The organism is Mesorhizobium sp. M8A.F.Ca.ET.181.01.1.1, from assembly GCF_004792025.1.
GTDB lineage: Bacteria > Pseudomonadota > Alphaproteobacteria > Rhizobiales > Rhizobiaceae > Mesorhizobium.
Genome location: NZ_SRTV01000002.1, coordinates 57,672 through 170,487, shown reverse-complemented (window position 1 = coordinate 170,487; position 112,816 = coordinate 57,672). Strand labels below are relative to the sequence as shown.

109 protein-coding genes, 1 tRNA gene and 1 pseudogene (2 of these 111 only partly in view) are annotated in these 112,816 nt (G+C 63.0%); 45 read left to right on the top strand and 66 right to left on the bottom strand.

The window, feature by feature from the left end; all coding sequences use genetic code 11:
• Positions 1–283 carry the 3' portion of an EAL domain-containing protein gene (locus tag EN824_RS09110; protein WP_135932168.1) on the top strand. Its footprint begins 1,859 nt before the window's first position, so 283 of the gene's 2,142 nt are visible here — the last part of the coding sequence; its start codon lies off the left edge, out of view; the stop codon is at positions 281–283.
• Between the two features lie 15 nt (positions 284–298).
• Here EN824_RS09110 and EN824_RS09105 read toward each other — a convergent pair whose 3' ends face one another.
• Positions 299–1,189 (bottom strand): fatty acid desaturase family protein, encoded by an 891-nt coding sequence (locus EN824_RS09105; protein ID WP_135915320.1) that lies wholly within the window; start codon positions 1,187–1,189, stop codon positions 299–301.
• 112 nt (positions 1,190–1,301) lie between these two features.
• On the opposite strand from EN824_RS09105, the gene EN824_RS09100 reads away from it, so the two are divergent.
• A complete protein-coding gene (locus tag EN824_RS09100) occupies positions 1,302–2,219 on the top strand; it encodes a LysR substrate-binding domain-containing protein (RefSeq protein ID WP_135863744.1) in 918 nt (305 codons plus the stop codon).
• Positions 2,220–2,235: 16 nt separating this feature from the next.
• Here EN824_RS09100 and EN824_RS09095 read toward each other — a convergent pair whose 3' ends face one another.
• The 19 genes from EN824_RS09095 to rpoZ all read right to left on the bottom strand — a co-directional run bounded on the left by EN824_RS09095 (position 2,236) and on the right by rpoZ (position 21,210).
• Entirely contained in the window at positions 2,236–2,508 is a 273-nt protein-coding gene (locus EN824_RS09095; protein ID WP_127871388.1) for a DUF3303 family protein, read from the bottom strand.
• A gap of 16 nt (positions 2,509–2,524) precedes the next feature.
• Entirely contained in the window at positions 2,525–3,988 is a 1,464-nt protein-coding gene (locus EN824_RS09090) for a RimK family protein (RefSeq protein WP_127280355.1), read from the bottom strand.
• Positions 3,988–5,085 carry a peptidase C39 family protein gene (locus EN824_RS09085; protein WP_127871387.1) on the bottom strand — a complete coding sequence of 366 codons (1,098 nt, stop codon included), beginning with the start codon at positions 5,083–5,085 and terminating at the stop codon, positions 3,988–3,990. Before EN824_RS09085 ends, EN824_RS09090 begins: the two co-directional genes overlap by 1 nt.
• Before the next feature lie 193 nt (positions 5,086–5,278).
• Positions 5,279–6,070 (bottom strand): anti-sigma factor, encoded by a 792-nt coding sequence (locus tag EN824_RS09080; protein ID WP_135919609.1) that lies wholly within the window; start codon positions 6,068–6,070, stop codon positions 5,279–5,281.
• Positions 6,067–6,585: an RNA polymerase sigma factor gene (locus EN824_RS09075; RefSeq protein WP_127276227.1), complete on the bottom strand. Its 519-nt coding sequence runs from the start codon at positions 6,583–6,585 to the stop codon at positions 6,067–6,069. Before EN824_RS09075 ends, EN824_RS09080 begins: the two co-directional genes overlap by 4 nt.
• Positions 6,586–6,758: 173 nt before the next feature.
• Entirely contained in the window at positions 6,759–9,497 is a 2,739-nt protein-coding gene (locus tag EN824_RS09070) for a DUF2339 domain-containing protein (protein WP_135932167.1), read from the bottom strand.
• A gap of 82 nt (positions 9,498–9,579) precedes the next feature.
• Entirely contained in the window at positions 9,580–10,098 is a 519-nt protein-coding gene (locus EN824_RS09065; protein WP_135883359.1) for a PaaI family thioesterase, read from the bottom strand.
• Positions 10,095–10,871, bottom strand: a complete 777-nt coding sequence (gene recO, locus EN824_RS09060; RefSeq protein WP_127871383.1) for a DNA repair protein RecO — start codon at positions 10,869–10,871, stop codon at positions 10,095–10,097. Before recO ends, EN824_RS09065 begins: the two co-directional genes overlap by 4 nt.
• Positions 10,872–11,006: 135 nt before the next feature.
• Entirely contained in the window at positions 11,007–12,170 is a 1,164-nt protein-coding gene (locus tag EN824_RS09055) for a porin (protein WP_127276222.1), read from the bottom strand.
• 519 nt (positions 12,171–12,689) lie between these two features.
• Positions 12,690–13,580 (bottom strand): aminoglycoside phosphotransferase family protein, encoded by an 891-nt coding sequence (locus tag EN824_RS09050; protein WP_189522147.1) that lies wholly within the window; start codon positions 13,578–13,580, stop codon positions 12,690–12,692.
• A 41-nt stretch (positions 13,581–13,621) separates the two neighbouring features.
• The gene (era, locus tag EN824_RS09045; RefSeq protein WP_127276219.1) at positions 13,622–14,542 is read right to left on the bottom strand and encodes a GTPase Era; all 921 of its coding nucleotides are present in this window, start codon (positions 14,540–14,542) and stop codon (positions 13,622–13,624) included.
• The gene (rnc, locus tag EN824_RS09040; protein WP_127871381.1) at positions 14,539–15,264 is read right to left on the bottom strand and encodes a ribonuclease III; all 726 of its coding nucleotides are present in this window, start codon (positions 15,262–15,264) and stop codon (positions 14,539–14,541) included. The genes era and rnc overlap by 4 nt, the downstream gene beginning before the upstream one ends.
• Before the next feature lie 4 nt (positions 15,265–15,268).
• Complete coding sequence (gene lepB, locus EN824_RS09035) at positions 15,269–16,018, bottom strand: signal peptidase I (protein WP_027144187.1); 750 nt, start codon at positions 16,016–16,018, stop codon at positions 15,269–15,271.
• Between the two features lie 78 nt (positions 16,019–16,096).
• Positions 16,097–16,510 carry a holo-ACP synthase gene (gene acpS / locus EN824_RS09030; protein ID WP_135883361.1) on the bottom strand — a complete coding sequence of 138 codons (414 nt, stop codon included), beginning with the start codon at positions 16,508–16,510 and terminating at the stop codon, positions 16,097–16,099.
• Complete coding sequence (locus EN824_RS09025; protein WP_127276212.1) at positions 16,507–17,106, bottom strand: DUF2062 domain-containing protein; 600 nt, start codon at positions 17,104–17,106, stop codon at positions 16,507–16,509. The genes acpS and EN824_RS09025 overlap by 4 nt, the downstream gene beginning before the upstream one ends.
• Positions 17,107–17,369: 263 nt before the next feature.
• On the bottom strand, positions 17,370–17,750 hold the full coding sequence (locus tag EN824_RS09020) for a VOC family protein (protein WP_167531192.1): 381 nt from the start codon (positions 17,748–17,750) through the stop codon (positions 17,370–17,372).
• 13 nt (positions 17,751–17,763) lie between these two features.
• Positions 17,764–18,342 carry an orotate phosphoribosyltransferase gene (pyrE, locus tag EN824_RS09015; RefSeq protein WP_127276208.1) on the bottom strand — a complete coding sequence of 193 codons (579 nt, stop codon included), beginning with the start codon at positions 18,340–18,342 and terminating at the stop codon, positions 17,764–17,766.
• 25 nt (positions 18,343–18,367) lie between these two features.
• On the bottom strand, positions 18,368–20,596 hold the full coding sequence (locus EN824_RS09010) for a bifunctional (p)ppGpp synthetase/guanosine-3',5'-bis(diphosphate) 3'-pyrophosphohydrolase (protein WP_127276205.1): 2,229 nt from the start codon (positions 20,594–20,596) through the stop codon (positions 18,368–18,370).
• A 212-nt stretch (positions 20,597–20,808) separates the two neighbouring features.
• The gene (rpoZ, locus tag EN824_RS09005) at positions 20,809–21,210 is read right to left on the bottom strand and encodes a DNA-directed RNA polymerase subunit omega (RefSeq protein WP_127276203.1); all 402 of its coding nucleotides are present in this window, start codon (positions 21,208–21,210) and stop codon (positions 20,809–20,811) included.
• A 319-nt stretch (positions 21,211–21,529) separates the two neighbouring features.
• Between rpoZ and EN824_RS09000 the strand changes: the two genes are divergently transcribed.
• Together EN824_RS09000 and EN824_RS08995 are read left to right on the top strand one after the other, a co-directional pair.
• A complete protein-coding gene (locus EN824_RS09000; protein ID WP_127276201.1) occupies positions 21,530–22,111 on the top strand; it encodes an NYN domain-containing protein in 582 nt (193 codons plus the stop codon).
• Positions 22,112–22,122: 11 nt separating this feature from the next.
• A complete protein-coding gene (locus EN824_RS08995; protein WP_135863728.1) occupies positions 22,123–22,779 on the top strand; it encodes a uracil-DNA glycosylase in 657 nt (218 codons plus the stop codon).
• A 33-nt stretch (positions 22,780–22,812) separates the two neighbouring features.
• On the opposite strand, the gene EN824_RS08990 is transcribed toward EN824_RS08995, so the two are convergent.
• Positions 22,813–23,286, bottom strand: a complete 474-nt coding sequence (locus EN824_RS08990; RefSeq protein ID WP_127871508.1) for an Lrp/AsnC ligand binding domain-containing protein — start codon at positions 23,284–23,286, stop codon at positions 22,813–22,815.
• Positions 23,287–23,428: 142 nt separating this feature from the next.
• Here EN824_RS08990 and EN824_RS08985 point away from each other — a divergent pair, with 142 nt between their 5' ends.
• Positions 23,429–24,352: a DMT family transporter gene (locus tag EN824_RS08985; protein ID WP_135863726.1), complete on the top strand. Its 924-nt coding sequence runs from the start codon at positions 23,429–23,431 to the stop codon at positions 24,350–24,352.
• A gap of 15 nt (positions 24,353–24,367) precedes the next feature.
• Here the strand turns inward: EN824_RS08985 and EN824_RS08980 are convergent, their stop codons facing one another.
• From EN824_RS08980 to dapA, 3 genes are all read right to left on the bottom strand, one after another.
• Positions 24,368–25,078 (bottom strand): GH25 family lysozyme, encoded by a 711-nt coding sequence (locus EN824_RS08980; RefSeq protein ID WP_135932165.1) that lies wholly within the window; start codon positions 25,076–25,078, stop codon positions 24,368–24,370.
• Between the two features lie 76 nt (positions 25,079–25,154).
• Positions 25,155–25,634, bottom strand: coding sequence for an SsrA-binding protein SmpB (smpB, locus tag EN824_RS08975; RefSeq protein ID WP_027144197.1), 480 nt, complete (start codon positions 25,632–25,634; stop codon positions 25,155–25,157).
• 25 nt (positions 25,635–25,659) lie between these two features.
• The gene (dapA, locus tag EN824_RS08970; RefSeq protein WP_127278541.1) at positions 25,660–26,541 is read right to left on the bottom strand and encodes a 4-hydroxy-tetrahydrodipicolinate synthase; all 882 of its coding nucleotides are present in this window, start codon (positions 26,539–26,541) and stop codon (positions 25,660–25,662) included.
• Positions 26,542–26,834: 293 nt separating this feature from the next.
• Between dapA and EN824_RS08965 the strand changes: the two genes are divergently transcribed.
• Both EN824_RS08965 and EN824_RS08960 read left to right on the top strand, forming a co-directional pair.
• A complete protein-coding gene (locus EN824_RS08965) occupies positions 26,835–28,865 on the top strand; it encodes a lytic transglycosylase domain-containing protein (protein WP_135932164.1) in 2,031 nt (676 codons plus the stop codon).
• Between the two features lie 108 nt (positions 28,866–28,973).
• Positions 28,974–29,873, top strand: coding sequence for an alpha/beta hydrolase (locus EN824_RS08960; RefSeq protein WP_135932163.1), 900 nt, complete (start codon positions 28,974–28,976; stop codon positions 29,871–29,873).
• 30 nt (positions 29,874–29,903) lie between these two features.
• Here the strand turns inward: EN824_RS08960 and EN824_RS08955 are convergent.
• A tRNA-Ser gene (locus EN824_RS08955) sits at positions 29,904–29,994 on the bottom strand.
• A gap of 331 nt (positions 29,995–30,325) precedes the next feature.
• On the opposite strand from EN824_RS08955, the gene EN824_RS08950 reads away from it, so the two are divergent.
• A complete protein-coding gene (locus tag EN824_RS08950) occupies positions 30,326–31,438 on the top strand; it encodes a pyridoxal phosphate-dependent aminotransferase (RefSeq protein ID WP_135932162.1) in 1,113 nt (370 codons plus the stop codon).
• On the opposite strand, the gene EN824_RS08945 is transcribed toward EN824_RS08950, so the two are convergent.
• On the bottom strand, positions 31,435–31,944 hold the full coding sequence (locus tag EN824_RS08945) for a MarR family winged helix-turn-helix transcriptional regulator (RefSeq protein ID WP_245520964.1): 510 nt from the start codon (positions 31,942–31,944) through the stop codon (positions 31,435–31,437). The two genes, EN824_RS08950 and EN824_RS08945, sit on opposite strands and share 4 nt — an antisense overlap.
• 199 nt (positions 31,945–32,143) lie before the next feature.
• On the opposite strand from EN824_RS08945, the gene EN824_RS08940 reads away from it, so the two are divergent.
• The 7 genes from EN824_RS08940 to EN824_RS08910 all read left to right on the top strand — a co-directional run bounded on the left by EN824_RS08940 (position 32,144) and on the right by EN824_RS08910 (position 39,158).
• Positions 32,144–32,428, top strand: coding sequence for an acylphosphatase (locus tag EN824_RS08940; protein WP_127278538.1), 285 nt, complete (start codon positions 32,144–32,146; stop codon positions 32,426–32,428).
• 63 nt (positions 32,429–32,491) lie between these two features.
• Positions 32,492–33,145, top strand: a complete 654-nt coding sequence (locus EN824_RS08935; protein WP_135932160.1) for a TetR/AcrR family transcriptional regulator — start codon at positions 32,492–32,494, stop codon at positions 33,143–33,145.
• Complete coding sequence (locus EN824_RS08930) at positions 33,114–34,277, top strand: isovaleryl-CoA dehydrogenase (protein WP_135932159.1); 1,164 nt, start codon at positions 33,114–33,116, stop codon at positions 34,275–34,277. Before EN824_RS08935 ends, EN824_RS08930 begins: the two co-directional genes overlap by 32 nt.
• 1 nt (position 34,278) lies before the next feature.
• Positions 34,279–35,886: a carboxyl transferase domain-containing protein gene (locus tag EN824_RS08925; RefSeq protein WP_127871369.1), complete on the top strand. Its 1,608-nt coding sequence runs from the start codon at positions 34,279–34,281 to the stop codon at positions 35,884–35,886.
• 2 nt (positions 35,887–35,888) lie between these two features.
• Positions 35,889–36,419 carry an O-acetyl-ADP-ribose deacetylase gene (locus EN824_RS08920; protein WP_135915308.1) on the top strand — a complete coding sequence of 177 codons (531 nt, stop codon included), beginning with the start codon at positions 35,889–35,891 and terminating at the stop codon, positions 36,417–36,419.
• 120 nt (positions 36,420–36,539) lie between these two features.
• Positions 36,540–37,004, top strand: coding sequence for a hypothetical protein (locus tag EN824_RS08915; protein ID WP_127871367.1), 465 nt, complete (start codon positions 36,540–36,542; stop codon positions 37,002–37,004).
• A 168-nt stretch (positions 37,005–37,172) separates the two neighbouring features.
• Entirely contained in the window at positions 37,173–39,158 is a 1,986-nt protein-coding gene (locus EN824_RS08910) for an acetyl/propionyl/methylcrotonyl-CoA carboxylase subunit alpha (protein WP_135932158.1), read from the top strand.
• 183 nt (positions 39,159–39,341) lie between these two features.
• Here the strand turns inward: EN824_RS08910 and EN824_RS08905 are convergent, their stop codons facing one another.
• Positions 39,342–40,463: a branched-chain amino acid ABC transporter substrate-binding protein gene (locus tag EN824_RS08905; protein ID WP_127281159.1), complete on the bottom strand. Its 1,122-nt coding sequence runs from the start codon at positions 40,461–40,463 to the stop codon at positions 39,342–39,344.
• Between the two features lie 432 nt (positions 40,464–40,895).
• A complete protein-coding gene (locus EN824_RS08900; protein ID WP_010915070.1) occupies positions 40,896–41,162 on the bottom strand; it encodes a sel1 repeat family protein in 267 nt (88 codons plus the stop codon).
• Between the two features lie 438 nt (positions 41,163–41,600).
• On the opposite strand from EN824_RS08900, the gene EN824_RS08895 reads away from it, so the two are divergent.
• The 5 genes from EN824_RS08895 (at position 41,601) to EN824_RS08880 (ending at position 45,267) form a co-directional block, all read left to right on the top strand.
• Positions 41,601–41,942, top strand: coding sequence for a DUF2147 domain-containing protein (locus tag EN824_RS08895; RefSeq protein WP_127871364.1), 342 nt, complete (start codon positions 41,601–41,603; stop codon positions 41,940–41,942).
• A 212-nt stretch (positions 41,943–42,154) separates the two neighbouring features.
• A complete protein-coding gene (locus EN824_RS35145; RefSeq protein WP_189522146.1) occupies positions 42,155–42,310 on the top strand; it encodes a hypothetical protein in 156 nt (51 codons plus the stop codon).
• Positions 42,311–42,349: 39 nt separating this feature from the next.
• Positions 42,350–42,544, top strand: a complete 195-nt coding sequence (locus tag EN824_RS08890) for a hypothetical protein (protein ID WP_127871363.1) — start codon at positions 42,350–42,352, stop codon at positions 42,542–42,544.
• A gap of 116 nt (positions 42,545–42,660) precedes the next feature.
• Positions 42,661–44,121: an AMP nucleosidase gene (locus tag EN824_RS08885; protein ID WP_245520716.1), complete on the top strand. Its 1,461-nt coding sequence runs from the start codon at positions 42,661–42,663 to the stop codon at positions 44,119–44,121.
• A gap of 135 nt (positions 44,122–44,256) precedes the next feature.
• The gene (locus EN824_RS08880) at positions 44,257–45,267 is read left to right on the top strand and encodes an endonuclease/exonuclease/phosphatase family protein (protein ID WP_245520975.1); all 1,011 of its coding nucleotides are present in this window, start codon (positions 44,257–44,259) and stop codon (positions 45,265–45,267) included.
• Between the two features lie 53 nt (positions 45,268–45,320).
• On the opposite strand, the gene EN824_RS08875 is transcribed toward EN824_RS08880, so the two are convergent.
• Positions 45,321–45,917 (bottom strand): DUF922 domain-containing protein, encoded by a 597-nt coding sequence (locus EN824_RS08875; RefSeq protein WP_135932156.1) that lies wholly within the window; start codon positions 45,915–45,917, stop codon positions 45,321–45,323.
• A 141-nt stretch (positions 45,918–46,058) separates the two neighbouring features.
• Positions 46,059–47,738 (bottom strand): electron transfer flavoprotein-ubiquinone oxidoreductase, encoded by a 1,680-nt coding sequence (locus EN824_RS08870; protein ID WP_135932155.1) that lies wholly within the window; start codon positions 47,736–47,738, stop codon positions 46,059–46,061.
• Between the two features lie 220 nt (positions 47,739–47,958).
• Between EN824_RS08870 and EN824_RS08865 the strand changes: the two genes are divergently transcribed.
• The 3 genes from EN824_RS08865 to EN824_RS08855 all read left to right on the top strand — a co-directional run bounded on the left by EN824_RS08865 (position 47,959) and on the right by EN824_RS08855 (position 50,401).
• Positions 47,959–48,603 carry a hypothetical protein gene (locus EN824_RS08865; RefSeq protein ID WP_135932154.1) on the top strand — a complete coding sequence of 215 codons (645 nt, stop codon included), beginning with the start codon at positions 47,959–47,961 and terminating at the stop codon, positions 48,601–48,603.
• Between the two features lie 61 nt (positions 48,604–48,664).
• Complete coding sequence (locus EN824_RS08860; RefSeq protein WP_127278147.1) at positions 48,665–49,534, top strand: uracil-DNA glycosylase; 870 nt, start codon at positions 48,665–48,667, stop codon at positions 49,532–49,534.
• A gap of 54 nt (positions 49,535–49,588) precedes the next feature.
• Complete coding sequence (locus tag EN824_RS08855) at positions 49,589–50,401, top strand: helix-turn-helix transcriptional regulator (RefSeq protein ID WP_135863713.1); 813 nt, start codon at positions 49,589–49,591, stop codon at positions 50,399–50,401.
• Here the strand turns inward: EN824_RS08855 and EN824_RS08850 are convergent, their stop codons facing one another.
• Together EN824_RS08850 and EN824_RS36540 are read right to left on the bottom strand one after the other, a co-directional pair.
• Positions 50,402–51,367, bottom strand: a complete 966-nt coding sequence (locus EN824_RS08850; protein ID WP_135863711.1) for a DMT family transporter — start codon at positions 51,365–51,367, stop codon at positions 50,402–50,404.
• On the bottom strand, positions 51,364–51,489 hold the full coding sequence (locus tag EN824_RS36540) for a hypothetical protein (RefSeq protein WP_272483014.1): 126 nt from the start codon (positions 51,487–51,489) through the stop codon (positions 51,364–51,366). The genes EN824_RS08850 and EN824_RS36540 overlap by 4 nt, the downstream gene beginning before the upstream one ends.
• Before the next feature lie 149 nt (positions 51,490–51,638).
• Here EN824_RS36540 and pepN point away from each other — a divergent pair, with 149 nt between their 5' ends.
• Positions 51,639–54,284, top strand: a complete 2,646-nt coding sequence (gene pepN / locus EN824_RS08845; RefSeq protein WP_135863709.1) for an aminopeptidase N — start codon at positions 51,639–51,641, stop codon at positions 54,282–54,284.
• Between the two features lie 48 nt (positions 54,285–54,332).
• On the opposite strand, the gene EN824_RS08840 is transcribed toward pepN, so the two are convergent.
• The gene (locus EN824_RS08840; RefSeq protein WP_135863707.1) at positions 54,333–54,632 is read right to left on the bottom strand and encodes an addiction module antidote protein; all 300 of its coding nucleotides are present in this window, start codon (positions 54,630–54,632) and stop codon (positions 54,333–54,335) included.
• A gap of 1 nt (position 54,633) precedes the next feature.
• Positions 54,634–54,931, bottom strand: a pseudogene (locus tag EN824_RS08835) (type II toxin-antitoxin system RelE/ParE family toxin).
• A gap of 282 nt (positions 54,932–55,213) precedes the next feature.
• Between EN824_RS08835 and EN824_RS08830 the strand changes: the two are divergent.
• Complete coding sequence (locus EN824_RS08830; RefSeq protein ID WP_135883382.1) at positions 55,214–57,535, top strand: PAS domain-containing sensor histidine kinase; 2,322 nt, start codon at positions 55,214–55,216, stop codon at positions 57,533–57,535.
• A gap of 45 nt (positions 57,536–57,580) precedes the next feature.
• Here EN824_RS08830 and EN824_RS08825 read toward each other — a convergent pair whose 3' ends face one another.
• The 14 genes from EN824_RS08825 to EN824_RS08760 form a co-directional block, all read right to left on the bottom strand.
• Positions 57,581–58,060 carry a hypothetical protein gene (locus EN824_RS08825; protein ID WP_127871352.1) on the bottom strand — a complete coding sequence of 160 codons (480 nt, stop codon included), beginning with the start codon at positions 58,058–58,060 and terminating at the stop codon, positions 57,581–57,583.
• 50 nt (positions 58,061–58,110) lie between these two features.
• Complete coding sequence (locus EN824_RS08820; RefSeq protein ID WP_135915300.1) at positions 58,111–61,071, bottom strand: bifunctional [glutamine synthetase] adenylyltransferase/[glutamine synthetase]-adenylyl-L-tyrosine phosphorylase; 2,961 nt, start codon at positions 61,069–61,071, stop codon at positions 58,111–58,113.
• Complete coding sequence (locus EN824_RS08815) at positions 61,071–62,549, bottom strand: HAMP domain-containing sensor histidine kinase (RefSeq protein ID WP_135915299.1); 1,479 nt, start codon at positions 62,547–62,549, stop codon at positions 61,071–61,073. Before EN824_RS08815 ends, EN824_RS08820 begins: the two co-directional genes overlap by 1 nt.
• Positions 62,550–62,557: 8 nt before the next feature.
• The gene (locus EN824_RS08810) at positions 62,558–63,232 is read right to left on the bottom strand and encodes a response regulator transcription factor (RefSeq protein ID WP_023771592.1); all 675 of its coding nucleotides are present in this window, start codon (positions 63,230–63,232) and stop codon (positions 62,558–62,560) included.
• Positions 63,233–63,591: 359 nt separating this feature from the next.
• Complete coding sequence (locus tag EN824_RS08805) at positions 63,592–65,142, bottom strand: Do family serine endopeptidase (RefSeq protein WP_135932153.1); 1,551 nt, start codon at positions 65,140–65,142, stop codon at positions 63,592–63,594.
• A gap of 122 nt (positions 65,143–65,264) precedes the next feature.
• Positions 65,265–65,732 (bottom strand): cytochrome c-type biogenesis protein, encoded by a 468-nt coding sequence (locus tag EN824_RS08800; RefSeq protein WP_127871348.1) that lies wholly within the window; start codon positions 65,730–65,732, stop codon positions 65,265–65,267.
• On the bottom strand, positions 65,729–67,714 hold the full coding sequence (locus EN824_RS08795) for a heme lyase CcmF/NrfE family subunit (protein ID WP_135915297.1): 1,986 nt from the start codon (positions 67,712–67,714) through the stop codon (positions 65,729–65,731). Before EN824_RS08795 ends, EN824_RS08800 begins: the two co-directional genes overlap by 4 nt.
• A 23-nt stretch (positions 67,715–67,737) precedes the next feature.
• Positions 67,738–68,181 carry a cytochrome c maturation protein CcmE gene (gene ccmE / locus EN824_RS08790; protein WP_135932152.1) on the bottom strand — a complete coding sequence of 148 codons (444 nt, stop codon included), beginning with the start codon at positions 68,179–68,181 and terminating at the stop codon, positions 67,738–67,740.
• A gap of 8 nt (positions 68,182–68,189) precedes the next feature.
• Positions 68,190–69,326 carry a c-type cytochrome biogenesis protein CcmI gene (ccmI, locus tag EN824_RS08785; protein WP_135883387.1) on the bottom strand — a complete coding sequence of 379 codons (1,137 nt, stop codon included), beginning with the start codon at positions 69,324–69,326 and terminating at the stop codon, positions 68,190–68,192.
• Between the two features lie 124 nt (positions 69,327–69,450).
• On the bottom strand, positions 69,451–69,891 hold the full coding sequence (locus EN824_RS08780; protein WP_135883388.1) for a hypothetical protein: 441 nt from the start codon (positions 69,889–69,891) through the stop codon (positions 69,451–69,453).
• 182 nt (positions 69,892–70,073) lie between these two features.
• Positions 70,074–71,462 (bottom strand): ATP-binding protein, encoded by a 1,389-nt coding sequence (locus EN824_RS08775; protein ID WP_245511631.1) that lies wholly within the window; start codon positions 71,460–71,462, stop codon positions 70,074–70,076.
• 28 nt (positions 71,463–71,490) lie between these two features.
• Positions 71,491–72,156: a response regulator transcription factor gene (locus EN824_RS08770; protein ID WP_015318627.1), complete on the bottom strand. Its 666-nt coding sequence runs from the start codon at positions 72,154–72,156 to the stop codon at positions 71,491–71,493.
• A 90-nt stretch (positions 72,157–72,246) separates the two neighbouring features.
• Entirely contained in the window at positions 72,247–72,546 is a 300-nt protein-coding gene (locus EN824_RS08765; RefSeq protein ID WP_127871342.1) for a hypothetical protein, read from the bottom strand.
• Positions 72,547–72,716: 170 nt separating this feature from the next.
• Entirely contained in the window at positions 72,717–73,124 is a 408-nt protein-coding gene (locus EN824_RS08760) for a DUF3168 domain-containing protein (RefSeq protein ID WP_127278457.1), read from the bottom strand.
• Between the two features lie 259 nt (positions 73,125–73,383).
• Here EN824_RS08760 and EN824_RS08755 point away from each other — a divergent pair, with 259 nt between their 5' ends.
• The gene (locus tag EN824_RS08755) at positions 73,384–74,172 is read left to right on the top strand and encodes a fumarylacetoacetate hydrolase family protein (RefSeq protein ID WP_135883389.1); all 789 of its coding nucleotides are present in this window, start codon (positions 73,384–73,386) and stop codon (positions 74,170–74,172) included.
• On the opposite strand, the gene EN824_RS08750 is transcribed toward EN824_RS08755, so the two are convergent.
• The 5 genes from EN824_RS08750 to EN824_RS08730 all read right to left on the bottom strand — a co-directional run bounded on the left by EN824_RS08750 (position 74,169) and on the right by EN824_RS08730 (position 79,175).
• Entirely contained in the window at positions 74,169–74,984 is an 816-nt protein-coding gene (locus EN824_RS08750; RefSeq protein WP_135932151.1) for an ABC transporter permease, read from the bottom strand. The two genes, EN824_RS08755 and EN824_RS08750, sit on opposite strands and share 4 nt — an antisense overlap.
• A 4-nt stretch (positions 74,985–74,988) precedes the next feature.
• Positions 74,989–75,822, bottom strand: coding sequence for an ABC transporter permease (locus tag EN824_RS08745; protein WP_135883390.1), 834 nt, complete (start codon positions 75,820–75,822; stop codon positions 74,989–74,991).
• Positions 75,823–75,844: 22 nt separating this feature from the next.
• Positions 75,845–76,957, bottom strand: a complete 1,113-nt coding sequence (locus EN824_RS08740) for an ABC transporter substrate-binding protein (protein ID WP_127280994.1) — start codon at positions 76,955–76,957, stop codon at positions 75,845–75,847.
• Between the two features lie 69 nt (positions 76,958–77,026).
• On the bottom strand, positions 77,027–78,121 hold the full coding sequence (locus tag EN824_RS08735; RefSeq protein WP_127280993.1) for an ABC transporter ATP-binding protein: 1,095 nt from the start codon (positions 78,119–78,121) through the stop codon (positions 77,027–77,029).
• A 166-nt stretch (positions 78,122–78,287) separates the two neighbouring features.
• Positions 78,288–79,175, bottom strand: a complete 888-nt coding sequence (locus EN824_RS08730) for a LysR substrate-binding domain-containing protein (RefSeq protein WP_127280983.1) — start codon at positions 79,173–79,175, stop codon at positions 78,288–78,290.
• Positions 79,176–79,251: 76 nt separating this feature from the next.
• Here EN824_RS08730 and EN824_RS08725 point away from each other — a divergent pair, with 76 nt between their 5' ends.
• The 6 genes from EN824_RS08725 (at position 79,252) to EN824_RS08695 (ending at position 86,923) form a co-directional block, all read left to right on the top strand.
• On the top strand, positions 79,252–80,853 hold the full coding sequence (locus EN824_RS08725; protein WP_189522145.1) for an amidohydrolase: 1,602 nt from the start codon (positions 79,252–79,254) through the stop codon (positions 80,851–80,853).
• Positions 80,854–80,876: 23 nt separating this feature from the next.
• A complete protein-coding gene (locus EN824_RS08720; RefSeq protein WP_135932149.1) occupies positions 80,877–81,809 on the top strand; it encodes a dimethylarginine dimethylaminohydrolase family protein in 933 nt (310 codons plus the stop codon).
• Positions 81,810–82,033: 224 nt separating this feature from the next.
• Positions 82,034–84,187, top strand: a complete 2,154-nt coding sequence (locus tag EN824_RS08715) for a penicillin-binding protein 1A (RefSeq protein ID WP_135932148.1) — start codon at positions 82,034–82,036, stop codon at positions 84,185–84,187.
• Between the two features lie 109 nt (positions 84,188–84,296).
• Positions 84,297–84,881, top strand: a complete 585-nt coding sequence (locus tag EN824_RS08710; RefSeq protein WP_127871333.1) for a DUF1214 domain-containing protein — start codon at positions 84,297–84,299, stop codon at positions 84,879–84,881.
• Positions 84,874–85,443 carry a DUF1254 domain-containing protein gene (locus EN824_RS08705; RefSeq protein WP_127277827.1) on the top strand — a complete coding sequence of 190 codons (570 nt, stop codon included), beginning with the start codon at positions 84,874–84,876 and terminating at the stop codon, positions 85,441–85,443. The genes EN824_RS08710 and EN824_RS08705 overlap by 8 nt, the downstream gene beginning before the upstream one ends.
• 454 nt (positions 85,444–85,897) lie before the next feature.
• Positions 85,898–86,923, top strand: coding sequence for a hypothetical protein (locus EN824_RS08695; protein WP_189522144.1), 1,026 nt, complete (start codon positions 85,898–85,900; stop codon positions 86,921–86,923).
• On the opposite strand, the gene EN824_RS08690 is transcribed toward EN824_RS08695, so the two are convergent.
• The 3 genes from EN824_RS08690 to EN824_RS08680 all read right to left on the bottom strand — a co-directional run bounded on the left by EN824_RS08690 (position 86,901) and on the right by EN824_RS08680 (position 89,863).
• On the bottom strand, positions 86,901–87,248 hold the full coding sequence (locus EN824_RS08690) for a DUF1491 family protein (RefSeq protein ID WP_127871331.1): 348 nt from the start codon (positions 87,246–87,248) through the stop codon (positions 86,901–86,903). The two genes, EN824_RS08695 and EN824_RS08690, sit on opposite strands and share 23 nt — an antisense overlap.
• A gap of 70 nt (positions 87,249–87,318) precedes the next feature.
• On the bottom strand, positions 87,319–88,137 hold the full coding sequence (locus EN824_RS08685) for a peptidoglycan-binding protein (RefSeq protein ID WP_135932146.1): 819 nt from the start codon (positions 88,135–88,137) through the stop codon (positions 87,319–87,321).
• Complete coding sequence (locus EN824_RS08680) at positions 88,112–89,863, bottom strand: HAMP domain-containing sensor histidine kinase (RefSeq protein WP_127277822.1); 1,752 nt, start codon at positions 89,861–89,863, stop codon at positions 88,112–88,114. Before EN824_RS08680 ends, EN824_RS08685 begins: the two co-directional genes overlap by 26 nt.
• A 534-nt stretch (positions 89,864–90,397) precedes the next feature.
• Between EN824_RS08680 and EN824_RS08675 the strand changes: the two genes are divergently transcribed.
• Both EN824_RS08675 and EN824_RS08670 read left to right on the top strand, forming a co-directional pair.
• The gene (locus EN824_RS08675; RefSeq protein ID WP_127277820.1) at positions 90,398–90,748 is read left to right on the top strand and encodes a DUF5330 domain-containing protein; all 351 of its coding nucleotides are present in this window, start codon (positions 90,398–90,400) and stop codon (positions 90,746–90,748) included.
• A gap of 100 nt (positions 90,749–90,848) precedes the next feature.
• Positions 90,849–91,277, top strand: a complete 429-nt coding sequence (locus EN824_RS08670; RefSeq protein WP_127277819.1) for a SufE family protein — start codon at positions 90,849–90,851, stop codon at positions 91,275–91,277.
• A 98-nt stretch (positions 91,278–91,375) separates the two neighbouring features.
• On the opposite strand, the gene EN824_RS08665 is transcribed toward EN824_RS08670, so the two are convergent.
• Entirely contained in the window at positions 91,376–91,801 is a 426-nt protein-coding gene (locus tag EN824_RS08665) for a MucR family transcriptional regulator (protein WP_027143963.1), read from the bottom strand.
• A gap of 410 nt (positions 91,802–92,211) precedes the next feature.
• Entirely contained in the window at positions 92,212–92,580 is a 369-nt protein-coding gene (locus EN824_RS08660; RefSeq protein WP_127277818.1) for an SH3 domain-containing protein, read from the bottom strand.
• Positions 92,581–92,694: 114 nt separating this feature from the next.
• Between EN824_RS08660 and EN824_RS08655 the strand changes: the two genes are divergently transcribed.
• The 3 genes from EN824_RS08655 (at position 92,695) to EN824_RS08645 (ending at position 95,994) form a co-directional block, all read left to right on the top strand.
• Positions 92,695–94,794: a S9 family peptidase gene (locus tag EN824_RS08655; protein WP_127277817.1), complete on the top strand. Its 2,100-nt coding sequence runs from the start codon at positions 92,695–92,697 to the stop codon at positions 94,792–94,794.
• 19 nt (positions 94,795–94,813) lie between these two features.
• Positions 94,814–95,440 carry a LysE family translocator gene (locus EN824_RS08650; RefSeq protein ID WP_127277816.1) on the top strand — a complete coding sequence of 209 codons (627 nt, stop codon included), beginning with the start codon at positions 94,814–94,816 and terminating at the stop codon, positions 95,438–95,440.
• Between the two features lie 152 nt (positions 95,441–95,592).
• Positions 95,593–95,994 (top strand): SET domain-containing protein-lysine N-methyltransferase, encoded by a 402-nt coding sequence (locus EN824_RS08645; RefSeq protein WP_127277815.1) that lies wholly within the window; start codon positions 95,593–95,595, stop codon positions 95,992–95,994.
• Here EN824_RS08645 and EN824_RS08640 read toward each other — a convergent pair.
• The 4 genes from EN824_RS08640 to EN824_RS08625 form a co-directional block, all read right to left on the bottom strand.
• Entirely contained in the window at positions 95,991–96,941 is a 951-nt protein-coding gene (locus EN824_RS08640) for a cytochrome c (protein WP_127277814.1), read from the bottom strand. The two genes, EN824_RS08645 and EN824_RS08640, sit on opposite strands and share 4 nt — an antisense overlap.
• Positions 96,942–96,950: 9 nt before the next feature.
• Complete coding sequence (locus EN824_RS08635) at positions 96,951–97,388, bottom strand: cytochrome c (RefSeq protein ID WP_127277813.1); 438 nt, start codon at positions 97,386–97,388, stop codon at positions 96,951–96,953.
• Between the two features lie 161 nt (positions 97,389–97,549).
• On the bottom strand, positions 97,550–98,146 hold the full coding sequence (locus EN824_RS08630) for a superoxide dismutase (RefSeq protein ID WP_056563640.1): 597 nt from the start codon (positions 98,144–98,146) through the stop codon (positions 97,550–97,552).
• Between the two features lie 177 nt (positions 98,147–98,323).
• Positions 98,324–99,202 carry a branched-chain amino acid aminotransferase gene (locus tag EN824_RS08625; protein ID WP_127278920.1) on the bottom strand — a complete coding sequence of 293 codons (879 nt, stop codon included), beginning with the start codon at positions 99,200–99,202 and terminating at the stop codon, positions 98,324–98,326.
• A 156-nt stretch (positions 99,203–99,358) separates the two neighbouring features.
• On the opposite strand from EN824_RS08625, the gene EN824_RS08620 reads away from it, so the two are divergent.
• Positions 99,359–100,021, top strand: coding sequence for a haloacid dehalogenase type II (locus EN824_RS08620; protein WP_127278921.1), 663 nt, complete (start codon positions 99,359–99,361; stop codon positions 100,019–100,021).
• Between the two features lie 171 nt (positions 100,022–100,192).
• Positions 100,193–101,017, top strand: a complete 825-nt coding sequence (locus tag EN824_RS08615; RefSeq protein WP_127871327.1) for a L,D-transpeptidase — start codon at positions 100,193–100,195, stop codon at positions 101,015–101,017.
• 34 nt (positions 101,018–101,051) lie between these two features.
• Here the strand turns inward: EN824_RS08615 and EN824_RS08610 are convergent, their stop codons facing one another.
• A complete protein-coding gene (locus tag EN824_RS08610) occupies positions 101,052–102,593 on the bottom strand; it encodes a helicase HerA-like C-terminal domain-containing protein (protein ID WP_127278923.1) in 1,542 nt (513 codons plus the stop codon).
• A gap of 342 nt (positions 102,594–102,935) precedes the next feature.
• Here EN824_RS08610 and EN824_RS08605 point away from each other — a divergent pair, with 342 nt between their 5' ends.
• From EN824_RS08605 to EN824_RS08595, 3 genes are all read left to right on the top strand, one after another.
• Positions 102,936–104,378, top strand: a complete 1,443-nt coding sequence (locus EN824_RS08605) for a methylmalonyl-CoA mutase subunit beta (protein ID WP_127278924.1) — start codon at positions 102,936–102,938, stop codon at positions 104,376–104,378.
• Complete coding sequence (gene scpA / locus EN824_RS08600; RefSeq protein WP_127871325.1) at positions 104,375–106,495, top strand: methylmalonyl-CoA mutase; 2,121 nt, start codon at positions 104,375–104,377, stop codon at positions 106,493–106,495. Before EN824_RS08605 ends, scpA begins: the two co-directional genes overlap by 4 nt.
• 64 nt (positions 106,496–106,559) lie before the next feature.
• A complete protein-coding gene (locus EN824_RS08595) occupies positions 106,560–106,787 on the top strand; it encodes an AbrB/MazE/SpoVT family DNA-binding domain-containing protein (RefSeq protein WP_127871324.1) in 228 nt (75 codons plus the stop codon).
• Between the two features lie 12 nt (positions 106,788–106,799).
• On the opposite strand, the gene greA is transcribed toward EN824_RS08595, so the two are convergent.
• A complete protein-coding gene (gene greA, locus EN824_RS08590; RefSeq protein WP_127280456.1) occupies positions 106,800–107,273 on the bottom strand; it encodes a transcription elongation factor GreA in 474 nt (157 codons plus the stop codon).
• Between the two features lie 135 nt (positions 107,274–107,408).
• Between greA and EN824_RS08585 the strand changes: the two genes are divergently transcribed.
• The gene (locus EN824_RS08585; RefSeq protein ID WP_127280457.1) at positions 107,409–108,785 is read left to right on the top strand and encodes a TIGR03808 family TAT-translocated repetitive protein; all 1,377 of its coding nucleotides are present in this window, start codon (positions 107,409–107,411) and stop codon (positions 108,783–108,785) included.
• An 8-nt stretch (positions 108,786–108,793) separates the two neighbouring features.
• Here EN824_RS08585 and EN824_RS08580 read toward each other — a convergent pair whose 3' ends face one another.
• Complete coding sequence (locus EN824_RS08580) at positions 108,794–109,798, bottom strand: asparaginase (protein ID WP_127280458.1); 1,005 nt, start codon at positions 109,796–109,798, stop codon at positions 108,794–108,796.
• Between the two features lie 27 nt (positions 109,799–109,825).
• On the bottom strand, positions 109,826–110,992 hold the full coding sequence (locus EN824_RS08575) for an acetyl-CoA acetyltransferase (RefSeq protein WP_135915282.1): 1,167 nt from the start codon (positions 110,990–110,992) through the stop codon (positions 109,826–109,828).
• Positions 110,993–111,190: 198 nt separating this feature from the next.
• Here EN824_RS08575 and betI point away from each other — a divergent pair, with 198 nt between their 5' ends.
• Both betI and betC read left to right on the top strand, forming a co-directional pair.
• Entirely contained in the window at positions 111,191–111,781 is a 591-nt protein-coding gene (gene betI, locus EN824_RS08570; protein ID WP_135915281.1) for a transcriptional regulator BetI, read from the top strand.
• Positions 111,778–112,816, top strand: partial view of a choline-sulfatase gene (gene betC / locus EN824_RS08565; RefSeq protein WP_127277706.1) — the 5' portion only. It continues 491 nt past the right edge of the window; the window shows 1,039 of its 1,530 coding nt (coding positions 1–1,039); the start codon lies at positions 111,778–111,780; its stop codon lies off the right edge, out of view. The genes betI and betC overlap by 4 nt, the downstream gene beginning before the upstream one ends.

Below are 112,816 nucleotides of genomic sequence, written 5' to 3'. Positions count from 1 at the left end.
CTACCTCAGGCGTTTTCCGGTCGACAAGATCAAGATCGACCGATCATTCATTCGCGACATGGGCAATCGCGACACGGCGGCGATCGTTCGCTCCATCATCGGTCTCGGCACCGAACTTGGCATCGTCGTCACCGCCGAGGGCGTCGAAACCGAGAGGCAACTCGACATGCTGCGCGACAACGGTTGTGTCGAGGCGCAAGGCTATCTGATCGGCGTGCCGTCGAAGGCGGCTGACATCCAGCATCTGTTGAAAGCGCGTGCGCCGCGCAGCCAGACCGGCTAACGCATCGGCGCAAGGTCAGCGCAGCGTCTCCAGGTATTTCTCGTGGAAGCTGACATAGCCGGGCTCGACCACCTTCAGGTGCCGCTCGATCAGCGCGTGAAACCGCGGCAATTGGTGAAACGGCACGCCGGGATAGGCATGATGCTCGGCATGGAACGGCATGTTCCAGGCCAGCTTGCGCACCGCCCAATTGGTCAGCGTCGTCCTGGTGTTTTCCAGCATGTTCGCGACGAACGGGCAGCGGCCGTGCTCGGCCAGCAGATAAAGCCGCAGGAATGGCTGTCCGAGCAGAGCCGGCAAGATCCAGACATAGAACAGCACCGTTGCCTCGAACCAGATGGCAAGCGCCAGGACCACGACATAGAACCCGATCATCGCACGTGCCTCGGCGCGCACTTTGGGCAGGCCCTTTGGCGGCACATAGCTATCGTGGCAGTCCCCACGCGCATTGGTGTACAGCGTCTTGAAATGCCCCCACCACACCGGCAGGCCCGAGACGTGGACAATGTATTGCCGCAAGGTCTCAGGCTTCGGGAAGGCAAGCTCGGGATCGTTTTCCGGATCCTGCGTGTACCGGTGGTGAGCGAAGTGGAAGTAGCGGAACCAGTCGGCGGGCAGCCCGATGGCCAGGCTGCACAGCCGCGCCACGCCGTCGTTCAGCCGCTGCGTATTGAAAGCCGTGCGGTGAACCGACTCATGCAGCAGCGTGAACAGGAACACGATCAGGATGCCTTGCGGCAGCATCAGCAATGGCCAGAACGGCACCTTGGCCGCGATCAGCGATCCAATGATGACAATCGCACCCAAGTGAGCGCCGAACTGGAACAGGCCCGCGACATCGGATTTGGCCGTCAGGCGATTGCGCTCTTCTGTCGTCAGCGACGCGATGATGTCGCGATGGTCCATCGGCCTCGATCCAGGCTGGAGATTGATGAAGACCACTCTAGTCGGCGAAAAAGCTTTCCAAAAACGACGATTCCTGCGATTTGGATAAGCTAAGCTTATCTATCTGGCGATCATGGTCACATCCCCATCCCTGAAAGGGCTCCAGGCTTTCGAAGCCGCCGCACGTACGGGCAGCTTTGCCGCGGCGGCGGAAGAACTTTCGGTCTCGGCTGCCGCCGTCAGCCAGCTTATCCGCACCTTGGAGGAGCAGATGGGCCGCAAGCTGTTTCAGCGGATCAACCGGCGCGTTGTCCTCACCGAGGCGGGCGTGGAGATGTTGCCGCGGCTGACCGTGGCTTTCCAGGAGATCGGCAGCGTCTCGCGCGAACTGGGCGGCGATGCATTCCGCCCGCGTCTGGTCGTATCGGTGCCGCCATCCATGGCCATGGGCTGGCTTTCGCAGCGTCTGGCCGGCTTCGTCGCAAGCCATGGCGCCGCCGACATATCGGTGCGGGGCGATGACGACCCGGTGCCGTTCGACCGCGAACTGATCGACATCAGGCTCTCCTACGGTCCGCACTATCGCGAACATCCGACCGAGGACATTGCCAGGGACGCGGTCTATCCGGTCTGCGCGCCAAAGCTTGCCGGCATGATCAAGGCAGGCGGCGAGCCGCTCGCCGGGCTGCCGCTGATCCACACGGATTGGGGACCGACCGGCGCTTCGTTTCCGTCCTGGCGCAACTGGTTCGAGGCGACGAATGCCCAATCTGGCCGGGCATTGCGGCGCGGCCTGTCGGCCAATTCGTCGCGCGCGGCCCTCGACCTCGCGATTTCGGGGTTGGGCGTGGCGCTGGCGCAAGGGATTTACTGTGCCGAGGCGGTGGAGGACGGCAGGCTGGTGCGGCCCGCCGCGAGCGCAATCGCCCTGCGACAGCCCTACTGCCTGACTGTCCCGGAGCGAAGCGCAAGGCGCGATGTCGTGGCCGCGTTCCGCGCTTGGCTGATCGATGAATGCCGGCGCGCCGTGGACTCCCCGGCGCTGCGCTGACCCAGGAGGGCGATGGCTAGAGGTGCCCGCTCAAGGCCACCACCATGTCCTTGTTGGTCGCCACGGGCACGATCTCGAACTCGACCAGATCAGCCCATTCGATGACCCATCGCTGCAGGAGCGTGACATCATCGGCCTCCACCAGCAGGAAACAGCGGCTCATATCGGCCGCGATCCAGCTATGATGCACGACAAGCTCCTCCGGCTTCAGGCGGCCCCGGTCGCGGAACCGGCGATAGATTTCCTTGCGGTCGCAGCCGGTGAAATCCTCGATGACGATGAACAGCATCTCTTCCCTCGGTTGATTACCGCCCCGGCCTGTCCAGCCGCTCCAGGAACCACTGCGTCAACCGCACCCAGACTTCGTCCTTCTCGCCGGAATCCTCCCAGCCATGGTCGAGGTTGGGGTTGTCGTTGACCTCGATGACGAAGACGCCGTCCTTGGTCTCCTTGAGGTCGACACCGTAGAGGCCGTCGCCGATGCAGCGCGCCGCCTTCACCGCCGTCTCGACGACATGAGACGGCGTCTCCTTCAGCGTGAAGGTCTTGATGCCGCCCTGGTCGGGCTTGCCATTGGCCTTGTGGTTGACGATCTGCCAATGCTTCTTGGCCATCAGATAGTGCACGGCAAACAGCGGCTGGCCGCCGAGCACGCCGACGCGCCAGTCATATTCGGTCGGGATGAATTTCTGCGCGATCAAAAGATCGGAATCCTCGAGCCATTCTGTGGCAAGCGTCTTCAGTTCCTCGAAATTGGCGCATTTCTTGACACCGCGCGAGAACGACGAATCCGGGATCTTCAACACCAGGGGAAAACCCAGCGTCTGCGCCGCGAGTTCGAGATCAGAGGCGCCGGCGATCATCACCGTGGGCGGCACCGGCACTTTGTTGTAGGCCATCAGTTCGTTGAGATAGACCTTGTTGGTGCAGCGGATCATCGACAGCGGGTCGTCGATGACAGGCATGCCTTCCTGCTGGGCGCGGCGGGCGAAACGATAGGTGTGATTGGAAATCGAGGTGGTCTCGCGGATGAACAGCGCGTCGTAATTCGCGAGCTTGGCGAGATCCTTCCTGGTGATGGGCTCGATTTCGACCCCCATCTTTTCGGCGATCTTGGCCCAGTAGCGCAGCGAGGAGATTTCCGACGGCGGCAATTCCTCATGCGGATCGACCAGCGTGGCGAAGGTGTAGCGCGCCGGCGTCCGGCCCTTGGTGTCGCGCCACTCTCGGTTGGTGTAGGTCTCCAGGCACTGGATGAAGCTTTTTTCCTCGTCCTCGGTCATCCGCGCCAGCGGGTGGAAGCCGATCTTGCGGATCGAGGCCCATTCGGCGCTGTCCTTGATGTGGACTTCGAGCGCCGGCGCCCGGAACCAGTCGAACAACAGTTTGGCAAAACGGTCCCAGACCTTGGACGGGCCGATGCCGAAGAAGATGCAGACCTTCGCCGGAAATACGCCGCCAAGGTCCTTGCGGCATTTGTTGAGCGCCAGTTCCAGTTCCGGCAAGGCGTGCTCGTAGAGCTTGCGCTCCGACAGGTCGATCATCGTCTCGACGGTCGGGATGACCTTGTGGCCGCGCGAACTCGCCAGCAGCGACGCGTAATAGCCGCGGCTCTGGTAGCCGTAATTGTTCGACAGGTTGATGACCTTCGGCCGCTGGCCGCGGAACAGCGAGGGATGCGCGAGATAGTCGCGATTGGTGATGATCTTGTGCGGTGTCGCCACCTGGTCGAGATCGCTTTGCCTGCCGGTAAGAATGACCCAGGTCATTATCTCTTTCCCAAAGTGATGGCGGCACGCAGTCCGTCGCGGCCGAACTGCGCCATGTTCATGAAGATGCCGTAAGGCACGGGAATGTTGGCGGCATCAAGGATGGTTTCCTGCCTTTCATCCTCGACCCACGGATCGTGGATCAGAATATGGTCGCCATCATCGCCGATGGCCAGCACCCAGTGCGGCACCTTCTTGCCGAACATCAGGAAGCCGCTGATCAGCACCAGCACCAGTTTGCCCCCGGCGAGAGCCGCCCTGATATCATCGATGGTGAACGGACGGTAATTCACCGGGATACCGTAAAGTTCCGCTCGACGGCGAAAGTCGACCTGGGCCAATTCCATGATCCGGCGCTTGTCCTCGCTGCGCACCGATTGCAGGAACAACGCGCCGTAGAAGGAAACAAAGATTTCCGCCGCGAGCCCGCTTTCATACCCCGAGACAGCCAGACCGAATGGTTCGCAGCCGCCCGGCCCGGACATCATGAAGACGGTCGTCGCCTCGCGCCAGAGTCGGATTTCCATCACCGGGTCGGGTACGAAGCCACGATCGAAATTGGCCATGGCCATCATCAGGCAGCATGGGCCGCAGGTGAACTCGCAGGTCTGCTGATAGAATGGCACCCTGGTGGCGACCGGAAGGTCGCCGCGCAGGGTCTTTTCATAGCGCAGCGCCGTCGCGCCGTCCTCGTAGTAACCCGGCTCCCGGCCAATCTTGCGGTATCCGCCCTGCTCGTAGATGCGGATGGCACGGCCATTGTCTTCGCGCACTTCGAGACGCAGCATCATGCGGCCGTGTTCGAAGGCTGCCTCTTCGGCCGCGGACAGCAATTGGCGGCCTATGCCGAGCCCGCCGAAAAACGGTCCGACGGCTATGGAATAGAGCCGTGCCACGCCGCTGCCCTTGCGAAAAAGCACGATCGCGTAACCGCCGACGCGGCCATCGATTTCGGCGACCAGCGTCTCGGCGGTCTCACGCTCGATGAACTGGCGGAAGGAGCGGCGGGAAATGCGGTCGCTCGAGAACACAGCTTTCTCGATGGCGGCGAGGTCATCGACGTCAGACGCGCGGGCCGTGCGGATCTCGGCAGGCATGCGGCTTGAGAAAACCTCGATTGCGTTGCGGAAACGGCCCCAGTCAAAGCGTCGCAAACACCGGCCGAAGCGCCGGTATTCATCAAGCGCTATCGCTCCTTGATTAGGGCCGAATTGTGACAGTTTCCGCGGCGGCAGGGAAGCTGACAAGCTTTGAACGGAATCGCTGTTTCAAGCCGAGATCGCCGCCGGCTCAACTGGCGAGACCGGCCAGAAGCTGCCCATACGCACTCTTGGCCACGGCCGCCAATTGCTCGCGCGGCAGCGAACCGACGACGGCACAGCCATAGCCCTTGTCCAGCCAATAGACGGCCTGCGGACCCTCCTGAGCCGAAGCGTAGGTACCCTTGGCATTCTCCGTCGATTCCGCCGTCACGAAGAGGGATATGCGCTCGCCCTTGTCGTCTTCGTAGAGCAGCATTGCCGCCTTGCTTTCACCGGCCGGCAGCAACCGGCCACCAACCAATTGGAACCCGTTCGCGCTCAGATCCGGCGCCACCAGCTTCAGGCCGACCCGGTTGGACAGCCAGGTCTGCAAATGATCCTTGTCGCTGGCCGGCACTTCCACCGCATGCAGCTTCTCGGCGGCATAGATGACATGGGCGGCGATCGCCTGTTCGGCGAGCCGATCCTCCGCCGGATCCTCCTGCCCGAGTCCGCCGATGCCGGCAAAGTAGCCGCCAAATCCGCCCGTGGTCAGAAACACCGCCGCGGCGGCGGCAAGCCACCAGCGCGAGCGTGGCACCGCTGCCTTAACAGGCGCTTCGCCGAGCACCACCTTGCGCAAGCGCGCGGGAACAGGCTCATCCAGCACGCCGGCAAAGGCGGCACGCAATGCCTCGCGGTCGGCGGTGAAGCGGACGCTCCTCGCCTTCATCTCCGGATTGGCATCGAGCCAGGCATCATAGGCGGCACGCTCATCGGCCGGCAGTTCGCCGTCGAGCGCCATGTGAATGTCCCGTTCGGAAAAATCGCGGCGGATCATTTCTCGACGATCCTTATGGCGCGGCGGCGCGCTGTGTCGTCCAGCAACCCGCGCAGTTCCTCACGCCCACGCGCGATGCGCGACATCAGCGTGCCCGCGGGCACACCCAGAATGTTGGCGGCTTCGGCATAGGAAAATCCCTCGATGGCGACCATGACCAGGGCCGCGCGGCGATCGGGGCTGATCGCCTGCAATGCGTTGATGATCTCGCGCGAAGCAATGCCCTCCAACTGTTCGGGCGGCTGGGCAACCGCCTCGCCCGCTTCGAGCGGCAGCATCGCCGCTTCGCCGCGGCGGTTCACCTTGCGCATCTGGTCGATGAACAAATGATGCATGATCGTAAACAGCCACCTCCTGGGGCTTTCTCCTGTCTGCCAGTTGTCGAGCCGCAACAGTGCGCGCTCGAGGCAGTCCTGAACGAGGTCGTCGGCAGAATCACGGTCGCGCAGAAGCGAGCGTGCGTAGCGGCGCAGGCGCGGTATTTCGCCAAGGATTGCTGCCTTCTTTTCGTCCATGACCGCTGGTTCTGAGGTCGCCCTTGTTGATTCCGATTGAACGCGCCTTCCCGGCACGGCGCAAGCGGCCAGCGCGAAGCGGTCCGCCGCTCCGGTCACCCAAGCAACGAGATAACGCTGGCTGCTGCCGGTTTATTCCCGACCGGCAAGAAAACCCAATGATTCGGGGGCGATTAGCCTTTTTCCTTCGCCGCCCGCGTCAAAAGCCGCTGATAGAACAGGCCGATGCCGATCAGCACCGCGCCAAGGCCGATGAAGGATAGCGCCCTGAGCACACCTTCCAGTTCGGACATGTCGAACAGAAAGACCTTCAGCACGGCAACCGCGATCAGCCCGGCCGAAGCAATGCGCAGCACCTGCGATTTCAGCCAGACGCCAGCCGTGAGCAGCGCCACGCCGATCACCAGCCAGAGTGCCGAATAGGTATAGGTCTCCAACTGGCCAAGGCCGCTCCACAAACCAATGAACTCGCCCTTGAACAGGTGCCTCACCGAGAGCGTGGCATAGGCGAAGGCAAGCAGCGCCGCCACCAGCGCCAGCATGGCCGAATACCATTTCGGCCGCTTGCCCCTGCTATAGAGCGCCAGGCCGCCAGCGGCGACGGCCGGCAGGAGATAGGCCAGGAACAAAAGATTGAAAACCGGGATCCGACCGGTCGATTCGTCGGTGAACAACGGATTGAGCACCAGGAAATGCTGGATGACGACGAAGGCGACTGAGACCACGCCCACCGCCATCGAACCATAGCGCAGCACCGAGCTTGGCGAGCGCCGGTCGATGGCGATCAGGATGGCACCAGCGCCGATGGCGATCAGCGTGTAGATCGCCTGTTCGGCAAGCGTCGGCGCATCGCTGTTGATGACGCCGCCATGCATGGCGTGGCGCACCAGCATGGCGAGCGTTAGCAGCGCAAACAGTGCCGCCGCGGCCTCCATGGCGAGGCGCGGTCGGCCATTGGTGGTGTGGGCGAGTTGCCAGGCCGCGAAGCCGAAGGCGAGCGCCGGCACGCCATAGCCCGGAAGCAACCAGTTGAAGACCGGTGTCGTTGACAAGAACCCGGCGCCGACAATCGTCGGGTCGAAGGCGACGCGGCCAAGCACCGCGATGACGGCGGCGACTGAAATCCAGCCGAGCACAGGATAAGAGCGCCGGCGCGTGGCGAGCGCCGGCATGATCGCCGCGGCGCCGAGCAGGATGGTGGTCCAGCCGGAACCAAAAGCCATATGCAGCATCAGGAGGCCGGCGACTGCTGCGCCACCCAAGGCAAACGACACTGCGGCACCGCCCTTGAACGGTGGTTCCTCGGCCCGCGCGATCCATTCGCCGCCGGCGGCGAGGATCACGACCAGCAGGGCCGCGACCGCGGCGTATGCAAAATCACGGTCGAGATTGCCGAAGGTGAGCCAGAGCGCCAGCAGGATGACCAGAGGCGCGATGACGCCCCATGCTGCCCACGAGGCTGCCCGGATCCACACCGAGGCGGCAAAGCGGCGGGCGGTCCACAAGCCGGCGGCAAGGAAGACAAGGCCGAGGCCAATACCGATACGCAGCGTCAAGGCATTTCCGGCCGCCACCGGCAAGCCGTCAAAGCCCAGATTGCCCTGGGAGAAATCGGAGCCAATGGTGGTGGGCGGAATGATGCCGAGATGGATCATCACCGTGACCAGCCCGGCTGCGTGCAGCAGCGGCACCGCGCGCGGCCGGAAGAATGCGGTGGCGACAAGGGCGACGAGAACCAAGGCGCCTGGCAAGGCATAGCCTGCCGCGACAAATGTCGCGTCGACCGACAGGCCGAGCGCCGAAAACGCGATGAAAGCCCCCGGCACGATCGATGGCCAGTCGAAGCCGCTTTCCGCTTCGCTGCCCCGACCGCTCAGCCAGACAAGAGCCAGCACGGCCAGCGTGACGGCGTCGATGAACAGGATGGCGGAGAGGTCCGCGCCCGGCGCGTCGGTCATGTAGAGGATGGTCCAGATGCCGGTGCCGAAAAAGGCGGCCGCCATCAGCGCTTGCCAGTCGCGCATGCGGGCGATGACGCCGGTGGCCGCGAGCACGATGGCGAGATAGCCGAACAATGCCCAGGGATTGGGCGCCTGCGAAGCGATCAGCACCGGGGTCACCATAGCGCCGACAAGACCGATGCCAGCCAGCGCCTGGCCATGGACGAGCGCGGCGGCGATGGTCGCAATACCGATCGCACCGAGCAGCGTGAAGGCAAGAGCCGGGCCGATGAAGCCGTAAACGCCATGGGCGGCATAGACGGTGCCGAACAGGATGAAGGCACCGGCCGCCGTCAGAATCGCCGGAATATAGGCGCCGGCAACACCTTGCACCGGCACCTTGAAGCCGGTGCGGCGAATGAACTCGCCGCCGGCGACCAGCACCAACCCGAGCACGGCCGCCATGGTGAGCCGCACGCCGGGTCCGAAAATGCCGGCCTCGATGGTGTAGCGGATCAGGAACAAGCCGCCGAGAGCAAGCGCGATGCCGCCGACCCAGACCGCCCAACGCGTGCCGAGCGCGGTTTCGACATCGGACTGCCGGGCGGCCTGGGCGACCGCGGCCGGCACGACCTCCGGCGTTTCCGGTGCTGCCTCGGGCGCGCTCCAGGGACCGGGCACACTCTCGCCGGCCGGGATTTCCACCTCCATGGCCTGTACCATCGCGGGTGCCGGATCGCTGATTGCTGCCGGGGCGATGTCGGCCGCGGGCGCGGCCACCGATGACGTGTGCGCCTTGCCCTCGGCCGCCTCCTGGTCCGACAGCCTGACCACGGGCGGCACGACGCCCGAAAGCACGAGACTGCGCAGCGCGCCAAGCTCGCGCTCGATCAGACCGATCCGGCTCTGCTGGCGCGAAATGATGACGAACAAGGCGATGATGGCGACAAGGCCGATCAGGCTTTCAAACATGGCGGTTCCCCCAAACCAGGCCAGTTTTCACTGACATTTCGTCTCACTGACATTCAAATGCGGCGGCCAAACGGCTGAAAACTCAACGTGCCGCCAGATTGGCTGCCGGAAATATCGAACATGTCTCGGTACCGAAAGCCAGCAGCTTGCCGCCGGCGTCCTTCAGCGTCGCCTCGGAAACGGCAAGCGTGCGGCCCTTGTGAACCACCTTGCCTTCACAAACCACCTCGCCGGTCCTGGGCGTGATCGGCCGCGTCAGGTTCACCTTGAACTCGGCCGTCGTGTAGGCCTCACCCTTTTCGAGCAGCGTCTGAACGGCGCAGCCCAACGCCGAATCGAGCAGCGTCGCCGCCCAACCGCCATGCACGCTGCCCAGCGGGTTGAGATGGCGTTCGTTCGGCACGCCGCGAAATACGGCGCGGCCTTCCGACACTTCGGTCAAGGCGAAGCTGAGCTGGAAGGAGATCGGCGGTGCCGGATATTTGCCGTCGATGATTCGCTGAAGCAATTCCAGGCCGGTGTATTTCAGGATGTCGGCATGAGGAATGGTGCCGAGGCCGAGTGGCGAGACCCGGCCCGGATAGAGTTCGACTTCGCTCATCTGATGATTTCCCCGGCCGCGTTCTCTCCGGCGATGGGCTTGTGCGTCGCGTGGTGCTTGCGCAGCGCTGCAAGAAAGCCGGCGCGCGCGTCAGGCTGATCGATGCCGCGCGGCTCGTAAACATGGCGGGTGAAGAAGAAACCGGTCAAGCGGAAGGCGTCCGCGATCGCCGCATGGTTCGCGCGCATGCCGGAGCCGCGCTGCAGAAATGCAGGCAGCACCAGCATCTTGTCGTGCCACGGCGCGCCGGCTTCACGCGACACCGCGCGTCCCGACTTCGGCGAGACATAGGCAAGATCCTGCCTTGTACCGGTGGCAGCGCATTGGCTGAGATCGAGGCCGAAGCCGAGTTCATCAAGGATCAGAAGTTCGAAACGCGCCACCAGCTCGCCGGCGGCATCGGCATCGTCCAGGTGGACGATCATCACCGAAAGCGCCTCGTAGAGGCCGCCATGGGCGTCACGCTCGGGCAGCAGGCGCAGATGCGCCGCCATGGTCTGAAGGCCGTAGACGGCGATGGCACTGTCCATCAGCCGGGCGGCATTCATTTCGATCGCTTCGGCCTGGAAGGTGCCCAGATGCTCGTCGAGGCGCGCGCGCCACAAGAGATCGACGCGATTGCCGGGCTGGAGAACGGGCTGCTGCTTGCGTGAGCGGCCGCCGCGCACGAGGCCGAGATGGCGGCCATGCGCACGCGTCATCACCTCGAGAATGGCGCTGGTTTCGCCATGCTTGCGGGTGCCGAGAATGATTCCCTCGTCGCGCCATTCCATGCCCGAGCTTTTCACCCGTTGGATGGCGAAATCAAGATGAGGCGCTGGTGCTCAGACGGGCTGGCTCCGGGACAGCGCGCAAAAAACCGCCCACAGCGATACGCTGCGGGCGGTCTGGTAAGGTCAGTCGATCCGTTAGAACGAGCGCTGGAAGCGGAGAATGCCGCCGACGCTGCTCTTCTTGTTGGCCTTGGTCCAGTTGTTGAAGTCGACGTCGTCGAATTTTCCTGCATTGAGGTAATCGACTTCAGCCGTGACCGTAAAGCCGGGCACAACGGTATAGGCAACGTTCGCGGCGATGCCGAGATTCTTCCAGTCGTCATAGGAGATCTGGGCGTTGAACGAGGTCTTGTCGTTGAACTTGTAGGTGCCGCCACCCCAGATTGCCCAGTTGCCGCCCCACTGTTTGTAGAAGCCGCGACCGTGTGCATCGATGGCGTTGTTCGCATCGTCGGTGAGATTGTCGTCGGTGCCGTAGCCAGCCATGATGAACAGCGACAATTCGTTGGTTGCCTTGACGTCAAGGCGAACCTTGCCAGCGACTTCTTCGTAGTTGCTGTCATAGGCCACGACGCCGGTGATCGCACCCCAGTCGCCCTTGTACTTCAAGCCGCCGACGACATGCGGAACATAGCTGTCGATGGTGCCCACGACGCCGGCGCCTTCTTCGAGGGAGACCATGCCCGAGAAACCGTTGCCTGCGTCGAAGTAGTATTGGACGACGTTGCTCTCCTGCCCGCCGTAGGGCACCAGCGTATCCTGGATGACGTTGCCGGCATAGCCGATGAACGTGTCGAAAGCCGTATCGTCCTTACCGACGCGCAGACCACCGAGTTGGATCCAGGCGAAACGCAGCGAGAGCGACTTGTTACGGCCCGTCCAATCGGTGCTGGCCGAATCTTCATAGTCGCCCGAGGAGTTGCCGTAGTTGAAGCGGGTCTCGGTGTAGGTCTTCAGGGTACCGAGCTCGGTTTCCTGACCGGTCCAGGTCTTCAGCGTGAAGCGGGTGTTCTTGTAGTAGGTCGAGTGATCGTCGTTGGCGTTCTGATGGTCCTGGACATGGTTGACGCCATCGAACGAGCCGGAATCGCCGACGCCGATATCATAGCGGACATAGCCGCCGATGCGCAGGCAGGTCTCGGTGCCCGGGATATAGAAGTAACCGGCGCCGTAGACGTCACAGATCTTGACGTATTCGGCCGGTTCCGGTTCGGCGACGACGACCGCGTCCGCGGCGCGCGCGCCGGAAACCGCGATCAGTGCCGCGGCTGAGCCGAGAAGGAGGCTCTTGATGTTCATTTTCTGACCTCTCCAGTCAAGTTAATAAGATGGCTTCTGAATTGTGGCTGGCGGATATGTTGTCCCGCTTCACCCGACAATGAAAAAGGGCTCGCACCGCGTCCCCTTTTCGCGGCGAACATACCCACCAATCTTCCGCCTTCAATGACAATTCCACAAATATGCCGGATTCAGACCACAGATTAAATCTGTGTTGCACAAATAACACTAACCCACTAGGACCAATTTTCAAATCGGCACAAATGGTACATTGTCATTTTTATGTAATAATTGGGTATTTTTTTGATTTATTCATCTGATGCTGTAATTTATTCTATTATTTTCATGTAATTAAATACGATTTCTAACAAAAACATTGGATAACTTATTTTTCGACGTCAGATCCCTGAATCGAATCTGACCAATCCCTCGGACTCCGCCGACGCCAGAAGGGCCGTGTGAAGTTGCCCGCCGCAGTGACTTTTTTTGATCCATCGGAAACTCAACGCCGTCCGATGTCGGCGCGTCACGCGCTTCCCCTCACGCCTGACACTCGCGATTGATCAGCACCGCGTCGATCACCTGCCAAGATTCTTCGATCTCGGCCCGGGCGACGTCTATGTGGCCGGCGGCGATGATCAGCGCCTTCCACAGCGCCCAGCCACGCCCGCGCGCCCAGGTCGCCTCATCTGCCGCGAGGCAGGCGCGAAAAGTGTCCCGGCTCTCGCCTTCGAAAAGCGTCCAGGCAATTGCCAGATCGCAGGAGGGATCACCGACACCGCAGGTGCCAAAATCGATCACCGCGCCTAGCCTGCCCTTTTCGACCAGGAGGTTGCCCCGGCTGACGTCGCCATGGAACCACACGGAAGGACCTTCCCAGGCCGCGGCAAGGGCTATCTCCCAGACAGCGGTGGCGGCGCCGGTATCGATGCGGTTGCCGAGCGCCGAGATCGCTTGCCTTGTCTCGCCGTCATAGACGGTCAGCGGTCCGCCGCGAAAGAAATTGTGCTGCCCAGGCGCTGGCCCATCGGTCGCGTCCACGTATCTCAACGCAACCAGGAACCGAGCCAGGTCCGCCGCGAATTCCGACAGATCCGCGATACGTTCCCGTTTCGCGGTCTCGCCCTCGATCCAGCCATAGACGGACCAGTGCCAGGGATAGCCCTCGGCCGGAGCGCCCATCGCCAGCGGTACGGGGATGGACAGTGGTAACAGCGGCGCCAACCTCGGCAGCCAGCGATGTTCCTTTTCCACTTGCAGGGAATAAGCGGCGGCGCTCGGCAACCGCACGGTCATCTCGTCGCCGAGATGAAAGGTCCTGTTGTCCCAGCCGCCAAAATCAACCGGCCTGACCGCAAGATTCTTCCAATGCGGGAATTGCGCGGCAATCAGCCGGCGCACCAAGGCGACATCGATCGTGACCTCAAGCATGATCTTTCCCGAAAACAGACCCTTTTGTTCGGGATCATGCCCTAATGAGGAAACTCCAACCCCATCTCGCGATAGCGCTCGGGATCATCGCCCCAGTTCTCGCGCACCTTTACGAACAGGAACAGGTGCACCTTCTGCTCCAATATGCCTGATATTTCCATCCGCGCGGCCTGCCCGATGGCGCGGATGGTCTCGCCCTTGTGGCCGAGCACGATCTTCTTCTGGCTGTCGCGCTCGACAAAGATGGTCTGGTCGATACGCACCGAGCCGTCTTTCTTCTCTTCCCATTTCTCGGTCTCGATGTGCGAGGAATAGGGCAGTTCCTGATGCAGCCTGAGATAGAGCTTTTCGCGGGTGATCTCGGCCGCGAGTTGGCGCATCGGCAGGTCGGAAATCTGGTCTTCCGGATAGTACCACGGGCCGGCCGGCAGCGCCTGGGCCAGATAGTCGAGCAGGTCCTTGCAGCCGGAGCCGGTCAACGCCGAGACCATGAAGGTGCGCTGGAACGGCACTTTCTCGTTCGCTGCCGCTGAGAGGGCCAGAAGCGCCTCCGGCTTGACGCGGTCGACCTTGTTGAGGATCAGCGCCATCGGCTGGCGCACGTCCTTCAGCCGTTCGAGGATGGCATCGGCGTCGCCCCTGATGCCGCGTTCCGCATCGATCAGCAGCAACACGATATCGGCGTCCTTGGCGCCGCCCCAGGCGGTGGTCACCATTGCCGTATCCAGCCGCCGCTTGGGCTTGAAGATGCCCGGTGTGTCGACAAAGACGATCTGCGCGTTGTCGTGCGTGGCGATACCGCGCACGATGGCGCGTGTCGTCTGCACCTTATGGGTGACGATCGAGACCTTGGCGCCGACAAGTTGGTTGACCAGCGTCGACTTGCCGGCATTGGGCGCGCCGATCAGCGCGACGAAGCCGGAATGCGTAACAGGAGCGGCTGCAGTGTCTTCGGCGGTCATGCCGCACTCCCTTCATGAACCCAGACGCCTTCGCGAACCAGAAGGGCGGTGGCGGCGGCCTGTTCGGCCTCGCGCTTGGAGCGGCCGCTGCCGGTTGCCGGCTGAAACGCGCCGACCTTGACGCTGACGGTAAACAGCGGATCATGATCGGGGCCTTCCCGGCCGTCGACCTGATAGGCGGGAACAGCACCCGCCGCCTGATGCGCCCATTCCTGCAATTCGGTCTTGGCGTCGCGGCGTGCCGCGCCCGAGGCTTGCGAACGCGGCTGCCAGTATTTGTGAATGAACACGCGGGCCGCTTCCAGACCACCGTCGAGATAGAGCACGGCGATCAGTGATTCCAACGCGTCGGCGCGCAGGTTGACGCGCTTGCGTCCCTCGAGCCCGCGCACGTCCGACCCGGCACGGATCAGGTCCGGCAGCCCGATATGCTCTGCGATATCAGACAGCGCCTCGGCATTGACCAACGCATTGAGGCGCAGCGACAACTCCCCTTCCGCGGCATCGGGAAAGGCAGCCAACAGCATATCGGCGACTACAAGGCCAAGAACCCGGTCGCCGAGAAATTCGAACCGTTCATAATCGGCGCCCGCATTGGCACCGCGCGCACTGGCATGGGTAAGCGCACGCTGCAGGCGCTGGCGGTCGGCGAAGGCATGGCCCGTGCGTTCCGCAAGCGCTTCGGCGAGCGCATCGGCGGTCAACCGTTTTGGCGCCGCCATGGCCCTAGTTGACGAAATGGAACAGGCGCGAAGCGCGCATCAGCGACGGCCATTTCCAGATTTCGAGCGGGCTTGCCTTGCCGGCGATCGAGAAGAAGACAAGGTTGGCGCGGCCGACCAGGTTCTCGGCCGGAACATAACCGACGGTGAAGCGGCTGTCGGCGGAATTGTCCCTGTTGTCGCCCATCATGAAATAGTGCCCCGGCGGCACGTCGAATTCGCGGGTGTTGTCGCCGATCGAGTTCGGCGACAGGTCCAGCGTGTCGTAGCTGACGCCATCGGGCAGCGTCTCGCGATAGACGTCGATGGGATAATCCTTTTCCGTGATGTCGGGATTGTCGATCTGGCCGGTCTTGACGCGCGGCACGCCGACGCCGTTGATGAACACTTGGCCATCCTTCATCTGGATCTTGTCGCCGGGCAGGCCAATGACGCGCTTGATGTAGTCGACGGACGGATCCGGCGGGAACTTGAATACCACCACGTCGCCACGCTTGGGCTCTGAGCCCCAGATGCGGCCCGAGAAGATATCAGGGCCGAAAGGCAGCGAATAGCGGGAGTAGCCGTAGGACCACTTGGTGACGAACAGATAGTCGCCTTCCAGAAGCGTCGGCCGCATCGAGCCCGACGGGATCGAGAACGGCTGGAACAGCAGCGTGCGAATGACCAGGGCGAGCAAAAGCGCCTGGACGATGACGCTGACGGTTTCGCCAAGCCCGCCGGATTTCTTCTGGGATTTTTCAGCCACGCTCATGTCGTCCTCGATTGTGCGTTGGATGGTATAGAGTCTCGGCGCGCGCTGGGCAACGTCAATGCCGGTCGTCAGATGCAATCAATGTGGCGCTTCTTCGACGGGCACCGCCTCGATGATCACAAAGGCTTGAGCGAGCGGAAAATCATCCGTGATGGTGAGGTGGATGGCAGCCTGATGGCCTTGGGGCAGGATCTTTTCCAGCCGCGCCAGCGCCCCGCCGGTGAGCGCGATGGTCGGCGCACCGCTGGGCAGGTTGACGACCCCCATGTCACGCCAGAAGACCCCTTGTGCCAGACCGGTGCCCAGTGCCTTGGCGCAAGCCTCCTTGGCGGCAAAGCGCTTGGCGTAGGACGCCGCGCGGGCGCGCCGGTTCTCCGAACGCGCCTGCTCCACCTCGGTGTAGATCCTCTGGATGAAGCGCTGGCCGTGACGCTCAAGCGACTTCTCGATGCGTCTGATGTCGATCAGGTCGCTGCCGATGCCGATGATCATTGGGCAGCGGAACCGACGCTTCCGCCGGGATGATGCGAATGCTCACGGCGTCTTGCGCGCTCGGCCAGCCGCTTGCGCCTCTGTTCGCGGAAGACATTCATGCCCCAGCGCGTGATGCCGTAGAACACCAGGCCGAACACCAGCCCGAGCGGCACCGCCCCGATCAGCATCGGCTCCAGGACGGGATGCCATAGTTTGGCGAACGAAAGCGTGTGCATCATCTCGCCCAGATGCGCCGGCGGGCCATGCGCCGGCAGGCGATCGTGCAGGATGAGCTTGCCGGTTTCCCAGGATGCGCCCCACAAGAGCGGAAAGGTCAGCGGATTGCCGAAGAAAACAGCTCCGAGAGCAGCTGCCACCAGATTGCCGGCGATCACCCAACACAGAACGGCGGCAATGATGAAGTGGAAACCGACGGGGAAGAACGAAGCAAAGACACCTGCGGCGACGCCCGCCGCCACCGCGTGCGGGGTGGCCTTCAGCCGCAGAATGCGCTTGGAGAAATATTGAAGCGAGCGCGAAAACGAACGGCGCGGCCACAAATAGGTGCGCACCCGCTCGAAAAGGCCATCAGGCTTGCGGCGACGAAAAAGCACTGTCTTCCTATTCCCGACAATTCACAGCCTACACGCCGGCTGTTCCAGCCGGGCTTCGACCACCATATCTTGCGCTTTACGGTCGCCAGAAGGCAATCGCGACTTTGATATAGCCATCCGCAACCCCGACAACAACCGGAGGCCGTCCGCGCGGTGGCCGCACCGCCAGATTTTGGTAAGGTCCGTCTCCTCCAACATCGGACAATCGCGGCGAATTTGAGAAGCGGTTTTCGGCTAATTGTCGCAGCCAAATGATCGATACGCTACCGCAGATACTGGCTGACTTCGACCAGGTTGCCATCCGGGTCGCGGAAATAGACCGACATCATCGGGCCCCGCGCGCCGAGGCGTTCCACCGGCCCGAGCTCCACCGTCACGAGATTGGCTTCGAGACCGGCAAGGAATTCATCGAGCGGCCGCTCGGTGATCAGGCAGAAGTCCCCGGATCCTGGCGTCGGCGACTGGGCTTTCGGCTCGAAGGTGCGGCTGACCTCGTGGACATTGATCTTCTGGTTGCCGAAGGCAAGTGCTGTCGGCCGGCCCGGCGTATCGACGCGTTCGAAGCCCAGCACGCGTTGATAAAAGGCGCAGGTTGCGTCGAGCGACGCCACCGTCAGCACGAAATGATCGATGCCAACGATCAATGCGACCTCCTCCTCAGATGTTGCGGCTGCCGGGCTTGATGGCCGGGATGGCGGCAAGCTCCGGCGGCAACCTGTCCGGCGGATAGGCTGGAACCTCGTATTCGGCAAGCGCAATCAGCGGCACGCCGACATGGGTCTTGCCGGCCGAACGATCGATGATGCAGGCAGCCGCGACCACCTCTGCGCCGAGTTGGCGCAAGCAATCGATGGTTTCGCGGATCGACAATCCGGTGGTGACGATGTCCTCGACGATGACGACGCGGGCGCCTTGGTCAATCTCGAAGCGCCGCAGGCGAAACTCGCCCCCTTCCCGCTCCACCCAGATCGCCGGCACGCCAAGGTGGCGCGAGGTTTCGTAAGCCGGGATCAGCCCGCCGATCGCCGGCCCGACGACATAGTCGATCTTGCCCGGCACCGCGGCGCGGATCTTCTCGGCCAGCGCCTTGCACAGCCGCTCGGTCTTGTCGGCATGCATGAACACCCGTGCCTTCTGCAGGAAGACCGGACTGCGCAGACCCGACGTCAGGATGAAATGACCCTCCAGAACAGCGCCAGCCTCGCGGAATATGCCCAGCACTTCGTCGGTATTCATCTCGTCCCCCATGGATCGGCTATCGCTAGCCATTGACGCGCCGCGCATCGCTGACGCTCGAATTGTCCTTGAGCTGCGAGAGCAGCCGGTTGAGATGCTTGAGGTCCCAGACTTCGAGATCGATCAGCATTTCGGTGAAATCGGGCGCGGTGCGCACCATCGACAGCGTATGGATGTTGGCGTCGTTTGAGGCAACGACCTGGGCGATGTCGGCGAGCGAGCCCGGCGCGTTGATGGCGGTGACCGAGACGCGCGCGGGAAACCGTTCCTTGGTGCGTTCGTCGATGTCCCAACGCACGTCGATCCAGCGCTCCGGCTGGTCGTCGAAAGCCTGCAGCGCCGGCGACTGGATCGGGTAGATGGTGATGCCGGTGCCCGGCTGGACGATGCCGACGATACGGTCGCCAGGGACCGCGCCTTCCGGCGCGAAGCGCACCGGCAGGTCGCCGCGCACGCCGCGGATCGGCACGGCGCCGGCGCCTGGCTGGTCCTTGTCCTTGCGCGCGGCCCGGCCAGGTATCTGGAACAGCATGCCGGCGGCGTTGCGGATCTTCGACCAGCCCTCCTCGCGCTGCTTGGGAGCCGCAGGGGTGACGCGCTCGTCCTTGTAGTCAGGGAAGACCGCCTTCATGACATCGGTGGAAGCCAGTTCTCCGCGACCGACGGACGCCAGCACATCCTCGATGTCCTTGCGAGCCAACCGGTGCAGGACGGGCTTCAGGCTTTCCTTGGTGAAGGTCTTGCCGGCTCGTTCGAAGGCACGCTCAAGGATACGCGCGCCGAGACCCGAATACTGCTTGCGGATGGCATTCTTGGTGGCGCGGCGGATGGCGGCGCGCGCCTTGCCGGTGACGACGACCGATTCCCACGCGGCTGGCGGCACCTGCGCCTTGGAGCGGATGATCTCGACCTCGTCGCCATTCTTCAGTTCCGTCATCAGCGGCATGATGCGGCCATTGACCTTGGCGCCGACGCAGGTGTCGCCGACATCGGTGTGGACGGCATAGGCGAAATCGATCGGCGTGGCGCCGCGCGGCAAGGCAATCAGCATGCCCTTCGGCGTGAAGCAGAACACCTGGTCCTGGAACAGCTCCAGCTTGGTGTTTTCGAGAAAATCTTCCGGATTGTCGCCTTCGGCCAGTTGCTCGATGGTGCGCCGCAGCCAGGCATAGGCATTGGTCTCCTTCGAGATCGCATGGCCGGCGCCGTTCGTCTTGCCACCGGTGTCCTTATAGATGGAATGAGCGGCGACGCCGTATTCGGCGATCTTGTTCATCTCGCGGGTGCGGATTTGCAGTTCGACGCGCTGGCGCGAAGGGCCGACGATGGTGGTGTGGATCGAACGGTAGTCGTTCTGCTTCGGCGTCGAGATGTAGTCCTTGAAACGGCCGGGTACCATCGACCAGGTGGTGTGGATGGCGCCCAGCGCGCGATAGCAGTCCTCGACGGTGTCGACGACGACGCGGAAGCCGAAAATGTCGGACAGTTGCTCGAAGGACAGAGCCTTGGCCTCCATCTTGCGGAACACCGACCACGGCTTCTTCTGCCGGCTCTTCACGCCGGCGTTGATGGCATGCTTCTCAAACAGTGCCGACAGCGCCTTTTCAATGTCGGTCAGTACGCCCTTGTTGCGCTCGAAGATCTCGGCGAGGCGGGCGGTGACGGCACGGTAGGCTTCCGGATTGATGAAGCGGAAGGCGATCTCTTCCAACTCCTCGCGCATGCCTTGCATGCCCATGCGCCCGGCCAGCGGCGCGTAGATGTCCATCGTCTCCTCGGCAATGCGCAGGCGCTTGGCCTCGGGCATGTGATCAAGGGTGCGCATGTTGTGCAAACGGTCGGCGAGCTTGACCAGCAGCACGCGCACATCTTCCGAGATCGCCAGCAGAAGCTTGCGCAGGTTCTCCGCCTGCTCGGCCTTCTTGGAGACGAGATCGAGCTTCTTAAGCTTGGTCAGGCCCTCGACCAGCTTGCCCATTTCGGGGCCGAACAGATCGTCGATCTCGGCTCGCGTCGCCGTTGTGTCCTCGATGGTGTCGTGCAGCAGGGCGACGGCGATGGTCGCCTCGTCCATGTGCATCTCGGTGAGGATGGCCGCGACCTCGAGCGGGTGCGAGAAATAGGGATCGCCGGAAGCGCGCTTCTGGTGGCCATGCTTCTGCATGGCGTAGACATAGGCCTTGTTGAGCAACGCCTCGTTGACGTCAGGCTTGTAGCGCTGGACGCGCTCGACAAGCTCATACTGACGCATCATGGGCTAAATCTCTCGGCGATGAAATGAATCATGCGCCGCACTGTCGTACGGCGCATGTCCGGTACCAACTGTCGCAAATACCAGATTCATACATTATGCCAAGTGCGGCCAAAACTGCATCTGGTATTTGCGACAGTTGGTACTCGATAGCCACGAAAACTGCCGGGACGGAAGGGCCGGAAGATTGTTCCAGGCGCTTCCGGAGAGCTGTCTCAGTAGTCGTCGCTCTTTTCCGGCGGGACCAGACCTTCGATGCCGGCCAGCAGGTCTTCCTCGGTCATGCGATCGAAGGTGACGTTGTCCTCGGCGTCGTCGGTGTCGGCGGCGGCGACGGCACCGCCAGTCTGGTCGGCGATCACTTCGCCATCGGCTTCGGGCTCGTCGACCTCGACATGCTTCTGCAGCGAATGGATCAGATCTTCCTTGAGATCGTCGGGCGACAGCGTCTCGTCGGCAATCTCGCGCAGCGCAATGACCGGGTTTTTGTCGTTGTCGCGCGGGACGGTGATCTGCGCGCCCTGGCTGATCTGACGGGCGCGGTGGCCGGCCAGAAGCACCAGCTCGAAGCGGTTGTCGACCTTGTCGATGCAATCTTCAACGGTTACGCGGGCCATGGATTGCCCCTTTCATGCCTGGATGTGACGGAAAACAGGCGCGGTCCATAACCCGAACGGCGCCAAAATACAAGCATCATGGCGATGCAGGCCCACGGGGCACTCAATCCCTCCATCAAACTCCGGATTTGGCAAAACCGGCCGCGTCCACGGTTCGGTTCTACGATCACAATTGCTTGCAGTGCGCCAGACGCCCTTGGATTGCCACCAAACTGGCGTTATCTCGGTTGGTCCAAGGTCGGCCGGTTTTTATGAGCCTGACCAATAGTCGATACCGCATTTCGTTTAGACGGCGCTTATTTCGAAAAGGATTATTTCCATGTTCGACCCTCGTGAAAAAATCGCCCTGTTCATCGACGGCGCCAATCTCTACGCCACCTCGCGCGCACTCGGGTTCGACATCGACTATCGCAAGCTTTTGGCGAGCTTCCACAAGCGTGGTTACCTGTTGCGCGCCTATTATTATACGGCGCTGGTGGAGGACCAGGAGTATTCCTCGATCCGGCCGCTGATCGACTGGCTCGACTATAACGGCTTCAAGGTGGTGACCAAGCCGGCCAAGGAATTCACCGACTCGACCGGCCGCCGCAAGATCAAGGGCAACATGGACATCGAGCTCACTGTCGATGCGCTGGAACTCGCCGACGTCGTCGACCACTATGTCATATTCTCCGGAGATGGCGATTTCCGCACGCTGGTCGAGGCGCTGCAACGGCGTGGCCGCAAGGTGTCGATCGTCTCGACCATGGCCTCGCAGCCGCCGATGATCTCGGATGACCTGCGCCGCCAGGCCGACCATTTCATCGACCTGGCGACGCTGAAGAACGAAGTCGGCCGCGATCCCTCCGAGCGGCCCGTAAGGCGGCCCGAACCGGCCGAAGTCGAGGAGGACGACTACTGAGGCCGGTCGACTTGACCGTCCTCTCCGCTTCCGAACCCAGCCGCGACTGCCCACTTTGCCCGCGGTTGCATGACTTCATCGCCGAATGGCGGCAGCGCGAGCCGTCCTGGTTCAATGCGCCAGTGCCGACCTTCCTGCCACCGGGCGGCGAAGACACCGTCCGGCTTCTGATCGTCGGTCTGGCGCCTGGCTTGCGCGGCGCCAACCGCACCGGGCGCCCGTTCACCGGTGACTATGCCGGTGACCTGCTCTATTCGACACTGATTGCCCACGGTTTTGCACGCGGCGAGTTCAAGGCGCGGCTCGATGACGGGCTGGAACTCGTCGGCACGGCCATCACCAACGCGGTGCGCTGCGTGCCGCCGGAGAACAAGCCGGTGGGCGCCGAGATCACCACCTGCCGGACATTTTTGGTGCCGACGATCGCTCGCTTTCCAAACTTGCGCGCCGTGCTGGCCCTGGGATCGATCGCGCACCAGTCGACCGTGCGGGCACTGGGCGGGCGCGTCGCCGCCTATCCGTTCAAACATGGCGGGCAATTGCCCGCCGGCGGCATTACGCTGTTTTCGAGCTATCATTGCTCGCGCTACAACACCAATACCGGGGTGTTGACCGAAGACATGTTCGTCAGGGTGTTTGGCGACATCGCGGCATTCCTGGAGACCTGAAGTATCGGACGTCGTACGGTCTTCGGTGCCTGCCTACACCGGCAACAGGGCATCCGGTTTCACGTCGCCGATCGAGGCATAGGTATGTGTTTCCTTCACGCCCGGCAGCGGCAGGATGACGCGTTTGAGAAAGTCCTGATAGTCGGCCATCTCGGCAATGCGCGCCTTCACAAGATAGTCGAAGCCACCGACGACCATATGGCATTCCAGAACCTCGGGCGCCTTTGCGACCGCCTCGGCGAAACGATCAAAAATATGCGGGGCCGTGTGATCGAGCCGCACCTCGATGAAGACAAGCATGCCTCGGCCAATCTTTACCGGATTGAGCACCGCCCTGACGGCGGTGATGAACCCGTCGCGAAACAGGCGCTTCACGCGCTGGCTGGTGCCGGTCGGCGACAGGCCGACGCGCGCTGCCAGATCAAGCGTGGTGCGGCGTCCATCTTCCTGCAGCAGCCGCAAAAGACTGCGATCGACGGCGTCGAGGTCGCCCGATTCAGGATTCACGTTCAAGCCACCTCATTTGCGTGAACTACACGTCAATTTTCGAAAAACAGCGTATTTAGTCGCGGCCATTTCGACAATAGGCTGCGCTTCATCGCAAGGTCGGGGCTGTCTCCTCCTGGCGGCATGAATATGGTGGCAGAACATGGCGGACGTCCGAGACACGGGAAACACAAGGCTTGCGGTGATCGCCGGCCTCGCCATGATCGCCATCTATGCCGCGCAGTTCGTGGCCGCCCGCTTCAGCCTCAGGGAGCATCTGACGGCCACCGACATGGCCGGCTTGCGCTTTGCCGGTGCCGGCGCGGTGTTCCTGCCGATCGTCTGGAGGCGCGGCCTGGCGACCATGACGGCGCTGGGCTGGCGGCGTGGATTGACGTTGGCGGCGCTGGCCGGATTGCCCTATCCGCTGATCATCAACTGGGGCCTCACTCATGCGCCCGCCGCCCATGCCGCGGCGCTCTGCCCCGCCTCGATCGTCTTCTTCTCGTTCCTATTGTCGCTGTTCAGGGAAAGCGCGTCGCGCCGGCGGATCGTTGGCGTCGCCACGATTATCGCCGGCTTGTTGCTGTTCATAGCGCCGGCGCGCACCGGCGCCGGTGATGTCTTGTTCGGGGATCTGCTGTTTGTCGGATCGGGCGCGATGTTTTCCACATATGCCGTTCTTGTGCAGCGGTGGCGTGTCGAGCCGGTGACGGCGACCGCGAGCGTCGTGCTTTTGTCCTGCCTGCCGCTGCCACTTCTCTATGTCTTTGCGCCAAGCGGCCTCCATGCCGCCGCAGGCGCCGAAATCGCCAGCCAGATCGTCATTCAAGGTCTTCTCGCCGGCGCTGTCGCAATGTTCCTTTACACTTACATTGTCGACCAATTGGGCTCGCAGGCTGCATCGCTGTTCCTGCCGGGTGTGCCGATCGCCACCGTGATGGTCGGCATGGTCGTGCTTGGCGAGACCCCGCTGGCGATCCAATGCGTGGCCATCGCCATCATGGCCGCCGGGATGGGTTATTCGGCGATGGGTCGACGCAGCACCAGGGAAAATCTGGCTGTTCCGGCACCAGCTGGATCGTAAATGGTTTCAGTGGCATCAAGGTATGGGGGCAAGCAGCGCCGCCAACTTCTGCGGCCCGCCCTGCAAAACGTTCAGGTCGACGTCCCCCTCAATGCCGTCCACGCGTCCCCGGTTGTGGTACTGCCAGTAGATCCAGTCACGGCGGTCCGGCTCCATGAGCAGAGAGCGCAGCCAGAGTGGGCGAGCGCTGATTTGCCCGGCATAGGCAGCTTCGGCTTCATCCGTCAGATAGACGATCGCTGGCTTGCCGAAGGCCGCCTCGACGGGTCCAAGGAAAGCCTGCAGTTCGGCGTTCAGTTGCTCGGGCGACGGGCGCTGCGGACAGTTGCCGCCGAACTCGATGTCGACGACCGGCGGCAGCAACGGCTGATCGCGCGGCACCACCGAGATAAAATTCCTGGCCTGGTCGGCGCCCGGACGGCAGAAGGTGAAGAAATGATAGGCGCCGACGGCGAGCCCGGCGGCGCGGGCCTCGCGCAGGTTGCCGGCGAAGGCTTCGTCGACATGGTCGCCGCCCTCAGTCGCCTTGATGACGGCGAAAGCCACATCATCGGCGGCAACGCGCCGCCAGTCGATCTTGCCCTGATGATGGGAGACGTCGATGCCCCTGACCGGATATCTGCCGCGGTCGGGAGAATAGGTGTGGAAATAGACCAAGGCCCCCGCCGCAACGATAGATGCCAGGGCAAGACTGGCGAGGCCCCAGAGAACAGTCCGCTTCTTCAAGACCATCCCCTGTTGGGCTTGCCGATTGTTAGACCTTGAAGCCCCGGCTGTTGGCTTTTTTCAGGCTGTCACCTGATCACCCGCGTTCCTTGAGCAGCCGGCCCTTTTCGCGCGACCAGTCGCGTTGCTTCTCGGTCTCGCGCTTGTCATGCAGCTTCTTGCCGCGGCCAACGGCAAGCAGCAGCTTGGCGCGCCCCTGATCGTTGAAATAGATTTTTAGCGGCACCAGCGTCATCCCTTCACGGTCGACGCTCTGCGACAGTTTTGCCATCTCGCGCTTGTTGAGCAGCAGCTTGCGGCGCCGGCGCGGTTCGTGGTTGAAGCGGTTGGCCTGCAGGTATTCAGGCAGATAGGAATTGATCAGCCAGATCTCGCCGCCTTCTACCGAGGCATAACTGTCCTGGATGTTGGCCTGGCCCTGGCGCAGCGATTTGACCTCGGTGCCAGTCAGCACCAAGCCGGTCTCGATCGTGTCGAGCACCTCATAGGAAAACCGCGCCTTGCGGTTTTCCGCAACGGTCTTGTTGTTGGGATCGGCTTTTCTGACTTGATTCATGATGTGGAGAGGTGGCGCCTCATCCTCAATTAATCAAGCCGGCGTGCTTCATGGCCGCATCGATCTTTTCGGCCGTCGACTGCTCGATGGTGACCAGCGGCGAACGCAGCACGTTCTCGACCTTGCCCAGCTTCGACAGCGCGTATTTGGCGCCGGAGACGCCGGGCTCTATGAAGATCGCCTTGTGCAGGGGCAAGAGACGGTCCTGCAGCTCGAGCGCCTTGGCGCTGTCGCCGGACAACGTTGCCTCCTGGAATTCGGCGCACAGCCTCGGTGCGACATTCGAGGTCACCGAAATACAGCCGACGCCGCCATGCGCATTGAAGCCGAGTGCCGAGGCATCCTCGCCGGAAAGCTGGATGAAATCCTTGCCGCAGGTCATGCGCTGCTCGGACACCCGCTCGACCTTGCCGGTCGCGTCCTTGACGCCGACGATGTTGTTGAAGTCGTGCACCAGCCGGCCCATCGTCTCCGGCGTCATGTCGATCACCGAGCGCGGCGGGATGTTGTAGATGATGATCGGCAGCTTGGTCGCCCGGGCGACGGCGGCGAAATGCTCGTAGAGACCGCGCTGTGTCGGCTTGTTGTAGTAGGGCGTGACGACCAGGGCCGCATCGGCACCCGCCTTTTCGGCATACTGCACAAGCCCAACAGCTTCCTCGGTGTTGTTGGAACCGGCGCCGGCGACGACAGGCGCCCTGCCCCTGGCCACCTCGATGCAGACCTTGACGACGTGGCGGTGCTCGTCATGCGACAGCGTCGGCGACTCGCCGGTGGTGCCTACCGGGACGAGGCCCGTGGTGCCTTCGCCCAGCTGCCATTCGACGAACGCGCGAAAGGCTTTCTCGTCGAAACGCCCGCTCTTTTCGAACGGTGTCACGAGCGCAGTAAGCGAGCCTCTCAGCATGTCGTCCAACTCCTTGGGACTTCCAGGTTCATGCATGTCGTCGTCCCAAAAGCGGTTGCCGGTTTTGGGCGACATGCATCGGTGTTTTGTCGTGCGCGCCTTCTAACCGAAAGCGAAGCCGCGCACCATAGTCTCGACACTGTTGCGCGGCAAGCATTGCCATGGTGCCAGCAAGCGTTATTCGAACGGCCTCGATAACCCTTTGTTTACGAGCCCTTCACGACCTAAGTCTAGGCTTCGAGGCTTCTTCGCCTGCTGGTAAAATGCTGGACTAAGGAAAGACACGAAGGATCATGCCGACCGGTCGGCCCCGCCTGTTCGCGCTTCTTGGCGCCATCGCCGCGCTGATGCCCGGCGTGGCGATCTGTGGCAGCGCCGATGTGCGGGTCACTTCGGCCATTCCGATGCCTGGCGTACAGGACAAGGCGCAACAGGCCCCCACCCCCGGCGTCACGCTCTTGAAAAGCGGCCTGGATGCGCTGGCAGCTGGCGATATTCCCGGCGCGCGCGGTGTGCGCGATGCCCTCCCCGCACAATCGCTCGACCAGCACATATTGGCCTGGGCGATCGCGCTCTACGGGGGCGACAAGGTTCCGAGTGGCGATATCGCGGCGGCCGCGAAGATGCTGCCCAATTGGCCAGGCACCGTTGCGTTGCGCAAGAACAGCGAGCGCGCGCTCTATCGCGAGAACCCAGCGGCGGACATCGTCATCAAGGCTTTCGACGGCAGCCAGCCGCAGACATTCGAAGGCGTGATGGTTCTCGCGCGCGCCTATGTGTCGTCCGGCAACGCCAAAGCGGCGCGATCGGTGTTGTCGCCGTTCTGGCGCACCGCGATCCTGGACGCCAAGGACGAGGCGGCTCTGATCAAGGAGTTCGGCGCCCTTGTTCCCGCCGCCGATCACCGTTTTCGCATGGAACGCATGTTCTATGCCGACCGGGTGAATTCCGCCTTGCGTGTCGCCGGCCTCGCCGGCGCCCAGCAGCTTGCCGACGCCTGGGTGGCGGCCGACAGAGGCGACAAGAATGCGGCCAAACTGCTGAAGGCGGTGCCGGTGGCGCAGCGTTCGGCCGGCTATTTCTTCGCGCAGGCCGAATATCTGCGCAAGCAGGAGGATTTTGCGGGCGCAGCGGCGGTTGTCATGAAAGCGCCGGCAGACCGTGAATCCCTGGTCGATCCGGACGCCTGGTGGGTCGAACGCCGGGTGCTGTCGCGCGAACTGGTCGACCAGGGCGACATGAAGACCGCATACAAGATAGTCGCCATGCATGCAGCCGAAAGCGCGGCCAATGCAGCGGAAGCCGAGTTCCATGCCGGCTGGTATGCGCTGCGCGGCCTGAGCGATCCCAAGCTCGCGGCGACGCACTTCGCGCGCATCGCCGAGCTAGCTCAGGGGCCGGTGACCCTGTCGCGCGCCTATTACTGGCTCGGCCGCTCGGCGGAAGTCGGCGGCCCCGGCAATGCCAAGGATTATTTTGGACGTGCGGCGACCTACGGAACGACGTTCTACGGCCAGCTAGCCGCCGAACGCGTCGGCCGGCAGGCGCTCAACATCGTCTATCCCCAGCCAAGTGCCGCCGACCGGCAGAACTTTGCCGGCCGCGAGGCCGTCTCCGCCATCAAGCGCCTGCAGGAGGCAGGCTACGACCGTTATGCCGAAACGCTCTATCGCGACCTTGCCGGGCAGTTGACCAGCCCGGGTGAACTGGCGCTGCTCGCTGTCCTTGCGGAAAAGCAGGACAACCATTTCATGGCGCTGAAAGTTGGCAAGATCGCCGGGGCGCGCGGCATCGATGTCGGTGCGTTGTCGCATCCGCTCGGCGTCATCCCCGATTCGGCCAATATTTCCGGTTCGGGCAAGGCGCTGGCCTATGCGATCGCCCGCCAGGAAAGCGAATTCAACGTCGGTGCCGTATCCAGTGCCGGCGCGCGCGGCCTGCTGCAGCTGATGCCGGGAACCGCCAAGCAATTGGCGAAGAAGGCCGGATTGCAGTTTTCGCAGACCAGGCTGACAAGCGACGCCGGCTACAATGCAACGCTTGGTTCGGCGTTCCTTGGCGAACAGCTCGATCGCTTCAACGGCTCGTACGTATTGACCTTCGCGGGCTACAATGCGGGCCCCGCCCGGGCCAGCCAGTGGGTGGCGAAATACGGCGACCCGCGCGGCAAGGACATCGATGCGGTGGTGGACTGGGTCGAGCGGATTCCCTACACGGAAACAAGAAGTTACGTGCAGCGCGTGATGGAGAATTACGAGGTCTACAAGATGCGTATTTCCGGCAAGTACGACATTGTGGGCGATCTCGTGAATGGGCGCAGCTGAGGCTCTTGCTCTCCCCGTGCGAGGAGAAGGAGGAGCCTTTCCCGTTTGACCCTCCAGCGCTCCGTCTATAGCAGTCGTGGACGATCTCGCGGCTAAGGCGTCCGTTCCATGTCGAGCAATCCAGATTTCTCCGACTTCTTCTATGCCGCGCCAGATGGGCTGAGGCTTCACGCGCGTGTCTATGGCGAAGCGAGTTCCGCCCATTGGCCGGTCGTCTGTCTGCCTGGCCTGACGCGCAACGCGCGGGATTTTCACGAGCTTGCGCTCTATCTCTCAACGCGATCCGCCCTTGCGCGCAAGGTTGTCGCTTTCGACTACCGCGGACGCGGGCAGTCGGCCTACGATCCCGATGTCAGTCACTACAATGTCGGCATCGAAGCCGGCGACGTTCTTGCCGGGCTGGCCGCACTCGGTATCGGACAGGCGGCCTTCATCGGCACCTCGCGCGGCGGGCTGGTGATCCATGTCCTTGGCGCGATGCAGCCGGCGGTACTGAAAGCCATCGTGCTCAACGACATAGGGCCAGTGATCGAAGCCGCCGGCCTCGCTCACATCCAGTCCTATCTCGAACGCACGCCAAAGCCGAAAACCTTCACCGAGGCGGTGGATGCCCAGCGCAATGTTCATAGCCAGGACTTTCCAGCGCTTGCTGAGGGCGACTGGGAGCGAATGGTGCGCGCGCTCTATCGCGAGACGAATCAAGGGCTGCTGCCCGATTTCGATTCGAAGCTGGTCGACACGGTTGCCAATCTCGACCCGTCACAGCCATTGCCGCCTCTTTGGCAGCAATTCGATGCGTTGGCGGCCATTCCGCTGCTCGTCATACGCGGCGCCAATTCAAGGCTATTGTCCCAGGAAACGCTGGAGGAGATGCGAAAGCGTCATCCCGGCACCAGGACAATCACCGTACCGGATCAGGGCCACGCACCCTTCCTGGAGACCGGTAACCTGCCCAATGAGATCGCGCTCTTTCTGGATCAAGCAGAGGCGCAGAAAAATCCGGGGTAAGCCCCGAGAGCAACCAAGGTCTTGGGGTCATGGCGGAGAGGATGGGATTCGAACCCACGAGAAGCTTTTGACCTCTACTCCCTTAGCAGGGGAGCGCCTTCGACCACTCGGCCACCTCTCCGTTGTGCCGGTGGATAAAGAAAAGCGGCGGCACAATCAACAAGCCCGCGTCATTAATATGGAAAAATAAGAGCGTACCGGACCGCGGCTTTGCGCGATGCGGGGATTCTGCGGCAATTCCTGGCTGGTAGAACTGGCCGCGGGTTGCGCTTTGGTGCAGATCGAGCGTTGAATTGCCTGGACTAGATGGGGGGCAATCGCGTGTTCATCCTGCCTCGCTGGCAAATACCGCCGGCAGAATCCAGTAAGGCCACCGGATCGGTCGATCCTGACCTTGCACCGTCCCAAGCGGCACGTTAGCAAGAAGGCTCCCTTCCAAGCGAGCTTTCGACATGCCTCAGCGCCCTGCCCTCTCACCACTCATCGCCGCGCTTCCGTCGACCGTGCCGTTTGTCGGCCCCGAAGCGCAGGAGCGTGAACGCGGGCGCGCTTTCCGTGCCCGCATCGGCGCCAATGAGAGCAGCTTTGGCCCCTCGCCGCGCGTGATCGCCCGCATGGAGAGTGTCGCGCGCGACCAGTGGATGTATTGCGACCCGGACAATTACGACCTTAAAGTTGCGGCGGCCGCGCATCACAATGTGGCTGTCGAGAACGTCGTTGTCGGCGAAGGCATCGACGGCCTGCTCAGCCTGGTGGCGCGCATGTATGTGGCGCCTGGCGATGCGGTGGTCACCTCGCTCGGCGCCTATCCTACCTTCAACTTCCACATTGCCGGTGTCGGCGGCCGGCTGGTGAGCGTCCCATACGAGAACGATCGCGAAAGCCTGGACGGTCTGCTCGCGGCGGTCGTCAGGGAAAAGGCGCCGCTGGTCTATCTGTCCAACCCGGACAATCCGATGGGCAGTTGGTGGGAGGCCGACGAGATCATCGGCTTCATACAAGCCCTGCCGGAAACCACCATGCTGGTGCTCGACGAGGCCTATGGCGAGCTGGGACCGGCCTCGGCCCTGCCGCCGATCGATATTTCGCGGCCAAACGTCATCCGCATGCGAACCTTTTCGAAGGCCTACGGACTTGCCGGCATACGGTGCGGCTATGCGTTGGCCGAGAGGCTGGTGATCAGCGACTTCGAGAAGATCCGCAACCACTATGGCGTCAGCCGCATGGCGCAGATCGCCGGCGTCGAGGCGCTCGCCGACCAGGCCTATCTCGAGACGGTGGTGGCCCGGGTGGCCGCCGGACGGCGGCGCATCGCTGATGTCGCCGAACAGAACGGGTTGAAGCCGCTCGCCTCGGCGACCAATTTCGTCACCATCGACTGCGGCCATGACGGTGCTTTCGCCCTGAAAGTGCTGCAGGGACTGTTGTCGCGCGACGTCTTCATCCGCAAGCCGGTGGCGCCAGGACTAGACCGCTGCATCCGCGTCAGTGTCGGTCTCGACCACGAATTGGATATCTTCGCCGAGGAATTGCCGGGTGCATTGGCGGCGGCGCGGGGAAACTAGGGCACTTCCGGGCGCTCAGGAGCCATCGCTACGCCGAGCAGATGCCTGGCACGCGTCAGCACATCCGACAGTTCCGCGGCTTCCTTGTCATTCAGGCTCGCGGTCAGGCGGGCGAGATCACGATCCGTAGCCGCATGAAGTGCGGCAAGCGCGGCCTGGCCGCGCGCGGAAAGCGAAAGAACGCGCGATCGTAGCGGCGCGGGACCGGTGCACATTTCAGTCAGGCCGGCGGCAGAGAATTTGCGAAGGATTCTAGTGACATAGGCAGGATCCACCTGAAGGCCCCGAGCGATTGCGGAGGCCACCGGTGCGAGATCGAGCCGAAGCGCTCGGGCCAGAAAGCCTGTCTTGCCGCCAGGATTGGTGGGGCAATCGCGGGGGCGACAGCCGAGCTCGAACAGCACCCGCGCCTCGGTCAGCGTATAGGCGCTGTGCATCAACGTCTCGTCGAGCAACCCGATCAGCCCGGTATAGAACCGGTTGAAGCGGCGGATATCGCCGACCAAGGCATTGCGATCGCTCATGCCAGAAGCCTCCGGGAAATTTCCAGACCGCAGGGATGATGGCCAGAAAATTGACCCAGTCAACCATTTACTGGATCAAGTCACTTATTTCCGCAAAAACTCCCGGTCTTCGATTGGATAGTACCTCAAGCCAGTTGCCTTCGTTCGGTGCCGCGCCAGACTCTATGCAAGGGAGTGAGCCATGAAAGACCGGAAGAGGGCGGTTCAGGCGCGCATATACGGCAAGGTTCAAGGTGTCGGCTACAGGATCTGGGCGCGAGGCGAAGCGACAAGGTTCGGGCTGCTGGGCTGGGTGCGCAACGAGAGAGACGGCTCGGTGACGGCATGGCTTACCGGCGCCGACGCGGCGGTTGCGGACATGATCGAGCGGCTACGGCAAGGCCCGCTGGGAGCGGCGGTCTCGCGGATCGATGTGGAAGAGCTGGAGAGTTGGACCACGCCTGGAGATTTCAGGATCATTGCGTAGGAGCTCGCTCTCTTGAATTAATTGAACGTTCGTTTTATTACTACCGCCGTCAGCGAGGCGATGATGGCACGCACCACAGGATCAGACGGCGGGCGAACCGAGGCGGCAATCCGCGAAGCGGCGGTCAGCCTGATAGCGCGCCACGGCTATCAAGCGATGTCGATGCGCCAGTTGGCCGCCGAGGTCGGCGTCCAGGCAGCCGCGCTCTATCGCTATTTCCCGACCAAGGAAGAGCTGCTGTTCACACTGATGCGCGAGCATATGCAAGGACTTCGCGAAGCCTGGGAGCACTCCAGGCCGGCCGGCGCGGATCCGGCGCGGCAGCTTGCCGCCTATGTGCGCAACCACATCGCCTTTCATATCGAACGCCGCCACGCCACGCATGTGTCGAACATGGAATTGCGCAGCCTGTCGCCCGGCAGGCTGACGCAGATCCTGCGCATGCGCACGGCCTACGAAAAGGAACTGCGTTCGATCCTGCGCGATGGCGCCGAGGCGGGTATTTTCAGCGTCGAGGACACCGGCCTGACGGCCATGGCGCTGATCCAGATGATGACCGGCGTCATTGTCTGGTTCCGGCCGGGCGAGCGATTGTCGATCGCTGAAGTCACGGCAACATATCTTTCGATGACAATGCGCCTGGTCGCCGCGAAGATCGATGGGGTCATGCGGCAGGAGGAACGGCATGTACACGAACACGCTCAGCTTCGGGCATGACGAGGACATCGAGGCGCTGCGCGACCTGGTCCGGCGCTTCGCGCAGGACAGGATCGCTCCGCTCGCAGCCGACATCGACCGGGAGAACGAATTCCCCGCCCATCTGTGGCACGAACTCGGCGCGCTCGGCCTGCTCGGCATAACCGCCGATCCCGATTTCGGCGGCAGCGGCATGGGCTATCTCGCCCACGTGATCGCGGTCGAGGAGATTTCGCGCGCCTCGGCATCGGTCGGCCTCTCCTATGGCGCCCACTCCAATCTCTGCGTCAACCAGATCAACCGTTGGGCAACACAGGCACAGAAGGAAAAATACCTGCCGCCGCTGTGTTCGGGCGAGCATGTCGGTGCGCTCGCCATGTCGGAGCCCGGCGCCGGCTCCGACGTGGTGTCGCTCAAGCTGCGCGCCGATAAGCGCAATGACCGTTATGTGCTCAACGGCACCAAGATGTGGATCACCAACGGTCCGGACGCCGAAACGCTGGTCGTCTACGCCAAGACCGACCCGGAACGGCAATCGCGCGGCATCACTGCCTTCATCGTCGAAAAGGCGATGCCGGGGTTTTCGGTGGCGCAGAAGCTCGACAAGCTCGGCATGCGAGGCTCCAACACCGGCGAACTGGTCTTTTCGGATGTCGAGGTACCGTTCGACAATGTGCTGCACGAGGAAGGACGCGGCGTCGAGGTGCTGATGTCTGGGCTCGACTATGAGCGCACCGTGCTTGCCGGCGGGCCGATCGGCCTGATGGCGGCGTGCCTCGACGTGGCGATCCCCTATGTTCACGAGCGCAAGCAGTTCGGCCAGCCGATCGGGGAATTCCAGCTCGTGCAAGGCAAGCTTGCCGACATGTATACGGCGATGAACGCAGCGCGCGCCTACGTCTACGCCGTCGCCGCCGCCTGCGACCGCGGCCAGACCAGCCGTAAGGATGCCGCCGGCTGCGTGCTGTTTGCCGCCGAGAAAGCGACGCAGATGGCGCTCGACGCCATCCAGCTGCTTGGCGGCAACGGCTATATCAACGACTATCCGACCGGCCGGCTGCTGCGCGACGCCAAGCTCTACGAGATCGGGGCCGGCACCAGCGAAATCCGCCGCTGGCTGATCGGCCGCGAAATCATGGCGGAGGGAGCGTAGCATGGCCACGCTGCAAACCCAGATTTCTCCTTCCTCCGAGACCTTCCGTGCCAATGCCGAGCGCATGAGGGCTCTGGTTGCCGACATCGCCGAAAAGGCCACGGCCGTCGAGCGGGGCGGCTCGGACGAGGCACGCGAGCGCCATGTCGGCCGTGGCAAGCTGTTGCCGCGCGAACGCCTGGCGCAATTGCTGGACACCGGTTCGCCTTTCCTCGAGATCGGCCAGTTCGCGGCCTGGTCGATGTATGGCGAGGAGATTTCGTCGGCCGGCCTGATCGCCGGCATCGGCCGTGTCGAGGGCACCGAGGTGATGGTCGTCGTCAACGACGCCACCGTGAAGGGCGGCACCTATTATCCGCTGACGGTGAAGAAGCATCTGCGGGCGCAGGAGATCGCACTGCAAAACAACCTGCCTTGCGTCTATCTGGTCGACAGCGGCGGCGCCAATCTGCCCAACCAGGACGAGGTGTTTCCCGACCGCGAGCATTTCGGCCGCATCTTCTACAACCAGGCCAACATGTCGGCGGCCGGCATCCCGCAGATCGCCTGCGTCATGGGTTCCTGCACGGCTGGCGGCGCCTATGTGCCGGCGATGTCGGACGAGACGATCATGGTGCGCAACCAGGCGACCATCTTCCTCGGCGGACCGCCGCTGGTGAAGGCGGCCACCGGCGAGGATGTCAGCGCCGAGGATCTGGGCGGCGCTGATGTGCACACCCGGCTTTCCGGTGTCGCCGATCACTATGCACTGGACGACGAACACGCGCTCGCCATTTGCCGGCGCATCATCAAGAACCTGAATCGGAACAAAGCTGTAAGCCTGAAGTTACAGAAAGCGATTCCGCCGCTTCATCCGGCGGATGAGCTTTACGGCATCGTCCCGACCGATCTGCGCCAGCCCTATGACGTGCGCGAGGTGATCGCGCGCGTCGTCGACGGCTCCGAATTCGATGAGTTCAAGCAGAACTACGGCACGACGCTGATCACCGGCTTTGCCCATCTCCACGGCATGCCGGTCGGCATCATCGCCAACAATGGCGTGCTGTTTTCCGAGAGCGCGCTGAAGGGCGCGCACTTCATCGAATTGTGCTGCCAGCGCAAGATCCCGCTGGTTTTCCTGCAGAACATCACCGGCTTCATGGTCGGCAGGAAATACGAGGCGGGCGGCATCGCCAAGGACGGCGCCAAGCTGGTGATGGCGGTTGCGACCGCCAGGGTGCCCAAGGTGACCGTCATCGTCGGCGGTTCGTTCGGGGCCGGCAATTACGGCATGTGCGGCCGCGCCTACTCACCTCGCTTCCTGTGGATGTGGCCCAACGCCCGCATCTCGGTGATGGGCGGCGAGCAGGCGGCGACGGTGCTAGCCATGGTCAAGCGCGAAGGCATCGAGCGCAAGGGCGGGGAATGGACCGCCGAGGAGGAGGCGAAATTCAAGAAGCCGATCCTGATGAAGTACGAGCATGAAGGCCACCCGCTCTATTCCTCGGCAAGGCTCTGGGATGACGGTATCATCGATCCGGCCCGGACACGCGAGGTGCTGGCGCTCAGCCTGTCGGCCGCGCTCAACGCCGAGATCGAGGAGACACGCTTCGGTGTGTTCAGGATGTGATGATGAGCGCCACGGGCGACCGGATCAGCGTTCACACCGGCGACATCACCAAGCTGGCGGTCGATGCCATCGTCAACGCCGCCAACTCCTCGCTGCTCGGTGGCGGCGGGGTCGACGGAGCCATTCACCGCGCCGCCGGGCCGGAACTCGAATTCGAATGTCGCATGCTCAATGGCTGCAAGACGGGCGATGCAAAGCTGACCAAGGGTTATCGGCTGCCGGCCCGCCATATCATCCATACGGTCGGGCCGGTTTGGCAGGGTGGCGGCAAGGGTGAGGCAGAACTGCTCGCCTCCTGCTACCAGCGCTCGCTCGAAATCGCTTTTGCCAATGACTGCCGGACAATTGCCTTTCCAGCAATCTCGACTGGTGTCTACCGGTATCCGAAGGCTGAAGCGACTGCGATCGCGGTCCGAACGGTCGGCAGCTTCCTTGCACGGAACACATCGCCGGAAACCGTTACTTTCTGCTGCTTCGATGAGCCGACTTCAGAACTATACCGAAGAGCCATTGCTGCTCTGGGGGAAAGTTGAACTGTATGGACCAATCGATTCATCATCATAGCCAAATGAAAATTTCTACCGGCGAACTGGCGGCGGCACCGAATGTTCGCTATTGCTCACACTGGGTTGGGCAATTGGGCTGGGGTGAAAATGGTTCGGAAATATTGTCGCAAGTCGGCAGCGTCGATACTTGCAGGATTACTAATGTTCTCGGCGACTGGCATGAGCAGGGCCAAATCGCTTGCAGGCAGGAAAGACCACGTTCGTTTCCCGGTGCTGACCGGACTGCTTGTCGTAACGACAGTCGCCGCCGCGACGGCGGGTTCACTGGCGGGAAGCAAGGGAGACGTGCATTTTCCACCGACCATGGGCTCGGATCCGAAGAGCGAATGCAACGTGGCGTACAAAGCCTATATCGCGGCGGGCGGTCATTCGGCCTACGCCACGACCTTTTATTCGCGCGTTGTCGACCTCTACATCATCTGCGGGACGAAGCTCAACGCGCCGTCCCAGAAGGCCGCGGAAGAAATGGCGCTGCGCAACTGCCAGGCCGGCTTGACACGGTGGAAGCTCAAGACCGCGAGCGGCGGCTGCGCCATCTCGGCGTCGAAGTAGGCAGGGCCGAACGCCAGCTGGAGCACTCCCTTGGTAAGGGAGAGGTCGAGGGAACGTCTGCCAGCATAGGTCGGCAGGACAGCGTGCCTCTCGTGGGGGATATGTCCACTGAGGCGAGCGCGAAGCAAGGCCTGCGTCGCTCGAAGCAAATTCGCCGCTGGAGGCTCCATGTTTAGCAAGATCCTGATCGCCAATCGGGGCGAGATCGCTTGCCGCGTCATCCGCACCGCCCGCAAGCTCGGCGTGCACACCGTCGCCGTCTATTCGGATGCCGACGCGAGATCCCTGCATGTCGAAATGGCCGACGAGGCGGTCCATATCGGCCCCTCGCCTGTCGGCGAGAGCTATCTGCGCGGCGACAGGATCGTCGCGGCAGCACTTGCGACGGGTGCCGAAGCGATCCATCCGGGCTATGGCTTCCTCTCGGAAAACCCTGACTTCGTCGATCAGGTCACAGCCGCAGGGCTCACCTTCATTGGCCCATCGGCCGCTTCGATCCGCGCCATGGGGCTCAAGGACGCCGCCAAGCGGCTGATGGAGAAAGCCGGCGTTCCGGTCGTGCCGGGCTATCATGGCGAGGCGCAGGAGATCGTGCTGCTTGCCTCGAAAGCCCGCGAGATCGGATATCCCGTGCTGATCAAGGCGCGTGCCGGCGGCGGCGGCAAGGGCATGCGGCGCGTCGAGCATCCCGATGATTTTTCCGAGGCGCTGTCCAGCGCCCGGCGCGAAGCCAAGGCCGCCTTCGGCGACGACCGCGTGCTGGTCGAAAAATACGTCGACAAGCCACGGCATATCGAAGTGCAGGTGTTCGGCGACAATTTCGGCAATGCCGTGCATCTCTACGAACGCGACTGCTCGGCGCAACGCCGCCACCAGAAGGTGATCGAGGAGACCCCCGCCCCCGGCATGACGCCGGCCTTGCGCAAGGCGATGACGGAGGCGGCGGTGAAGGCCGCCAAGGCGATCAACTATTCCGGCGCCGGCACCATCGAGCTCATCGTCGACGCCTCGCAAGGCCTCAAGGCCGACCGCTTCTGGTTCATGGAAATGAACACCCGCCTGCAGGTCGAGCATCCGGTCACCGAGATGGTCACCGGCACCGATCTCGTCGAGTGGCAGTTGCGCGTCGCCAGCGGCGAAAAACTACCGAAGACACAAAGCGAGATCGCGCTTTGCGGCCATGCCTTCGAGGCGCGCATCTATGCAGAGGACGCGGCCAAGGGGTTTCTGCCGGCGACGGGCACGCTGCACCACCTGAAATTTCCGGGCGTTGCCCCCGAGGGTGCCGCGATGCGCATCGAGACCGGCGTGCGGGCTGGCGATGCCATCTCGCCCTATTACGACCCCATGATCGCGAAGCTGGTCGTCCATTCCGGGGACAGGCAGGCGGCGCTGGAGGCGCTCCGCACCGCGCTCGCGCAAATCGAGATTGCCGGCTCCACCGTCAACGCCGCTTTTCTTGCCGCTCTTGCCGCCGATCCGGATTTTGCGGCGGGCGACGTCGATACCGGCCTGATCGGCAGACACCAGGAGATGCTGACGGCGGTCGCGCCGCCGACCGGCGAAGTCATCTCGGCTGCCGCGTTGGCCGCCTCGGGTGCCGGAGCATTGCCGTCGTCGGACGACCCCTGGTCGTCGCTTGCCGGCTATGCGCATTTCCACGGGGTTGCGCGGCGCATGCGGCTGAAGTTCGGCGACGAGGCCATCCTGGCCAAGGTTTCAATGCGGCCGGACGGACGCTTTCAGGTGGCGCTCGATGCGCCGTATGACAGCACCAATTCGCATGACCTTCGGGCCGTTCCCCGCCTCGCCCGCTGGCCTGGCCACATCACCGTGTTCGAAGGCGCTGTCGCCTATACTTTCACCGTGCCGGATCCCCTGGCCAGGAGCGATGAAGCCGCTGCCGCCTCCGGCAGCCTGCGCGCGCCGATGCCGGGTCTCGTCAAGCTTGTGCGCGTGGCGAAAGGCGACGCCGTGATCAAGGGACAAATTCTGCTGATCCTCGAAGCGATGAAGATGGAGCACACCATCGCCGCCCCGCATGACGGGGTGATCGCCGAGATCGCCGGGGAAGGGTCACAGGTCACCGACGGGGCGGTGCTGGTGGGGTTCATCGAGGACCAGAACGCGTCGACCGCCGCCACCGGCCGATAGCCGGAGCGCATCGCGGACCGCAAACAGAAATGGCCGGGAAGAACCCGGCCATTTCCTTGGACTAGAGCGGTTCAGAGTTTGATAGAATCTCTGACCCGCTCTAACTTCTTGTTTTTACGCAATTCTGGACGGAAAACCGCTACACACTTTTCCTAGAATTGCTCTAGCCGATCGTCGGAGCGATTACTGCGCGATCGGCGCGTACTTGCCGTCATGCCACTGGTTGATGTCATAGCTGGCATTTTTGAGGTCGCCCTTCTCGTCGAAGGTGACGTCGCCGACAACGGTGCTGATCGGCGTGCCGTTCTTCAACGCTTCGGCAACCTTGGCCGGATCGTCGCTGCCGGCACGCTTGATGCCTTCGGCGAAAGCCTGGACTACGGCGTAGGAGAACAGCGTGAAGCCTTCCGGCACGAAGCCGCCGGCCTTGATCTTCTCGACGGCCGCCTTGGCTTCCGGCTTTGCCTGCGGATCCGACGGGAACACGAACATGGTGCCCTCGCCGGCCGGGCCGGCAACCTGCCAGAACTCCGGCGAGGCGATCGAGTCCGGCATGATCAGCTGGAACTTCAGGTTCTGTTCGGCCGACTGACGCAGGATCAGGCCAGCCTCAGGATGGTAGCCACCGAAATAGACGACATCGGCCTTGAGATCCTTCAGCTTGGTGACAAGCGCCGAATAGTCCTTCTCGCCGGGGTTGATGGCGTCATAGTAGACTTCCTTGAGGCCACCGGTATTCATGGTTGCCCTGACGGCGTCAGCCACGCCCTGACCGTAGGCGCTCTTGTCGTGCAGGATGACCACATTCTTGCCGGCATACTTCTTGGCGATCCATGGGCCGATGAAGGCGCCCTGTGCGTCGTCACGCGTATAAAGACGCATGATCGTCGGCCAGCCGGACTTGGCCGCGGCGTCGGTCAGCACCGGGTTCGAAGAGGCCGGGCTCATCATCAGCGCACCGGCTTCGGCATAGACGGCCGAGGCCGGAATGCTCGAACCCGAGCAGGCATGACCGTCGATGAACTTGACGCCGTTGGCGATGATGCGGTTGGCGACCGAAACGGCCTGCTTGGGGTCGCACTGGTCGTCCTCGATGTCGAGCTTGATCATCGAGCCGTTGACGCCGCCCGCGGCGTTGATGGCATCGGCCGCGGCCTGTGCGCCCTGCTTGAACTGATCGCCGATGGTCGCGAGTTGTCCGGTCATCGGGCCGACCACCGATACGGTGATGTCGTCGGCGAATGCGACAGGCGCGCTCATCATCAGGCCGAAAATGGCCGCGCTCAAAATACTCATTTTTTTCATGACAATAGAACTCCTCCACTAACGCGCGGCCGCCCCGGCCGCGCTTCTTCCAGAGAGGCGGGACAATTTCATCCTTCACCGGGCCTGTCTAGGCGCATTGGCGCCGCTCGATTGGGCCTGCGCGGTCTCATCCACGCAAAAAGCCACGCCAGCCTTGTTCCGGCTGGTCGTGGCTTTTTGCCTGTCAGGCTGTTTCCCCGGCGCCCCCCGCGCTGTGAACCCAACCCACCTTCCCTGTCTTCCTGTTGGCCATGATCTTGCCGAAGCCCCGATTCCACTTTCGGGATCATGGTCCGTCGCGCGGCTTGGACCTGTCGGCCTGCCGCATTCTTTTTGTTGTTGGCCCGTGGCCTGGCTGTCTGCGCAGCCTTGTCCCTGTTGGCCCGACCGTCTTTTAGCGGTCTTGGCCGGAGCGTCCCCGTCTGGCGGGACTCAGTGCATCGTCATCCATTCGCGGGCTTCGCGCAGCGCCTTGGCGATCTCGACCTTCGACATGGCCGCCGAGAGTTCCGAGCGCAGTTCCGCGGCGCGGGCCGAACCCTTGATGGCGGCGATGTTGAACCATTTGTGGGCGGCAACGACATCGGTCTCGCAATCGCGACCGGTCGCATACATCATGCCCAGTTCGAAAAGAATGTCGGCCTGGGCAGTTGCCCCCATGGCGCCGAAGCCTGCTTCAAGCATTTCAAAACGTGCCATTTTAGTCCCCTGTCTGGCTCCCGAGAGCTGCCTCCGTTTGTCTTGTCCGGGGCGCTCTTTCGATGCTTTCGAGAATGCCGCGCAGGCTTGAATCCGTCGTTAAATGGCGTGCTTAATTTGAGGAAAACAAAGCTAAAACAAGAGGTAAACACGGAAATTCGTTAAGGATACGAAACCAGCAATTCGGCTGGTTTTCGCCAAATTTGACGAAAATTTTCGGGACCCCGATCAACACTCCGCTAACCACGGGAAACAAACACGACGCGGCGATCGTTTCCGTTTCCGTCCCGACAGAGCGAATTCAGCCGCTTTCAAAACGCCAAAGTCTTCCGTTGCGGCACCGCTTTTGTTTTGACGGAAGCTGGACTAGCTTACGTTTGCGTAAGCGGCAGACCGGCGAGGCGGGGCATCCGGCCGGCTATCCAAACGGAGGAAGACATGTTTCGAAAAGTGAGCCTGGCCCTGGCGGCCACTTTGATGCTGAGCGGCGCGGCATGGGCCGATCCGATCGAGGGCAACTGGAAAACGCAGGCAGGCGACACCGCGGCCATTTCAGGCGGCGATTCATTTTCCATTACGCTCAAGTCCGGTAAATATGCCGGCAAGACCATCGGATCGCTCAAGGCGGCCGGCGACAACAAATATACCGGCAACATCACCGATCCGGCAAACGACAAGACCTATTCCGGCAAGGCGACATTGGCTGGCACCTCGCTCAAGATGAGCGGTTGCGTGCTAGGCGGGCTGATCTGCAAGAGCCAGACCTGGCACAAGCTCTGATCGTCCATCTCCTTGCGATCTCAAAACGGGGCCCGGCGGGCCTCGTTTTCGTTTTATCGACGCGCTGACCGTGACCCTCGATGTCCGTTCGGGCCGACGGCAACCCAGCCAATGTCCCGTCAATCAATTTGAACCGCAGATGAACGCCGGCATCAGAGCCGGTTCAGAGGCGTCAGGGCATTCTCCTGCTTGTTGAAGGAGACACGGACCCAATGCTTGCTCGCCGCTTCACCATCGTCTGCCTGCTGATGAGCCTGTTTGGGATGTTCTTCGCCATCCTCGTCGCCGAAGCGGCCCGGTCCCCCCGCTCCTGGGACGAAGCCGCCAGAATGTGCCACCTCGGGTGCCCGACCAACCTTCGCCACTGAAACAGAGAACCAGACCTCGAAAAGAAAAGCACAGACATCATGAACCGCATCGCCGCCAACCTCGCCAAGACCCTCCGGCTCCTGCCGAGGGCGGCGCTTATCCTGGTGCTCCTGGCCGCTCCGGTCCTGGCGGTGCCGATGATGCGCGCCGATGCCGGCTCGACGATCGAGGCGCCGGCGCTCAGAAAGTCCGGCGTCGGGTTCGTGCTGCTGGTCAGCCTGCAGCGGGGTTGAAGAAAAATGGCGCTTTGAGCGCCTTCGGCGGCGAGCCCCCTCCCAACCGCCTCCCCAAGTCTCTATATTGAGTCATGGAAAAGCGAATCTACCCCCAAGCCATCGAATCAGTCGTCATGCCCGAGCCTTTTGGCCGGCAAAGCTTCGACAATGCCGAAAAGGCCGTTACCGCGCTGAAGGTGCTTTACAACCGCAACACCAAGTTCCTTCGCGATTCCTTCGCAGCCCTTGCCGCCGGCGGCGACAGCAGCAAGCGCTGCCGGGCCTTCTACCCCGAGATCGGCGTCACCACGAGTTCGTTCACCCAGGTCGACTCGCGCCAGGCCTATGGCCACATGCCGACGCCCGGCCATTTCGCCACCACGGTGACCCAGCCGGACCTGTTCGAGACCTACCTCATCGAGCAGCTTCGGCTGATCATGCGCAATCACGGCGTGTCGGTGACCGTCTCGGAATCGACCACGCCGATTCCCCTGCATTTCGCTTTCCTGGAAGGCACCTATGTGGACGGCGCCGCTGCCGAGCGCATCAAGCGGCCGATCCGCGACCTGTTCGACGTGCCGGATCTCGACGGTACCGACGATCAGATCGCCAACGGCACGTTCGAGGTCGCCTTCGGCGAGCCCCGGCCGCTGGCGCCGTTCACGGCGCAGCGCATCGACTATTCACTGCACCGCATGACGCACTACACCGCAACCAGCCCGCAGCATTTCCAGAACTTCGTGCTGTTCACCAACTATCAGTTCTACATCGACGAGTTCGTCGCCCGCGCCCGCGACCTGATGGAAAAGGGGGGCGACGGCTACACAGAATTTGTCGAACCCGGCAACGTCATCACCCGGGCCGGGCAGAGTGCGCCCAGCGAAGGCGTAGCACCACAGCGCCTGCCGCAGATGCCGGCCTACCATCTGAAGAAGCCCAACCATGGCGGCATCACCATGGTCAATATCGGCGTGGGTCCTTCCAACGCCAAGACCATCACCGACCATATCGCGGTGCTTCGGCCACATGCCTGGGTGATGCTTGGTCACTGCGCCGGGCTGCGCAACACTCAGGCGCTGGGTGATTATGTGCTGGCGCATGCCTATGTGCGCGAGGATCACGTGCTGGACGACGATCTGCCGGTCTGGGTGCCGATCCCGCCATTGGCAGAGATCCAGGTTGCGCTGCAGGAGGCAGTCGCCGAGGTCACCGGCCTGTCGGGCTATGATCTGAAGCGCATCATGCGCACCGGCACCGTGGCCACCATCGACAACCGCAACTGGGAACTGCGCGACCAGCGCGGACCGGTGCAGCGCCTGTCACAGTCGCGCGCGATCGCGCTCGATATGGAATCGGCCACGATCGCCGCCAATGGTTTCCGCTTCCGGGTGCCCTATGGCACGCTGCTGTGCGTTTCCGACAAGCCGCTGCATGGCGAGTTGAAATTGCCTGGGATGGCGACCGAGTTCTACAAACGCCAGGTGGCGCAGCACCTGACCATCGGCATCAGGGCGATGGAGAAGCTGGCCGAGATGCCGATGGAGCGGCTGCATTCGCGCAAGCTCAGGAGCTTTTCGGAGACAGCGTTCCAGTAGGCGGTCGTGCGAAGCCTCGGCGAGGCAATTGGTCGTCTTGCTCAGGCCGTAATTTGGCGGACAAGCAAAATCGAACGGATCGGCAGGCGGCATTCGGCAGACACGACCTCAATGACAACAGGCGCGCGCTTGAACATGACGGCTGGGCTGGTATTCCTGGCGATAACGGTATTGTCGGCCGCTTTGTTGGCCGGGTTTTTCGGCGCGCTGCACCCCGCTTTCGATTCCTTCTCGCATTTCCGCATTCACTTCAGTGTGCTGATGGCGCTTCTGGCGCTGCCGCTGCTTGCGAGTTCCTACCGGCTGCAGGCGGCCGCGGCACTGCTCTTCGCCATCGCCTGCCTGGCCACGACGGCAAACGCACTGCCCAGGTTGTGGCCGCAGCCAGCAGTTGCCAAGCCCGCCGACCAGATCGTCTACAGCCTGCTGCAGATGAACCTGCGCTTCAACAACCCGACGCCGAAGAAAGTGCTCTCACTGATCGGCCGCACCAATCCTGATGTGATCACCCTCGACGAAGTGTCGGCGATGTGGACGACCGAGCTTGGCTACATCGCCAGCGCCTACCCGTACCGTATCCTCTGCCCCTACCCGAACGGCATGTTCGGCGTGGCGCTGCTGTCGCGCCGGCCGTTTGCCGCCGACACCGCGCCGCGTTGCGAGCCGCGCGGCGCGATGGCGACCGCCACCATCGACTTTGGCGGGAGCGATGTCGATGTCGCCGCGATCCATTTGAGCTGGCCCTGGCCGAAGGAGCAATACTGGCAGATCGGTGAACTGGCGCAGCCACTGGCCGCGCTCGGCGAGACCGCGATCCTGGCCGGCGACTGCAACGCCGTGCCCTGGAGTGCGGCGGTGCGGCGGGTCGCGGCGCTCGGCGGGCTGACACTGATGCCTTCAGCCGGCCCGACCTGGATCCACCGCACACTGCCCGACTTCCTGCGCCGCTATGCGGGCCTGCCGATCGACCAGGTGTTCAGCAAGGGCGGGCTGAAGATCCTGTCATCGACGCGGCTGGAGGATACCGGCTCCGACCATCTGCCGGTGCTGGTCGAATTTACGGTTCGATCGGATCAGAAGCAGCCCGAGGATGGGCACGCCACGGCGCTCGCGGCGAGCGGCTTGTCAGCCAAGCCGCAGGGCTGACTTACACGCGCCGCGCAGCGCAGAAGCGTCGAGATGGCGAATGGATTGCGCGTTCAAGGTTTCCCGATCAAGGCAGCGATCAGATGTTCGACATGGCCGCCATCGCTATGCTCGCGCCGGTCGAAAGCGTTTTGCCTGGCCTCATATTCCGCATAGACGGTCTTGATGCGAAGCCGAGCCTCGCGGCGCATCTTGTCGCATGATGGGTCGTTGGCAACCCGCAGGCCGGCTATCGACCGTTCCGTAGCGCGCATCATCTTCCTGGCGATGCGCCCATGCGTTTCCTCATGGGCGCGAACACCGGCGAAAAATCTGTTCCACCGCCTTTTCAGCGCCGGCGTCATGGGCGAACCAACGCGAGGGAAGGTGTAGAACAGATTGAGCGTGCCGTTGACCCGCCGCAGCCGGCAGAAGCCGTTGTCCTGCCCCCCGCCGAGATCCCAGTCGACGGTATAGGCAGTTGTGGCGATGGCATGCGTCATGAAGCCATGCTTGGGACCCTTGCTGTCCATCGCCTCGATGAAGGCCGTACCCGAGCTTCCCTTGATGTCGTAGGTCCGAGTCTGGACGATTGCCCTGGTGCCAGCCCAGGCCTCCGGCGCACACAGTGTTCCGATGACGATGAGGCATGTCAGAACTGTCCGGCGCATCGGCCTTCTCCTTGTCCCTGGAGAAGGGAACCACAAGCCGGTGATCGTTTCAACGGTTCTGCTGTGCTGCATGCCCGCGCAGCCAGCACTCCGCGGCGTTTTTTCTGCCGCCGCGCCCTGGACAGCCCGGCGGCTCAGGGGTCACATGCCCTGGTAGACCGGTCCTTCACCGCCTTGCGGCGGCACCCAGTTGATGTTCTGGTTCGGGTCCTTGATGTCGCAGGTCTTGCAGTGGACGCAGTTCTGCGCGTTGATGACGAAGCGCACGTCCTTGGCCTGCGGATCGGCGGCGGCATTGCCATCCTTGTCCACCCACTCATAGACGCCCGCTGGGCAATAACGCGTGGAAGGCCCGGCGAAGACATCGTGCTCCGACCGCTGCTGCAGCGCCATGTCGCCGACGATGAGGTGCACCGGCTCGTTTTCCTCGTGATTGGTGTTGGATAGAAACACCGAGGACAGGCGATCGAAGGTGAGTACGCCATCCGGCTTCGGATAGGCGATCTTCTTGTGCTGGGCGGCAGGCTCGAGCGTCGCATAGTCGGCCTTGCCATGCTTTAGCGTGCCGAAGGGCGAGACGCCGAACAGCGTGTTCAGCCACATGTCGAGGCCGCCGAGGCCGACGCCGATGATGGTGCCGAAACGCGACCAGAGCGGCTTGACGTTGCGCACCTTCTTCAGGTCCTTGCCGATGTCGGTCGCCCGCCAGGCTTCCTCGTAGGCGGAAAGCTCGTCATTGGCACGGCCGGCGCCGATCGCCTCGGCGACATGATCGGCCGCCAGCATCCCAGACAGCACCGCATTGTGGGAGCCCTTGATGCGCGGCACGTTGACGAAGCCGGCCGCACATCCCATCAGCGCACCGCCCGGGAAAGACAATTTCGGCACCGACTGCCAGCCGCCCTCTGTTATGGCGCGCGCGCCGTAGCCCAGGCGCTTGGCGCCCTCAAACGTGCCTGCGATCGCCGGATGGGTCTTGAAGCGCTGGAATTCCTCGAAGGGCGACAGATAGGGGTTCTTGTAATTGAGGTGGAGGACGAAGCCGACGGCCACCTGGTTGTCCTCCAGATGATACAGGAACGAACCGCCGCCGGTCTTCATGTCGAGCGGCCAGCCGAAGGAATGCTGAACCAGACCCGGCCGATGGTTCTCCGGCTTGACCTGCCAGAGTTCCTTGAGGCCGATGCCGTATTTGCCCGGTTCGCGGCCATCGGAGAGGTTATATTTAGCGATCAGCTGCTTGGAGAGCGAACCGCGCGCGCCCTCGCCGATCAGCACATATTTGCCCATCAGCGCCATGCCCGGCGCGAAGCCCGGACCGTGCGTGCCGTCCTTCTCGACGCCCATGTCGCCGGTAACGACGCCAGTGACGGCGCCTTCTTCATTGTAGAGCAGGCCGGCGGCGGCAAAGCCTGGATAGATTTCGACGCCAAGCGCCTCGGCCTTGCCAGCCAGCCAGCGGCAGACGTTACCCAGCGAGACGATGTAGTTGCCGTGGTTGTTCATCAGCGGCGGCATCAGGATGTTGGGCAGGCGGAACGAACCGGCGGGGCCGAGCACCAGGAAATGGTCCGCCGTGACCGGCGTCTTGAAGGGATGACCATCCTCCTCGCGCCAGCCGGGCAGAAGCCGGTCGATGCCGATCGGATCGACCACGGCGCCCGACAGGATATGGGCGCCGACCTCGCCGCCTTTTTCCAGCACGACGACGGAAAGCTCGGGATTGACCTGCTTGAGGCGGATGGCCGCGGCAAGGCCGGCCGGTCCGGCACCGACGATGACCACGTCGAATTCCATGCTTTCGCGTTCGATATCGCTCATCAACCCCTCCGCACTGGCTTGCCGCCGTTGGCGTATCTTGCTGGCTCCTGCGCTGCATAGCGCATCAATTGGCGACAGGAAACCGGCGCATACGTGACAATGCGGATTTGGCCAAAAAGTCGCGCATTCCGCGGCAGCCAAGCCGTTTCGGCGCGGCACGGCCCCTCAAGCTTGCGTTTTCTATTGTTCGACGGCTTGCTTATCGGCCATACTTCCCGCCATGCGCATTCCCGGGCCAGGCGGCTTCTCTTCGACGCGCTTTCCATCAACGCCCGGCCGGGCCTGCCGGGCGGTTATTTTGGTCCTTCTGGCGTTGGCGCCGGGCCATGCCGTCGCAGATGAAGTGAAGGTCTGGGCTACAGGCGCGTACTCATTCTCCGACGAGCTTGGCGGTTTCCGCATCACCGGAGCCTCCGGCATCGGAACCAAGGACGATCCGCTTGTCATCACCGAAGAGCTGAATTCGGCGACACCCGTGACGCTGACCATCCGCACTACAAAGCCGATCCAGACATTCGGCAAGGCTGGAGAGTTTGCCAACGGCATCATGTATATGCGCCTTGAGGTGCTCAACAACAGCGGCCAGGCCTGGATCGAGTTCCAGTTCGAGCTGCAGGAAATACTGGATCAGCCAAGCGTGTTCGGGGACGGGCTTTCGTTCGACCAGCGCAACAAGACGCCGGACAATATCTGGTCGAGCAATTTCGCCGATTTCGACCGCGACTTCGAACCCTATGACCGGCTGCTGTTCAAAAACGGCAAGGTGGACCCGTTGAAGACCGCCAGCTTCGAGTTCCTGATGACCGACTACACGCCGCGATGGACCTTCTATCTCGTGCAGGATCCACGCATACCCACAGGCTAGACCGTCGCGAACCGCCTTCGCCGAGGTTGCAAATTGACGCCGCCCGGACGATGGTGCGGCCATGACTGCCGCCTCTCCCAACAATCCGGTCGATTTCGCCGATCTGCTCGCCTTCTATGCCAGCGTGGGTGTGGACGAGGCTCTGGAGGATGCGCCGGTAAACCGGTTCTCGGAGGCCGCGCCGAAGCCGGCGGAGCGCATGCCGACCACGACGCCACGCGAAAGCAGCGCACCGGAGCCGCCCGTGGCTCCGCCGCGCCTCGATGGGCGCGCCGTGCCGGATGCTCCGGCCCCGCGCCCGCCGACCTCGGCCGTGCCAGACGAGGCGCAGGCGGCGCTGGCGCGCCAACTGGCGACCGCGGCAGTGTCCCTGGACGAACTGCGCCAGCACATGGCCGCTTTCGAGGGCTGCAATCTCAAGGCGACCGCCAAGAACCTCGTATTCGCCGACGGCAACCCGCAAGCCGCTGTCATGCTGGTCGGTGAAGCCCCCGGCCGTGACGAGGACATTGAAGGCCTGCCCTTCGTCGGCCGCTCGGGCCGCCTGCTCGACCGCATGCTGGCCGCGATCGGCCTTGACCGCAACTCAGCCTACATCGCCAATGTCATTCCCTGGCGGCCACCCGGCAACCGCACGCCGACGCCGCACGAGACGGAAATCTGCCGGCCGTTCATCGAGCGTCAGATCGAACTGGTCAATCCCAAGGTGCTGATCAATCTCGGCGGTCCATCGGCCAAGACCTTGCTCAACACCTCGGAAGGTATCCTGCGGCTGCGCGGCAACTGGCGCGTCCACACCACGGCGTCCGGCATTGCCATTCCGGCCATGCCGACATTGCATCCGGCCTATCTCTTGCGGACGCCCGCGCACAAGAAGCTGGCATGGCGGGACTTTCTCGAGGTGAAGGCGAAGCTGCGGGCGCTCGGCTAGCGATGACCTCGCAGGTAATTGAAATGCCTTCAGCGTCGGCCTAGTCATGCGGCCATGACAAGCTCGCAGACCTCCGCCGGCAGTCTCATCCGCGAATGGCGCACGCGCCGCCGCATGAGCCAGCTCGACCTCGCCGTGGAGGCCGAAATTTCGCAGCGGCATCTCTCCTTCGTCGAAAGCGGACGCGCCGCACCCTCGCGCGACATGGTGCTGCATCTGGCCGAGCAACTGGCGATCCCGCTGCGGCAACGCAACCAGTTGCTGCTGGCCGCGGGCTTTGCGCCCAGCTTCGGCGAACGGCCGCTCACCGATACGACGCTGGCGCCGGCGATGGCGGCGGTCGAGACCGTACTCAAGGGGCATGAGCCATTTCCGGCGCTGGCGGTGGACCGGCACTGGAACCTGGTTTTGGCGAATGCCGCGATCGCCCCTTTCCTTGCCGATGTCGGCGAGGCTTCGCTGCTGACACCACCGGTCAACGTGCTTCGCCTCAGCCTGCACCCCGGCGGCATCGCGCCACGCATCGTCAACCTGCAGGAATGGCGCACGCACCTGATCGAGCGTCTCAAGCACCAGAACGATGCCACCGGCGATCCGGTGCTGGTCGAACTGGAGCGCGAACTGCGCGGCTATCCTTCAGGCCTCAAGGGCAGTCGGCCGGCGCCGGTCGAGCCGAATGCGATCGTCCATCCGCTGAGGCTTGCCCATGGCGATCAGGTGCTGTCGTTCATCAGCACCATCACGGTCTTCGGCACACCGCTGGATGTGACCTTGTCGGAACTGGCGATCGAATCCTTTTTCCCGGCCGATGAGCAGACACGGGCGGCGCTGGTACGCCTGGCAAAGGAGCGGTCGGAACGGTCCTGATCACCCCTGCGGCAGGGCCGCCTTGCGGGTGCGGGTGCGTTCCAGACCCAGTTGCCGTTCGCGCCAGATGATGAAGATGCCGGCGGCCACCACGATCGCACCACCGACCAGCGTGCCGGACGAGGTCACGTCACCGAAAACGAGATAGCCAACCACGATCCCAAGGATCATGGAGGTGTATTCGAAAGGCGCCACGACCGAGGCTTCGGCATGGCGATAGGCCGCGGTCATCAAGATCTGGCCGAGGCCGCCACAACAGCCTGCCATGATGAGCAGCGCGGCTTGCGTTGGCGTCAGCGATTGCCAGCCGAAGGGCAGCGTCAGCAGCGAGAGCACACTTGCCGTCGACGAGAACCACAGCACGATGGTGGCGGTCTTCTCCGTCTGCACGAGATTGCGCACGAGCAGCATGGCGACAGCCGAGATTGCCGCGGCCATCAGCGCGGCCATGACGCCCAGCACCTCCTGGTCGTCGAGCCCTTCATCCGAATTGAGCAGCGTCAGCTCCGGCCAGGAAATGATGAGCACGCCAATGAGGCCGATCGCGACGGCGCTCCAGCGATAGACGCGGATCGTCTCGCCAAGGAAGACCGAGGAGAACACCACGACCAGCAGCGGTTGTGCATAGTTCAGGGTGATCGCCTCAGGCAACGGCAGCCTGGTAAGCGCGAAAAAGCCGAGCCCCATGGCACCGACGCCGACGACGCCACGCGCGATGTGGTTGAAGGGACGCTTCGTGGCGAAAGCGGTGGCCAGATGCCCTTTCAATGCCAGGAAGGCGATGATCGGGAAGATGGCGAAGAAGGAACGGAAGAAGACGATCTGGCCGGCTGGCACGTCGCCTGCCGCCTTGATGCAGGTTTGCATGCCGACAAAGACCGTCACGGAGACGATCTTCAGCACGATGCCTCTCAGCGTGCCGTGGCCGCCCGTCGTCTCTGGTTGCGCCCCGGCCCCTGATGTCACTTCGGCAATGCATCTCTGCCCGCCGTCGAGGGCACGTTGCGGGTCTCGAAATGGCAGAACGGGAGATCGTCGGCGCGCCGAACGGAAGCGCCCATCCCGAATTTCGGTGTGACGGCGGTCATGACTGCCTCGCGACGACGAAAGGAAGGCCTGAATTAGGCTCTGCCGCAGTTTTGTCGAGGGTGTGTTTCGTGTAAAGAGCGCGGACTTTGAATTTTTTGGACCAGTCAAACCATGTCCGGTCCCCGGAAAAGACAGGAAAAGCCAGGGAATGCGCACTGACACAGGCCAGGTCTTCAAACTCGAGGACTATCGCCCCAGCGACTACCTCATTCCGGAAACCAACCTTGACTTCCGTCTTTCGCCGCAGGCCACGGTCGTCACCGCGATACTGACCGTCGAGCGCCGCGAGGGCATATCGGAATCGGCTCCGCTGGTGCTCGACGGCGATGGATTGACGCTGAAGCGCGTCGAGATCGACGGCAAGACGGTGAAAGCGGCGGATCTGCTGGCGAGCCCCGACCAGCTGACGCTGCTCAAGCCGCCGGCCGCACGTCGTTTCCAGCTGCTGATCGAAACCGAACTGGCGCCTGCCGGCAATGAAGCTCTTATGGGCCTTTACCGTTCGAACAACGTTTACTGCACGCAGTGCGAGGCGGAGGGTTTTCGCCGCATCACCTACTTCCTCGACCGCCCCGATATCCTGTCCGTCTACACGGTGCGGATCGAGGCGCGGCGCGACGAGGCGCCGCTGCTCCTGTCCAACGGCAATCCGGTCGAGAGCGGCGATCTCGCCGATGGCCGGCACTATGCCAGCTGGCACGACCCCTTCCCCAAGCCGTCCTACCTGTTCGCGCTGGTGGCCGGCAATCTCGGCCAGGTCGCCGACAGTTTCGTGACCTTGTCCGGCCGCAAGGTCGAGCTCGGCATCTATGTCGAGCCCGGCAAGGAGGCGCTCGCCGGCTATGCGATGGACGCGCTGAAGCGGTCGATGCAATGGGACGAGGAGGCGTTTGGCCGCGAGTACGACCTCGACGTCTTCAACATCGTCGCCGTGTCGGACTTCAACATGGGCGCGATGGAGAACAAGGGCCTCAACATCTTCAACGACAAATACGTCCTGGCCGACCAGGAGACGGCGACGGACGCCGATTTCGCCAATATCGAGGCGATCATCGCGCATGAGTACTTCCACAATTGGACAGGCAACAGAATCACTTGCCGCGACTGGTTCCAGCTTTGCCTGAAGGAAGGGCTGACGGTCTTCCGCGATCATGAGTTCTCCGCCGACCAGCGCTCGCGCGCGGTCAAGCGCATCGCCGAAGTGCGCACGCTGCGCGCCCACCAGTTTCCCGAGGACCAGGGACCGCTGGCGCATCCGGTGCGGCCGCGCCGCTACCGCGAGATCAACAATTTCTATACGGCGACGGTCTACGAAAAGGGGTCCGAAGTGGTGCGCATGATCCGCACCATTCTCGGGGCCGAGGCCTTTCGCGCGGGAATGGACCTCTATTTCGAACGCCACGACGGTGAAGCCGCGACCATCGAGGACTTCATCAAGGTGTTCGAGGAGGCGTCCGGCCGCGATCTTTCACAATTTGCGCTCTGGTATCACCAGGCGGGCACGCCCAACCTGACCGTGAGTTCGACGCACAATCCTGCCGCGCGGGAATTCACGCTCGAGATCGAGCAGTCGGTGCCGCCGACACCGTCGGAAAGCCGCAAGCGGCTGATGCATATACCACTCGCCTTTGGGCTGATCGGCGCCGGCGGCAAACCTGTCTGTTATAGCGGCGTCGAGGGCGCGAGCGTCGAGGACGGTGTCATCCATGTCCGCAAGCGCCGTCACATGGTGCGCTTTTCCGGCGTTGCCGAACGACCGGCGGTGTCACTCAACCGCGGCTTTTCGGCACCAGTGACGCTGTCGGTCGAGCAGAAGGCGGCTGACCAGTTCTTCCTCGCTCGCCATGACAACGACGCCTTCTCGCGCTGGCAGGCCTTCAACACCCTGCTCACCGATGCACTGATCGCGGCCTTCCGCCAGACCCTCGGCGGCAAACAGCCGGACTTCGCCTCACAGCTGACCGAGCTTGCCGGCAACATCGCCAGCGACGAGACGCTGGAGCCAGCCTATCGGGCCCTTGCCCTGGCGCTGCCCGGCGACGCCGACATCGCGCGTGACATCGGCAAGAACATCGATCCGGACGCCATCCATTCAGCTCGCCAGGCGCTAGCGCTGGCGATCGCCACGGCTAACGGCGAGATATTTTCCGGCCTCTATGACAGCCTTGCCGACAAGACCGCTTTCAGCCCCGACGCGGCGAGCGCGGGACGACGCGCCTTGCGCAACATTCTGCTGGATTATCTCTCGCTGCTGCCCGGTGGATCGGCATTGGCGGCCGGGCATTTCCAGTCCGCGACCAACATGACCGACCGCGCGGCCGGATTGGCAGTGCTCGCGCATCGTCACCACGGATCGCCGGAGGCGAAAATAGCGCTGGCGGCTTTCGAAAAGACATATGCGTCCGACCCGCTGGTCATGGACAAATGGTTCCAGATCCAGGCCGGCGTGCCGGGGCCGCAGGCTGTCGACACGGTCCGCTCCCTGACCGCTCATCCGGGCTTCTCGATGGGCAATCCGAACCGGGTGCGCTCGCTGATCGGCACATTCTCCAGCGCCAACCAGACCGGCTTTCACCGCGCCGACGGGGAAGGCTACCGTTTCTTCACGCAGACGGTGCTCGAGGTCGAAAAACGCAACCCGCAAGTGGCGGCAAGGCTGGCGACGGCGCTCAGGTCCTGGCGTTCGCTCGAACCGGGCCGGCAGGCCAAGGCCAGGGAAGCGCTGGTTTCGATCGCCAATGCCGAAAACCTCTCGGCGGATCTGCGCGATATCGTCGAGCGCACGTTGGCGTGAATGCAGACTCCGCTGCCTATGGGAGAGTTCTCCTGTGCCCGGCGCCTATCAAACCGACTGATGGGGCTGTGCCTTTGCGGTCAACTCGATTCCAAGGGCCTTCATCACTGCAATCGTGGTTTTTAGTGTCGGATTGCCGTTCTCACTGAACGAGCGATAAAGCTGTTCACGCGAAAGTCCCGTCTGGCTCGCTATTTGGGCCATGCCCTTAGCGCGCGCAACGACACCCAGCGCATGCGCGATATAGCCAGGATCTTCGGAAGCAAACGCTTCCGCCATGAATGCCGCAATCACCTCATCGGAGGTCAGGCCTTCAGCCGGATCAAAGGTCGTCAGTTTCTCAGCCATCTCATTCGCTCCATTCTTGTGCCAGACGTTTCGCCGTCTTGATGTCCTTCTTCTGGGTGCCTTTGTCACCGCCGCACAGGAGGACGATGATCGTGTTGCCCCGCTTCTGAAAATAGACGCGGTAAGCCGGGGCCATGGTGGATACGCAACTCGCTTATCCCCTCTCCCACAGGCTCAACGTCTCCCGGATGCCCATAAGCAAGACGGTCAAGCCGGGCAAAGATCGCGCCACGAGCGCGCTCATCCTTTAGCCGCATCCACCATTTTCGGAACGTTTCGGTCTGCTTTAGATCGATCATAGGGATTTGTAGTTTATAAACTACATCCCGTCAAGGAAAGCTCAAGGATCGGTCCGCTCTTATCCGACTCGCCTTCTGTCACATAGCCCTCGCCATAGGGTCGCGCTCAAAAAGGGCATTGGGTCGATTCAGCATTATTTAAGTCGATTTTTAATCTTTTTTCGCCGGACCACTGGACAAGGCGAATCACCTTTGATTCTTTAATGGCGATTCGGAAGTGCGGTGTTGCCGGGTCACCAGCACATAGAAATGCGGCATACTGGAAATCGGGGAGTGCCATTTATGGCGAAGGCGGACGCGTGGGGCGCGCCCGGTGGGATGGCTTTTGCGCGTCGCGAGACGCGCAGCGACGGCCTTGCCGGGAATACGCGGCTCATCGCCGAACCGGCCTACAAGCGGCTTCTTGCGGCTGAACCGCTGCTGCGCCGGTCGATACCGGCCCTCATCGTCATCTTCCTGCTCGTCATCGCGGCGCTGCGTGTGCTCTCGCTGATGAACGAGCGCGACGATGTCGAGCGCGATGCCAAGGCGATCCTGACGCTGGCCGCCGCGCAGCTCGCCAGTTCGCTCGCCACCACGTCGGACACGCTGCCGGGCGCCACCCAGGACCTGCTGGAGACCACCAGCCGCCAGGGCGCGATGGGCCGCAGCCACGTGTTGGTCGTCACCGACAGTGCCTTCAGGATCACCGCGGTGACGCCGCGTTCGGTGCCCTGGCAAGGCCATTCGCTCGACGGCCTCGTCCAGGGCGGCCAGCCTTTGTTCATGTTCGGCGATCGCGCCGGTGTCATGGAGGTCAACATCGGCGGTCAGGACTGGTACGCGGCGGTCAGCCTGTCCAAGGACAGGAAGGGAGCCGCCGCGGCGCTTGTGCCGCAAGAGGCGGTCTTCGACACTTGGCGCAAGACAGTCTCGCTCAACGTCACCCTGTTCGTGCTGACGGCCGGCGTGCTGATCATCATCCTCTATGCCTATTTCGGACAGGCGGCGCGCGCGCAGGCAGCCGACCGCATCTATCTCGAGGCACATCAGCGTATCGACATGGCGCTGGTGCGCGGCCGCTGCGGCCTTTGGGACTGGGACATGGTGCGTGGCAAGATGTACTGGTCACGCTCGATGTACGACATGCTCGGCTACGAGCCCTGCGAGACGATGCTGTCCTTCGGCGAGGTCGACGAGATCATCCATCCCGAGGACGGCGACCTGTTCGAACTCGCCAACAAGATCGTCGCGCGCGAGATCGATCACATCGACCAGGTGTTCCGGATGCGGCATGCCGATGGCCAATGGGTGTGGATGCGCGCCCGGGCACAGGTCATGGATCCGGAAGCGCCGGAGATCCAACTGATCGGCATCGCGGTCGACGTCACCGAGCAACGGCATCTGGCGCTGCGCTCCGAAGCGGCCGATCTTCGCCTCAGGACCGCGATCGAGAACATCAATGAATCCTTCGTGCTTTGGGATTCGGCTCAGCACCTGATCATGTGCAATTCCAAATACCAGCAGGACAACGGGCTCTCGGATCGCGACGTAATGCCAGGTGTGACGCGCGCGTCCCTGGAAGAGCGGATGCTGGCCTTTGCTTCGGAACGCCGGCTTGCCAATACCAATGGTCCGCAGGGCGGCGCCACGTTCGAGCGGCAGCTGTCCGACGGCCGCTGGCTTCAGGTCAACGAACTCCGGACCAGGGACGGCGGCATCGTCTCGGTCGGGTCCGACATCACCCAGATCAAGCTGCACCAGGAAAAGCTGGTCGACAGCGAGCGCCGGCTGATGGCGACCATCCATGATCTCAGCCTCGCCCGCCGGGCAGAAGAGGAACGGGCGCGCGAGTTGGTCGACCTCAACCGCAAATACATGAAGGAAACCGAGCGCGCCGAAGCGGCGAACCGGGCCAAATCCGAATTCCTGGCCAACATGTCGCATGAACTGCGCACACCGCTCAATGCCATCATCGGCTTCTCCGAACTGATGGAACAGGGGCTGTTCGGCCCGCTGGGCTCGGAGCGTTACGAAGAGTACGCCACCGATATCAACAGCAGCGGCAAATACCTGCTTGGCGTCATCAACGACATTCTCGACATGTCCAAGATCGAGGCGGGCCAGTTCTCGCTGGACCAGGAGCAGATCGATCTCGGTCCGCTGATCAGCGAGACGGTGCGTGTCGTGTCGCTACAGGCGGCGCAGAAGGCGATCACCGTGGAAACGCGTATCGCCGACGCGCTGACGTTGTTCGCCGATCGCCGGGCGATCAAGCAGATCGTCATCAACCTCCTGTCCAATGCGGTGAAGTTCACCGGCCAGGGCGGCCACATATCGGTCAGGGCCCGCAACACGTCAGGCGCGCTGGTGCTGACGATCGAGGACAATGGCTGCGGTATCCCGAAGGAAGCGCTCGGCAAGCTCGGGCGCCCGTTCGAGCAGGTCCAGAACCAGTTTTCCAAGAACCATGCCGGCTCCGGTCTTGGCCTCGCGATTTCACGCTCACTGGCCGAGTTGCAGGGCGGTGCACTGAAGATCCGTTCCACCGAGAGTGTCGGCACGATCGTGTCGGTGCGCATTCCCGTGAAGAAGGCGCCAACGGCGGTCAAGGCCGCGGCCTGAGCGACAGGCTGCGGCCGACGATGTCGGAGCCCGCATCAACCAATCCTACTGCAGGCCGCCGTCGTTGCCTTCGTGATCCCATTGGCGGTCATGGCCAAAGCGGCCGCGCTTCGGCAGTTCGCCCTTCTCGATCTTGCCGTCATTGTTCTTGTCGAGCACGGCGAAAAGCTTCCTCTCGCGGCCGCTGATGTCATCAGCGGTCAGCGTGCCGTCGCCCTTGCTGTCGTAACGGGCGATGATGCGCCTGGCCATGCGTTCGAAGCGTGCCTTCTCCAGCGCGTCGGCGAGTTGAGCGACAGTCAGTTTGCCGCCATTGTCGGCGACAAGCTTCTTGAGCCGCGCGTCCATGACATTGGAGAACTGATCGAAGGTGATGGTGCCGTCATTGTCCTTCATCGCCTTGTCGAGCCGCATCATGGTGCGCTGACGCATATTTGCGCTGCCGACATTCTCGGCATAGGCGGCGCCGCCGACGGCTCCGGCCAGGGCGATGAAGGCAAGTGCGAGCTTGGTCGTCTTTCTCATGATTTTCTCCTGTTGCATCGTCACCCCCGATGCGGCCGGACGGTCGTTGGTCACGAACCCCCGGCACGAAGCAAAAGGTCGAAATCCTTCCTGACCTTTTGCGACGTCTCCTTGAGATGTGCCTCCAGCACACCGAAATCCGGCAGGTCGGTGACCGCCAGAAGCAGATCCGAAAGCCCCGGCGGAACGTCGTCACGTTCGAAGGGTCCGGTAAGGCACAGCCGCGTCATCTGGGTCAGCGCCAGATAAAGGGCGTAAGCATCGCCAAGGTCCTGCCTGATCGCGGCATTGGCGAAACGGGGCGTCAGGCGAGACAGGATCTCGGCCGTACCGGTGGCGCGCGGTCCGGCCTCGACCTGCCCGCTGATGACAGCCACCTGGGCGATGAATTCGAGATCGATCAGACCGCCCGGGATCAGCTTGATGTCCCACGGGTCGCGGGGCGGCTTTTCCTGCTCGATCATGGCACGCATTTCCGAGGCCTCGGCCCTCACCTTTGCCGCATCGCGCGACTGGCCAAGCACCGCCGCAACTTCCGCCTCGACCTCACCGCACAAGCCATCATCACCGGCGATGGCACGCGCCCGCGACAGGGCCATGTGTTCCCAGGTCCAGGCTTCCTGGCGCTGGTATTTTTTGAAGGCATCGATATGGGTGGCGACCGGTCCCTTGTTGCCGGACGGCCGCAAACGCAGGTCGAGTTCGTAAAGCACCCCTTCCGCCGTCGGCGCCGATACCGCCGATATCAGCCGCTGCGTCATGCGGGAGTAGTAATGCGACGGCGCCAGCGGTTTGTCGCCATCGGAATCCTCGGCGTCCGCATCGTGATCGTAGAGCAGGATGAGATCGACATCCGACCCGGCGGTCAACTCGCGGCTGCCAAGCTTGCCCATGCCGAGCAGCGAGACCACACCGCCGGCGATCGTGCCGTGGCGCACCGCGAATTCGGCGGTCACCGCTTCCAATGCCGCCGCGATTGTCAGGTCCGCCAGATCGGAGAAAGCGCGGCCGGCGCGGGCCGGATCGATGGAGCCCGCGAGCAGCCGCACACCGATCAGGAATTTCTGCTCGGAAGCAAATATGCGCAGCCGGTCGAGCACGTCCTCATAAGCCCTGTCGCCTTCGAGGAAGGCGGAAAGCCGCGCCGAGAGATAGGCACGGTCGGGGAGCTCGGTCAGCAATGCCGGGTCGAGCAAGCCGTCGAAGACATGCGGCCGGCGGGTGATGATCGCCGCCAGCCGGGGCGCCGCGCCCATGATCGTCGCCATCAGCTTGAGCAGTGCGGGGTTCGACTGCAACAGCGAGAACAGCTGGATGCCGGCCGGCAAGCCGGCAAGGAATTCGTCGAAACGGACCAGCGCCTCGTCGGCCCGGCGTGTCTGGCCGAAGGCCTTGAGCAGTGCCGGCGTCAGTTCCGTCAGCCGCTCGCGCGCCTCCGCCGACTGGGTGACGCGATAGCGCCCGAAATGCCAGCCGCGGATGACCCGGCAAATGTCGCTTGGCCGCTGAAAGCCGAGACCGTGCAGGGTCTGCAGTGTGTTCGGGTCGTCGACGTCACCGGTGAAGACAAGATTGCCGATGCCGGCCGAAAGCTCGGGCGCCGTTTCGAACAGCGCCGCATAATGGCGCTCGACCTGCTGCAGCGAGGCACGGAACGCCCCGGCAAAAGCGGCCGCGTCGGCAAAGCCCAGCATGCGGGCGATGCGCTCCAGCCCTTCATCGTCTTCCGGCAGCGTGTGCGTCTGCTCGTCGGCCACCATCTGGATGGCGTGTTCGACCCGGCGCAGGAACCAGTACTGGCGGGCGAGCGCGTCACGCGCATCCGATGTGATCCAGCCCCGAGCCGCGAGCTGACCGAGCATGGGCACGGTTTCGCGGCCGCGCAGCTCCGGGAAGCGGCCGCCGGCGATGAGCTGCTGGGTCTGGACGAAGAACTCGATCTCGCGGATGCCGCCGCGCCCAAGCTTGACGTTGTGCCCCTTCACGGCGATCTCGCCGTGACCCTTATGGGCATGAATCTGGCGTTTGATCGAATGGACGTCGGCAATCGCGGCGTAGTCCATGTATTTGCGCCAGATATAGGGCTGGAGTTCCTTGAGAAAGGCATCGCCGGCCGCCAGATCGCCTGCCACCGGGCGCGCCTTGATCATCGCGGCACGCTCCCAGTTCTGGCCGCGCGCCTCGTAGTAGCGCAGCGCGGCTTCAACCGGAATCGCCAGCGGGGTCGAGCCGGGATCGGGACGCAATCTCAGATCGGTGCGGAAGACATAGCCGTGCTCGGTGCGATCCTGCAGGATGCGCACCAGCCGGCGCGTCAGGCGCGAGAACAAATCGGTGGCGTCGAGGGGATCGACCACGGCGGGCGCTTCCGGATCGAAGAACATGACGAGGTCGATATCGGACGAGAAATTCAGCTCATGCGCGCCGAGCTTGCCCATTCCAAGCAGGATCCAGCCCGATTGATGCGACGGGCTGTCGAGGTCTGGCAGTCTGAGCTTGCCCTGGCCATGCGCGTCACGCAGCAGGAAATCGACGGCCGCGCGGGTGCAGGCGTCGGCGAGATCGCTCAAGCGCCTTACTGTCAGCGACGTCTCGGCCTCGCCCGAGAGATCGGCTAGCGCGATCAGGAAATGCGCCTCGGCCTTATGCTGACGCAGCTCCATCATCAGGCCGGATTCCGAGACCGTTTCGGCCAGCGGCGCCTGGTCGATCGCGGCGGTGATCGCTTTCAGGCGGGCCTCGATCGGCAGGTCGAAGAGGCCGTCGAGGATTTGCGGCCGGCGGCGCGCCGTATCGCGCAGGAACGGCGAAAGGTCGAAGACGGCGGCCAGGAAATCCTGCGCCGTCCCCTTGCCGGCCAGGAATTTGGCCGCCCGTGTCAGCCCTTCTTCGCGCGCTGCGTCCGCGATTTCGGCCAGTTCCTGCCGCGCCCGCCCCTCGTCGAGCGGGACAAGCGGGGTTTCCAGGCTCAGCAACCAGTCTGTCTTGCTCCGCTTGGCAACGGCCGCCATCAGTGGCCCTCGCGTGTGGGGAAACTCATGACCACGGATAGTCCCGGATTGCCGGGCAACAGGTCAAGCCGGCCGTAGTGGAATGTCATGACCGCCTTGGCGAGACTGAGGCCAAGGCCGGAACCAGGCTGCGAACGGCTTTTCTCCAGCCGCACGAAGCGCTCCGTCGCCCGGGCGCGATCGGCATCGTCGGGAATGCCCTGGCCGTTGTCGGCGACGGAAAGCCTGATCTCGCCATGCGTGCGTTCGAGCGCCACGCGGACCGCCGGCTTGGACGTGGCATCGGTCGAGTACTTGATCGCATTGTCGACGATGTTGGAGAGCGCCTGGCCGATCAGTTCGCGGTTGCCGTCAACGGCAAAAGCACCGTTCACCTCGGCGTCCAGCGAAACGCCAGCCTCCTCGGCCACCGGCTCGTAGAGCTCGACCACATCGCGCACGGCAGCCGCCAGATCGACGCGGTTGGTGTGCTCGGAAGAATATCCAGCCTCCAGCCGGGAGATCATCAGGATGGCGTTGAAGGTCTTTATCAGCTGGTCGGACTCGGCGATGGTACCCTCCAGCGCCTGCCGATAGTCCGACGTCTTCTGCTTGCCGGAAAGCGTCGCCTCGGCCCGGTTGCGCAGCCGCGTCAGCGGCGTCTTCAAATCATGCGCGATGTTGTCGGAAACCTGTTTCAAGCCTTCATTGAGCGTGGCGATCCTGGCCAGCATGGAATTGAGGTTTTCGGACAACCGATCGAATTCGTCGCCGGTGCCCGTAACCGGCAATCGGCCACTGAGATCGCCGCCCATGATGCGACGGCTGGCCTCCGACACGCTGTCGATGCGCTTCAGCGCGGCGCGGCCGACAAAGAACCAGATTAGCAGTCCGCCGAGCCCCATCATGCCGAGCGCCAGCATCAGCGAGCGGCGGATAACGGCGCGAAAACGCTCCGGTTCGCCGAGATCGCGGCCAACCAGCAGGATCATCTGATTGGGCAGCCGCAGCACCAGCGCGATGGCATTGTGGCCCTTCTCGCCTTCAGCCTGCACCGCGTTGTCGCCAGTTGAAGGAGACGTCGTCTGGTCGGACGCTCCGCTGCGCAAACGATCAAGCTCACCTTCGCCGAAGCGCTTGTAGGAGAACGGCTCGGTCGTCCAGCCCTCGGTATCGATCACACCCGGCTCCAGGGCCTGCACATTGCCGGTCAGGATCTGGCCATTGGTGTCGGCGATCAGATAGAGGTTGGCGCCAGGCTGGCGGGAGCGGTTTTCGACCACACGCACCAGCAATGGCAAGCCGCCCTTTTTGTAGGCGCTGGCCAAGCCTATTATCTCATCATTGATTGTGTCCTGCGTCTGCCCGGTCAGCATGCTCGCTGACAGCGACGTCATGTAGAAGACCAGCAGCACGGCGCACAGCGCGAAAAGCAGGAAATAAAGCGCCGAAAGCCGCGCTGCCGTCGTCTTCATGATGGCGGGCACGGAAAGAGCCATGCTGTCGCCTAGCCGCCCTTCAGCATGTAGCCGGCGCCTCGAACCGTGTGCAGGATCGGCTTGTCGAAGCCCTTTTCGATCTTGCCGCGCAGCCGCGAGACGTGGACATCGATGACATTGGTCTGCGGATCGAAATGATAATCCCAGACATTTTCGAGCAGCATGGTGCGCGTCACCACCTGGCCGGCATGGCGCATGAGATATTCGAGCAGGCGGAATTCGCGCGGCTGCAGCGTGATCTCACGCGCGGCCCGGCGGACAGAATGCGACAGCCTGTCGAGTTCAAGGTCGCCAACCCGGTAGACGGTCTCGGCCTCCTTGGCGCTGGCGCGTCGGTTCAGCACCTCGACACGCGCCAGAAGTTCGGAAAAGGCATAGGGCTTGGTCAGATAGTCGTCGCCGCCGGCACGCAGGCCGGTGACCCGGTCATCGACCTCGCCCAGCGCCGACAGGATGAGCACTGGTGTCGTGTTGCCCCTGGAGCGGAGAGCGGCAATGACCGACAGGCCATCGCGGCGCGGCATCATCCGGTCGATGACCATCACGTCGTAATCACCCGCATCGGCAAGCGCGAAGCCGGTCTCGCCGTCACCGGCGACATGTGCCGTATGACCGGCTTCCGTGAAGGCTTTCTGCAGATAATCCGCAGCCTCGCGATCGTCTTCTATGACGAGAATCTTCATAGGGCCGTTATACGCGATTTCGCTGGAAGATTGAGTAGCCGGCATCTGCATTCTAGCCTTTGCCAAAGCGCATCGCGATCAAGATGATCGAGAGCGTGCGCGATGAAATCCTTGTTCCGTGGCGTCGTTGCGCCGGACATGCCAGTTCCCGGTCATGTCGTTTCCCCCCGCGACTACCGAACCGACCGGCTTCGGGCACGAGAGCGTGATGTGGGCACCCATATGCGGCGCGCGGCAGCGGGCGATGGGAAGCCCGCTGCCACTGAAGAAGAGCGCGATGACTGACTAACGGGCTCTCCTTCTTGCTTTCCCATGCGGCGACTCGGGGGTGTTGAAACCGCCGCATTGGAAAAGTCGTCTCAGCCCTTGGCCACCGGCAGCGCGACGAAGCGGTTGTTGTCGTCGCGGGTGATCTGCATCAGCACGGCCTTGCGTCCGGATTTGACCGCATCGGCCATGGCCTTGGTGACGTCGTCGGTGCCGTTGACCTCCGCGGAGTTGACCGCGGTGATGACGTCGCCCGGCTGGATGCCGCGATCGGCGGCAGCGCTGTCGGGGTCGACGTCGGTCACCACCAGACCCTTGCCGTTTTCGGACTTGGTGACAGTCAGGCCGAGATCGGCGAGCGTGTCCGGCTTTGCCGGAGCGGCGGGTTGCTGCTGCTGGTCGCTCGATGCCTGCTTGTCGCTGATGGGCAGTTTGCCGAGATCGACCTTGACCGCCTGGCTCTTGCCGTCACGCCACACGGTGACGTCAACCGATTTGCCCGGCGAATAGGCGCCGATCAGGCGGGCGAGTTCCTTCGGCGAGGCAACGTCCTTGCCATCAACCTGGGTGATGACATCACCCGCGGTGATGCCGGCCTTCTTGCCGGGACCGTCGTCCTGGGCGCTCGAAACCAGGGCGCCGTTGTTGGACTTCAGACCGAGCGATTCGGCGATGTCGGAGGTGACCGGCTGGATTTCGACGCCGAGCCAGCCGCGCTGGACCGCGCCGTTCTTCATCAGATCTCCGACGACCTGCTTGGCGGTCGAGGCCGGAATGTCGAAGGCAATGCCGACGCTGCCGCCCGAAGGCGAGAAGATGGCGGTGTTGATGCCGACCACCTGGCCGTTGAGGTTGAAGGTCGGGCCACCCGAATTGCCGCGGTTGACCGAGGCGTCGATCTGGAGGAAATCGTCATAGGGGCCGGCGCCGATATCGCGGCCGCGCGCCGAGACGATGCCGGCGGTGACGGTGCCGCCGAGGCCAAACGGGTTGCCGACAGCCACGACCCAGTCGCCGACGCGAACCTTGGAATCGTCGGCGAAGTCGACATAGGTGAACTTGCCGCCACCATCGACCTTGAGCACGGCGAGATCGGTGCGCGGATCGGTGCCGACCAGCTTGGCGTCGAGTTCCTTGCCGTCATTGGTCACCACGGTGAAGGCGGTGCCTTCTTCGACGACATGGTTATTGGTGACGAGATAACCGTCTTCGGAGATGAAGAAGCCTGAGCCCTGCGCCACCGGACGCGGCTGGTCGTTGTTGCGATCGCGATGACCGAAGCGGCGCTGACCTTCATCGTTCTGGCCATTCTGGTCACCAAAGCCGCGGAATTCCTTGAAGAAGCGGCGCAACTGCGGATTGTTGGGAAGATTGTCGAAACCGCCCTGATCGTCGGAACCGTCATCGGCGGTCGGTTGCAGCTTGGCCTTGACCTTGACGCTGACCACGGCTGGCGAAACGCGCTCGACGACATCGGCGAAGCTCGGAACCTGGGGAGCCTCCACACGGACGGCGTCAGCCAGAACGGGGCTGGTTCCACTGGTCAGCGCGCCAACGCCGATCGCGCCGGCGACAGCGATGGACGCGGCGGCAGCCAGAAGACGCTTGCGGGTGCGGGAATATGAATTGGGGGCAATATTCATGGTTCTCTTATCCTCTTTCAACGGACGCGCCTTGATCGGCATCCTCAAGAACGAGAATTAGAGCGGCGCACATTACGACGCCATTTCCGGCACATGAAACTTTGGTAATGTTGGCGCGGCCGTCAGTCGCGGTCCAGGATCGTGTCCAATGCCGCCTGTTCATCGGCTGACAGGGATTTCGTCGCCAGCGTCCGGCGCGACCGCGCGGTCAACACAATGAATCCGCCTCCCACCAGCAGCAACAGCACGGGCGTGCCCCACAGCAACGCGTTGCGCAGGTCGAAACGCGGCTTCAGCAGAACGAACTCGCCGTAGCGGGACACCACATAGTCCATCACCTGCTGGTCGGTATCACCGGCGACAAGGCGTTGTCGCACCAGGATACGCAGGTCGCGAGCAAGGTCGGCGTCGGATTCGTCGATCGACTGGTTCTGGCAGACCATGCAGCGCAAGCCTTCCGACAGCGCCCGCGCCCGTGCCTCCAGAGCGGGGTCGGCCAGCATCTCGTCAGGCTTCACCGCCATTGCCGTGCCGGCGAAGAGCAATGCAAGTAACAGGACAATCGAGGTCAGCGAAAACCTTGCACTCATGGCAGAACCACCGGCGCAACCGCCTGCTTGCGGCGGCGCGAAGGCGCGCCGACCCGCAGGCGCCTGTCCATCAGCGACATGGCGGCACCCGCCATCATCACCAGGCCGCCGCCCCAGATCAGCGTCACCAGCGGCTTCCACCACAAACGCACCACGACCGAGCCGTCCTTGCCCTCGTCGCCGAGCGAAATGTAGAGCTGGGAGAGGCCGATGGTCTTGATGCCGGACTCCGTCGTCGTCATCTGCCGCACCGGATAGAAACGCTTGGCCGAGCTGATTTCGCCGACGGGGCTGCCGCTGGCGCCGATCAGCTCGAAACGGCCGCGATCCTCGCTGTAGTTCGACCCCTGGGCCGGATAGAGGCCGACGAAACGCACCGTGCGGCCGGAGATTTCGACGGTTTCACCAGCACGCATGGACAGGATCTTCTCCGTGCCGAAGCAGAGCGTGCCGACAATGCCGAGCACCGTCAGGCCAAGGCCGAGATGCGCCAAAGCGGTCCCGAAGACGGAGCGTGGCAAACCAACCAGGCGCCTGACCATGACCGGCGCGGCGACATTGCCTAAGCCTGCCTTGACGGCGAGGTCAGTCAGCGCGCCAAGGATCAGCCAGACCGCGAGGCCAACGCCAAGCGCGGCAAGCACCGAAGCGCCGTCGATGAACAAGGCAGTGACCAGCGTCGCCAGAAGGGCGGCCGCAAACGCGAGCATCAGACGCTGCGCGACGCCTAGGACATCGCCGCGCTTCCAGGCCAGCAGCGGCCCAAAGGGAACCATCACCAGCAGCGGCACCACGAGCGGGGCGAAAGTGAGGTTGAAGAACGGCGCGCCGACCGAAATCTTGCCGGCCGAAAAAGCCTCGACCGCCAGCGGATAGAGCGTGCCGACCAGCACGGTGGCGGTCGCCGTGGTCAGGAACAGATTGTTGAGGACGAGCGCGCCTTCGCGCGAAATCGGATGGAACAGGCCGCCTGCCGTCAGCCTCGAGGCGCGCAGCGCAAACAGCGCCAGCGAGCCGCCGATGAACAGCGTCAGGATGCACAGGATGAAGACGCCGCGCGTCGGATCGGTGGCAAAGGCGTGGACGGAAGTCAGGACGCCCGAACGCACCAGGAAGGTGCCGAGCAGCGACAGCGAGAAGGTCAAAATGGCGAGCAGCAGCGTCCAGATCTTCAACGCCGAGCGCTTTTCCATCACGATGGCAGAATGCAGCAGCGCGGTGCCCGCCAGCCAAGGCATGAAGGAAGCGTTCTCGACCGGATCCCAGAACCAGAAACCGCCCCAGCCGAGCTCGTAATAGGCCCAATACGATCCCATGGCGATGCCGCCGGTCAGAAACATCCAGGCGACCAGCGTCCATGGCCGCACCCAGCGCGCCCAGGAAGCATCGATGCGGCCCTCGATAAGGGCCGCGACCGAGAAGGAAAAGCAGATCGAGAAGCCGACATAGCCGAGATAGAGCAGCGGCGGATGAATGGCGAGGCCAAGGTCCTGCAGGATCGGGTTGAGATCGCGGCCTTCGATCGGCGCCGGATTGAGTCTGACGAAGGGATTGGACGTCACCAGGATGAACAGGAAGAAGGTTGCGCCAATGGCGCCCTGCACGGCAAGCACGTTGGCGCGCAGCGTCGCCGGCAGGTTGGAGCCGAAAGCGGCGACAAGCGCGCCGAAGAAGGTCAGGATCAGCACCCAGAGCAGCATCGAGCCTTCGTGATTGCCCCAGGTTCCGGTGATCTTGTAGATCAGCGGCTGCAGCGAATGCGAGTTCTCCCAGACGTTCGCCAGCGAAAAATCGGAACTTGCATAGGCGCTCGCTAGCGCCGCGAAGGACAGCGCCGTCAAGGCAAAACCGGTCACCGCGACCGGACCGCCGACCGCCATCAGGCGCTGGTTGTTCAGCCGCGCGCCAAACAGCGGCACGATGGTCTGCACCAGCGAAAGCGCGAACGCCAGAACCAGGGCGAAATGTCCGGTCTCAACCATTCCCGCCTGCTCTCCCGCCAGAATTACTCACTCTTGGTCTCCTGCCAGACACCCTTGGCCTTCAGACCGTCGGCAACTTCCTTGGGCATGTAACGCTCGTCGTGCTTGGCCAGCACGCTGTCGGCGACAAAGACGCCGTCGGGGCCAAAGGTGCCCTCGGTGATGACGCCCTGCTCTTCGCGGAAAAGGTCGGGCAGGATGCCGGTATAGGTAACCTTGACCGATTTGTGGGTGTCGGTGACCGAAAAGGCAACCGTCGCGCCCTGGCCGCGCTGGATGGTGCCTTTTTCGACCAAACCGCCGAGCCTGATGCGCTGGCCGGGCTGCACACTGGCAGTGGTCAGATCGGCCGGCATGTAGAAATACGACGCTTTCTGGCCAAGCGCGTAGAACGTCAGGCCGGTGGCGGCTGCGAGGAAAGCCAAGCCGCCCACAATCACCGACAATCGTTTCTGCTTGCGCGTCATGTCCAATTCTACTCCGTCACCGTCAGACCGAGCGAGGCGCCAAAGGCGGTGAATTTCTTGGCCTCGTCACTGTCGGCGCCAAAGACCGCAATGGCGCGGCCCAGCGCATCGCGCGCCTGGTCGGTCTTGCCCAGCACGACATAGGAACGAACAAGCCGCATCCATCCTTCCGGGTCGCGCGGATTTTGACGAAGTTTGTCGTCGAGGCCGGCGACCATGGTGTTGATCATGGCTTCCCTGTCCTGCGGCGACATGGAGGATGCCGCGTCGACATCGCCAGTATCGGGGCCTTTCGCGGCCGCGCCTGAAGCGACTTCAGAGCCGGATTTGGCCAGTGCCTGTTCGACAGCGCCGCGCCATGGCGAATCCGGCGGCAGTTTACCGAGCATCACCTGCCAGGCCGCGGCCGCTTCCTTGCCGCGGCCCTCCTGCGCCAATGCCATCGCCAGATAGAAGCTGGCTTTCGCATTGGCCGGGTCAAGCCTCAAGGCCGCCTCGAAGGCATCCTGGGCATCGGCCGAAACAATACCGCCCGCGGCACCGGCGATCGCCTCACCGAGTCCGGCCTGGCGTACGGCGCTGTCGCCGTCGAGGCGTATGGCGTTGCGGTAGGCCGCCGCGGCGTCGGCAAAGCGCTGCATGCGCAGATAAACCGGCGCCAGCACATCCCAGCCCCGCCCATCGGAAGGGTTGGCCGCGAGGTGGGCTTCGGCGCGCGCCACCAGCTCATCGACCGAACTGTCGGCCGGGTTCTTGGCCAGCCGCTCGCTGAGCGGCTGCGACGGCAGGTCAGGCGAGCCGATCTGGCTGTAGAACCCCCAACTGACCAACGGGACCGCCAGCACGGCCACGGTCGCGACAAGCCGTGCCGTGACCGACGCCGCCCTGCCGGACGTCTTGCCGGTTATGTCAGCGTTACCCAGGCGAAGGATGCGGCGGGCGATCTCGGCGCGCGCCTCGGCTGCCTCAGCGGGCCGGATCAAGCCGCGCGCGGCATCGCGGTCGAGTTCGGCTAATTGATCGCGATAGACTTCCAGGTCGTGGTCGCCGCTCGATGACGCGCCCTTGGAAGCCCCAGCCAGCGGCAAAAGCACCGCCAGGCTGGCGCCCAGCGTGAGAATTGCGGCTATGACCCAGAACAGCATGGTTCTTCCAATAAAGGCAGAGCCCTGCCCTGCCAACACAGGCATCCTGCGACGCTTTGACGGCAGGCGCACCGAATGTCCTTGATCGACATCAACTGGCCGGGTCGCAACCGGACCCGGCGTGCTAGGTCAATGGTGTCCAGCCGCCGTCGGAATTGCGGCAGGCTGTTCCGTGCGCCGTGACACTGGCGCTGCCGGTGAACACCGTCTGCGTATACTGGCGGCAATCCTGCGAACCAACGCGGTAAGGTTGGGCTGGCACGACCTCGCCATGGCGCGAGGCCTGATCGCCCTTCCACGCCACCTTCTGCCCGCTCGTCGTGTATTCAAGCGCCTTGTATTCAGCCTCGAGCGCGCTGCGCTTTTCCGTGTCGCTCAGGCCATTGCCGACAGACCCGCCAATGAGGCCGCCGCCCATGGCGGAAATGATCGACTTGGTGACGACCTTGCCGCCGGCCGGGGGCGTCGAGGCCGGGGTCGCGGCCACGGTGGGGCCCTTGCCGCTTAAGGTGGTGCAGCCCGACACGGCCAGCAATGCGGAAACAAGCGCGACGCGAATCTTCATGCCAACAACCGGTATTCCTGAGTTGGAGCTTGCCATGGATGCGCCTGGCATCATCTGAGAAGTGGGCATGGCCATACTATTGATATTTGTCGGAAATTTGGCCGCCGCCGGCCAGTATGAGGTCAATCGATATGCCGCCATAGCATGTGCCACCCGTTGGTGTCGATTGGTCTGGGCAAACGTCACTGAAGGCTCCGCAATCGCACCGCTGCCTTCAGACCACCCATGCCGGAACGCCCCAGATCCAGGCCACCTCCGTACTCGTTGACGAGGTCGGCGACGATGGCGAGGCCCAGGCCCGTTCCCGGCTTTGTCTCGTCCAGGCGCCGTCCGCGTTTCATGGCTTCGCGCGCCTTGTCCTCGGGAATGCCAGGGCCGTCATCCTCGATGCTGATCTCGAACAGGCTCTCATCCTTGCTGACCAAGGGCACGACCGAGACCGCGACAGCACTCCTTGCCCATTTCATCGCATTCTCGAGAAGATTGCCGAGCAGTTCCTCGAGGTCCTCGCGTTCGCCGGCAAAGACGATCTCGGTGGCCGGCAGCGACAGCGACAGGCTGGTCCGCGGGTTGAGCTTCTGCAAAACACGCACCATGCGCTGTACCAGCGGCGCCACGGGCGTGCGGTAGACGACGCTGTCGCGCTGCGCCGCGACGCGGGCGCGCTGCAAATAGTGATCGATCTGCTTTTGCATGGAGGCGGCCTGCTCGGCGATCAACTGCCCCTTGGCGCCGCCAAGCGCCCGGCCCTCGTTGAGCAGCACGGCGAGCGGCGTCTTCAGCGAATGGGCGAGGTTGCCGACCTGGGTCCGCGAACGCTCGACAATGCGTTTGTTGTTTTCGATCAAAGCGTTGGTTTCGTTGGCCAACGGTTCGATCTCGGCCGGGAAGCGGCCGTCGAGCTTCTGCGCGGTGCCCTCGCGCACCATGGCGAGTGCGTTCCTGACCCTGCGCAGCGGCTGCAGCCCGAGCAGGATGGCGATGGCGTTGATGGCGATCATGCCGATGCCGAACAGGCTGAGATAGGTCAACAGGCGACGCTGGAAGGTCCCTATTTCCTGCTCCAGCTCGGTCTTGTTTCCCATGACGCGGAAGCGCGCGGCGCGGTTCTTGGCATCGAGAACGAATTCGCTCTCGAACACGACCAGTTCTTCGCCGTTGATGCCTTGCGCGGCATAGCTACGCTGGAAATTGGCGTTGAAAGGAACATCCGCCACATCGGGCGACGGGATGGTCCGGGTCATGGACGACGAATGGAGATCGCCGTGCACGCCTTCCGAGGCGGGCTCGACGGACCAGTACCAGCCCGAATTCGGCTCCGAGAAACGGAGGTCGCCAAGATCGGGCGAGCCGGTCAGCGCGCCGCTGTCGGAAATGCCAATGGAGCCGATCAGGTTGAACAGATGCGCCGACAGCAAACTGTCGAAGCCCCGCTCGCTGGCTTGGCGGTAGAGCGTGGTGATCAGGGTGAAGATGACGACCAGGGTCAGGATCGCCCATACCGTGGAGAAGGCGATAACGCGGAACGTCAGCGAGCGCGGCCAAGCGCGTAGCGAAAGCCGTCTGCCCACGGTTGGGTTGGTAGGAAGCGGTTCCGCCTTACGCCTCCGGCTCACGCATACGGTAGCCCATGCCGCGCACGGTTTCGATCATGTCGATGCCCATCTTCTTGCGCAGCCGCCCGACAAAGACCTCGATCGTGTTGGAATCGCGGTCGAAATCCTGGTCGTAGAGATGCTCGACCAGTTCGGTGCGCGAAACGACCTCGCCCATGTGGTGCATCAGATAGGCAAGCAGCCGGAATTCGTGCGAGGTCAATTTCAGCGGCACGCCATTGACATCGGCCTTCGAAGCCTTGGTGTCGAGACGCAGCGGCCCACAGGTCAGTTCCGACGAGGCGTGGCCGGCAGCGCGGCGGATCAGGGCCCTGACCCGTGCTAGTACCTCCTCGATGTGGAACGGCTTGGTGACGTAGTCGTCGGCGCCGGCGTCGATGCCCGAGACCTTGTCGCTCCAGCGGTCACGCGCGGTCAGGATCAGCACCGGCATCTTGCGGCCGCCGCGACGCCAACGCTCGACCACGCTGATGCCGTCCATCTGCGGCAGGCCGATGTCGAGCACGACGGCATCGTAAGGCTCCGTGTCGCCGAGGAAATGACCCTCCTCGCCATCGAAGGCACGGTCGACGACATAGCCGGCATCGACCAGCGCATCGGAAATCTGCCGGTTGAGATCCTTGTCATCCTCGACGACGAGTACGCGCATGCGGGGACCAATGCCTGTTGACTGAGGTTTCAGATATAGGCCGATTCCGGCGGCCTGGGAAACGGAGCCCTGTAGGACGAGAAGACTGCGTCAGTTCTGCGGAACGACGATTTCGGAGCGGCGCGGACGCTGCCCGTCCTTGCCCGGCACGAGGACGACGATAACGCAGACCGGCTGGCCGCCACGCGTCGACGCCGAGGCCTTGGCGAGTGTTCCACCATTCTGCTGGGCCACCTGCTGACCGATCGCATAGCAGTCGGATGCGGCCAGGACGATCGGGGTGGGCTGATCGGGCGCGATCGCCGGTATCGCCATTGCCTGCGACGCAAACATCCCGGCGGCACTAAGCGCCAGGGTCGCGGTTCGGAAATGGGAGCGAAGCGTTTTCATGACCGGCGTTGTAACGCATCGGTGCTGAACGTGAAATGAACAGTGAACGGCCCTGAACCCATGCTCGCCACACCCCTGCAACGCGAGATAGACAATCTGGATTCACCGCCCCACCAGTGAACCCCGCGAAAGCCCAGTCTAGACTCCGTTTCGATGATATTGAAAGCGCGTCAGGCGTTTTCCTGCGTCAGCGCTCGGAATCGCAGCAGACCATGATGGACAAGCAGTTCCTCATCATAACGCGCCTCGGTGAATTCAAGCGACAGCCGCGTCTGTCCACGCGGGCCGATCACCAGCACCGCGTCGGCAAGGCGCGCCTTGATGGCGGCCATGATGGCAAGCGTTTCGGCTTCACCATGGGCCTTCGACCAGACATGCAGCGTGATCAGCTGGTCGTCGTTATTCTCGGCGCCGGTATCCCAGTCAAAAGCCGAGGTCTGGCCTGAAGTCACATAGGGAAAGGCGGCGGTGTCGGTTGCCCGCTCGAGCAGCCCGGCGCCGCCGAGCAGCGTCGACAGCGACGCATCGCTTTTCAACCTGAGGAACAGGGCCTGCTGCAAATCACCGGGCGCGGTCATCGTTCTTTCCCTCGCCTGTTGCGCCACCGACCCTTGCCTGCCAGAAGCTCTTCCGCGTTCTAGACGCTTTGCCATATATAACCATTTCCCGCACGGACAGGTTTGCCGATTCGTGGTCTCGATGATGAATGCCGATGATCTCGAAAATACGACTTGCCAACAATCTCCTCAGCGGACGCGGCATAGCGATACCGGTTGCGCACCGCAAGCACCATCAACGCCCGGCAGCGGGCCATTTTCCCAGATTCGGGAGCTGACCATGCTCGATCCACAAAAGGCCAAAGCCGCGTCGCGTCTGCTCGTAAGCCATTGGGACCATGGCACCCATCTCGACGCCATACCTGAGGAGCTTCGCCCGAAGACACGGACCGAAGGCTATGCCATCCAGGCCCATGTCATGGATCGTTCGGCGGTCCCGCTTTTCGGCTGGAAGATCGCGGCAACCAGTCTTGCCGGTCAAAGGCATATCAATGTCGACGGCCCGATGGCCGGGCGCCTGCTGGCAGAGAAAGCGGTCGCGGTTGGCGGGACCGTCTCGCTCGCGACGAGCAAGATGCGGGTCGCCGAGATCGAATTCGCTTTCCGTTTTGGCCGGCAGATCCCGCCGCGCCCGGCGCCTTATGAAATCGCCGAGGTGATAGATGCCGTGGCAACCTTGCATCCGGCGATAGAAATACCGGACTCGCGCTACGACGATTTCCGCGCCGTCGGTGCGCCACAGCTGATAGCGGACAATGCCTGTGCCAATCTGTTCGTCATCGGCCAGCCCACGCAAGACGAATGGCGTGACGTGAACCTCGCGGAACACCCGGTGACCGGTCTTGTTTCGGGCAAGTCGCGGCACGACGGAACCGGCGCGGCGGTGTTAGGCGACCCGCGTATTGCGCTCACATGGATCGTCAACGAACTGTCGGGCCTCGGCATAGCGCTCCAGCCGGGACAGGTGGTGATCACAGGCACTTGCGTGACGCCGATACGCGTCGAGGCTGGTGATGAAGTGATCGGCGATTTGGGCAAATTTGGCCGCGTCTCGGTACGGTTTGTCTAGACCGGCTTGCTCTCCCGGTTCAGCCTGACCACGAAGCTCCTCACCGCCAGAACCAGCACGGTGATGATGATCAATATCACGGAAAGCGCCGCGATCGCCGGGTCGATGTTGTCGCGCAGGCCCATCCACATCAGGCGCGGCAGCGTGATGGCGTTGACCGAGGTGATGAACAGGGTGACGCCGATCTCTTCCCAGGAGAGTACGAATGAGAGCAGTGCCGCGGTGACGATGCCAAACTTGATGTTGGGCATAATGACGCGCGTGGCGCGTTCCCACACGCTTGCACCGAGACCGCGCGCGGCAAGGTCGATGCGCCGATCGAGCTGGCTGAGCGAGACCAGGATCAGCACGGTCGCGAATGGCACCGTCATCACCGAATGCGCCATGGCAACGCCGAGCCAGGTGTCGTAGCCGAAGAAGGAACTGACGCCTGAGATCGAGGTGAGCAGGAAGTAGAGCGTCACCGCCGAGACCACCGGCGGCACAACCATCGGCAGCAGCACGAAACCGACCAGGGCTGCCGTAAAGCGCGGCTGGAACATCCAGACGCCGAGGCTGAAACTAAGCGCCAGTACGGTTGAAATAGCGCTGCTGACGATGCCGACCCGGATCGAAAGCAGGATCGACTGGAGCCAGCGCGGGTCCTCGATCAACGAGCGATAGTGGCGCAGCGACAATTCACCCGTCGGCATTGCCAGCATGCGGCTCGGCGTCAGCGAGACCGGAATGACGGCCAGCAGCGGCAACAGCAGGAACAGCGCCACCAGCACGGCGAGGATCAGCGAGACGGGTCCGGGGCGATAGGTCGGCATCACGCTACACCAGTTGCTTCGGTTTGACGTATCGGAAGAGCAGCGCCATCAGGGCGCCGACGAAGACCACCAGCACGACGCTGATCGCGGCCCCCAGTCCCCAGTCCGGGCTCTGGAATATCCGGAGATAGATCAATTCGGCGATCATCACGCTGCGGCCGCCGCCGAGAATCGCCGGCGTGACGAAGAAGCCGAGCGAGAAGACGAAGACGATCATCGCCGAGCCGATGATGCCGGAGCGCGTCATCGGCACGAACACCGTCCAGAAGGTGCGCATGCGGCTGGAACCCAGCCCGCGCGCCGCGAGCAGCACGCGCTCGTCCAGGCTGCGCATTGCTGACGCCAACGGAAAGACGGCGAAAGGAATGAGGAAATGCGTCATGCCGACGATGACGCCGAATTCGTTGCGCACCAAAGTCAGCGGTTCGGAGATGAAACCGATGGACTGCAGCCAGGTGTTGATGAGGCCGCGGTTGGACAAAAGCGCCACCCAGCCGAAGGCGCGCGTCAGCACCGAGATCCAGAACGGCACCAGGATGCAGAATTCGGCGATGAGGCGCTGCGCTGGGCTGCCGCGCACCCAGACGACCGTGATGGCGTAGGCGGCGGCGACCGACACGATGGTGACGATGGCCGCGATGCGCAGCGTGCGGATGAACACCGACTGCACCAGATCGTCGGTGAGCAACGCCTGGTACTGGCCAAGCCCGGGCGTCGGCAAGGTGAAGCTCCACTTCACCACGCCGAGAAACGGCCAGGCATAGGCCAGGACGAGGAACAGGAGCAGCGGCGCCATCAACAGCGCCGCGCCCATCCTGTCGGAGAGAACACCTCTCATGTCAGCTCAGCAACGCCAGTGATCAGGCGGAGATGATCTTGGTGTATTCGTCGAGGGCCGCGCCGTAGTTCTTGGCGTACCAGTCCATGTCGAGCGGGATCTGCTTCTTCATGTTCTCCGGATCGACGGGGTTGATGCGCTTCTTGTCGGCGGGGATCAGCGCATCGGCCGCCGGATTGGCCGGCCCCTGGCCGAGCTTGTCGAACATGACGAGCTGCTTTTCCGGATCCTGGGCGCTGGCGATGAACTTCATCGCCGCATCCTTGCCGCCTGGGTTGTTCTTGAGCACGGCCAGCGCACCGGGCGAGATCAGACCCTGGTCCCAGATGAACTTGATCTTGCCGCCGGAATCCTGCTCGATCAGCGAGGCCCGTGTCGACCACACGATCGCCATCGACGCTTCGCCATTGAGCAGCACGCTCTGGCTCTCGGCGCCGCCGCCCCAATAGGCGACGACGTTTTCCTTGAAGGCTGATATCTTGTCATGCGCACGCTTCAAGTCGAGCGGGTAGAGCGACGCCGGCGCAATGCCGTCGGCCAGAAGGGCCGCTTCCCAGCTCGACACGCCCCATTTGTAAAGGGAACGCTTGCCGGGGAATTTCTTCACATCGAAGAAATCGGCCATGCCGGTCGGTGCATCCTTGCCGTATTTCTCGGAATCGTAGGCGATGACATAGGAGAAGAAATAGGTCGAGGCGGCATAGTCCCAGCCGAAACCGGGACGCATCTTCTTCTTGTCGACGATATTGTAGTCGATCGGCTCGAGCATGCCTTGCGCGCCGAGCGTGATGGCCGAGAACGGATCGACGTCGACAAGGTCCCAGGTCGGGGCGCCGCTCTTGGACTGCGCGGCGATCGCGCCTTCGGTCGGGCCCGAGCCGTCCATCTTGACGGTGATGCCGGTGTCCTTGGTGAAAGCCTGGCCATAGGCGGCGTCGTAAGCCGTGATCGCGTCGCCGCCCCAATTCACCAGCACCAGTTCCTTCGCCGCCGCGAAGGCTCCGGTCGAGCGCAGCAGCATCGGCGAGCCTGCAAGCACGAGTGCCGCGAGTTGCGTGAACTGGCGGCGCGAGATCTCGCCGCGTCTCGTCCTCTCGGACAGCGTTTCGATGGCCTGTTTCTTGGTGTCGTTCATGTCAGTTCCCCTTTGTTTTCGTTGATTTCAATCCGGAAACCGGTGCGGCGGATCAGGCCGCACCGGCGCTCATTGTCCTCCATCCGGAAGGAGGAAGCCCTTTTCCGCCGGCCATGTCAGCCAGACGGAATTGCCCTTGCTGAGAGCAGCCGCCGCGACCTCGTTGGGCACCGAGACGGTTACCTTGGCACCATGGCGCGTGGTGAGGTCGAGCTTGGTCGCCGCCCCCAGATAGGTCGAGGCGATCGCGGTCGCGGCGATGCCGTTCTCTCCAGCTGCCGCCTCGGGCGCGATCGACATGTGTTCGGGCCGGATCGCCAGGATGGCGTCACCGCGGACTTTCTCGGCCTTGCAGTGCATGCTGACCGCGCGGTCCTCGCAAAGGCCGGTCGAGCCGTGGTCGGCGGGCTTGACCCCCTTCAGCGGCAGCATGTTGATCTCGCCGAGGAACTCGGCGACGAAGCGATTGTCCGGCCGGTCGTAGACCTCGTCCGGCGCCCCGACCTGCAGCAGTTTGCCGTGGTTGAAAATGGCGACGCGCGACGACAGCGCCAGCGCCTCGCTCTGGTCGTGGGTGACGAAGACGAAGGTGGTGCCGGTCTCCTGATGCAGGCGCTTCATCTCGGCCTGCATCTGGCCGCGCAGGCTCTTGTCCAACGCCGAAAACGGCTCGTCGAGGAGGAGCACGCCCGGCTCGAACACCAGCGCGCGGGCAAGGGCGACGCGCTGCTGCTGGCCGCCGGACAGCTGCGACGGCAGTTTCTTCTCGTGGCCGACCAGACCGACGCGCTCGATCATCTCGCCGACGCGCTTCCTGATCTCGGCGGCCGATTTCTTGCGGACCTTGAGCGGGAAAGCGATGTTGGCTTCGACGCTCATATGCGGAAACAGCGCATAACCCTGGAACACCATGCCGGCGGCACGCTGCTCGGCCGGGCGGTCGGTGATGTCGGCGCCGTCGCTGAAAAGCCTGCCCTCGCTCGGCTGCACGAAGCCGGCCAGGATCATCAGGAAGGTGGTCTTGCCGGAGCCGGAGGGGCCAAGCAGGGTCAGGAACTCGCCGCGCCCGATGTCAAGCGTCAGATTGTCCAGTGCACGGAACGAGCCGAAGCTCTTGCCGATCCCGATTGCCTTGATCTCTGCGGCCCGGCCGGGTTGTAGCATCCTGCCTCTATCCTTACCGTTGAGCCAAATCGTAGGCAGGGCCGAAGCTCACCGCAACCGAATAGTTTTCGCCTGATCGGCAAATTTGATTCACGGGTGGATGGAAGATGGCGTGGCTGGAACCGCCAATCTCCCCCTCGTGGGGGATCTGCTAGTCTTAATTCGCCTAGAGCCTGTTCTCCGATAGCTTTGCCCTCAACCAATCGCTGAAGGCATTGAGTACCGGATGTCCCGCCTTGGCATGCTCGAAGACCAGGAAATATGAGCGTGGCGAGGGGACCGACGCCTCGAACGGCTTGACCAGGCGGCCTTCGCTCAGCGCCCGGCGGCCTGTCAGTTCGTCGCCCATGGCAATCCCCTGCCCGGCGACCGCCGCCGAAAAGACGAGGTTCATGTCGGAAAAGAAGATGCCGCCCTCGGTGTCGGGATTTTCCACCTTCGACAGTGCCAGCCAGCGGGCCCAGTCCTCGGTGTCGCCGAGATGGAGCAAATTGGCGCGCAGCACGTCGGCGGGCTTGGAAAACCCACCGACCTTGTTGAGCAGCGTCGGGCTGCAGAGCGGCGTGAACGAGACCTCGCAGAGCAGTTCCACCGCGCGGTTCGGCCAGTTGCCGACGCCAAAGGCGATGAAAGCGTCGGCCTCCGCATTGCTGACGTCATCGAGGCGACGAGGCGTCAAGATCGAGAGTGCCACGTCCCGATACATTTGCTGGAACTCGCCGATATGGGAGCAAAGGAACATCGAGGCGAAGCCCGGAGGGCAGGAAATGGCAAACGAACCGCCGACGCCCGCACCGCTGTTTTGCGCTCCCGCGTCGCCGAGCACGGTTAGCGCCTTCCTGACATCGGCCGCATAGCGCTGGCCGCGCGGCGTCAGCGCCACGCCCTTGCCGATGCGTTGCAGGAGATCGAAGCCAAGGTCACGCTCGAGCAACCGCAGCTGATGCGAGACGGCGCTGCGGGTCAGGTGCAGTTCGTCGGCGGCACGCCAGACGCTGCCATGCCTGGCGAAACTGTCGAGGGCGCGTAGCGCCTGTGTCGAAGGAATTCTCAAGAGGTGAACCGAATTTGCACGAACCGGGAAAACATATCACTTTTTGGCGAGCCGCTTCACTGCTTTCTTCTAGAGCATGGACAAACCGGTGACGACATCGGCGCAAGAGACCGCGCTTGCCTGCCTCGACGGCATCCAGCCGCTGCTGTCGGCCTGGACACGCAGCATCTTCGATTTCGGCGAGACCGCATGGCGCGAGTACCAATCGGCCGCCTGGTATGTCGATCGGCTCAAACGCGAGGGATTTTCCGTCGAGGAAGGCTCGGGCGGCATGCCGACCGCCTTCTGCGCCCACTGGACGAACGGCGCCGGACCGACAATCGGCATGTATGCCGAATATGATGCCGTGCCCGGCAATTGCCAGGACGCCGTGACGGTGAGGCAGCCGCGACCTGGCCTTGGTGTCGAGGCCGGCGGCCATACCGACCCGCATTCGGGGCTCGGCATAGCAAGCCTCGGCGGGCTGCTAGCGACCAAGGCCGCCATGCAGCGCCACGACATTCAGGGCACGCTGCGCTTTACCGGCGAGCCGGCCGAAAAGGTGCGCGGTTCGAAGCCGATCCATGCGGCAAAAGGCTATTATGACGGCCTTGCCGGCATGATTTCCTTCCATCCATTTTACATGCTGCCGCTCTGCAACACCGCTCGCTGGGATACGCATTGCGGCGCGGCCTATGCGATGATCTATCGTTTCGTCTGCGACGAACCCGAAAACTGGATTCGCGCAGGCGACGGCGTGCCGATCCCGCAGGCGCATTCGGCGGTCAGGGCACCGGGCGCCAACGATGCGCTGATGACCATGTACATGGCCTCCAAGGCGTTGCGCGATTCCATGCTGCCGCATCAGGGCGGCTGGTCGATCAGCGAGGCGATCCTGACCGCTGGCCAGGCCACGGCCGACAATCTGCCGGCGGGCCTGGCCGAGATCCAGTACATGATCCGCGTGCCGACCATCGGCATGGCCGAGCAGGTGACGGCGGTGCTCGACCGCAACGCCGCGGCCGCGGCCGCGATCAGCGGCTGCCGCTACGAGCGGCACTGGGTGTCGAAGTCGCGGCCGGGGCTGGCCAACCACGCCATGGCAGGGATTACCTACGAAGCCCTGTCGACGGTCGGGCCGCCACGCTGGGACGAGGCCGCCAGGACGATCGCGCGGGAAATCCAGGTCAATGCCGGCGGCACCGCGACCGAAAACCCCTTCATCGATGAGCTGGAGCGGCTGATTTCGCCACAGGAGGCCGAGGCGATCTTGCGCCGCGACCTGCCGCCCTCCCAGGTGAATTCGACCTCCGACGACTACACCGACATGAGCTGGCACGCGCCGACCGCGCGCTTCTATGTCGCCCGCCCAGCGCTGCGCTCGGCAAACGGCCACGCTTTTCCGGCATGGGTGATGAATGCTCTGGGCGGCATTCCCGCGACGATCGATCCGATGGTCATCTGCGCGGCCAAAACGGTCGCGCTGGCGGCGCTGCACCTGCTCGAGGACAAGACCGCCCGCGACGAGGCGATGAACGAGTTCACCACCCGCACCGGCGGCGGCATCGGCGGCTCCAACTGGATCGCGCCGCTCTGCGACTACGAGCCGCCGATCAACTTCCGCTGGCCGGAATATGTCACCACGCCGCGCGGGCGCGACTGGTGGATACCAAACAATGCGCGACCGACCAATTCTTGAGAACAATCCACGAGGAGAACCGCATGACCGTTCATGACCGCATCGTCGCCGAACCGTTTTCGCTGCAACGCCGCAACCCGGTCGGCGGCACCAAGCCACTGACATCATGGGGCTTCGCCAACGAGACCGACGTCTTGACCGACGTGCTGCTCGGATCGCCGAACTTCCTGCGTCACCTCTCGACCAGCTCGCTCTCGCGAAAACATCTGCGCGAGGCGCCCTGCAATGTCCAGATCGCGCAGGCCCAGCACAAGGATCTGGTCGCGGCCTACGAGCATTTCGGCGTCAATATCCATTGGCACGAGCCGACGCCGGAGCTGCCGATGCAGGTCTATTCCCGTGATTCCAGCGTCATGACGCCTTATGGCGCCATCATCACCGCCATGGCCAACTGGTGGCGGCGCGGCGAGAACTATGCCGCCATCCGCACCTATGAAAAGCTCGGCATCCCGATCTACGACATGGTGACGGCCGGCACCTTCGAGGGCGGCGACTTCAACGTCATCGAGGACGGCGTGGTGCTGATCGGCTGCGGCGGCGCCCGCACGCAGGAGGAAGGCGCCCGCCAGGTGCAGGCCTGGTTCGAGAAGGAAGGTTGGGAGACGCGCATCGCCTTCATCGACGAATATTACGTCCACATCGACCTGATGGTTGTGCCGATCGCCGAAAAGCTCACCGCCGTCTGCCTCGCCTGCACCGAACCCGGCATCGTCGACTGGCTGAAGGGCAAGGGTCACGAGATCATCGACGTGCCCTTCCAGGACACGATGGCGCTCGGCTGCAACTTCATGTCGCTCGGCAAGGACCGGGTGATCGCGCCGACCTCCAGCCAGACGCTGATCGGCCAACTCAAGGCGCGCGGCTTCGAGGTCGCGGCGGTCGACATGAGCGAAATCTCCAAGACCGGCGGCGGCATTCATTGCATGGCGCAGGCACTGAAGCGCGAGGCGGCCTGATAGCCCGGGAAAAGGCAAATCCCGCTCGCTCGCCCGATCAAGAATCTGGCGGGCGAGGAGCCGGGCCGCCGGCTACCCGGCTCTTCCATCGACAAACCTTGCAGCTGTGTCCCCGACGCCCTTGTGAGTGTCGGCAAAATGGATGAATAGTCGGAACAGGGCACCGCCCTGAAATTGCCCGCTTGCGGTTTTCAGGTCGCGCCAGAGCCGAGCCGGGTTTTAGAATGGTCAACCCTGAACCGCGTAAGAGAAGAGGTCCGATCGCCTCCCGCCTTCTGGCGCTGGACGCGTGGCTCGATTCCTCGCTCTATGAGATCGGGTTCAAGGCGCGCGAGTTCTGGGAGACCGCGACGATCTTCTCGCGGCGCTTCCGTCTCAAGGGCTGGCGCCGTGGCTTCATCGAACTGTTGAGCGAAGGTTTTACACTCGGCGCCGGCGGCATGGTGGTGATGCTGGCGCTGGCGATACCCGCTTTCCAGGACACCACGGGGGACTGGCGTGCCCAAGGCGACTTCGCGGTCACCTTCCTGGACCGCTACGGCAACGAGATCGGCCAGCGCGGCATCATCCAGCGCGATTCAGTACCGGTCGACGAGATGCCCGACCACGTCATCAAGGCGGTGCTCGCCACCGAGGATCGACGCTTTTTCGACCATTACGGCATCGACGTGCTCGGCCTTTCCAGGGCGATCTTCGAGAATGTGCGGGCGAACTCGGTCGTCCAGGGCGGCTCCAGCATCACCCAGCAGCTGGCCAAGAACCTGTTCCTGACCAATGAGCGCACGTTCGAGCGCAAGATCAAGGAAGCCTTCCTGTCGCTCTGGCTGGAGGCCAATCTGTCGAAGAAGGAAATCCTGCAGCTCTATCTCGACCGCGCCTATATGGGCGGCGGTACGTTCGGCATCGAGGCGGCGGCGGATTTCTATTTCGGCAAGAGCGTCAAAGACCTGAACCTTGCCGAAGCGGCGATGCTCGCCGGCCTGTTCAAGGCGCCGACCAAATACGCGCCGCACATCAACCTGCCGGCGGCACGCGCGCGCGCCAATGTGGTGCTGTCCAACCTCGTCGATTCCGGCTTCATGACCGAAGGCCAGGTGCTGCAGGCCAGGCTGCATCCGGCCGACGTCGTCGACCGCGGCGAACAGAAGAGTCCCGACTACTACCTCGACTGGGCCTTCGACGAGGTCAAGAAGATCGCCAAGCCCGGTCAGCACTCGCTGGTCGCCCATACCACCTTCGACGCCAACATCCAGAAGGCGGCGGAGGAGTCCGTCGAGTTCCACCTGCGCCAGTTCGGCAAGGAATACAACGTCACCGAAGGCGCGGTGGTGGTCATCGAGACCAATGGCGCGGTGCGGGCGATCGTTGGCGGCCGCGATTACGGCGCCAGCCAGTTCAACCGTGCCACCAAGGCACTGCGGCAGACCGGCTCGTCTTTCAAGCCCTATGTCTACGCCACGGCGATGGAACACGGCTTCACGCCGAACTCCATCATCTCGGGTGGGCCGATCAGCTGGGGCAACTGGTCACCGCACAATTACAGCGGCGAGTCGGCGGGTAACATCACGCTGATCATGGCGATGGCCAAGTCGATCAACACCGTGCCGGTGCGACTGGCCAAGGACCATCTCGGAATCGCGCCGATCAAGGCATTGGCGGAATCGTTTGGCGTGGAATCGCCGCTCGAAGGGCACAAGACGATGGTGCTCGGCACCTCGGGCATGACCGTGATGGACCAGGCGACGGGTTACAGCGTCTTTGCCCAGAACGGTTTCGTCGGCTCCAGGCACGGCATCACCCAGCTCGTCACCCGCACCGGCGACGTGGTCTATGACTGGACCAAGGACGCGCCGCCGCCGCATCGCGTGCTGTCCGAGCAGGCGCTGAAATCCATGAACACCATGCTGGCGGCCGTGCCGGTGATGGGCACGGCGCGGCGGGCGCAAATTCCCAACATCGTCGTCGCCGGCAAGACCGGCACGACACAATCCTACCGCGATGCCTGGTTCGTCGGCTTCACCGGCAACTACACGGCGGCCGTGTGGCTGGGCAATGACGATTTCACCCCCACCAAGAACATGACCGGCGGCTCGCTGCCGGCGATGGTGTGGCAGCGGCTGATGGTCTACGCGCACCAGAACATCGACCTGAAGCCGATCCCCGGTATCGACAAACCCTTCGTTGACGAGGAGATCGCGGCCAAGGCCGCCGACGCGCAGAAGAAGAGCGAGGAGCAGGCAGCGGCCGACGCCGCCGCCGAGCGGCCGCCGGTGCTGTCCAGCCGAACCACGCAGACGCTGCGGGACATGAGCCAGCTGTTCCAGACGGCGCCCAAACTCGAAGCCCCCACTCCACCCGAGACGCTTTCGGCCCTGTGACATCCGCCCGGTAAGACAAGACCGGCAGGCAAAACCATCACGCCGGCTTGCCACAGGGCCCTGCGCCGCGATATCCCCGAACGGCAATCCTTCGCGCACCCGGCCCTTAATGCTCAAGAATGCTTTCCTGATGCTGATTTCGCTTGCCATAGCCGTTGGCGGGGGCGGTGCCAGCGTCTGGTATGCGCTGAAGATCCAGGACGGCGTCGGCGCGATCAGGATCGGCCAGTGGACCGCCTTCCCCGACATCGGCACACCGGCCGCGGATCCCTATTCCAAGGCGCGCGTGGCGCGCGAGGGCGTGCTGGCGCTCGGCCGCGCCGAAGGCCTGTCCTTCGTGGCGGAAAATGATGCCGCCGGCGACCAGCTCAAGCGGGAATGCACCTACAGGATCGAGGGTGGATTTCCAACGGCCCGGTTCTGGACGCTTTATGCCGCCGATCAATCGCTCGGCGTCGTCGAGACCGGCAAATCGCGGCTTGCGGCACTTCAGTCCTACGAGGTGCTGCGCCAACCGGACAATTCGGTGATCATTTCCGTCGGCCATCACCCGATGCCGGGCAACTGGCTTCTGACCGACGGTTCGGGAAGGATGTACTTCGTCCTGACCTTCTATGACACGCCAATCGCCAGCAGCACCGGCCTGTCGGACGTTTCGCTGCCCAGGATCGTCAAGGCAGGCTGCGATGCGTAGTTTGCGTGCCGCATTGCGCAGGCTTCTGCATGCCATCCTGCTCGGCCTCGTCGGCGCCGGCATCGTCCACATTATCGTCCTGCTTCTGGTGCCGGAATTTTCGGAACGTGACGCCTGGTCGCGTCTCTCCCTGGCGTCGGATCTCTACAGGATGAATCGGCTCGACGCCGAAGCGGGCGGTGCGCCGGTGGTGAAGTCGGTCGACCCGCTGTTTTATGCCACGGCCTGCCGCTTCGACCTCGAGGAGGGAATGGTGCGGATCAAGGCACCAGGAAACGTCCCCTTCTGGTCGGTGTCGGTCTATGACCGCAGCGGTCACAATGTCTATTCCTTCAACGACCATACGGCGACGGGCGGCAAGCTGGATGCAGTCGTGCTGACGCCGGCGCAGATGATCGACGTGCGCAAGGACCTGCCCGAAGACCTGCAGGGAGCGATTTTTGTCGAGGCGCCCATCGACGAAGGCATCTTCGTCATCCGCAGCTTCGTGCCCGACGAGAGCTGGAAGCCGATCGTGTCGCGCTTTCTCGATCAAAGTTCCTGCGAGCTGCAGGATTTCTAGGCCGCCGACCAGAGGTCCAGAGCTGAAGGGCTGGCGGACCAGGCCACAGCCTTAAGGCTTAGTGATGCGGCACTGGCGTCCGTGGCGATCCCGGCTTGTCCGGGCCTGCGGGCCGCGCTTCGCCGGTGCTGGGCCGCTCATAACGGATGCCGGGAAATATGATCACGGCCGCCGGTATCTCGGTGGTTTGCTTGGCTCGATTGGTCGGTGCCGCACGCGGCACGAAAGACAGTACCATGCCCATGGTTCGCGCATTCCTCTCGGTTTCCCCGGAGCACAACGCAACGCCTCCAAATATCATTAAGGCCGGCAGAGGGTTAACGGACCGCTAACGGATCGTCGCTAACTTGATCTTTGTCTAGAGGTCAGAGCGTTCTGACCGAGGCAATCGCGAAGCCGGCACAGTTCCGGTGGCGCGAGGCCAAGTGTGTATCCGGTGTCAGGCGTATCCCTCGTGTCATCTTCGGACTTCAGGCAAATCGCGATCAGGACGGAATCGGGAAAAGCCGAAAGGTTGTTCCGCGCCGCCGTGTCGGCGTTCTGCTCACTGACGCGCCCGTCGCGCCGCGAGATCGGCCAGCTCGAGGACTTGACCCTGCCGCTGTTCGACGACGTGTCCGTCGAATCGCGACGCTACGTGGCAGCCGCCCTTTCCGAATGCGAATATGCACCCGCGGCCCTGGTGCGGCGCCTCTGCGAGGAACCGGTCGACATCGCCGCTCCGCTGCTCATCCGCTCACGCGCCGTCAGCGATATCGACCTGATCGCGCTGATTGGCCGGCATGGGCTGCCGCATGCGCGCGCCATAGCGCGGCGCAAGGAGCTGAACCCGACCATCGCCGATCTGATCAGGGCGCTTGAAAGACCGACCTTGGTGCGGGTGCGGGATCCGGAAGCAGCCCCGGCGCAAGGCCTTGCCGTAAAGACGCAAGCGACGGCGGACCGTGCGGAAACCCAGCAGACGCCCGGCGTTGCCGCCGAGAACGCGCGGCGCAGGCTGCGCTCCATGATGCACACCGGCGACGAAGCCTTGGCCGCGAAGATCGATGCGTTCCCAGGTGCGGATACCTATGTCAAACTGCGCGAGACGGCACTGACGGGAAACGCCGCCTTCTTCCAGACCGCGCTAGCGGACGCCCTCGACATTGATTTCTCGATCGCGCAATCGCTGATCGCCAACCAGAACTATGCGCCGCTGCTTGCGGCGCTGCGTTCGCTCGACTTCAGCGAGGACCGGGCATTCCTGATCACGGTTGCCGTCTATCCCGGCCTGTTCCCGCATCCGCAGGCCATCCGCACCTATCTCGACCGTTACCGCCTGCTGCATCGCGATGCGGCCCTGGAGACGGTGCGGGGATGGAAAGCCGAAACCCTGTCGAAGGCGGCTCGCAACGTTTCGCCGACGAACGGCGACAGCCGCAAGGACTCCAACGGCGACGAAGCCGACGCCCCCGGCCTCAGGGCGTCTTCACGGAAATAAGCTCCTCGACGGGAACGCTCCCGGCCTCGATCTCGACCACCCAGATGTCGGGATCGAATTTTTTCTCGCGCTCAAGTCTCGCATCCAGCACGGCGGCATCATCGCCGGTGGCGAGAAGGCTGAAAAAACGGTCCTCGGGCTTGGCCGAATCGTAGCTTGTCTGCGGTGCCGGCCCGTAAAGAGCCGTTTCACCCATCCTGCCCCGCGCCAGGATGAACACAGCCCCGGCCTCGGTCGCACCGCGATTGACCACGGCGGCAAATCCGCCAGCGCCGAAAACCCGGCGCAACAGGGCCGACACCCACAGATCAGCGGTCACACGCATGGAAGACTCCCGACGACATGCGGGCTCTCTATCGAAATTTCCCATGCAGGGCGAGCCGTCGTTTCGGCCGTCAGTTGGTCAGGCCGATCTCGCGCATCTTGACGTAGACGATCTCGTCGGGCTCGCCGGTCTGCGGCAGTCCGAACAGCGACTGGAATTCCTTGATCGCCGCCTTGGTGCGCGCACCGACGACGCCATCCAGTTGCATGTCGTCATTGCCGAAGGCCTTGAGCCCGGCCTGGATCTTGACGATGCGGGGATCGGGTCCTTCGGTGGAGGCCGAGGCGGAACTCGCCTGCCCGGAATTCGTCTGCCCAGAATTCGTCTGCCCAGAATTCGTCTGCAACGACACGGGAACGGCGGCCGACGGCATGGCGGGACGAGGCTGCGGCTTGGGCACGGCGGCGGTCTTCGGCGTTGCCCCCAACTGGTCCAGCAGCAGCGCGTCGATCTCGCCCGAGGCGTTCAGCCCGACCTTCTGCTGATAGGCCTGTATGGCCTTGCGCGTGTTGGGGCCGGAAATGCCGTCGACGGTGCCAGAGTAGAAATCGAGATCCTTCAATATGCCCTGCACCTGCTCGACCACCGGATCGCCCTTGATCGGGGCGGGCGCAGCGTTGGGCCGCACGATGTTGATCGTCGTCTCCGGCTCGTTGGCTGCGTGCGGGAAGCCCTGGAAATTGCGTGTGGCGAAAAATGCCCCGGCGTGCGGGAAAGGCTGATACCACAGTGCATTCGCCGAGACGTAGAACAGCGTCACCAGGAATGCGGTCGATCCTCCCACAAGGACGGGATTGCGCGAAATCATGCCGCCAACGGCGATGGCGCCGTCCTGAAAGGCATTGCTGCGGCGTTTGACCGCCTTAGGCTGTTTTGCGGAGCGAGCCATTTCCGTCCCCTTTCGCCCTCGTCACCGGCATCGTCAGCACTCCGGTTTGGTTGGCGGGGCGTCCCTTCGGCCCGCTGACCGGCAGGCTGATGGTCACCGTGGTGCCCTCGCCCGGCATGCTTTCGATCGACATGGTCCCTTCATGCAAGGCGACCAGCCCCTTCACCAGGGAAAGGCCAAGACCCGTCCCCTCGAAACGGCGGGTATAATCGTTCTGGATCTGCATGAAGGGCTTGCCGAGATTGGCGAAATCCTCCTCGGCGATGCCGATGCCGGTGTCCCTGACCCAGAAATGCAGACGTGAGCCGATCCGCTTGGCGCCGACGACGACGTCGCCGCCGTCGGGGGTGAACTTGATCGCGTTGGAAACGAGGTTGATGAGCATCTGCTGTACGGCGCGGCGATCGGCATTGATATCGCCTGCGTCAGGGGCGATCTGCGTCCGCAGGTCGATATTCTTGGCCTGTGCCTGCAGCCGCATCATAGACTGGCACATGTCCACGGCTTCCACGAACCGGAACGGCTCCGGTTCGGTGGCGTAGACGCCCGATTCGATCCTCGATACGTCGAGTATGGATGTCACGACTGCCAGCAAATGCTGGCCCGAATCCCGCACGAGGCCGACATATTCCTTCTGGCGCGGGTCCTTGAAGGCGCCGAACATCTCATGCAGCAGCATGTCGGAGAAGCCGATGATGGCGTTCAACGGCGTGCGCAGTTCATGGCTCACCACCGCCAGGAACCTGCCCTTGGCCACTTCGGCGGCGGCCGCCGTCTCATTGGCTTGCGCCAGTTCTTCGCGCAGCCGCGCTGTCTCGTCATTCTCGCGCAGGACAAGCGTGAAAACGTCGCTTTGTTCCTCGCCGCGCACCAGTTCCAGCGCGAATGGCTGATAGTTGTCGGCCACAAACCCATTTCCGTTCTGGGTGCCGTTGCCACTCTGGGGCAGCCTGATGCGCAATTCGAGACGACGCGACAGTGCGCCGTCTCGCATGTCGGCCAGGGCGCTGAGATAGGCGACACGGTCCGACAGGTGGACGCGGTCGAAGAGGCCCGTTCCGGACAACAGCTCAGGCGGCAATTTCAGAAGCGTACGCGCCTTGGCGGACGCATCCACGACTTCGCCGTGGCGGGCGATCCGCAAGACCACCGCGTCGATGATGTCTTCCAATCGGTCCCCTGCATCGACCGTATCGGCCGCGCCGGCGGTACCGCGAAAAGCCGATATGCGCGGGATGAGGGTCAGCGCCCAGGCCAATGGCACCAACCAGTGCCAGGCGGCGATGTGCGCGTCCACGAAGGGGAGGAAGGCGGCCGACAGGGACTGAATGGCGATGGCGATGGCGGCCGAGGCGCCCCCCCACAATGCCGCACGCCGCGACGCGCCGATCCACCAGGCTTCGAATGGCAGCGCCAGGGCAAGCATGGCGACAGGTGAACTCAATCCGCCTGCGGCACCGATGAGACCGCCAAGGGCAATCGCCGCCATCGCCAGCGCGATCGGTCCCGCGGCGGCCATCTTGCCGGTCGCGGCCACCAGGAGGGCGACGAACCAGCACAGACCGAAGGCGGCGAAAATGGCGGCCATGGTCACGGCGGCCCCCATGCCCGATGTAACCAGCGTGACCGCGGCACCCGCTGCAAAGAACGGCGCGGCCAGCATCACGCCTATGAAACGGCGCTGGCGCTCGCGGTCGCTGCGCCCGAGAACGCTGGGATGAACCATGCGTTCACAACCGGCCGCCATTGCGCCAGGCAATTCAGCGTATCTGGCCTCGATCGGCATCAACTCAACGCACTCGCACTCGTCGGGAACAGCTCTGCTTTTGCAGATTGTCTTGATTGGCTTTGAAACTCGCATCCAGCGTTTAAGGAATGGATAAGGCAGGGCCGACCAAGGCCGGCCCTGCGGGAAATATCGGGATGACGGCCGCCGAAAACCCGGGCAAATGCAGCCATAGTAAACGGAGGGTTATTCGCGAACGCCCGCCATCAGCGGCCAAGCGGCAGGAACGGGATCGCCTTGATTTGCGAAAAATGTCATATAAACAAATAGATAAATGGTTATCGGATGGTAACGAGAATCGTCCCGATATGAAACAAATCGACAGCAAAAACGCTTCGTTTCGAATTTGCCTAAAATTTGAGGAAAATTCTCGGCGATCATGCAAGCCGTCTTTCGTCCCTGTGTGCCAATATCCTGCCCATAAAAGAGGTCATGCCATATGATGCATGATCCGGTCACGACGAGAGGCAAGGCATGTTCTTCCTGATAAGAATGGCTTTCTGGTTTTCACTTGTGCTGCTGGCGCTGCCGCTGGGCGTCGGGTCCGATGAAACGGGCCAGGAAAGCGTCGGGCCGATCCAGGCCCTGTTCGCGGCGCGCGACGCCGTCGGCGACATCGCCGGAATCTGCGAACGCAAGCCCGATGTCTGCGAAACCGGCAAGTCGGCGATGCACACCATCACCGCACGCGCCAAGGAGACCGCCAAGATCGCGGCCGCCATGCTGGACGACAAGTCCGCCGGCCCCGACACCTCGACAATGACGGGCAGCGTGCCGGACGAAATCGTCCTGCCCCAGACGGTCAACTTGCCGATAAAGAATTAAGCCGTCTCGACGGCGCACCGCGGATCGTTTGCCCTCTCGACGCCTGCGGTGTCCTTGTTTTTTCCGTGACGCGGCGCCGCCGCGTGACTATATCCGGGTCATGACGACCACGATCCAGACGATCCGCGACGACTTCTCGTTCCTCGAGGAATGGGAGGACCGCTATCGTTACGTCATCGAGCTCGGCGAAGCGCTGCCTCCCTTCCCCGATGCGGAGCGCAACGCCGCCAACAAGGTGCCGGGTTGCGTCAGCCAGGTCTGGCTGACCACCGAACGGGGTTCGGGCGCCGATCCCGTCATCACCTTCACGGGCGATTCGGACGCCCATATCGTGCGCGGACTGGTCGCGATCATGTTGGCGCTGTTTTCCGGAAAGACAGCCAGCGAAATCCAGAAAACCGACGCTGAAGCAACGCTGAAGGCACTCGGCCTCGACGAGCACCTGTCCCCCCAGCGCGCCAACGGCCTTCGCTCGATGGTCAAGCGCATCAAGCGCGACGCCGAGATGGCGCTCGCGCAGACTGCCTGACAGGCTTCTTCACACCTTTCCTGGAATTGCTCTGGCCCTCAAAATCAAACGGCGCCCGAAGGCGCCGTCCGATTTCAGGTCCAATCCGGCAGTATCGGCTACCGCGCCTTGCGCTTGCGGCCGAGGCCCATCTTCTTGGCAAGCTGCGAGCGGGCCGCCGCGTAGTTCGGGGCAACCATCGGATAGCTTGGGTCCAGGTTCCACTTTTCGCGATACTGATCGGGCGTCAGATCGTAGTGGGTCATCAGGTGACGCTTGAGCGACTTGAACTTCTTGCCGTCTTCAAGACAGACAATGTAGTCGTCGTGAACCGAGCGCTTCGGGTTGACAGCCGGCTTCTGCTTGTCCGCAGGCGGCTGTTCGACGGTACCGCCCACACGCCCAAGAGCGGCGTGGACATCGGATATCAGGTTCGGCAGTTCGCCGACCGGCACGGGATTGTTGCTGACATAGGCAGCCACCACATCGGCGGTGAGCTCGATCAGCGCATCATTGTTTCTGGAAGGTGTTTCGACAATATCCATGGTCTTCAGGCCCCAACAAGAGTTACGTCGGTCTGCGCCCTTTTTTACAAGCAGGGCATTGCACGAATTTTTTGCAGATAGAGCATCCGCGATTCGTGTCACGGGGACATCAATGCGACCACACGTCAAGTAAGTCAATTCGCTCTTTGCATTATATTTAGGAATGTTGATCAACTATTCCGGGATCAGCTTCAATCTTTCGTGCACCATGTAATTTTTCGATATTTCGGTCGCCAAACGGACAAAGGCTGACGTTGGGTCAGCTAATCGTTACATTCGCGATAACTCACAAAACAAGCTTCAATGCTCCGGTTTGCTTGACGAGCACACCGGCAAGCTTGGTTGTTCACACCTGTCCACAAAACCACAGGTTGCCAAACCATTCCCCGGTCAAGCAGGCCACTCCGGGGTCAAAACGGCACGATGTATCCGCCATAGGCCCAGCCGGTGACGAAGACGCCGTTCCTGGCGGGGTCATGCCAGACTTCGCACCAGCGATAGCGAACCGTCTGCTGCTGTTTCCATGCCTCCTGGCCGGCAATATCGAGCAGATCCATGCCGCCGGTGCATCGTCCGGTCATCTGCAGGACGGTCCCGTTCTGGTATGCGGCCTGCTTCTGGGAGATGCCCGACGGATATTTGCGCACATTGAGCGTGTCGCCGAACGGCACATTGGCTACTTGCCAAGCTGCGAATACGGTCGCATGAGACTGGCCGGCAAAGACCAGAGTCAACGAAGCGACGGCGAAGACCGCAGCAATACGAGACCGAACAGTCATCTTCTCTCCTCCCGACCATCTCAGGGCCCGACACCACCTCTACGCAACAGCTCTTGAACCCGCGCTGATCTGCGCGTTCATACATCGTTCAAGATATTTCCAGAGCGAGACGCAATGACCAGGACTTCCCGATTTCCGACCGTCAACCCGCCTGCCCCCGAAAAAAGGCCGGTCTCGGATACGCATCACGGCATCACGCGAACCGATGACTATGCCTGGCTGCGGGCGGATAACTGGCAGGAGATGTTCAGGGACCCTTCCTTGCTCGATCCTGGGATCCGCGCCGAACTCGAAGCCGAGAATGCCTACCATTCGGCGCTGATGGCCGACACGTCGGATCTGCAAAAGCAGCTTTTCAAGGAAATGAAGGGCCGCATCAAGGAAGACGATTCTTCCGTTCCCATGAAGGACGGTCCTTACGCCTATGGGTCTTCCTTCAAGCTTGGCGGCGAGCAGCCGCGCTATTTCCGCATGCCGCGCGACGGCGGACTCGAGCAGATCCTGCTCGACGGCGACGCCGAGGCCGAGGGCAAGGCCTATTTCCGGCTTGGCGGCGTCGATCATTCGGCCGATCATCGCAAGCTGCTGTGGGCCTTCGACGACAAGGGTTCCGAATTCTACACGCTGCGTGTGCGCGACCTTGCCGATGGCAGGGAACTGGCGGACCAGATTCCCGCCACCGGCGGTTCGGGCGTCTGGGACGCAGGCAATGACGGGTTCTTCTATACGCGTCTCGATCCGAACCACCGGCCGTCCAAAGTGCTGTTCCACGCCTTGGGCCAAGATCCTGAAAACGACCGCCTGATCTATGAGGAAACCGACCCCGGCTTCTTCATGAACGTCGACGGGACCCGCAACAATCAATGGATCATGATCGGCATCAACGATCACGAGACTTCGGAATATCGCCTGTTGAGCGCCAGCGATCCGTTTGCCGAGCCGAAGCTGGTGTCGGCGCGCGAGACCGGCCTTCAGTATGAGCTGGAGGAAGGCGGCGACATATTCTTCATCCTGACCAATGCGGACGGTGCCAAGGACTTCAAGATCATGACGGCGCCGGCGAGCGATCCTGTCCGCGCCAACTGGCAGGAACTGGTGCCGCATGAACCGGGCCGGCTGATCCTGTCGGTGATCGGCTTCAAGGACCACATGGTCCGGCTCGAGCGCAAGGAAGGCCTGCCGCGCATCGTCGTGCGTGACCGCGCCAGCGGCGAAGAGCATCTGATCTTCTTCGATGAGGAAGCCTTCTCGCTCGGCCTTTCGGGGTCCCTGGAATACGACACCGAGATGATGCGCTTTTCCTACTCGTCGATGACGACGCCGTCGCAGATGTTCGACTACAACATGCGCACCCGTGAGCGTGTGCTGCTCAAGACCCAGGAAGTGCCGTCCGGCCACGACCCGCATCAATACGTCACGAGGCGGCTGATGGCGCCCGCGGCCGATGGCGAACTGGTGCCGATCTCGCTTCTGCACCACCGCGACACGCCGCTGGACGGCTCCGCGCCCTGCCTGCTCTACGGTTATGGCTCCTATGGCATTGCCGTGCCGGCCGCCTTCAATACCAACTGGTTCTCACTCGTCGACCGCGGCCTAGTCTTTGCCATTGCCCATGTCCGCGGCGGCAAGGACAAGGGTTATGGCTGGTACGATGACGGCAAGCGGGCACAGAAGATGAACACCTTCACCGATTTCATCGCCTGCGCCCGTCACCTCGTTGCCGAGCGCTATACCGCGCATGACCGCATCGTCGCGCAGGGCGGCTCGGCCGGCGGCATGCTGATGGGCGCCATCGCCAACATGGCGCCGGATTGCTTCGGAGGCATCGTGGCCGAGGTTCCGTTCGTCGACGTGCTTACCACCATGCTCGACGCGACGCTGCCGCTGACCCCGCCGGAATGGCCGGAATGGGGCAATCCGATTGCATCGGCCGACGACTACCGGACGATCGCCGCCTATTCGCCCTACGACAATGTTGCCGCGCTCGACTACCCGGCGATCCTGGCGCTCGCCGGTCTTACCGATCCGCGCGTCACCTATTGGGAGCCGGCCAAGTGGGTGGCGCGGCTGCGTGACCGCAAGAGCGGCGATAATCCGGTGCTGTTCAAGATCAACATGGATTCCGGCCATGCCGGCGCGTCCGGCCGGTTTTCACGCCTGGAGGAGATCGCCTATACCTATGCCTTCACCCTGAAGGTGACGGACAAGGCATAGCTAACGGAGGAACGCCGCGGTGATCGATCTGTCCACATTGATAGCCTATATCGCGGTTGTGTTCGGCTTTGTCTTCATTCCGGGTCCGGCCACATTGTTGACGATCGCGCGCGCGACGAGTTCGGGAACCAGGGTCGGGATCGCCACCGGCGCCGGGATCGCGGCCGGCGATGTGTTTCATACCGTCATGGCGATGGTCGGCATCTCGGCGATCATCGCCACATCGGCGACGCTGTTCAGCATCGTGAAGTATATCGGCGCGGCCTATCTCGTTTACCTCGGCATTCGCGCCATCATCGAGAAAGCGCCGACCGATCCGACCGCCGGCGCGCTTGCAATCTCCGCCGGCAAGGCGTTTCGACTGGCTGTCCTGACCGAGGTGCTCAACCCCAAGACCGCGCTTTTCTTCCTCGCTTTCCTGCCTCAGTTCGTGCGGCCCGAAAACGGATCGGCGATGGTTCAGTTGGCCGTATTGGGGATCATCTTCGTCGTGCTGGGCCTATTCAGCACGGTTGTGTTCGCGGTGAGCGCGGGGCGGCTCGGCAGTTTCCTGCACCGAAATCCGACAGTGCTGAAATGGCAGGGCAAGGTTGTCGGCGGCATCTATTGTGCGCTCGGTGTACGCCTGGCCTTGCAACAGCGCTGAGGTCAGGCAGCCACGCGTCTGTCGGCAGGCATGATGATCATGACTTTTTGAATTCCGCGCGGCTCATTTCCGCTCGCAATTGCGACGCTCGCGCGTTACCCAAAGCACGACTTTTCCCGGCCACGAAGCCCACACTCGCACAAGGGTCCATCATGCTGCTCGTCGACGTCTATCTCGACAAATCGCCGATCCAGGGCATCGGTGTGTTTGCCAAGCACCACATTGCCAAGGGCACGCTGGTCTGGAAGCTCGACCCCCGGTTCGACCGGATCATCGACGTCGAGACCTATGAGGGCGAGACCGGGCCGGTGAAGAACTATCTCGACCGCTATTCCTACCCCGACCGGCGCGATCCGGCCTATATCGTCTTCGAAGCCGACGACGCCCGCTACATGAACCATGACGACGAGCCGAATTGCGATGTCTCGTCGCCCGAGGAAACCTACGCCTTGCGCGACATCGCGCCCGGCGAGGAGATGACCTGCAACTACAACCATTTCTTCGAAACGGGCTTCGATTTCCTCGGCGATCGACACCTGCAGTCCGAAGACTAGTTCGTGCTTTTCTTGCGCGGCGGATAGCCGTTGGGATGCGGCGGTACCGCCTTGAGATAGGCGGCAATCGCCGCACGGTCGTCCGCCGTCAGCTCGGCCATGTTGCGCTGCACATCGACCATCGCGCCGCCAGCGGAATCGAAATCCGGCGTGAACCCGGTTTCGAGGTAGTTGGCAATGTCGGCTTCCGACCAGTTGGTGATGCCACTCCCACCCGAAGTGATGTTCGGCACGACGCCCGAGCCCTCGGCTGCCACAGCACCGGCCAGCCATTCGCTTTTCCTGATGCCGCCAGCCAAGTCGCGGGGCGTATGGCATTCGCCGCAATGACCTGGCCCTTCGACCAGATAGCGGCCTGCCATCACGGGTTCCGGCGTGCCGCCAGGCAGCGGAATGACAGGCTGGTCGCTGAGATAGAGGCGCTTCCATAGGCCAATGCCGCGCCGGATGTTGAACGGGAACGCCAGCGAATTGCCCGGCGTCTTGCCGGCGACGGCGGGAAGCGTCTTCAGGAAGGCATAGAGATCGGCAATGTCGGAAGGTTTCATGCGCGCGTAGGACGCGTAGGGAAACGCCGGATACAAATGATGACCCGAGGGCGATACGCCTTTCAACATGGCGTTGGCGAGATCCTCGGCCGACCATGCGCCGATGCCGTCCTTGGGGTCTTGCGAAATATTGGGCGGAACGAAGGTGCCGAACGGCGTCTTGAGTTCAAGGCCACCCACGAGCTGAAGCCGTGCATCGCCCTGCGACCCAGGTTTCGCATGGCAGGAGGTGCAGCCGCCTGCATAAAAAATCCGCTTGCCCCGAACAGCATCGCCGGGGCCGAGTTGCGCCAACGCCGCCGCATCAAGCTTGACCGGCGCCGACAGCAGCCAACCGGCTGCCGCGCCGACGACGCCCAGAACGAGGGCCGCGCCGACGAGCTTCTTCAGCCATGCCATATCAGGCAATCAGCCCTTCTTGACCCTGTAGCTCTGATGGCAGGCGCCGCAATTCGACCCAAGAACGCCGACTTGCGCTTTGAGCGCATCGACATCGCCAGGAGCTGCCGCGACCGCGGCCTTGACGTCGGAGAGATACTTGTCCTCGGCCGCCTTGAAGCCGGCCATGTCTTCCCAGATCTTTGGTGCCGCCGTGGTGTCGCCGGCATCGCTGCCCTTCGGGAACAAGGCCTCTACGTCGAATTTCTCGGCATTTTCCTGCACGGCCTGCAGCTGCGTCAGCACCGCGGCGGCATCAAAGGGTTCCTCGCCCTTGACCACTTTCGCCAGGCCGCCGACGATCTTTCCGCGTTCCTTCATCAGAGCCTGCCGGTCGAGGATCGGATCGGCAAAGGCCGCCGACGCGGCGAGTGCGAGCATGGAGATGGCGATGACAAGCTTTCTCATTCATTTGGCTCCGTGATGAAGGCATTCAGGACAGGACGTTAACGGACGTGGCGGGAGGAATATTCCCTTCTCGCGGCATGAATTTTGTATGACCTTTGCTTGTGCGGCACTTCGGTACAAAAAAGAAAAGCCCCGTCTTGCGGGGCTTTTCTGGAGGCCTGTCAGGCTTTTTCGTAGAGTTCGAGAACGTGATCCCAGTTGATCAGGCTGTCGACGAAGGCCTCGAGATATTTCGGCCGGGCGTTGCGGTAGTCGATGTAATAGGAGTGTTCCCAGACGTCGACGCCGAGGATCGGCGATGCGCCATGAACGAGCGGGTTTTCACCGTTTGGCGTCTTCGAGATCGCCAGCTTGCCGTCCTTGACCGAAACCCATGCCCAGCCCGAACCGAACTGCGTCGTGCCGGCGGCGATGAAGTCGGCCTTGAACTTGTCATAGCCGCCAAGATCGCTGTCGAAAGCCTTCTGCAGCGCGCCAGGGAGCTTGTTGCCGCCACCGCCCTTCTTCATCCACTTCCAAAAATGGATGTGGTTGTAATGCTGTGCGGCATTGTTGAAGAGACCGGCATTCTTGCCGAACGACTGCTTGACCACCTCTTCGACGGAAAGATCGCCAAGGCCGGCTTCGGCGGCGAGCTTGTTGCCGTTGTCAACATAGGCTTTGTGATGCTTGTCGTGGTGATACTCCAGCGTCTCTTTCGACATATAGGGCTGCAGGGCCTCATAGTCGTAGGGCAGAGCGGGCAATTCGAAAGCCATGGGTAGTACTCCCTCGTGGAAAAATCCGGTGTGGATACCGGAGTAAGATAGGTCGCGATTGAGCTGGAACAACTCCGGAAGTGAAGCGTCGGTTCTCTTTCTAAGCGGGTTCCCGAGAACTGTCACACGCTTTTCCTGCGGCCAACCGCGCAGCGACAAAAAGCTCAAACCGGCATCTCAGCCAACCGAGGCCGAATGCGCCCAATCCCAATAGAGTTCGCGTGCCTTCTTGGCCACCGGGCCGGGTTGCAGGTCGCGGCCCTCGATGCGGGTGATCGGCACCACCTTGGAGTGGTTGCCGGTCGAGAAGATTTCGTCGGCTTCGAGGAAATCCCGCACCGAAAGCGTCTTTTCGGTCGTCCTGAACCCATAGTCGCCGAGCAGCGTCATCGTGCGCGAGCGGGTAATGCCGGACAGGAAGGTTCCGTTGGGCGCCGGCGTCAGCACATGGCCGTCCTTGACCAGAAAGATGTTCGAGCTTCCGGTCTCCGCGACATTGCCCAGCATGTCGAGCACAAGTGCATTGTCGAAGCCGCGCGCCTTGGCCTCGAGGATGGCGCGGCCGTTGTTGGGATAGAGGCAGCCGGCCTTGGCATTGGTCGGCATGGTTTCGATGGTCGGCCGCCGGAACGGCGATACGGTCACGGAAAAACCGGTCGGCGAGATCATCGGCGATTCATAGAGACACAGGCAGAAACGGGTCGAGGCGGGATCGGCCGGCACGCCCATGTAGCCGCCATGCTCGGCCCAGTACATCGGCCTGATGTAGACCGCCGTCTTGCCGTCGAATTTCTTCAATCCGTCCCAGGTCAGCCCGACGATCTGCTCCGGCGTCATGTTCGGCGCGAGGCCGAGCGCGATCGCCGAGGCATTGACGCGTGCGGCATGAAGTTCGAGGTCCGGCGCCACGCCCTCGAACCAGCGAGCCCCGTCGAACACGCTGGTGCCGAGCCACATGGCGTGGCTGCGCGGCCCCAGAATGGCGACATTGCCTTCGTACCAATCGCCATCGATGAAAGTCCATGTCGCGGATTGCGCCGCTGCCGCCAGTGTCATCGCGTTTTCCCGTTCCGGTCAATCTTATGTGACAGCCATTGGAAGATGCTTTGACAGGCCTCGTCAACCATCATCAGGGAGATTTGTTGAGGCCAGCGACGGGTGCGGTGCAATCAAGGCTTGCACCTTGTCCCGCCTCGCCTCAAAACTGTTGCCATGCAATACGCCGCCTATGTTTTCGACGCCTACGGCACACTGTTCGACGTGCACGCCGCCGTGCGCCGCCATGCAGACGCGATCGGCCCGGACGGCCAGCTCCTGTCCGAAATCTGGCGCGCCAAGCAACTCGAATATTCCTGGGTGCGCACGCTGATGGGCGCCTATTGCGATTTCTGGCAGTTGACGGAACAGGCGCTGGACTTCGCCTTGCGCAAGGTCCCTTCGGCCGATCCTGGTCTCAAGGCAAAGTTGCTGGAGGCCTATTGGAGGCTGGACTGTTACCCCGAAGTGCCAGCCGTGCTGAAGGCGCTCAAGGCTTCCGGCGCCAGACTGGCTATCCTCTCCAATGGCTCGCCCGAAATGCTTGAAGCGGCAGTAAAGTCCGCGGCACTCGACCAGGTCCTGGACGACGTCTATTCGGTCGATGCGGTGCGGCGCTTCAAGACCGACCCAGCGGTCTACGACATGGTCGCCACCGGCTGGCGCCTCTATCCAGGCGCGGTCTCCTTCCAGTCTTCCAATCGCTGGGACATTGCGGGCGCCACCAAATTCGGTTTCCGCACGGTTTGGATCAACCGCTCCAACCAGCCGGAGGAATACCGGGACTTGCCGCCGGCCCTGATCCTGCCATCGCTGGAGGCCCTCGTATCCGGCAGCTGACAGACCTGTGGCCCCAACGCCACAGTGGCGGCGCAGTCACAGCTTCGCCTTTGTTTGTCCACGTTCGGGCCAGAATCGGAACCGCCTATCGCCTCAGGTGTTGTTAGGCACCCGCGGCGGACGTCGGCGTGTTGACGCTTTGTTGCGATTTGAGTCTTAAAGAAGGCAGCCATGTCCATAACCGAAATCGAATCCTATCGCCTGAGCCGTCGCTGCTTTCTCAACGCCGCAGCCCTGGGCGCCGCCTCGATCGCGGTTTCGGCATGCGCAACCACCGGACCGGGGCCGGCCGAGCCGCCGCCACCTACCTATGTCGAGCCGCCGCTCGCCGACTATGCGTCTATGTACGCGGCGGTCAACGATGGCGGCTTCGATCTGCCGGCCATCCCGGTCGACAGGATCGACCCGCAGTTCCTGCGCCAGATCGTGCCCGACCCGACCGGACAGAAGCCGGGAACCATCGTCGTCGATACGACAGGCCACTTCCTCTATCTGGTTCGCCCGGGCGGCCAGGCCATTCGCTATGGTGTCGGGCTCGGCCGCGCCGGCTTCGAATGGTCGGGCGACGCCGTCGTCCAGTGGAAGCAGAAATGGCCGAAATGGACGCCTCCGGATGAGATGATCGCGCGCCAGCCGGAATTGAAGCAGTACAGCGCCGACAATGGCGGCATGCCCGGCGGCCTGAAGAACCCGCTCGGGGCGCGCGCGCTCTATCTCTTCCAGGGCAATGTGGACACGCTCTATCGCCTGCACGGCTCGCCGGAATGGCGCTCGATAGGCAAATCGGTGTCATCGGGCTGCGTGCGCCTGATGAACCAGGACATCATCGATCTCTATGACCGCGTGCCGTCGAAGAGCCCGGTCATCGTGACCAGCAACGCCAGCCAGCCCATGGTGGCGACGGCGAACCACAAGGCCATCCCGATCGACGCCGGCGTGCCGGATGGATCGGTGCTGCTCGGCCCGGTCAAGGCGGTCACGGACGCGATCTTCTGAGCTCACAGGGCAGCGGCAACGCCGCTGCCCGATCCTACCGCCCCCGCGACAAACTCCCCAGAATCCCGCGCACGATCGCACGTCCGACCGACGAGCCGACCGATCGCACCACCGACTTGATTGCGGCTTCCGCCACCGTCTGGCGATTGGACGGCCGCGGCGCCGGCGCGCGCCTGCCACCGGACTGCGGCGCTGGATCGTCATTGCCGAAGCCTGGAATGGTCCAGCGCGAGCCGCCGGTGTCTGCCTGCTGCGCCTCGGCGTCCTGCGCCTCCTTGGCCTTCTTCTGCAGCATCTCGAACGCCGATTCGCGGTCGATGACCTGGTCGTACTGGCCGGTGACCGGGCTTTCCCCGATCAGCTTCAGCCGCTCGGCGGGGGTAATGGGTCCAAGCCGCGACGACGGCGGACGGATGAGCGTGCGCTGGACCATCGACGGAATGCCCTTGGCCTCCAGCGTCGAGACCAGCGCTTCGCCGGTGGCGAGCTGGGTGATGGCGGTGGCGCAGTCGAAATCGGGATTGGGCCGGAAGGTCTCGGCCGCCGTCCTCACCGCCTGCTGCTCGCGCGGCGTGTAGGCGCGCAGCGCATGCTGCACGCGGTTGCCGAGCTGGGCGAGGACCTTTTCGGGAATATCCAAAGGGTTCTGCGTGACGAAATAGACGCCGACGCCCTTGGAGCGAATCAAGCGGACCACTTGCTCGACCCGGTCGATCAGCACCTTCGGCGCCTCGTCGAACAAGAGGTGCGCCTCGTCGAAGAAGAACACCAGCTTCGGCTTGTCGGGGTCGCCGACTTCGGGCAATTCCTCGAACAGCTCCGACATCAGCCAGAGAAGGAACGTCGCGTAGAGGCGCGGATTCATCATCAGCTTGTCGGCGGCCAGCACGCTGATGGCGCCGCGACCATCGCGGGTCGTGCGCATGATGTCGGCGATGCGCAATGCCGGCTCGCCAAAGAAGTTCGCCGCGCCCTGCTGCTCCAGCACCAGCAACGTGCGCTGAATGGCCCCCACCGATGGCTTGGTGACGTTGCCGTAACGGGCGCTGATCTCTTCCGCACGCTCGGCAATGTTGGCGAGCAGCGCCTGCAGATCTTTCATGTCGAGCAGCAGCAACCCTTCCTCATCGGCTATGCGGAAGGCAATGTTCATGATGCCTTCCTGTGCGTCGGTCAGGTTCATCAGCCGCGACAGCAGCAGCGGTCCCATTTCCGAAATGGTCGCGCGGATAGGGTGGCCCTGCTCGCCGAACAGATCCCAGAAGATGACCGGGAATTCCTGGAAGTCGTAAGGGTCGAGCTTCACCTGTTCCGCCCGCTTGACCAGGAAATCCTGCGCGGTGCCCATCATGGCGATGCCGGAAAGGTCGCCCTTGATGTCGGCGCAGAAGACCGGCACGCCGGCGTTGGAAAATCCCTCCGCCAGGATCTGCAAGCTGACGGTCTTGCCGGTACCGGTGGCGCCGGTCACCAGGCCATGGCGATTGCCGTATTGCAGCAGCAGATTTTCAGCTCGCTGATAGCTGTCGTCGGGCTTGCGGCTGGCGCCGATGAAAATACTGGTGTCGTCAGCCATATGTCGGGTCTCCGCAAACTGATGTGCCCAAAGCCAGCCTTTGCCCGAAGGTATAGTGAGGCTGTTGCACAGCGACAATGACAATTGTCCAACGCGGGCCGATCATCCAATCCAGGGCCAATCGTCCAAATCGGACCAATCGCCAGGATCGGATTTGGAACTTGCGAATTTCGATGGTGTTTGGCAATCGTCCATGGTCCGCCCACCCAAGCCGACCTATATCAGGTGGATCGAATATCAGGTGAGTGGGATTCGGACCTTGCACGTGCATTGCGGTAACCGACCGGGGACCGTAGACTGGGCTGGCCGGGCTGGTGCGGCCACACAGAACGAGGACGACGAATGGGCGCCGGAGCCTTGACCAGGGATGTTGAGCCAATGGATGCGGAGCGTCAGCGATGGCTGGCCTTGGCGGAAAAGGCGTTGGCCGGCGCATCCTTCGAGGAAAAGCTGATCTCGCATACCGACGACAACATCCGCGTCGAGCCGCTCTATGACCGCGCGACCGGAGCCGAACCGATCGTGCGCGCCAATCCTCAATCGCCCTGGATCGTCAGCCAGCGCGTCGACGACCCCGATGTCGATCGCGCCAAGAGCCAGGCCCTGGAAGACATTGCGCAAGGCGCGACGGGACTGTCGCTCGTCTTCGAAGGTGCCCCGAACGCGTTCGGCTACGGCCTGCCGAGGACGGCGCAGGCACTGGAGACGGTGCTGGAGGGCGTGCCCCTCAACAGGGTCCAGATCCGCATCGACACCCACCCCTGGAGCCGCCCCATGGCCGACTGGCTGGTGGCGTTCCTGAGCAAGCGGCGCTCCGATCCGGCAAAGCTCAACCTTTCCTTCGGCATCGATCCGGCGGCCGTCCTCGCCGGCACCGGCCGACTGCGCATGTCGATCGAGGCACTGCAGGAATCGATGCCGCAATCGCTGGCGCATTTCTTCTCGATGGGCGTTCCGGGTGTGCTCCTGGAGGCGGACGGTCGCGTTTTTCACAATGCCGGCGCCACGGAAGCGCAGGAACTCGGCATCATGCTGGCCTCGGCGGTCTCGTATCTGAGAATGTTCGAGAAGGCGCGGCAGCCGCTCGTCTATGCCGCGCCTCATATCGGTTTCGCGCTCAGCGTCGACCAGGACCAGTTCCTGTCAATGGCCAAGGTGCGGGCCTTGCGCAGGCTGTGGGCACGGGTGCAGGAGGCCTGCTCGATCCCCAATTCCACGGCCAACATCCATGCCGAGACATCATTTCGCATGATGACGGCACTGGACCCCGAAACCAACATCCTGCGCACGACGATCGGCTGCTTCGCCGCGGCGGCGGGAGGCGCCGATTCGATCTCAATCCTGCCGCATACGATCGCGCATGGCCTGCCGGCGGCTTTTGCCCGCCGCGTCGCGCGCAACGCGCAGTTGATCATGGCCAATGAAAGCCATGTCGACCATGTCGCCGATCCCGCCCATGGCTCCGGCGCCGTCGAAGCGCTGACGTCGGATCTTTGCGAAGCAGCGTGGGCGGAATTGCAGGCGATCGAGGCAGAGGGTGGCGTGCTCTCCAGCCTTCGGGACGGACATATCCAGCAACGCGTCCGCGCTGCTGCCGTCCAGCGCGGCATTGCCTTCAAGTCAGGCGAGCGGGCCATGATCGGCGCCACGCTTTATCCGTTGAAAGGCGAGCGTCCGGTCGAGACGCTGGACGCTGAGCGGCGACCTGCCTTCACCGAGGGCGTCGTCCTGTGCGAGCCGCTGCCTCCAGTCCGCATCGATCAATCCATCGGGGCCGCTTCTTGATTCCGGATTTCAGTCAGATCGGCTGGGTGCCACCGCGCCGCGCGCCTGTCGAGGTCAAGGGGCAGCGGACGACGCCGGAAGGCCTCGTCGTCAAGCATCTCTACAATCAGGGCGACCTCAAGGGCCTGCCGCATCTCGACACCTATCCCGGCCTGCCGCCCTTCGTGCGTGGCCCCTACCCAACCATGTATGTCCAGCAGCCCTGGACGATCCGGCAATATGCAGGCTTTTCGACCGCCGAAGAGTCCAACGCCTTTTACCGGCGCAACCTTGCCGCCGGCCAGAAAGGTCTTTCGGTTGCCTTCGATCTTGCCACCCATCGCGGCTATGACTCAGACCATCCGCGTGTCGCCGGCGATGTCGGCATGGCGGGCGTGGCCATCGATTCCATCCTCGACATGCGTCAGTTGTTCGACGGCATACCGCTCGGCGACATGACCGTGTCGATGACGATGAACGGAGCCGTGCTGCCGATCATGGCGCTCTACATCGTGGCGGCGGAAGAGCAAGGCGTCGCACAGGAAGATCTGGCGGGAACCATTCAGAACGACATTCTGAAGGAGTTCATGGTCCGCAACACCTACATCTATCCGCCGAAGCCCTCGATGCGGATCGTCTCGGACATCTTCTCCTACACCTCGAAGAACATGCCGAAGTTCAACTCGATATCGATCTCCGGCTACCATATGCAAGAGGCCGGCGCGACCGCCGACCTGGAGCTCGCCTATACGATCGCCGACGGTATCGAATATGCCCGCGCCGGCGTCGCGGCAGGGCTCGGCATCGACAGTTTCGCGCCGCGCCTGTCCTTCTTCTGGGCGATCGGCATGAACTTCTTCATGGAAGTGGCCAAGCTCAGGGCCGCGCGCCTGTTGTGGGCGACGCTGATGAAAAAGAATTTCGCGCCGAAGGACGAGCGATCGCTGTCGCTGCGTACCCATTGCCAGACTTCCGGCTGGTCGCTGACGGCGCAGGATCCCTACAACAACATCATCCGCACCATGATCGAGGCGATGGCGGCGACCCAAGGGCATACCCAGTCGCTGCACACCAATTCCTTCGACGAGGCAATGGCGCTACCGACCGACCATTCGGCGCGCATCGCCCGCAACACGCAACTTGTCCTGCAGAAGGAGTCCGGCACCACGCGCATCATCGATCCGTGGGGCGGTTCGGCCTATCTCGAGCGGCTGACACACGATCTGGCGGCGCGTGCGCTTGCTCATATCGAGGAGGTCGAGGCTCTCGGCGGCATGGCGGCGGCGATCGAAAAGGGCATACCCAAGCTGCGCATCGAGGAAGCGGCGGCCCGCACGCAGGCGCGCATCGATTCCGGCGAGCAGATGCTGGTCGGCGTCAATGCGCATCGCCCGGAGAACGACATCGAGGTCGATGTGCTGAAGATCGACAATGCCGAGGTCAGGGCCCGGCAACTCTCGAAGCTGCAACGGCTGAAAGGCACGCGCGACGTGGCCGCCGTCGAAAGCGCGCTCGATGCGCTGACACGTGCCGCACAAGGCGAGGACAATCTCCTTGAATTCGCCATCCGCGCCGCGCGCGCCAACGCCACTGTCGGCGAAATCTCGTTCGCCTTGGAACGAGCCTATGGCCGCCATGTGGCCACGGTGCAGACCATTTCCGGCGTCTACCGCAAGGCGCTCGGCGACAATCCGGTGGTCGACCGGCTGCGGGACAAGCTTGATGCCTTCGAAAAGAAAAATGGCGGCAAGCCGCGCATTCTCGTGGCCAAGATGGGACAGGACGGCCACGACCGCGGACAGAAGGTGATCGCCACGGCTTTCGCCGATCTCGGCTTCGACGTCACCGTCGGCGCCATGTTCCAGACACCGGAAGAGATCGCGAAACTGGCCGTCGGGCACGATGTCCACATCATCGGCGCCTCGTCGCTGGCGGCGGGACACCTGACGCTGATCCCCGAATTGCGCGACGCGCTGAAAAAGCTCGGCCGCGGCGACATGCTGATCGTGGCCGGCGGCGTCATCCCGCCGCAGGACCATGAGGCTGTGCTGAAGGCGGGGGCTGCGGAAATTTTCCCGCCGGGCACGGTTATTCCGGAGGCGGCCGAGAGGCTGCTGCATCGGCTGCTGGCGCGTTGAGCGAAACATTGTAGCGCCGGAAAGGTTGTGTCACAATGACGAACGCAACCAAGGGTAACGGCCCGTGAAGACTATTGTCCGCAAGCTCGACGACGGATCAGGTGTCGTGATCTTGCCGCAGGAAATGCTGGACAACCTGAACATGCGAGTAGGCGATCAATTCCAGATCATCGAAACCGATGACGGCGTCATTCTAAGACCGATGAGAAGTGACGACGTCGAACGGCAGATGCGCGCTGCTCGTGATGTCATGGACCAGTATGAGGCCGTATTGCAAAGGATGGCCAAGTAGACGGGCCTTGCGTCAACTCTCTGAGAGCTTGACGATCTCCCACTCCTTGCCATTGACGCTGGCGACGTCGCCGACCTTCTTGCCGAACAGCGCCACCGCCATCGGCGAGACATGCGAGATGCTGCCCTTGGCGGGATCGGCTTCGTCCTCGCCGACGATCTTCCAGTGCACCTTCTTGCCGTCATCACTTTCCAGCGTGACACCCATGCCGAAGCGGACGACGTCGCTGCCGGGCTCCGGTACGGACAGTTCGGCGTTCTCCCGCCGCGCGGTCCAGTAGCGCAGGTCACGCGACACGACCGCGATGCGCTCGCGATCGGCCTTTCTCTCGGCTTTCGCCAGCACGTCGCGCAAATCGGCCAGATTGTCCTCGATCTGCGCCAGGCCGCGCTCGGTCACCAGGTTGCGGTGCGTGCTGATCGGCCTCTCGCCAACGCCGGCGATGGCATTCTCGCTGTCTTCCTCGCGGGTAAAAGCTCTGCTCATCTCCTGAACTTAGGCGCCGACTGGCCGCTCGACAAGCCATGCCCCCCGAGAACGGCTGCCCAGCGTCTGGCATGATTCCTGCGGTGTCAGGACTGGACACTGGGGTGTCGGACTGAACACTTGGATTGTGTGCCGATGTTGAACAGACGAATGCTGCTGACTCAGACCGCCGGCTTTGCCGTGATGGGCCTCGCGCTCGGCAAGGCGGCGGCCGCCAGCCTGACCGGCATCGAGAAGGCCTCGATGCGCGGTTCCATCAATGCCACGGAACTTGGCGTGCAGCCCGGCACGTTTGACGACCAGAGCAAGGCCTTCGCCAAGCTGCTGCGCGATGCCAACGGCCGCGACATGCCAGTCTTCCTGCCGCCCGGCACCTATGTGGTGTCCAATCTCTCGCTGCCTGGCCGCGTGCGTCTGTCCGGAGTACCGGGTGCGACGCGGATCGTCTATGGCGGCGACGGCCATCTGTTCATGGCGGAACAGGCCGACCATATCGAACTCAGCGGGCTGGTCTTCGACGGTTCGAACCGCTCGATGGGCGACTATGCACAAGGGCTGCTCGATCTGCGCCGGGTCGCTCACCTGGTGGTGGATAACTGCCAGATCACCGGAAGCGGCAAGAACGGGCTGGCGCTGGAACACGCGGCGGGCAGGATCGAGCGTTCGGACATATCAGGAGCGGCGGACGCCGGCATCTATTCCGTCGAAGCCGCAGGACTGGCAGTCACCGGCAACACCGTCTCCGATTGCGCCAATGGCGGCATCCTCGTGCACCGCTGGCAAGCCGCGGAAGACGGCACCATGGTCACCGGCAACCGCGTCGAACGCATTGGCGCGCGCAGCGGCGGGACCGGCCAGAACGGCAACGGCATCAATGCCTTCCGCGCCGGAAATGTCGTCATCTCGGGCAATGTGGTTTCGGACTGCGCCTTCTCCGCGATCCGCGCCAACAGTTCCAGCAATCTGCAGATATCGGGCAACACCTGCTTACGCTCGGGCGAGACCGCGGTCTACTCCGAGTTCTCGTTCGAGGGCGCCGTCATCTCCAACAACATCGTCGACGGTGCGGCCAACGGTATCTCGATCGTCAACTTCAACGAAGGCGGCCGCATGGGTGTCTGCTCCGGCAACATCGTGCGCAATTTGTCGACATCAGGCCCCTACACCGCCGACCCGCCCGGTTTCGGCGTCGGTATCGCCGTCGAAGCCGACACCATTGCTTCCAGCAACGTCATCGAGAATGCACCGCTCTACGGCATGTCGATCGGCTGGGGGCCGTATCTGCGTAATGTCGTGGCCACGGGAAACATCATCCGCAAGGCAGGCACCGGTATCGTCGTCAGCGTGGTCGAGGGCGCCGGCACCGCCGTCATCTCCGACAATGTCATCGACGGTGCGTCGAACGGGGCGGTTGTCGGCCAGCGCTGGGCCGAGCCGGTGACCTCAGACCTCACCCAGACCAGCAGCAGCGGCTTTGCGCATCTGACCGTCGAGCGCAACCGCGTCAGCTGATTGCCACTTCAATTCAAGACCGGCGTCGGCCTCAGCGCCCCGACCTTGGCGCCAATGCGGCTTTCGATCGGCGCGTTCGCCAGTTCGAGCAGCTTCGCCGACAAGGCTTCGTCCGCCCGCAGCAGCCTGGCGAGGACGGCGGCAGCGATTGCGTCGCCGGCGCGACCGGCACCGTCATCGCATTTGACCGCGATGCCAAGGCCGAGTTCCGGAAGCGCGGCACAATGGACGCCCTCGGCCCCGCCTTTGGCAAAAATCCGCCCGGGAGCGGCTTCCATCAGCAGCAGGTCGGCACGGCCGGTGCCCGCGACGAAGAACGGCTCCGCCATGCAGGCCGAAAGCAGTCGCTTCGCAGCTTTCGCCCGCTCGGGGCCAAAGCCCTGTCCCGTCACCATGCGGGCAAAGCCGAGCGCGAAACTCCTCAGCGGCACCGCATAGGTCGGGATCGAGCAGCCATCGGTCGCGCGTTCGTCGGCGCCGTGGACAGCGCCGGTGACCGACTGCATGGCGTCGCGCACCATTTCCTGCAAAGCGTGCCCCGGCTTGACGTAGCCGCGATGCTCCATGCCGGAATGCACGCAGGTGCAAAGGAAGCCGGAATGCTTGCCGGAACAGTTGTTGTGAAGCGCATTTGGTGAACCGCCGGCACGTGCGAGCGCAATCTCGGCGTCATGGTCCGAGGGCCAGTGGGTGCCGCATTCGAGCGCCGACCTATCCAGCCCGGCCCCGGCCAGCATGGACCGCGCCAGGTCGACATGTGCCGGCTCGCCGGAATGGGAGGCACACGCTAGCGCCAGTTCGCGGTTGCCGAAGCCGTAGGCATCGGCGGCACCCGTTTCGACAAGCGGCAGGGCCTGGATCGCCTTGACGGCGGAGCGGGGAAAGACCGGCTTCGATGTGTCGCCGATCTCCAGGACCGGCTTGCCGCCGGCATCGAAGACGGCGACGGCGCCGCGATGGGCGCTCTCGACAATGGCGCCGCGCAAGACTTCGATCAGAACCGGATTGGCCATGTCACCTCCCGTGAATGCCGGGGCGGTTTACCTGATCCGATCAAGAATGGAAACGTAGTTGGCGACAGCCGCGCCGCCCATGTTGAAAATGCCGCCGAGTTTTGCGCCCGGCACCTGGATGCCACCGGCTTCGCCAACAAGCTGCATGGCGGTCAAGACATGCATGGAGACGCCGGTGGCGCCGATCGGATGGCCCTTGGCCTTCAGGCCTCCTGAGGGATTGACCGGCAGGCGGCCGTCTTTTGCCGTTGTGCCATCCAGCGCCAGCTTGGCGCCCTCACCGGGCTTGGCCAGTCCCATCGCCTCATACTCGATCAGTTCGGCGATGGTAAAACAGTCATGCGTCTCGACGAAGGAGAGATCGTCGAGCGTCACGCCGGCATTCTTCAAAGCGCGGGTCCAGGCCTGCTCGCAGCCTTCGAAGGCCAAGATGTCGCGCTTCGACATCGGCAGGAAATCCTGCACGTGTTCGTTGGCGCGGAAGGCTACGGCGCGGCGCATCTTCAGCGCCGTCGCCGTGTCGGCAAGGACAAGGGCGGCGGCGCCGTCGGAGACAAGCGAGCAGTCGGTGCGCTTCAAGGGTCCCGCGACGAACGGGTTTTTCTCACTCTCCTGCCGGCAGAAATCATAGCCGAAATCCTTGCGCATCTGCGCATAGGGATTGTCGACGCCGTTCTTGTGGTTCTTGGCGGCGATCATGGCGAGCGCATCCGACTGATCGCCATAGCGTTGGAAATAGCCCTGCGCGATCTTGCCGAAGACGCCGGCAAAGCCGGCCGGCGTGTCACCGTCCTCGGGCAGATAGGACGCCTTGAGCAGGTTCTTGCCGATCTCGGGCCCGGGCGTTGTCGTCATCTGCTCGGCGCCGACCACCAGAACGACCCGGGCAGCGTTTGCATCGATCGCGCGGATGCCTTGCCGGACCGCGGCCGAACCGGTTGCGCAAGCATTCTCGACGCGCGTGGCCGGCTTGAAGCGCAGCCGGTCATCGGCCTGGAGAACCAGGCTTGCGGTGAAATCCTGCGCCGAAAAGCCGGCGTTGAAATGGCCAAGCACGATCTCGTCGACCTCGTCCGGGCCGATGCCGGCATGATCGAGCGCGTCCGTCGCGACCTTGACGATCAGGTTTTCGAGCGTCTCGCCCTCGAGCTTGCCGAAGCGCGAATGTGCCCAGCCAACGATACATGCGGTCATGCCGGTCTCCATCCTTGGCGCCAGCCTAGCATGTGGGCTCATGGCGCACTTCGTCTTTATTGTTCAAATATAAACATTCCTGCTCGAACCGTGAAGAGCCGCCGCGCAACAATCGCTTGGTGCAGGTCGCGTCAGCATCGATTTTTTGTTGATTGACGCGTCAATAAAAAATAATCTCCCGAAAAGATCGGGAACAGCATGCCAAAGGTCGGAATGGAGCCATTGCGCCGCAAGGCGCTCATCGACGCGACGATCTCGGCGATCGGCGAGCGCGGCTCGCTTGACGTGACCATGTCCGAGATTGCCGGACGCGCCGGTGTGTCTTCGGCCCTTGCCCATCACTATTTCGGCGCCAAGGACGAGCTGCTGTTCGCGACGATGCGGCACATCCTGGCCGAACTGACCATCGACATGCGCCGCGCGCTTCAATCCACCACCTCCCCGCGCGAGCGCGTGTCGGCCGTGGTCGCCGTCAATTTTTCCGACATCCAGTTCCAGGCGGAGACCATCGCCGCATGGCTCGCCTTCTATGTCGAGGCGCAGCAATCGTCCTCGCTGCGCCGGTTGCTCAGAGTCTACGCAAGGCGGCTGCATTCGAACCTGATGAGCGGTTTGATCGGTATCCTGCCCAGGACCGAAGCCGACCGCGCCGCGGAAGCGACGGCGGCAATGATCGACGGGCTCTACATCAGGCGCGCGCTGAAGGATGGCGTGCCCGACGCCGCGACCGCGATCGCGCTGGTCGAGGACTATCTCGAAACCAAACTTGGCGGACAGCACAAACAGTGACAGCGAAGCGACCCAATTTCCTGATCGTCATGGTCGACCAGCTCAACGGGACCTTTTTCCCGGATGGGCCAGCGGAATTTCTACACACGCCGCATCTGAAAGCGCTGGCGGCGCGTTCGGCGCGCTTTGCCAACAACTACACCGCCTCGCCGCTTTGCGCACCGGGCCGCGCCTCGTTCATGAGCGGCCAGTTGCCGTCGCGCACCGGTGTCTACGACAATGCCGCTGAATTTACCTCGTCGATCCCGACCTTCGCCCATCATTTGCGTGCCGCCGGCTACTACACCTGCCTGTCGGGCAAGATGCATTTCGTCGGACCGGATCAGTTGCACGGTTTCGAGGAGCGGCTGACCACCGACATCTATCCGGCGGATTTCGGCTGGACGCCGGACTACCGCAAACCCGGCGAGCGCATCGAGTGGTGGTATCACAATCTGGGTTCGGTAACCGGCGCCGGCATCGCCGAGACCACCAACCAGATGGAGTATGACGACGAGGTCGTGTTCCTCGCGTCTCAGAAGCTCTATCAGCTTTCACGCGAACAGGACGATGCAAGCCATCGGCCATGGTGCCTCACCGTCTCGCTGTCGCACCCGCACGATCCCTATGTCGCGCGCAAGCAGTATTGGGATCTCTATGAGCATTGCCAGGCGCTGGACCCGGAAACCGGCTTCATCGCGCATGACGAGCAGGATACGCATTCCCAGCGGCTGTACCACGCCAGCGACTATCCCTCTTTCGAGATCACACCGGAGCAGGTGCGTCGTTCGCGGCGCGGCTATTTCGCCAACATCTCCTATGTCGACGACAAGCTCGGCGAGCTCCTCGACGTTCTCACCCGAACGCGCATGCTCGACGACACGATCATCCTGTTCTGCTCCGATCACGGCGACATGCTGGGCGAGCGAGGCCTGTGGTTCAAGATGAGCTTCTTCGAAGGCTCGGCGCGGGTGCCGCTGATGATCGCCGGCAAGGGCGTGCCGGCCGGGCTGATCGACGCGCCGGTCTCCAATCTCGACGTGGCGCCAACGCTTT

What these genes read in the sequence shown, in the direction of transcription:
- EN824_RS08580 (WP_127280458.1), bottom strand. Translation starts at nt 109,798, where the DNA reads ATGGCCAATCCGGTTCTGATCGAAGTCTTGCGCGGCGCCATTGTCGAG.
- EN824_RS08750 (WP_135932151.1), bottom strand. Translation starts at nt 74,984, where the DNA reads ATGCCGACCTATCGCCCCGGACCCGTCTCGCTGATCCTCGCCGTGCTG.
- EN824_RS08715 (WP_135932148.1), top strand. Translation starts at nt 82,034, where the DNA reads ATGGTCAACCCTGAACCGCGTAAGAGAAGAGGTCCGATCGCCTCCCGC.
- EN824_RS08780 (WP_135883388.1), bottom strand. Translation starts at nt 69,891, where the DNA reads ATGAAGATTCGCGTCGCGCTTGTTTCCGCATTGCTGGCCGTGTCGGGC.
- EN824_RS08735 (WP_127280993.1), bottom strand. Translation starts at nt 78,121, where the DNA reads ATGCTACAACCCGGCCGGGCCGCAGAGATCAAGGCAATCGGGATCGGC.
- EN824_RS08740 (WP_127280994.1), bottom strand. Translation starts at nt 76,957, where the DNA reads ATGAACGACACCAAGAAACAGGCCATCGAAACGCTGTCCGAGAGGACG.
- greA (WP_127280456.1), bottom strand. Translation starts at nt 107,273, where the DNA reads ATGAGCAGAGCTTTTACCCGCGAGGAAGACAGCGAGAATGCCATCGCC.
- EN824_RS08670 (WP_127277819.1), top strand. Translation starts at nt 90,849, where the DNA reads ATGACGACCACGATCCAGACGATCCGCGACGACTTCTCGTTCCTCGAG.
- EN824_RS08865 (WP_135932154.1), top strand. Translation starts at nt 47,959, where the DNA reads ATGCGCATTCCCGGGCCAGGCGGCTTCTCTTCGACGCGCTTTCCATCA.
- EN824_RS08710 (WP_127871333.1), top strand. Translation starts at nt 84,297, where the DNA reads ATGCTCAAGAATGCTTTCCTGATGCTGATTTCGCTTGCCATAGCCGTT.
- EN824_RS08965 (WP_135932164.1), top strand. Translation starts at nt 26,835, where the DNA reads ATGCCGACCGGTCGGCCCCGCCTGTTCGCGCTTCTTGGCGCCATCGCC.
- EN824_RS08800 (WP_127871348.1), bottom strand. Translation starts at nt 65,732, where the DNA reads ATGAGTGCAAGGTTTTCGCTGACCTCGATTGTCCTGTTACTTGCATTG.
- EN824_RS08680 (WP_127277822.1), bottom strand. Translation starts at nt 89,863, where the DNA reads ATGGTTCATCCCAGCGTTCTCGGGCGCAGCGACCGCGAGCGCCAGCGC.
- EN824_RS08825 (WP_127871352.1), bottom strand. Translation starts at nt 58,060, where the DNA reads ATGAGAAAGACGACCAAGCTCGCACTTGCCTTCATCGCCCTGGCCGGA.
- EN824_RS08880 (WP_245520975.1), top strand. Translation starts at nt 44,257, where the DNA reads ATGACGGCTGGGCTGGTATTCCTGGCGATAACGGTATTGTCGGCCGCT.
- EN824_RS08960 (WP_135932163.1), top strand. Translation starts at nt 28,974, where the DNA reads ATGTCGAGCAATCCAGATTTCTCCGACTTCTTCTATGCCGCGCCAGAT.
- EN824_RS08925 (WP_127871369.1), top strand. Translation starts at nt 34,279, where the DNA reads ATGGCCACGCTGCAAACCCAGATTTCTCCTTCCTCCGAGACCTTCCGT.
- EN824_RS08860 (WP_127278147.1), top strand. Translation starts at nt 48,665, where the DNA reads ATGACTGCCGCCTCTCCCAACAATCCGGTCGATTTCGCCGATCTGCTC.
- EN824_RS08620 (WP_127278921.1), top strand. Translation starts at nt 99,359, where the DNA reads ATGCAATACGCCGCCTATGTTTTCGACGCCTACGGCACACTGTTCGAC.
- EN824_RS08755 (WP_135883389.1), top strand. Translation starts at nt 73,384, where the DNA reads ATGCTCGATCCACAAAAGGCCAAAGCCGCGTCGCGTCTGCTCGTAAGC.
- EN824_RS08920 (WP_135915308.1), top strand. Translation starts at nt 35,889, where the DNA reads ATGAGCGCCACGGGCGACCGGATCAGCGTTCACACCGGCGACATCACC.
- EN824_RS08890 (WP_127871363.1), top strand. Translation starts at nt 42,350, where the DNA reads ATGAACCGCATCGCCGCCAACCTCGCCAAGACCCTCCGGCTCCTGCCG.
- EN824_RS09000 (WP_127276201.1), top strand. Translation starts at nt 21,530, where the DNA reads ATGTTCGACCCTCGTGAAAAAATCGCCCTGTTCATCGACGGCGCCAAT.
- pyrE (WP_127276208.1), bottom strand. Translation starts at nt 18,342, where the DNA reads ATGAATACCGACGAAGTGCTGGGCATATTCCGCGAGGCTGGCGCTGTT.
- EN824_RS08815 (WP_135915299.1), bottom strand. Translation starts at nt 62,549, where the DNA reads ATGGCTCTTTCCGTGCCCGCCATCATGAAGACGACGGCAGCGCGGCTT.
- EN824_RS08605 (WP_127278924.1), top strand. Translation starts at nt 102,936, where the DNA reads ATGGGCGCCGGAGCCTTGACCAGGGATGTTGAGCCAATGGATGCGGAG.
- EN824_RS08720 (WP_135932149.1), top strand. Translation starts at nt 80,877, where the DNA reads ATGACCGTTCATGACCGCATCGTCGCCGAACCGTTTTCGCTGCAACGC.
- ccmI (WP_135883387.1), bottom strand. Translation starts at nt 69,326, where the DNA reads ATGCTGTTCTGGGTCATAGCCGCAATTCTCACGCTGGGCGCCAGCCTG.
- EN824_RS08895 (WP_127871364.1), top strand. Translation starts at nt 41,601, where the DNA reads ATGTTTCGAAAAGTGAGCCTGGCCCTGGCGGCCACTTTGATGCTGAGC.
- EN824_RS08805 (WP_135932153.1), bottom strand. Translation starts at nt 65,142, where the DNA reads ATGAATATTGCCCCCAATTCATATTCCCGCACCCGCAAGCGTCTTCTG.
- EN824_RS08625 (WP_127278920.1), bottom strand. Translation starts at nt 99,202, where the DNA reads ATGACACTGGCGGCAGCGGCGCAATCCGCGACATGGACTTTCATCGAT.
- era (WP_127276219.1), bottom strand. Translation starts at nt 14,542, where the DNA reads ATGACCGCCGAAGACACTGCAGCCGCTCCTGTTACGCATTCCGGCTTC.
- EN824_RS36540 (WP_272483014.1), bottom strand. Translation starts at nt 51,489, where the DNA reads ATGACCGCCGTCACACCGAAATTCGGGATGGGCGCTTCCGTTCGGCGC.
- EN824_RS09105 (WP_135915320.1), bottom strand. Translation starts at nt 1,189, where the DNA reads ATGGACCATCGCGACATCATCGCGTCGCTGACGACAGAAGAGCGCAAT.
- EN824_RS08795 (WP_135915297.1), bottom strand. Translation starts at nt 67,714, where the DNA reads ATGGTTGAGACCGGACATTTCGCCCTGGTTCTGGCGTTCGCGCTTTCG.
- EN824_RS09095 (WP_127871388.1), bottom strand. Translation starts at nt 2,508, where the DNA reads ATGCTGTTCATCGTCATCGAGGATTTCACCGGCTGCGACCGCAAGGAA.
- EN824_RS08905 (WP_127281159.1), bottom strand. Translation starts at nt 40,463, where the DNA reads ATGAAAAAAATGAGTATTTTGAGCGCGGCCATTTTCGGCCTGATGATG.
- EN824_RS08745 (WP_135883390.1), bottom strand. Translation starts at nt 75,822, where the DNA reads ATGAGAGGTGTTCTCTCCGACAGGATGGGCGCGGCGCTGTTGATGGCG.
- recO (WP_127871383.1), bottom strand. Translation starts at nt 10,871, where the DNA reads ATGGAATGGCGCGACGAGGGAATCATTCTCGGCACCCGCAAGCATGGC.
- EN824_RS08885 (WP_245520716.1), top strand. Translation starts at nt 42,661, where the DNA reads ATGCCCGAGCCTTTTGGCCGGCAAAGCTTCGACAATGCCGAAAAGGCC.
- EN824_RS09065 (WP_135883359.1), bottom strand. Translation starts at nt 10,098, where the DNA reads ATGAGCGAAGTCGAACTCTATCCGGGCCGGGTCTCGCCACTCGGCCTC.
- EN824_RS09050 (WP_189522147.1), bottom strand. Translation starts at nt 13,580, where the DNA reads ATGCTTGAGGTCACGATCGATGTCGCCTTGGTGCGCCGGCTGATTGCC.
- EN824_RS09090 (WP_127280355.1), bottom strand. Translation starts at nt 3,988, where the DNA reads ATGACCTGGGTCATTCTTACCGGCAGGCAAAGCGATCTCGACCAGGTG.
- EN824_RS08760 (WP_127278457.1), bottom strand. Translation starts at nt 73,124, where the DNA reads ATGACCGCGCCCGGTGATTTGCAGCAGGCCCTGTTCCTCAGGTTGAAA.
- EN824_RS08900 (WP_010915070.1), bottom strand. Translation starts at nt 41,162, where the DNA reads ATGGCACGTTTTGAAATGCTTGAAGCAGGCTTCGGCGCCATGGGGGCA.
- EN824_RS09100 (WP_135863744.1), top strand. Translation starts at nt 1,302, where the DNA reads ATGGTCACATCCCCATCCCTGAAAGGGCTCCAGGCTTTCGAAGCCGCC.
- EN824_RS08635 (WP_127277813.1), bottom strand. Translation starts at nt 97,388, where the DNA reads ATGAGAAAGCTTGTCATCGCCATCTCCATGCTCGCACTCGCCGCGTCG.
- EN824_RS08615 (WP_127871327.1), top strand. Translation starts at nt 100,193, where the DNA reads ATGTCCATAACCGAAATCGAATCCTATCGCCTGAGCCGTCGCTGCTTT.
- EN824_RS08910 (WP_135932158.1), top strand. Translation starts at nt 37,173, where the DNA reads ATGTTTAGCAAGATCCTGATCGCCAATCGGGGCGAGATCGCTTGCCGC.
- EN824_RS08665 (WP_027143963.1), bottom strand. Translation starts at nt 91,801, where the DNA reads ATGGATATTGTCGAAACACCTTCCAGAAACAATGATGCGCTGATCGAG.
- EN824_RS08575 (WP_135915282.1), bottom strand. Translation starts at nt 110,992, where the DNA reads ATGACCGCATGTATCGTTGGCTGGGCACATTCGCGCTTCGGCAAGCTC.
- EN824_RS08675 (WP_127277820.1), top strand. Translation starts at nt 90,398, where the DNA reads ATGTTCTTCCTGATAAGAATGGCTTTCTGGTTTTCACTTGTGCTGCTG.
- EN824_RS08820 (WP_135915300.1), bottom strand. Translation starts at nt 61,071, where the DNA reads ATGGCGGCCGTTGCCAAGCGGAGCAAGACAGACTGGTTGCTGAGCCTG.
- EN824_RS08690 (WP_127871331.1), bottom strand. Translation starts at nt 87,248, where the DNA reads ATGCGTGTGACCGCTGATCTGTGGGTGTCGGCCCTGTTGCGCCGGGTT.
- EN824_RS08870 (WP_135932155.1), bottom strand. Translation starts at nt 47,738, where the DNA reads ATGAGCGATATCGAACGCGAAAGCATGGAATTCGACGTGGTCATCGTC.
- rpoZ (WP_127276203.1), bottom strand. Translation starts at nt 21,210, where the DNA reads ATGGCCCGCGTAACCGTTGAAGATTGCATCGACAAGGTCGACAACCGC.
- EN824_RS08765 (WP_127871342.1), bottom strand. Translation starts at nt 72,546, where the DNA reads ATGAAAACGCTTCGCTCCCATTTCCGAACCGCGACCCTGGCGCTTAGT.
- ccmE (WP_135932152.1), bottom strand. Translation starts at nt 68,181, where the DNA reads ATGACGCGCAAGCAGAAACGATTGTCGGTGATTGTGGGCGGCTTGGCT.
- EN824_RS09080 (WP_135919609.1), bottom strand. Translation starts at nt 6,070, where the DNA reads ATGATCCGCCGCGATTTTTCCGAACGGGACATTCACATGGCGCTCGAC.
- EN824_RS08630 (WP_056563640.1), bottom strand. Translation starts at nt 98,146, where the DNA reads ATGGCTTTCGAATTGCCCGCTCTGCCCTACGACTATGAGGCCCTGCAG.
- acpS (WP_135883361.1), bottom strand. Translation starts at nt 16,510, where the DNA reads ATGATCATCGGCATCGGCAGCGACCTGATCGACATCAGACGCATCGAG.
- EN824_RS08855 (WP_135863713.1), top strand. Translation starts at nt 49,589, where the DNA reads ATGACAAGCTCGCAGACCTCCGCCGGCAGTCTCATCCGCGAATGGCGC.
- EN824_RS08940 (WP_127278538.1), top strand. Translation starts at nt 32,144, where the DNA reads ATGAAAGACCGGAAGAGGGCGGTTCAGGCGCGCATATACGGCAAGGTT.
- EN824_RS09075 (WP_127276227.1), bottom strand. Translation starts at nt 6,585, where the DNA reads ATGGACGAAAAGAAGGCAGCAATCCTTGGCGAAATACCGCGCCTGCGC.
- EN824_RS08840 (WP_135863707.1), bottom strand. Translation starts at nt 54,632, where the DNA reads ATGGCTGAGAAACTGACGACCTTTGATCCGGCTGAAGGCCTGACCTCC.
- EN824_RS09070 (WP_135932167.1), bottom strand. Translation starts at nt 9,497, where the DNA reads ATGTTTGAAAGCCTGATCGGCCTTGTCGCCATCATCGCCTTGTTCGTC.
- EN824_RS08830 (WP_135883382.1), top strand. Translation starts at nt 55,214, where the DNA reads ATGGCGAAGGCGGACGCGTGGGGCGCGCCCGGTGGGATGGCTTTTGCG.
- EN824_RS08915 (WP_127871367.1), top strand. Translation starts at nt 36,540, where the DNA reads ATGGTTCGGAAATATTGTCGCAAGTCGGCAGCGTCGATACTTGCAGGA.
- betI (WP_135915281.1), top strand. Translation starts at nt 111,191, where the DNA reads ATGCCAAAGGTCGGAATGGAGCCATTGCGCCGCAAGGCGCTCATCGAC.
- EN824_RS09010 (WP_127276205.1), bottom strand. Translation starts at nt 20,596, where the DNA reads ATGATGCGTCAGTATGAGCTTGTCGAGCGCGTCCAGCGCTACAAGCCT.
- pepN (WP_135863709.1), top strand. Translation starts at nt 51,639, where the DNA reads ATGCGCACTGACACAGGCCAGGTCTTCAAACTCGAGGACTATCGCCCC.
- dapA (WP_127278541.1), bottom strand. Translation starts at nt 26,541, where the DNA reads ATGCTGAGAGGCTCGCTTACTGCGCTCGTGACACCGTTCGAAAAGAGC.
- EN824_RS08640 (WP_127277814.1), bottom strand. Translation starts at nt 96,941, where the DNA reads ATGGCATGGCTGAAGAAGCTCGTCGGCGCGGCCCTCGTTCTGGGCGTC.
- rnc (WP_127871381.1), bottom strand. Translation starts at nt 15,264, where the DNA reads ATGGCGGCGCCAAAACGGTTGACCGCCGATGCGCTCGCCGAAGCGCTT.
- lepB (WP_027144187.1), bottom strand. Translation starts at nt 16,018, where the DNA reads ATGAGCGTGGCTGAAAAATCCCAGAAGAAATCCGGCGGGCTTGGCGAA.
- smpB (WP_027144197.1), bottom strand. Translation starts at nt 25,634, where the DNA reads ATGAATCAAGTCAGAAAAGCCGATCCCAACAACAAGACCGTTGCGGAA.
- EN824_RS08655 (WP_127277817.1), top strand. Translation starts at nt 92,695, where the DNA reads ATGACCAGGACTTCCCGATTTCCGACCGTCAACCCGCCTGCCCCCGAA.
- EN824_RS08725 (WP_189522145.1), top strand. Translation starts at nt 79,252, where the DNA reads ATGGACAAACCGGTGACGACATCGGCGCAAGAGACCGCGCTTGCCTGC.
- EN824_RS08660 (WP_127277818.1), bottom strand. Translation starts at nt 92,580, where the DNA reads ATGACTGTTCGGTCTCGTATTGCTGCGGTCTTCGCCGTCGCTTCGTTG.
- EN824_RS08770 (WP_015318627.1), bottom strand. Translation starts at nt 72,156, where the DNA reads ATGCGCGTACTCGTCGTCGAGGATGACAAGGATCTCAACCGGCAGATT.
- EN824_RS08930 (WP_135932159.1), top strand. Translation starts at nt 33,114, where the DNA reads ATGTACACGAACACGCTCAGCTTCGGGCATGACGAGGACATCGAGGCG.
- EN824_RS08985 (WP_135863726.1), top strand. Translation starts at nt 23,429, where the DNA reads ATGGCGGACGTCCGAGACACGGGAAACACAAGGCTTGCGGTGATCGCC.
- EN824_RS08645 (WP_127277815.1), top strand. Translation starts at nt 95,593, where the DNA reads ATGCTGCTCGTCGACGTCTATCTCGACAAATCGCCGATCCAGGGCATC.
- EN824_RS08935 (WP_135932160.1), top strand. Translation starts at nt 32,492, where the DNA reads ATGGCACGCACCACAGGATCAGACGGCGGGCGAACCGAGGCGGCAATC.
- EN824_RS09085 (WP_127871387.1), bottom strand. Translation starts at nt 5,085, where the DNA reads ATGCCTGCCGAGATCCGCACGGCCCGCGCGTCTGACGTCGATGACCTC.
- EN824_RS08610 (WP_127278923.1), bottom strand. Translation starts at nt 102,593, where the DNA reads ATGGCTGACGACACCAGTATTTTCATCGGCGCCAGCCGCAAGCCCGAC.
- EN824_RS08705 (WP_127277827.1), top strand. Translation starts at nt 84,874, where the DNA reads ATGCGTAGTTTGCGTGCCGCATTGCGCAGGCTTCTGCATGCCATCCTG.
- EN824_RS35145 (WP_189522146.1), top strand. Translation starts at nt 42,155, where the DNA reads ATGCTTGCTCGCCGCTTCACCATCGTCTGCCTGCTGATGAGCCTGTTT.
- EN824_RS08585 (WP_127280457.1), top strand. Translation starts at nt 107,409, where the DNA reads ATGTTGAACAGACGAATGCTGCTGACTCAGACCGCCGGCTTTGCCGTG.
- EN824_RS09055 (WP_127276222.1), bottom strand. Translation starts at nt 12,170, where the DNA reads ATGAACATCAAGAGCCTCCTTCTCGGCTCAGCCGCGGCACTGATCGCG.
- EN824_RS08875 (WP_135932156.1), bottom strand. Translation starts at nt 45,917, where the DNA reads ATGCGCCGGACAGTTCTGACATGCCTCATCGTCATCGGAACACTGTGT.
- EN824_RS08950 (WP_135932162.1), top strand. Translation starts at nt 30,326, where the DNA reads ATGCCTCAGCGCCCTGCCCTCTCACCACTCATCGCCGCGCTTCCGTCG.
- EN824_RS08685 (WP_135932146.1), bottom strand. Translation starts at nt 88,137, where the DNA reads ATGGCTCGCTCCGCAAAACAGCCTAAGGCGGTCAAACGCCGCAGCAAT.
- EN824_RS08810 (WP_023771592.1), bottom strand. Translation starts at nt 63,232, where the DNA reads ATGAAGATTCTCGTCATAGAAGACGATCGCGAGGCTGCGGATTATCTG.